This is a genomic window from Photobacterium aquae (assembly GCF_001029445.1).
Taxonomy (GTDB): Bacteria; Pseudomonadota; Gammaproteobacteria; order Enterobacterales; family Vibrionaceae; genus Photobacterium; species Photobacterium aquae.
Map to the genome: position 1 here is coordinate 1 of NZ_LDOT01000014.1, position 115,343 is coordinate 115,343.

General features: G+C 46.1%; 104 protein-coding genes and 1 pseudogene (1 of these 105 running past the window's edge). 55 read left to right on the top strand and 50 right to left on the bottom strand.

Annotated features, from left to right (window positions below; translation table 11 throughout):
• The 4 genes from ABT56_RS24185 to ABT56_RS11535 form a co-directional block, all read left to right on the top strand.
• On the top strand, positions 1-456 hold a 456-nt coding region (locus ABT56_RS24185; protein WP_053062459.1), incomplete at its 5' end, for a hypothetical protein.
• Positions 457-550: 94 nt separating this feature from the next.
• Positions 551-748: a hypothetical protein gene (locus tag ABT56_RS11530; RefSeq protein WP_047881201.1), complete on the top strand. Its 198-nt coding sequence runs from the start codon at positions 551-553 to the stop codon at positions 746-748.
• A 9-nt stretch (positions 749-757) separates the two neighbouring features.
• On the top strand, positions 758-904 hold the full coding sequence (locus ABT56_RS23915) for a hypothetical protein (protein ID WP_157037832.1): 147 nt from the start codon (positions 758-760) through the stop codon (positions 902-904).
• A gap of 163 nt (positions 905-1,067) precedes the next feature.
• The gene (locus ABT56_RS11535; RefSeq protein WP_047879034.1) at positions 1,068-2,453 is read left to right on the top strand and encodes a hypothetical protein; all 1,386 of its coding nucleotides are present in this window, start codon (positions 1,068-1,070) and stop codon (positions 2,451-2,453) included.
• A gap of 49 nt (positions 2,454-2,502) precedes the next feature.
• Here the strand turns inward: ABT56_RS11535 and ABT56_RS11540 are convergent, their stop codons facing one another.
• Both ABT56_RS11540 and yciH read right to left on the bottom strand, forming a co-directional pair.
• Complete coding sequence (locus tag ABT56_RS11540) at positions 2,503-2,979, bottom strand: phage protein (protein WP_047879153.1); 477 nt, start codon at positions 2,977-2,979, stop codon at positions 2,503-2,505.
• Between the two features lie 562 nt (positions 2,980-3,541).
• Positions 3,542-3,865, bottom strand: a complete 324-nt coding sequence (gene yciH / locus ABT56_RS11545; RefSeq protein WP_047879035.1) for a stress response translation initiation inhibitor YciH — start codon at positions 3,863-3,865, stop codon at positions 3,542-3,544.
• A gap of 118 nt (positions 3,866-3,983) precedes the next feature.
• Here yciH and ABT56_RS11550 point away from each other — a divergent pair, with 118 nt between their 5' ends.
• The 3 genes from ABT56_RS11550 to ABT56_RS11560 all read left to right on the top strand — a co-directional run bounded on the left by ABT56_RS11550 (position 3,984) and on the right by ABT56_RS11560 (position 6,385).
• Positions 3,984-4,589, top strand: a complete 606-nt coding sequence (locus ABT56_RS11550) for an HAD family hydrolase (protein WP_047879036.1) — start codon at positions 3,984-3,986, stop codon at positions 4,587-4,589.
• Positions 4,590-4,668: 79 nt separating this feature from the next.
• On the top strand, positions 4,669-5,193 hold the full coding sequence (locus ABT56_RS11555) for an ATP-dependent zinc protease family protein (RefSeq protein WP_047879037.1): 525 nt from the start codon (positions 4,669-4,671) through the stop codon (positions 5,191-5,193).
• Positions 5,194-5,413: 220 nt separating this feature from the next.
• Positions 5,414-6,385: a tyrosine-type recombinase/integrase gene (locus ABT56_RS11560; RefSeq protein ID WP_047879038.1), complete on the top strand. Its 972-nt coding sequence runs from the start codon at positions 5,414-5,416 to the stop codon at positions 6,383-6,385.
• A gap of 97 nt (positions 6,386-6,482) precedes the next feature.
• Here ABT56_RS11560 and ABT56_RS11565 read toward each other — a convergent pair whose 3' ends face one another.
• The 6 genes from ABT56_RS11565 to ABT56_RS11585 form a co-directional block, all read right to left on the bottom strand.
• Positions 6,483-7,118: a putative adenosine monophosphate-protein transferase Fic gene (locus ABT56_RS11565; RefSeq protein WP_047879039.1), complete on the bottom strand. Its 636-nt coding sequence runs from the start codon at positions 7,116-7,118 to the stop codon at positions 6,483-6,485.
• Positions 7,108-7,275, bottom strand: a complete 168-nt coding sequence (locus tag ABT56_RS23575; RefSeq protein WP_084722227.1) for a YhfG family protein — start codon at positions 7,273-7,275, stop codon at positions 7,108-7,110. Before ABT56_RS23575 ends, ABT56_RS11565 begins: the two co-directional genes overlap by 11 nt.
• 82 nt (positions 7,276-7,357) lie before the next feature.
• On the bottom strand, positions 7,358-8,353 hold the full coding sequence (locus ABT56_RS11570; protein WP_047879040.1) for a D-alanine--D-alanine ligase: 996 nt from the start codon (positions 8,351-8,353) through the stop codon (positions 7,358-7,360).
• A 218-nt stretch (positions 8,354-8,571) separates the two neighbouring features.
• Complete coding sequence (gene arsB / locus ABT56_RS11575; RefSeq protein ID WP_047879041.1) at positions 8,572-9,591, bottom strand: ACR3 family arsenite efflux transporter; 1,020 nt, start codon at positions 9,589-9,591, stop codon at positions 8,572-8,574.
• A gap of 146 nt (positions 9,592-9,737) precedes the next feature.
• The gene (locus ABT56_RS11580) at positions 9,738-10,196 is read right to left on the bottom strand and encodes an ArsR/SmtB family transcription factor (protein ID WP_420835126.1); all 459 of its coding nucleotides are present in this window, start codon (positions 10,194-10,196) and stop codon (positions 9,738-9,740) included.
• 44 nt (positions 10,197-10,240) lie between these two features.
• On the bottom strand, positions 10,241-10,831 hold the full coding sequence (locus ABT56_RS11585; RefSeq protein ID WP_240478299.1) for an SPOR domain-containing protein: 591 nt from the start codon (positions 10,829-10,831) through the stop codon (positions 10,241-10,243).
• A gap of 259 nt (positions 10,832-11,090) precedes the next feature.
• Between ABT56_RS11585 and ABT56_RS11590 the strand changes: the two genes are divergently transcribed.
• From ABT56_RS11590 to ABT56_RS11605, 4 genes are all read left to right on the top strand, one after another.
• On the top strand, positions 11,091-11,600 hold the full coding sequence (locus tag ABT56_RS11590) for a DUF2301 domain-containing membrane protein (protein WP_047879044.1): 510 nt from the start codon (positions 11,091-11,093) through the stop codon (positions 11,598-11,600).
• Between the two features lie 180 nt (positions 11,601-11,780).
• Entirely contained in the window at positions 11,781-14,525 is a 2,745-nt protein-coding gene (locus ABT56_RS11595; protein WP_047879045.1) for a bifunctional acetate--CoA ligase family protein/GNAT family N-acetyltransferase, read from the top strand.
• 213 nt (positions 14,526-14,738) lie between these two features.
• Positions 14,739-15,266, top strand: a complete 528-nt coding sequence (locus ABT56_RS11600; protein WP_047879046.1) for a hypothetical protein — start codon at positions 14,739-14,741, stop codon at positions 15,264-15,266.
• Between the two features lie 128 nt (positions 15,267-15,394).
• The gene (locus tag ABT56_RS11605; RefSeq protein ID WP_047879047.1) at positions 15,395-15,625 is read left to right on the top strand and encodes a hypothetical protein; all 231 of its coding nucleotides are present in this window, start codon (positions 15,395-15,397) and stop codon (positions 15,623-15,625) included.
• A 260-nt stretch (positions 15,626-15,885) separates the two neighbouring features.
• Here the strand turns inward: ABT56_RS11605 and ABT56_RS11610 are convergent, their stop codons facing one another.
• On the bottom strand, positions 15,886-16,776 hold the full coding sequence (locus tag ABT56_RS11610; RefSeq protein ID WP_084722228.1) for a LysR family transcriptional regulator: 891 nt from the start codon (positions 16,774-16,776) through the stop codon (positions 15,886-15,888).
• Between the two features lie 163 nt (positions 16,777-16,939).
• Between ABT56_RS11610 and ABT56_RS11615 the strand changes: the two genes are divergently transcribed.
• Positions 16,940-17,839 (top strand): DUF4344 domain-containing metallopeptidase, encoded by a 900-nt coding sequence (locus ABT56_RS11615; protein WP_053062460.1) that lies wholly within the window; start codon positions 16,940-16,942, stop codon positions 17,837-17,839.
• A gap of 336 nt (positions 17,840-18,175) precedes the next feature.
• Positions 18,176-18,526 (top strand): hypothetical protein, encoded by a 351-nt coding sequence (locus tag ABT56_RS11620; protein WP_047879048.1) that lies wholly within the window; start codon positions 18,176-18,178, stop codon positions 18,524-18,526.
• A gap of 112 nt (positions 18,527-18,638) precedes the next feature.
• Here the strand turns inward: ABT56_RS11620 and ABT56_RS11625 are convergent.
• Positions 18,639-19,921 (bottom strand): annotated as a pseudogene (locus tag ABT56_RS11625) (NRAMP family divalent metal transporter).
• Between the two features lie 466 nt (positions 19,922-20,387).
• Here ABT56_RS11625 and ABT56_RS11630 point away from each other — a divergent pair.
• The 4 genes from ABT56_RS11630 (at position 20,388) to ABT56_RS11645 (ending at position 25,629) form a co-directional block, all read left to right on the top strand.
• Positions 20,388-23,681 carry an intermembrane phospholipid transport protein YdbH family protein gene (locus tag ABT56_RS11630; RefSeq protein WP_047879049.1) on the top strand — a complete coding sequence of 1,098 codons (3,294 nt, stop codon included), beginning with the start codon at positions 20,388-20,390 and terminating at the stop codon, positions 23,679-23,681.
• A 40-nt stretch (positions 23,682-23,721) separates the two neighbouring features.
• Positions 23,722-23,937, top strand: a complete 216-nt coding sequence (locus ABT56_RS11635; RefSeq protein ID WP_047879050.1) for a YnbE family lipoprotein — start codon at positions 23,722-23,724, stop codon at positions 23,935-23,937.
• Positions 23,938-23,955: 18 nt separating this feature from the next.
• Positions 23,956-24,279, top strand: coding sequence for a YdbL family probable chaperone protein (locus ABT56_RS11640; RefSeq protein WP_047879051.1), 324 nt, complete (start codon positions 23,956-23,958; stop codon positions 24,277-24,279).
• A gap of 399 nt (positions 24,280-24,678) precedes the next feature.
• The gene (locus ABT56_RS11645) at positions 24,679-25,629 is read left to right on the top strand and encodes a YeiH family protein (RefSeq protein ID WP_047879052.1); all 951 of its coding nucleotides are present in this window, start codon (positions 24,679-24,681) and stop codon (positions 25,627-25,629) included.
• A gap of 83 nt (positions 25,630-25,712) precedes the next feature.
• On the opposite strand, the gene ABT56_RS23920 is transcribed toward ABT56_RS11645, so the two are convergent.
• The 5 genes from ABT56_RS23920 to ABT56_RS11665 all read right to left on the bottom strand — a co-directional run bounded on the left by ABT56_RS23920 (position 25,713) and on the right by ABT56_RS11665 (position 29,336).
• Entirely contained in the window at positions 25,713-25,874 is a 162-nt protein-coding gene (locus ABT56_RS23920) for a hypothetical protein (RefSeq protein WP_157037833.1), read from the bottom strand.
• 118 nt (positions 25,875-25,992) lie between these two features.
• A complete protein-coding gene (locus ABT56_RS11650) occupies positions 25,993-26,481 on the bottom strand; it encodes a GNAT family N-acetyltransferase (protein ID WP_047879053.1) in 489 nt (162 codons plus the stop codon).
• Positions 26,482-26,636: 155 nt separating this feature from the next.
• Entirely contained in the window at positions 26,637-27,518 is an 882-nt protein-coding gene (locus ABT56_RS11655) for an alpha/beta hydrolase family protein (protein WP_047879054.1), read from the bottom strand.
• A 130-nt stretch (positions 27,519-27,648) separates the two neighbouring features.
• Positions 27,649-28,950, bottom strand: a complete 1,302-nt coding sequence (locus tag ABT56_RS11660) for a Y-family DNA polymerase (RefSeq protein WP_205626075.1) — start codon at positions 28,948-28,950, stop codon at positions 27,649-27,651.
• 2 nt (positions 28,951-28,952) lie between these two features.
• Positions 28,953-29,336, bottom strand: a complete 384-nt coding sequence (locus tag ABT56_RS11665; RefSeq protein ID WP_047879056.1) for a LexA family protein — start codon at positions 29,334-29,336, stop codon at positions 28,953-28,955.
• Between the two features lie 320 nt (positions 29,337-29,656).
• On the opposite strand from ABT56_RS11665, the gene ABT56_RS11670 reads away from it, so the two are divergent.
• Positions 29,657-30,058, top strand: coding sequence for an SPOR domain-containing protein (locus tag ABT56_RS11670; RefSeq protein ID WP_047879057.1), 402 nt, complete (start codon positions 29,657-29,659; stop codon positions 30,056-30,058).
• Between the two features lie 147 nt (positions 30,059-30,205).
• Here ABT56_RS11670 and ABT56_RS11675 read toward each other — a convergent pair whose 3' ends face one another.
• Positions 30,206-31,579, bottom strand: coding sequence for an MATE family efflux transporter (locus ABT56_RS11675; RefSeq protein ID WP_047879058.1), 1,374 nt, complete (start codon positions 31,577-31,579; stop codon positions 30,206-30,208).
• 255 nt (positions 31,580-31,834) lie between these two features.
• Here ABT56_RS11675 and ABT56_RS11680 point away from each other — a divergent pair, with 255 nt between their 5' ends.
• The gene (locus tag ABT56_RS11680) at positions 31,835-32,794 is read left to right on the top strand and encodes a LysR substrate-binding domain-containing protein (RefSeq protein WP_047879059.1); all 960 of its coding nucleotides are present in this window, start codon (positions 31,835-31,837) and stop codon (positions 32,792-32,794) included.
• A gap of 14 nt (positions 32,795-32,808) precedes the next feature.
• Here the strand turns inward: ABT56_RS11680 and ABT56_RS11685 are convergent, their stop codons facing one another.
• Entirely contained in the window at positions 32,809-33,762 is a 954-nt protein-coding gene (locus ABT56_RS11685) for an electron transfer flavoprotein subunit alpha/FixB family protein (RefSeq protein WP_047879060.1), read from the bottom strand.
• On the bottom strand, positions 33,762-34,511 hold the full coding sequence (locus ABT56_RS11690; protein WP_047879061.1) for an electron transfer flavoprotein subunit beta/FixA family protein: 750 nt from the start codon (positions 34,509-34,511) through the stop codon (positions 33,762-33,764). The genes ABT56_RS11685 and ABT56_RS11690 overlap by 1 nt, the downstream gene beginning before the upstream one ends.
• A gap of 125 nt (positions 34,512-34,636) precedes the next feature.
• Between ABT56_RS11690 and ABT56_RS11695 the strand changes: the two genes are divergently transcribed.
• Complete coding sequence (locus ABT56_RS11695; protein ID WP_047879062.1) at positions 34,637-36,295, top strand: electron transfer flavoprotein-ubiquinone oxidoreductase; 1,659 nt, start codon at positions 34,637-34,639, stop codon at positions 36,293-36,295.
• A gap of 57 nt (positions 36,296-36,352) precedes the next feature.
• Here the strand turns inward: ABT56_RS11695 and rlmF are convergent, their stop codons facing one another.
• Entirely contained in the window at positions 36,353-37,408 is a 1,056-nt protein-coding gene (gene rlmF / locus ABT56_RS11700) for a 23S rRNA (adenine(1618)-N(6))-methyltransferase RlmF (RefSeq protein ID WP_047879063.1), read from the bottom strand.
• Between the two features lie 370 nt (positions 37,409-37,778).
• Here rlmF and ABT56_RS11705 point away from each other — a divergent pair, with 370 nt between their 5' ends.
• The 7 genes from ABT56_RS11705 to pelG are packed head-to-tail and all read left to right on the top strand — an operon-like array spanning position 37,779 to position 49,842.
• Positions 37,779-40,523: an endo alpha-1,4 polygalactosaminidase gene (locus ABT56_RS11705; RefSeq protein ID WP_047879064.1), complete on the top strand. Its 2,745-nt coding sequence runs from the start codon at positions 37,779-37,781 to the stop codon at positions 40,521-40,523.
• 20 nt (positions 40,524-40,543) lie between these two features.
• A complete protein-coding gene (locus ABT56_RS11710; RefSeq protein ID WP_047879065.1) occupies positions 40,544-44,062 on the top strand; it encodes a tetratricopeptide repeat protein in 3,519 nt (1,172 codons plus the stop codon).
• A gap of 14 nt (positions 44,063-44,076) precedes the next feature.
• Positions 44,077-44,601, top strand: coding sequence for a hypothetical protein (locus tag ABT56_RS11715; protein WP_053062461.1), 525 nt, complete (start codon positions 44,077-44,079; stop codon positions 44,599-44,601).
• A gap of 32 nt (positions 44,602-44,633) precedes the next feature.
• Positions 44,634-45,980 (top strand): PelD GGDEF domain-containing protein, encoded by a 1,347-nt coding sequence (locus ABT56_RS11720; RefSeq protein ID WP_047879067.1) that lies wholly within the window; start codon positions 44,634-44,636, stop codon positions 45,978-45,980.
• The gene (locus ABT56_RS11725; RefSeq protein ID WP_053062462.1) at positions 45,943-46,911 is read left to right on the top strand and encodes a HEAT repeat domain-containing protein; all 969 of its coding nucleotides are present in this window, start codon (positions 45,943-45,945) and stop codon (positions 46,909-46,911) included. The genes ABT56_RS11720 and ABT56_RS11725 overlap by 38 nt, the downstream gene beginning before the upstream one ends.
• Positions 46,908-48,488 (top strand): GT4 family glycosyltransferase PelF, encoded by a 1,581-nt coding sequence (gene pelF / locus ABT56_RS11730; protein ID WP_084722230.1) that lies wholly within the window; start codon positions 46,908-46,910, stop codon positions 48,486-48,488. The genes ABT56_RS11725 and pelF overlap by 4 nt, the downstream gene beginning before the upstream one ends.
• Positions 48,469-49,842, top strand: coding sequence for an exopolysaccharide Pel transporter PelG (gene pelG, locus ABT56_RS11735; protein WP_047879068.1), 1,374 nt, complete (start codon positions 48,469-48,471; stop codon positions 49,840-49,842). Before pelF ends, pelG begins: the two co-directional genes overlap by 20 nt.
• A 105-nt stretch (positions 49,843-49,947) precedes the next feature.
• Here the strand turns inward: pelG and ABT56_RS11740 are convergent, their stop codons facing one another.
• Together ABT56_RS11740 and ABT56_RS11745 are read right to left on the bottom strand one after the other, a co-directional pair.
• The gene (locus ABT56_RS11740; protein ID WP_047879069.1) at positions 49,948-50,757 is read right to left on the bottom strand and encodes a slipin family protein; all 810 of its coding nucleotides are present in this window, start codon (positions 50,755-50,757) and stop codon (positions 49,948-49,950) included.
• Positions 50,758-50,761: 4 nt separating this feature from the next.
• Positions 50,762-52,186, bottom strand: coding sequence for an NfeD family protein (locus tag ABT56_RS11745; RefSeq protein ID WP_047879158.1), 1,425 nt, complete (start codon positions 52,184-52,186; stop codon positions 50,762-50,764).
• A gap of 285 nt (positions 52,187-52,471) precedes the next feature.
• Here ABT56_RS11745 and ABT56_RS11750 point away from each other — a divergent pair, with 285 nt between their 5' ends.
• On the top strand, positions 52,472-53,602 hold the full coding sequence (locus ABT56_RS11750; RefSeq protein WP_205626076.1) for a transporter substrate-binding domain-containing protein: 1,131 nt from the start codon (positions 52,472-52,474) through the stop codon (positions 53,600-53,602).
• 146 nt (positions 53,603-53,748) lie between these two features.
• Here the strand turns inward: ABT56_RS11750 and viaA are convergent, their stop codons facing one another.
• Both viaA and ABT56_RS11760 read right to left on the bottom strand, forming a co-directional pair.
• The gene (gene viaA / locus ABT56_RS11755) at positions 53,749-55,197 is read right to left on the bottom strand and encodes an ATPase RavA stimulator ViaA (RefSeq protein ID WP_047879071.1); all 1,449 of its coding nucleotides are present in this window, start codon (positions 55,195-55,197) and stop codon (positions 53,749-53,751) included.
• Positions 55,198-55,210: 13 nt separating this feature from the next.
• The gene (locus tag ABT56_RS11760; protein ID WP_047879072.1) at positions 55,211-56,866 is read right to left on the bottom strand and encodes an ATPase RavA domain-containing protein; all 1,656 of its coding nucleotides are present in this window, start codon (positions 56,864-56,866) and stop codon (positions 55,211-55,213) included.
• A gap of 522 nt (positions 56,867-57,388) precedes the next feature.
• Between ABT56_RS11760 and ABT56_RS11765 the strand changes: the two genes are divergently transcribed.
• Positions 57,389-58,255: a GGDEF domain-containing protein gene (locus tag ABT56_RS11765; protein ID WP_047879073.1), complete on the top strand. Its 867-nt coding sequence runs from the start codon at positions 57,389-57,391 to the stop codon at positions 58,253-58,255.
• Positions 58,256-58,324: 69 nt separating this feature from the next.
• On the opposite strand, the gene ABT56_RS11770 is transcribed toward ABT56_RS11765, so the two are convergent.
• A complete protein-coding gene (locus ABT56_RS11770; protein WP_047879074.1) occupies positions 58,325-59,173 on the bottom strand; it encodes a sulfurtransferase in 849 nt (282 codons plus the stop codon).
• A 125-nt stretch (positions 59,174-59,298) separates the two neighbouring features.
• On the opposite strand from ABT56_RS11770, the gene ABT56_RS11775 reads away from it, so the two are divergent.
• Positions 59,299-60,291, top strand: a complete 993-nt coding sequence (locus ABT56_RS11775) for a lipid A deacylase LpxR family protein (protein WP_047879075.1) — start codon at positions 59,299-59,301, stop codon at positions 60,289-60,291.
• 42 nt (positions 60,292-60,333) lie between these two features.
• On the opposite strand, the gene ABT56_RS11780 is transcribed toward ABT56_RS11775, so the two are convergent.
• Entirely contained in the window at positions 60,334-61,158 is an 825-nt protein-coding gene (locus ABT56_RS11780; RefSeq protein ID WP_047879076.1) for a DUF5718 family protein, read from the bottom strand.
• Positions 61,159-61,483: 325 nt separating this feature from the next.
• Between ABT56_RS11780 and ABT56_RS11785 the strand changes: the two genes are divergently transcribed.
• Positions 61,484-62,560: a S1 family peptidase gene (locus ABT56_RS11785; protein ID WP_047879077.1), complete on the top strand. Its 1,077-nt coding sequence runs from the start codon at positions 61,484-61,486 to the stop codon at positions 62,558-62,560.
• A 64-nt stretch (positions 62,561-62,624) separates the two neighbouring features.
• Here ABT56_RS11785 and ABT56_RS11790 read toward each other — a convergent pair whose 3' ends face one another.
• Together ABT56_RS11790 and ABT56_RS11795 are read right to left on the bottom strand one after the other, a co-directional pair.
• The gene (locus tag ABT56_RS11790; protein ID WP_047879078.1) at positions 62,625-65,801 is read right to left on the bottom strand and encodes an efflux RND transporter permease subunit; all 3,177 of its coding nucleotides are present in this window, start codon (positions 65,799-65,801) and stop codon (positions 62,625-62,627) included.
• A 2-nt stretch (positions 65,802-65,803) separates the two neighbouring features.
• Entirely contained in the window at positions 65,804-66,925 is a 1,122-nt protein-coding gene (locus ABT56_RS11795; RefSeq protein ID WP_047879079.1) for an efflux RND transporter periplasmic adaptor subunit, read from the bottom strand.
• 309 nt (positions 66,926-67,234) lie between these two features.
• Between ABT56_RS11795 and ABT56_RS11800 the strand changes: the two genes are divergently transcribed.
• Positions 67,235-68,185 (top strand): precorrin-2 dehydrogenase/sirohydrochlorin ferrochelatase family protein, encoded by a 951-nt coding sequence (locus tag ABT56_RS11800; protein WP_047879159.1) that lies wholly within the window; start codon positions 67,235-67,237, stop codon positions 68,183-68,185.
• A 57-nt stretch (positions 68,186-68,242) separates the two neighbouring features.
• On the opposite strand, the gene ABT56_RS11805 is transcribed toward ABT56_RS11800, so the two are convergent.
• The gene (locus ABT56_RS11805) at positions 68,243-68,722 is read right to left on the bottom strand and encodes a DUF1097 domain-containing protein (protein WP_047879080.1); all 480 of its coding nucleotides are present in this window, start codon (positions 68,720-68,722) and stop codon (positions 68,243-68,245) included.
• A gap of 291 nt (positions 68,723-69,013) precedes the next feature.
• Between ABT56_RS11805 and nagZ the strand changes: the two genes are divergently transcribed.
• A complete protein-coding gene (nagZ, locus tag ABT56_RS11810) occupies positions 69,014-70,018 on the top strand; it encodes a beta-N-acetylhexosaminidase (RefSeq protein ID WP_047879081.1) in 1,005 nt (334 codons plus the stop codon).
• Positions 70,019-70,214: 196 nt separating this feature from the next.
• Positions 70,215-71,750: a bifunctional GNAT family N-acetyltransferase/carbon-nitrogen hydrolase family protein gene (locus tag ABT56_RS11815; protein ID WP_047879082.1), complete on the top strand. Its 1,536-nt coding sequence runs from the start codon at positions 70,215-70,217 to the stop codon at positions 71,748-71,750.
• A 37-nt stretch (positions 71,751-71,787) separates the two neighbouring features.
• Here the strand turns inward: ABT56_RS11815 and ABT56_RS11820 are convergent, their stop codons facing one another.
• Together ABT56_RS11820 and ABT56_RS11825 are read right to left on the bottom strand one after the other, a co-directional pair.
• Positions 71,788-73,383: an EAL domain-containing protein gene (locus ABT56_RS11820; protein WP_053062463.1), complete on the bottom strand. Its 1,596-nt coding sequence runs from the start codon at positions 73,381-73,383 to the stop codon at positions 71,788-71,790.
• Between the two features lie 780 nt (positions 73,384-74,163).
• On the bottom strand, positions 74,164-74,568 hold the full coding sequence (locus tag ABT56_RS11825) for a VOC family protein (RefSeq protein WP_047879083.1): 405 nt from the start codon (positions 74,566-74,568) through the stop codon (positions 74,164-74,166).
• A 174-nt stretch (positions 74,569-74,742) separates the two neighbouring features.
• Between ABT56_RS11825 and ABT56_RS11830 the strand changes: the two genes are divergently transcribed.
• Positions 74,743-75,435 (top strand): tRNA (adenine(22)-N(1))-methyltransferase, encoded by a 693-nt coding sequence (locus ABT56_RS11830; RefSeq protein ID WP_047879084.1) that lies wholly within the window; start codon positions 74,743-74,745, stop codon positions 75,433-75,435.
• 58 nt (positions 75,436-75,493) lie between these two features.
• Here the strand turns inward: ABT56_RS11830 and yidD are convergent, their stop codons facing one another.
• From yidD to ABT56_RS11850, 5 genes are all read right to left on the bottom strand, one after another.
• On the bottom strand, positions 75,494-75,871 hold the full coding sequence (gene yidD, locus ABT56_RS24650) for a membrane protein insertion efficiency factor YidD (RefSeq protein WP_084722232.1): 378 nt from the start codon (positions 75,869-75,871) through the stop codon (positions 75,494-75,496).
• 71 nt (positions 75,872-75,942) lie between these two features.
• Entirely contained in the window at positions 75,943-76,428 is a 486-nt protein-coding gene (locus ABT56_RS11835) for a metal-dependent hydrolase (protein ID WP_047879085.1), read from the bottom strand.
• A 375-nt stretch (positions 76,429-76,803) separates the two neighbouring features.
• Positions 76,804-77,718, bottom strand: coding sequence for a cation diffusion facilitator family transporter (locus ABT56_RS11840; protein WP_047879086.1), 915 nt, complete (start codon positions 77,716-77,718; stop codon positions 76,804-76,806).
• Positions 77,719-77,881: 163 nt separating this feature from the next.
• Positions 77,882-78,319, bottom strand: a complete 438-nt coding sequence (locus ABT56_RS11845; RefSeq protein WP_047879087.1) for a DUF6568 family protein — start codon at positions 78,317-78,319, stop codon at positions 77,882-77,884.
• Positions 78,320-78,457: 138 nt separating this feature from the next.
• Positions 78,458-78,916 (bottom strand): hypothetical protein, encoded by a 459-nt coding sequence (locus tag ABT56_RS11850; protein ID WP_047879088.1) that lies wholly within the window; start codon positions 78,914-78,916, stop codon positions 78,458-78,460.
• A 340-nt stretch (positions 78,917-79,256) separates the two neighbouring features.
• Here ABT56_RS11850 and pdhA point away from each other — a divergent pair, with 340 nt between their 5' ends.
• From pdhA to ABT56_RS11865, 3 genes are read left to right on the top strand one after another with little or no spacing between them, the layout of a single operon-like run.
• Positions 79,257-80,345: a pyruvate dehydrogenase (acetyl-transferring) E1 component subunit alpha gene (gene pdhA, locus ABT56_RS11855; protein WP_047879089.1), complete on the top strand. Its 1,089-nt coding sequence runs from the start codon at positions 79,257-79,259 to the stop codon at positions 80,343-80,345.
• Positions 80,338-81,321, top strand: coding sequence for an alpha-ketoacid dehydrogenase subunit beta (locus tag ABT56_RS11860; RefSeq protein WP_047879090.1), 984 nt, complete (start codon positions 80,338-80,340; stop codon positions 81,319-81,321). Before pdhA ends, ABT56_RS11860 begins: the two co-directional genes overlap by 8 nt.
• Positions 81,318-82,478, top strand: coding sequence for a dihydrolipoamide acetyltransferase family protein (locus tag ABT56_RS11865; RefSeq protein ID WP_047879091.1), 1,161 nt, complete (start codon positions 81,318-81,320; stop codon positions 82,476-82,478). Before ABT56_RS11860 ends, ABT56_RS11865 begins: the two co-directional genes overlap by 4 nt.
• 90 nt (positions 82,479-82,568) lie before the next feature.
• Here the strand turns inward: ABT56_RS11865 and ABT56_RS11870 are convergent, their stop codons facing one another.
• Positions 82,569-83,912 carry a DEAD/DEAH box helicase gene (locus ABT56_RS11870; RefSeq protein WP_047879161.1) on the bottom strand — a complete coding sequence of 448 codons (1,344 nt, stop codon included), beginning with the start codon at positions 83,910-83,912 and terminating at the stop codon, positions 82,569-82,571.
• A 382-nt stretch (positions 83,913-84,294) separates the two neighbouring features.
• Here ABT56_RS11870 and ABT56_RS11875 point away from each other — a divergent pair, with 382 nt between their 5' ends.
• Both ABT56_RS11875 and ABT56_RS11880 read left to right on the top strand, forming a co-directional pair.
• The gene (locus tag ABT56_RS11875) at positions 84,295-84,900 is read left to right on the top strand and encodes a DUF2238 domain-containing protein (protein WP_047879092.1); all 606 of its coding nucleotides are present in this window, start codon (positions 84,295-84,297) and stop codon (positions 84,898-84,900) included.
• A gap of 247 nt (positions 84,901-85,147) precedes the next feature.
• The gene (locus tag ABT56_RS11880) at positions 85,148-85,759 is read left to right on the top strand and encodes a PH domain-containing protein (protein ID WP_047879093.1); all 612 of its coding nucleotides are present in this window, start codon (positions 85,148-85,150) and stop codon (positions 85,757-85,759) included.
• Positions 85,760-85,820: 61 nt separating this feature from the next.
• Here ABT56_RS11880 and galE read toward each other — a convergent pair whose 3' ends face one another.
• Positions 85,821-86,837 (bottom strand): UDP-glucose 4-epimerase GalE, encoded by a 1,017-nt coding sequence (gene galE / locus ABT56_RS11885; RefSeq protein WP_047879094.1) that lies wholly within the window; start codon positions 86,835-86,837, stop codon positions 85,821-85,823.
• A gap of 358 nt (positions 86,838-87,195) precedes the next feature.
• On the opposite strand from galE, the gene ABT56_RS11890 reads away from it, so the two are divergent.
• The 3 genes from ABT56_RS11890 to ABT56_RS11900 all read left to right on the top strand — a co-directional run bounded on the left by ABT56_RS11890 (position 87,196) and on the right by ABT56_RS11900 (position 88,984).
• Positions 87,196-88,245 carry a GGDEF domain-containing protein gene (locus ABT56_RS11890; RefSeq protein WP_047879162.1) on the top strand — a complete coding sequence of 350 codons (1,050 nt, stop codon included), beginning with the start codon at positions 87,196-87,198 and terminating at the stop codon, positions 88,243-88,245.
• A 77-nt stretch (positions 88,246-88,322) separates the two neighbouring features.
• Entirely contained in the window at positions 88,323-88,838 is a 516-nt protein-coding gene (locus tag ABT56_RS11895; RefSeq protein WP_047879095.1) for an NUDIX hydrolase, read from the top strand.
• Between the two features lie 38 nt (positions 88,839-88,876).
• Complete coding sequence (locus ABT56_RS11900; protein ID WP_047879096.1) at positions 88,877-88,984, top strand: hypothetical protein; 108 nt, start codon at positions 88,877-88,879, stop codon at positions 88,982-88,984.
• Positions 88,985-89,040: 56 nt separating this feature from the next.
• Here the strand turns inward: ABT56_RS11900 and ABT56_RS11905 are convergent, their stop codons facing one another.
• From ABT56_RS11905 to ABT56_RS11935, 7 genes are read right to left on the bottom strand one after another with little or no spacing between them, the layout of a single operon-like run.
• Positions 89,041-89,799, bottom strand: a complete 759-nt coding sequence (locus ABT56_RS11905; protein ID WP_047879097.1) for an SDR family oxidoreductase — start codon at positions 89,797-89,799, stop codon at positions 89,041-89,043.
• A 27-nt stretch (positions 89,800-89,826) separates the two neighbouring features.
• Positions 89,827-90,744 carry a 3-hydroxyisobutyrate dehydrogenase gene (gene mmsB / locus ABT56_RS11910; protein WP_157037834.1) on the bottom strand — a complete coding sequence of 306 codons (918 nt, stop codon included), beginning with the start codon at positions 90,742-90,744 and terminating at the stop codon, positions 89,827-89,829.
• 30 nt (positions 90,745-90,774) lie between these two features.
• Positions 90,775-91,980, bottom strand: coding sequence for an enoyl-CoA hydratase/isomerase family protein (locus ABT56_RS11915; protein ID WP_047879099.1), 1,206 nt, complete (start codon positions 91,978-91,980; stop codon positions 90,775-90,777).
• 28 nt (positions 91,981-92,008) lie between these two features.
• Positions 92,009-92,791: an enoyl-CoA hydratase gene (locus ABT56_RS11920; protein ID WP_047879100.1), complete on the bottom strand. Its 783-nt coding sequence runs from the start codon at positions 92,789-92,791 to the stop codon at positions 92,009-92,011.
• Between the two features lie 26 nt (positions 92,792-92,817).
• Complete coding sequence (locus ABT56_RS11925) at positions 92,818-93,972, bottom strand: acyl-CoA dehydrogenase family protein (RefSeq protein ID WP_047879101.1); 1,155 nt, start codon at positions 93,970-93,972, stop codon at positions 92,818-92,820.
• A gap of 54 nt (positions 93,973-94,026) precedes the next feature.
• On the bottom strand, positions 94,027-95,535 hold the full coding sequence (locus tag ABT56_RS11930) for a CoA-acylating methylmalonate-semialdehyde dehydrogenase (protein WP_047879102.1): 1,509 nt from the start codon (positions 95,533-95,535) through the stop codon (positions 94,027-94,029).
• A gap of 35 nt (positions 95,536-95,570) precedes the next feature.
• Complete coding sequence (locus ABT56_RS11935) at positions 95,571-96,761, bottom strand: acetyl-CoA C-acyltransferase (RefSeq protein ID WP_047879103.1); 1,191 nt, start codon at positions 96,759-96,761, stop codon at positions 95,571-95,573.
• A gap of 155 nt (positions 96,762-96,916) precedes the next feature.
• Between ABT56_RS11935 and ABT56_RS11940 the strand changes: the two genes are divergently transcribed.
• From ABT56_RS11940 to ABT56_RS11960, 5 genes are read left to right on the top strand one after another with little or no spacing between them, the layout of a single operon-like run.
• On the top strand, positions 96,917-97,297 hold the full coding sequence (locus tag ABT56_RS11940; RefSeq protein ID WP_047879104.1) for a MerR family transcriptional regulator: 381 nt from the start codon (positions 96,917-96,919) through the stop codon (positions 97,295-97,297).
• Positions 97,298-97,343: 46 nt separating this feature from the next.
• Complete coding sequence (locus tag ABT56_RS11945; protein ID WP_047879105.1) at positions 97,344-98,516, top strand: isovaleryl-CoA dehydrogenase; 1,173 nt, start codon at positions 97,344-97,346, stop codon at positions 98,514-98,516.
• Between the two features lie 10 nt (positions 98,517-98,526).
• Entirely contained in the window at positions 98,527-100,131 is a 1,605-nt protein-coding gene (locus tag ABT56_RS11950) for a carboxyl transferase domain-containing protein (protein WP_047879106.1), read from the top strand.
• A 12-nt stretch (positions 100,132-100,143) separates the two neighbouring features.
• Entirely contained in the window at positions 100,144-100,977 is an 834-nt protein-coding gene (locus ABT56_RS11955) for an enoyl-CoA hydratase-related protein (protein ID WP_047879107.1), read from the top strand.
• The gene (locus ABT56_RS11960; protein WP_047879108.1) at positions 100,974-101,915 is read left to right on the top strand and encodes a hydroxymethylglutaryl-CoA lyase; all 942 of its coding nucleotides are present in this window, start codon (positions 100,974-100,976) and stop codon (positions 101,913-101,915) included. Before ABT56_RS11955 ends, ABT56_RS11960 begins: the two co-directional genes overlap by 4 nt.
• 1 nt (position 101,916) lies before the next feature.
• On the opposite strand, the gene ABT56_RS11965 is transcribed toward ABT56_RS11960, so the two are convergent.
• Positions 101,917-102,189 carry a hypothetical protein gene (locus ABT56_RS11965; protein WP_047879109.1) on the bottom strand — a complete coding sequence of 91 codons (273 nt, stop codon included), beginning with the start codon at positions 102,187-102,189 and terminating at the stop codon, positions 101,917-101,919.
• Positions 102,190-102,504: 315 nt separating this feature from the next.
• On the opposite strand from ABT56_RS11965, the gene ABT56_RS11970 reads away from it, so the two are divergent.
• Positions 102,505-103,623 (top strand): hypothetical protein, encoded by a 1,119-nt coding sequence (locus tag ABT56_RS11970; protein ID WP_053062465.1) that lies wholly within the window; start codon positions 102,505-102,507, stop codon positions 103,621-103,623.
• Positions 103,624-103,786: 163 nt separating this feature from the next.
• A complete protein-coding gene (locus ABT56_RS11975; protein WP_157037835.1) occupies positions 103,787-103,963 on the top strand; it encodes a hypothetical protein in 177 nt (58 codons plus the stop codon).
• Positions 103,964-104,145: 182 nt separating this feature from the next.
• Here the strand turns inward: ABT56_RS11975 and ABT56_RS11980 are convergent, their stop codons facing one another.
• Positions 104,146-104,904: a metal-dependent hydrolase gene (locus ABT56_RS11980; RefSeq protein WP_047879111.1), complete on the bottom strand. Its 759-nt coding sequence runs from the start codon at positions 104,902-104,904 to the stop codon at positions 104,146-104,148.
• A 431-nt stretch (positions 104,905-105,335) separates the two neighbouring features.
• Between ABT56_RS11980 and ABT56_RS11985 the strand changes: the two genes are divergently transcribed.
• The 4 genes from ABT56_RS11985 to ABT56_RS11995 all read left to right on the top strand — a co-directional run bounded on the left by ABT56_RS11985 (position 105,336) and on the right by ABT56_RS11995 (position 110,293).
• Positions 105,336-107,213: a DUF294 nucleotidyltransferase-like domain-containing protein gene (locus ABT56_RS11985; RefSeq protein WP_047879112.1), complete on the top strand. Its 1,878-nt coding sequence runs from the start codon at positions 105,336-105,338 to the stop codon at positions 107,211-107,213.
• A complete protein-coding gene (locus tag ABT56_RS11990) occupies positions 107,210-107,956 on the top strand; it encodes a 3'-5' exonuclease (protein ID WP_205626077.1) in 747 nt (248 codons plus the stop codon). The genes ABT56_RS11985 and ABT56_RS11990 overlap by 4 nt, the downstream gene beginning before the upstream one ends.
• 87 nt (positions 107,957-108,043) lie before the next feature.
• Entirely contained in the window at positions 108,044-108,361 is a 318-nt protein-coding gene (locus ABT56_RS24420; protein ID WP_157037837.1) for a hypothetical protein, read from the top strand.
• Positions 108,362-108,628: 267 nt separating this feature from the next.
• Positions 108,629-110,293, top strand: coding sequence for a BCCT family transporter (locus tag ABT56_RS11995; protein ID WP_047879113.1), 1,665 nt, complete (start codon positions 108,629-108,631; stop codon positions 110,291-110,293).
• A gap of 82 nt (positions 110,294-110,375) precedes the next feature.
• On the opposite strand, the gene ABT56_RS12000 is transcribed toward ABT56_RS11995, so the two are convergent.
• The 4 genes from ABT56_RS12000 to ABT56_RS12015 form a co-directional block, all read right to left on the bottom strand.
• Positions 110,376-111,950 (bottom strand): BCCT family transporter, encoded by a 1,575-nt coding sequence (locus ABT56_RS12000; RefSeq protein ID WP_047879114.1) that lies wholly within the window; start codon positions 111,948-111,950, stop codon positions 110,376-110,378.
• A gap of 442 nt (positions 111,951-112,392) precedes the next feature.
• Entirely contained in the window at positions 112,393-113,229 is an 837-nt protein-coding gene (locus ABT56_RS12005; protein ID WP_276203184.1) for a patatin-like phospholipase family protein, read from the bottom strand.
• A 138-nt stretch (positions 113,230-113,367) separates the two neighbouring features.
• Positions 113,368-113,880: a hypothetical protein gene (locus ABT56_RS12010; RefSeq protein WP_047879115.1), complete on the bottom strand. Its 513-nt coding sequence runs from the start codon at positions 113,878-113,880 to the stop codon at positions 113,368-113,370.
• Positions 113,881-113,999: 119 nt separating this feature from the next.
• On the bottom strand, positions 114,000-114,521 hold the full coding sequence (locus ABT56_RS12015; protein WP_047879116.1) for a hypothetical protein: 522 nt from the start codon (positions 114,519-114,521) through the stop codon (positions 114,000-114,002).
• A gap of 201 nt (positions 114,522-114,722) precedes the next feature.
• Here ABT56_RS12015 and msrP point away from each other — a divergent pair, with 201 nt between their 5' ends.
• Positions 114,723-115,343, top strand: the 5' portion of a protein-coding gene (gene msrP / locus ABT56_RS12020) for a protein-methionine-sulfoxide reductase catalytic subunit MsrP (protein WP_047879117.1). 390 nt of this gene lie beyond the right edge of the window; only the first 621 of its 1,011 coding nucleotides appear in the window; the start codon lies at positions 114,723-114,725; its stop codon lies off the right edge, out of view.

Below are 115,343 nucleotides of genomic sequence, written 5' to 3' on the forward strand. Positions count from 1 at the left end.
GATAAGCCGGGCGCGGTGGTGAACTGGGAAGACTTAACAGGGACGACCGACAATATGACAACCGGACAACCGCGGGGTATCCGCAACAACAACCCACTAAATATTGAGTTCAGCACCCGCAACAACTGGCGCGGCCAAGTGGGCAGCGATGGCCGTTTTTCCATCTTCGAAGATGACAAATGGGGCTTTCGTGCCGGTGCCAGGATCCTTCGCAGCTACCAAAAACGCGGGATCAACACCATTCACAGCATCGTGCACACGTTTGCACCCAGCCATGAAAACAACAGCGACCATTATGCCGATATGGTGAGCCGTTGGTCAGGGTACGACAAACACGAGATGGTCGATGTTCGCAACGATACCGTGGCCGCCAAGATCATCAAGGCAATGGCACGGATGGAAGTTGGCAAGAAATACGCCTTCAACGAAATCATGGAAGGAGTCGCACTGGCATGACAACCAAAAAAGCCGTCACTACGGTAGCAATCAGCGTCACGGGCATCGTAATCGGTGCCTATACACTCAAATACCTGCGTAAAAAAGGATGGTTATGATTAATTTCAAGGAATCGAGCACCAAAACAGGCCTGATCTTATTGGGCAGCGTTATCGCTGGCGTTTTTACTGGCAATAGCGAGCTGGTCACCGTGACCGTTGGCGAATCCGGTGCCCAAATTGGCGGAGCCATTCCGGCAGTGGCCGCCGCGATCATCGGCGTGTTTGACACGTTGCGCAAAGAAAAAGACTAGGGGACTTGTGTGGACATTTACCAAACCGTACTGGTTGCCGCCGCCACGGGCTTTTGCTCGGCGTTCGGCACCGGGATTGCCATGAAGACCGATATCGCATGGATTAAGAAGATCATCGAGTCGCATGATTCTCGGTTGAGTAAACTTGAAAAGTAAAATATATACAGCCATTAAATTAGTTTTGTGATTTATTGATCAAAAGCACAAAATAGAAAAAAGGATCATTATATCTCATCATTTTAAGTTACTTTTTATGCGCATGTGATAATGTGCAAAACGTATCACATGCGTAAAAAGCAGCTTTCTTTGGTGAGGTATAATGAAAGTTTATTTTTCTGATTTTTTTGATGTTGATGAAGCGTTAATTGATGCTTATGGTGCATTTAATCCATCTCTCCTTAACGACCTTCCTCTCTTTATTGATCCATTTTTGCTCTACATTAATGATGATGATGAACTGAGAAATCTTCATAATGAAGTTATTAATTATGTTGCATTTCTAAAAGAACAGGCGAATGAAAAGGACATCAATAGTGCAGAACTTCAAGCATGGTTTATGTTCCCAGAAGTAAGACAGAATTGGTTTGGATATAGTGAAGTCGGCTGTGGAGGGCATGGCTTAGGTAAAGATTTTGCTGACTCATTAAACAACAATCTTAATACTATATTTATGGATTTTGGTGACGAAACGGTAACAAAAGAAAGCCACCTAGAGAAATTATGCTTAATTAAAGATGGTGTTGGTAAAGATACAATCAGCGATTTTACTACTAATCTGATTAAACAATTTTTGTTAGAGTACACGCAAAAATTTTCCGCTGAAAATATAGATAAGAAATACCTATCAGCTCATATGGTTAAGAAGGTCTATTTTGATTATGACAAGAAGAAGTGGATGCCAAAGGAGTACATTCTTCCAACATATAATGATGATTTTGTCTTATTGACACCAAAAAGTATCCTGACTAAGGATAAAACGTGGATTAATAAGGCTGATTTGCTAAGCAGATTTGATGGTATTGTAGATGCAATGCCCAATCATGAACTCAGAGAAAAAATTAACGATTATTTGTCGAAATGCTTACCAGAGGATTACAAAAATAGTGATTATAAAGAAGCAATCAAATCGACAATTTCAAAATATCCAGAATATATAGATTATTTTATTAAATCTAAAGAAGATGGATATAAAGAGGCAAGGCTTACAAGTGATGTCAAAGTAGCCGATATTGAAAAACTATACATAGAAAATTTAAGAGAAATCTATAGCCAACTTTCAAAAACAGAATTTTATGACATGTCGAATGAAACATTTGATGAGCTTTATATGAAAGCGCAATTGTTTAAGGATGTCATTGAATCTCGTGGTGGATACAAACTTGTTTTTACTAATCAGTCAAAGATTACGAAAGAAGCTGAGTTGAGATTACTTATAAAATTAGTATTTTTAGCTCAAGTTAAGCATAAATATCAGCTAAATTTAAGCGATAGGCTATCATTTAAGTTGGCAAGTAATCCGGTCCTAAAACAAAGCATTGGAAAAAAACTGAAGGAAGAAGAAGGTCTAGATGATAATGATAAATCAATTTTTGCGATAGTTTTTTATTCAGATAAAGAATTTAATCGTGTTACCAATATCTTGAAAGATCTTAGAGCTTCTTTGTCAAAAACATTATTTATGATAGATGCAAGGCCTTCTGAGTAAATAAAAAGCCCGCATTTGCGGGCTTTTTTGTGTCCAAAGGCGAGGGATACTAGGTGGCATTTCGACGTTTGGCGACTTTCTCTTGGTATTTGCGGTAGGCTTTTTTCTTCTCCTTGCTGATCGTTTCGTGCAATGGCGCATTGATGCGGCGGCCGCCACGGAACGGCAGCGGTGTAACCACATTGCTGCGTACTGGGATATAATCCAGTTCGTAGAGGCGTTTCAGGGCATGGTACTCGTCGTTGCGCAGCACCCAGCCGTCCAATTCCTTGGGACTGAAAACGCGATTCTCCGGGGTGATGATGATGCAGCGGCGTTCGCAGACCCGAAAGCCTTGCCAGCGGGTATCGTCGGGGAAATAGCCACGGGCACGGATGATAAGCAGTTTCTCGGCCATCGGGTTGACATTGATTTGGCCGGTTAGCCAGCGTTTGACGGTGATATCTTTCACGTTGAACCAAGCCGCGCCTTCGGAAATAGACTCGAATTGGCGCCAGAACATTCTAACAAACGGTAAATGCAGCATGATAGACCTCACATTTTTCATCACGGTGTTAATGGTTTTTTCGATTGATGCTCCATAGAACAATTGATGATAACGATTGAGCACGTTTGGCATGTCTCACGCTCATAAATTGCCAAATGGACGTGATTATGTGTACAACAGATGCGAACCCCATGAAAACCCAAGTTGCTAACCTTAACGGACTGTTTCCAGAGCTTTTTATCGTAAAAAACGATTAAGTTTCCCGCGTGACCCAGCCAGCCGCTTTTACCCCAAATTCCGACCCCTTAGTGCGCATTATGTACCTTATGTTAAATAGGATTTGCGGAGGTAATATCTAATCTATGGTTTCTATCTTATTGGTTTATAAGTCACTACCCTTGTTTGCATTGGGATTATGAACACGTATCAACGCTATCCAATTTAACCATAATGCGTATTTACCATAAAGTAGATAATTAGCAGTTTAGTAAATCTGACTTCGCAGGCATTGTCAGTTTTTCGAATCTTCAAATTATCTTAAGAAAAACCCCAAGCTTTTGCCTGGGGTTTCTATTGGCTATCGTTAATAACAGGTTTTGACTCAGCCGCCGGCCAATTTTACTGTGTGGCCTTTTTTCTCTAGTGCAGCTTTGATGACATCACGCTTGTCGCCTTGAATCTCGATAGTGCCATCTTTGACAGAACCGCCACAGCCGCAAACTTTTTTAAGCTCTGCCGCCAACAATTTTAGTTCTGTGTCTTCCATGTCTAGGCCCGTAACAATGCAGACGCCTTTGCCTTTACGACCTTTAGTTTGGCGTTGCACGCGGACGATACCATCACCTTGCGGGCGCTTTGGTGCTGGCTTCTCTTCTTTAATGCGTCCAGTCTCCGTTGAGAATACTAAGCGGCTGTTGTCGTTCATCGATAAAATCTCGTTGGTTTTCTTTGATTTGTGAGCAAGGTAATAACTTCAAGGTTCTCATTTGCGTATTACCCATACCCCAATATTATCAATAATAGGTACTGAAACGGAAACAGTTATGATAAGAAACGTCATTTTCGATTTTGGCGCGGTACTTTTGCACTGGAATCCTAGCAAAATCGTAGAATCATTCACCGAAGACACCAATGAGCGGCAAATACTGCTTAACTATGTCATTCATCACCCCGACTGGCTCGCCCTGGATCGCGGTACGATGTTAATGGCTGAAGTTATCCCTCGCTTTGCGCTACGAACTGGAATGTCTGAAGCGAGGATCGGTGATTTTATTGAACATATTCAGTCTACATTAACGATTATTCCTGAAACCGAAACGCTTGTAGATCAAGTTATTGCGTTAGGTTTTGGTACATATTTCCTTACCAATATGAGCAGTGCCTTCTTTGAAAAACTGAATGAACAGCATAGCTTCTATGTCTGGTTCGATGGCGGCTTGGTATCTGGAAAGGAACTCTTGCTAAAACCCGAGCCTGAAATTTTCAAACGTCTGGCTGAGCGTTTTATGTTGAATCCTGAAGAATCTCTGTTTATCGATGATAGCCCTGCAAACATAACTGCCGCGAAACACCTTGGATTCCAGACTTATCTGTTTACAACGCCAACGATTAGCTGTGAAGCTATTCGTAATTTGCTCAATATTAACTAAAATTTATCTTATTCATCGATTGTTCATGTCTAATTTGACACAATACTCATCGTTATAAAAAGCTACCTCAGGAGTTTTCGTGAAGAAATTTATTTTCCCTGCTTTGTTATTGGCTTCCTTGGTTGGTAGTCCACTGTCTTATGCTGACAACGACAGCAATAAGCAACACGCTGAGAAATCCATCGTCGGGCAAGTTGAAACCATCAAAGTTCATGAACTCGGACTGGATTATCTAGCGCGTATTGATACTGGTGCAGCTACAACATCGATCAATGCTAAAGATATCAAAGTGATCGGTGATGAAAGTGACAGTGAAAACATGAGAGATCATCTTGGTCATACTGTTGAGTTTACGTCAGTAAACGAAAAAGGCGAAGAAGCGCGTTATAAAGGGAAAATTGTTAAAGTAAGCAAAATTCGCAATGCTCAGGGGGTTGAGCGCCGTTATGCGGTGAAAATGGATCTTGGCTGGAATGGCCAGCATAAGCGGGTTAATGTAAACCTAAGAGATCGTAGTAAACTCGATTATAAATTGCTGATTGGCCGCAACTGGCTGATGGGTGACTATATTGTTGACGTTGAAAAGTCAGATGATGAAGATTAACTCGTCTATTGTATCTCTAGATGTGTGAACGTGAAGTTGCTGATATGCATTTATGAAAAACGCCCCTATTGGGCGTTTTTTTATGTTATTTGATGATGGCTGCTTACTTGGTTGGCTCTCTCTCCCACCCTATAAAATCGCTTGCATTACATCGACCTAGACTATTGAGTTGATGTGCATGATATAATTAAGAAAACAAACATTTCTCTGAGGTTCGCGAATGGCGAAACAAATCAGCCCTATCTCTGATCCTATATTAAGTGCTCAAAGCCAAGAGCAATTTCAGCGGCGATTAGAAAATGCTGAAACGATGAATGTGCTCACCCGGGGTCAGTATGCAAAAAATACATTAGTGTCATTTACTAATGATTGGAACAATTTCCTGCAATTTTGCATAGAACAACATGTGTCTGTACTGCCTGCAACAGCAGATACTGTGCATCGCTTTATTGAGAAAATGGCTGATTCGCGGAAGCTAGCAAGCCTAAAGCGTTACGTGGTAACCATTTCACTGGTTCACAGGTGCCATTCCCTGCCCGACCCTTGCGCGAAGTCAGAGATACGGTTGGCAATGCGAAAGCAACAAACAGATAAACATAGCGATCAACAAAATGCCGCTGCGTTCCGCGATGAACACCTACAGCAATTACTGAGTGTTTATGATGTTGCGACGAAAGCTAAGGATGTTCGTGACTGTGCGATTTGGGCAGTCATGTTTGAAGGTATGCTCAAGCGTAGCGAATTAGCAGCACTGTGTGTCGATGATCTTTTCATACATGATGATGGGCTTATTGATATTAGTGTAGGCAATCATACAATTGCACTTAGCAACGTGTCGTCAAAGGCCCTACAACGGTGGCTTGTTATCGGTGCCATTTTTGATGATGTTGTATTTCGTCGAATTGACCGTCACGGTAATGTTGGGGACAAGGCGATGGATCACTCTTCTATTTACCGTGTTTTTCGTAGAGCCAGCAGTGAGCTTGGCTTATCAGATAATGAACTATTCTCAGGTCAATCACCACGAGTGGGAGCATCAAAAGATTTGGCCGATGCCGGGTTATCTTTATCTGATATTCAAGAGCAAGGACGATGGAAGAGCCCTGCTATGCCGGCTCAGTACATAGGTAAATCGGATAAGCACGATCAGGAAATTAAGAAGTACGTGAAAGACAAACCTTGGGAGCGCTAATTTTGTAAGGTGCGATGATTGTTTGTTTTAATACTAAATATAAAGTTATAGTGCACTAGGATAATATGACTATTGTTTTCTATTTCTTCATTGATAATTACTGCGGTGAATCCCCCCAATGATCATGGGTAAATCCCGACTCATCTATAGGTTGGGTAATCCGCTCAAACAATTCAATCAAAGGTGATAAATCCCCAAAATACCCTTTTTGATTGGCGTTAACCCATTCATCTAGTTGGATATTTTCCCAGCAGACTTCATAGCCGGCATTAATCGCTAATATTTCAAAAAAGATCCGCTGTACTCTTCCATTTCCCTCTCGAAATGGATGAACGACATTCAGTTCACAGTAATAATGAGCAATACGTTCTATGAATGAACTCAGCGATAAACCTTGCAGGTAATCTTCATTAGCCAGTGCCGTCAGTAATTTATCGGTTTCTTTTTCTATATTCACCCAATGGCAGAACCTTGTCTCCCCTTTGGTAATATCAACCTGCCTGATTTTCCCGGCCCAAGCGTAGAGGTCTTGAAAAAGTGTGTAATGAATTTGTTTGAGGTAATCGAGGCTAAACCGATCAAAATCCGGTACGAAGTGTTCTGCTCGTACTCGGGTAAAGTCTCGCTCAGCCCGTTCGAGCTCCTGCTCGTCATGAATAGCAAGCAGATTTTTGAGTACCGTAGATCCCGGATAACAATCGGGATCGTGTTCAACGCCGTACTTATCGCTCATATTGCTTCTTCAGATTGGCTATCTGTTCAGCTTCAGTATCGCCTTTGACAGTCGCCTGCTCTGCCATAATCTCTATGCCTTCAAGTTTCAAACTGGCTCTATAATTACGAGCCTGCAATTGTTTGAAGCGGGCCTGTTTCTGCTGTTCTGTTAACATTTTAGCCTGTCTAATCGCTCTATGCCGTATTGAGTATACCTAGAAATGAAAAAGCCGGGTATCACACCCGGCTTTTCTATTTTTATGCTTTACATCCCAAGCGAATGGCTTGCTCTAGGAAGGCCTTAAAATCATGGCCATGATGCGCCAGCATCTTAGGGAACATTGAAATCGGTGTCATACCAGGAAAGGTATTGATTTCATTAAGCAAAATTTCACCATCTTCACTCATGAAGAAATCAATACGAGACAGATCCTTAAGCTTCATATGAACAAACGCTTTACGAGCATAGGTTCGCATTGCTTCAATCTCATCCGCTGTCAGATTACCAGCTTCAACGGAAGTTGTAGAAGCACTTGCCGCGCTGTATTTTTCTTCATAGCTGTAGAACTTGTCTTCTGGACAAGATACCTCACCCGGCTTGGTGATCACCAATTCGTCGCCGTACTGGTAGGCCGCAATCTCAAGCTCGCGAGGTTTGATCGCTTTCTCAATCAACACTTGGTCTGAGTATGTAAATGCGTCATCGACAGCCTTTGCCAACTCTGCCTTTTCTGTGACACGGTAACAACCTACAGATGAGCCTTGGCAGGCTGCCTTCACGAACACTTTGCCCCAAGTATCAAAGGCTTCTTCAGCTTGCTGATGAGCCTCTGCACTGTTTTCGCTCAAGAATACGTACGGTGTGTTTGGAATACCTAACGCATCAAACCACAATTTAGTGGTGATTTTGTTGAAGCAGTTTGTGCTGGCTTCAGCACCACAACCTAAATATGGCAAACCCGCCATATCCAAAAACGACTGTAGATCACCAGTCTCGCCAGGGAAACCGTGTACACATGGGATAACGTAATCAACAATGCTGCTATTAGTACCCTGTACCAAGGTGCGATCCAAATTCAATCGACACAACTCACCGTCAGCGTTCATCCATCCCTTATCGTTCATTTCGATACGGGTATAGTGGATACCTTCAATCTCTTGAAGCTGTTGTTCGATGTAGTTGGCGGATACCAATGATACTTCGTGTTCAGCACTACCGCCGCCACACAGGAGTAATACGTGGATTGAGCTCATTATCATCCCTTGTTGTTATTCACTGACTACCGCAGCCAGCTAAATCAATATTTTCTCTATAGTAATAAAAAACTGGGGTTGCTTGCATCTAATATCTAGTTTATTAGTGATTTCTTTCGTCTTTTTGCCACTGATTAGTTTATATATCCATCAATGTAAAAAACCGTGAGACAATAGCTCACGGTTTTAACATGATTTGCCAGAATCGCCGTTAGTAACTACGCCGTTTCGACAGCGAATTGATCTCGGGTTCGATTGGCATAGGCAACCAAAGATAACATGACCGGCACTTCAACCAAGACCCCGACCACGGTAGCCAACGCTGCACCAGAATGTATACCGAACAGACTGATCGCCACGGCGACTGCCAATTCAAAGAAATTAGATGCTCCAATCATCGCACCGGGTGCCGCCACTTTATGCGGCTGCTTCCACTTTTTCATCCACACATAGGTTACAGCAAAAATCAGGTACGTTTGAATAAGAAGCGGAATAGCAATCAGTACAATATCTACAGGGTTAGCAATAATAGTTTCAGCCTGAAAACCAAATAATAAAATCACCGTCCCTACCAGACCAATAATTGAGAAAGGCTTCAATTTCGCTGATAGCGTTCCCAACTTCTGCTGATTACAAACAAAATGACGCGTCATAGCACCGGCGACTAACGGGATCACCACGAACAATGAGACAGATAACAACAGGGTATCCCACGGCACGGTAACATCCGTAACACCAAGCAAGAAAGCAGCAATCGGAGCGAACGCCACGACCATAATCAAGTCATTCAGGGCAACTTGAACAACGGTATAGTTGGCATCGCCTTTAGTTAACTGGCTCCAGACAAAAACCATCGCTGTACAAGGAGCAACGCCTAGCAAAATCATCCCGGCAATATATTGCTCACCGAGATCTGGGGTTATCCAAGGGCCAAATATATAGCGCATGAACAACACCGCCAAAAGTGCCATAGTGAATGGTTTGACCAACCAGTTAATCACTATCGTGACAACTAGCCCTTTAGGCCGCCGGTGAATTTGCTTTATCGATGAAAAATCCACCTGCATCATCATTGGATATATCATCAGCCAAATTAATACCGCGATGACCATGTTGATCTGCGCATATTGCAAGCTACCCAGAAATGAAAATACCTCAGGGAACATCACCCCACCGGTTATACCCAGTAGCATTCCCAAACCAACCCATACGCTCAAAAATCGTTCAAAAACACCCATATTTTGGGCTCCTCTCTCATTTTTAGGGTGCAAGAAGCCAACAAGCACTATCGAAGTTTTAGCGCCTGTTTATCTTCTGCAGTTCTTACCTACAACCTGTTACTGTCAACCAGATTCAGGCAAGGCCACTGTATTCTTGCTAGATGTCACTTTTCACAGCAGTGATCTGCATCGGTTTTTAAATGGCTAGGATGGCATTGCTCTGACGTATCATCGCCACAGCACTCTTCAGTTAGGTAACCTATCAGTTCCATCATTACCGGGATATTGGCCCGATAGCGTTGAAAACGCCCCTGCTGTTCAACCGAGACTAATCCCGCATGAAGCATAGCTTTTAAATGAAAAGACAAAGAGTTAGGCGCAACATCCATCTGTTTCGCCATTTCCCCAGCGACTAAACCGGTTTTTCCTGCCTTCACCAATAACCGCCATGCATCCAAACGTATGCCTGATGATAGTGAATCGAATATTACTGTTGCTTGGTCTCTGTTCATAAGTTCAATATTACAAGAATTATTGAAATGATCAAGGTTGGAACTGAAATTTCCAGAAATATAGAAATTAATTACACAGCAATGACGATAAATGCGTTGTGACAAATACAAAAAAGCACCGCCTTAGCGGTGCTTGTCCTATTCACAATGAACAGTTAATTCATGCGAGTCAGTGTTGGTGAGTTAGATGAGCTGATCTCTTCTAAACTGCGAATAAATGGTCCCGTTTCACGAACGGATTGTGGTAAGGCTTTTAATGCATTACGCGCTTGGTCTTTCGTCGCGAACTGACCATATAGCAAGGTATACCAAGGCGCACCCTTCAGATCCTTCTCATTCATCCATACAGGTTGCCCCAAAGGAAGATTCTTCATATAAGAAACAAATCCTTTATTATGGCTTAAAGCAAGTACCTGAATAGTATAACCAGAGTGCGTTTCAGCCTGCTGTTGTGGTACGGTTTCTACAGGCGTTATAACCTCTTCTTCCGTTACAACCTCTTCAACAACAGTCGATGGTGGTGCTGTCTGCACGATATCTGTATCAACGGCTTCCTGCGAACCAATAATTGCTTCTTGTTGCTCATCACTGTACGTCATTTCTGATGTAGACGACAATAGCTGAGTCTGGTCATCTGAAGCACATCCAGCCAGGACCGCAGCCACAGCGAGTACGGCTATTTTTTTCATTGTTAATCTGCCAAATAAAAACGATTTACCTTCTCGTCCATCCCCACTTTTACTCATAACACCATGTATCACAAGTGATCTCCATACTTGGAAATCAAGACAGGTTTGAACTTACCTTTATATTCCCGAGTCAGTTCAAAAAATACCACAGATGTTTACACTACGGACTCATTGAAATAGCTTGGCAACCTACATTTTGCCGTCACTTTTTAACCCATTCAACCCTAACCTTTATATAGATCAATAACTATCAGCTCATTGTCACAAGAAAACAGCGTAAAATAGGCCAATCATGGTCACCTACTTGGAGAAAACTATGGCCGATCCTCACATTCAGTGCGAATTGGACTTCCTTGATAAACTCACAGTCTTACTCTATCGCTCTGCGCTTACTGCCTCGGCTGGTATCCTCTCAATTTTGGCATGGGAAACCCAAGCCGCGACAACAGCCTTGGTCATTGCAGCGTTACTCGCCACCACCACGGTACATATCTACGACAAACGCTTCCGCTGGCTAATTCTGGGTAGCGCATTGTTTGCTACCTGCTGGCAATTGATGGGCTTATGGTCTCCGCTAGCAATGGGTGCGGCCCTGTTTGCGTTTAGTGCACTGACAATCAAAGAGTACTTCTGCTTCCAGTTAAAGGCTCTGTTAGTGACCCCTGTCGCTTTGGGTGGTTTCTGGTTCTGCTATGTGTTCGACCAACAGCAAATCAGTATCGCTTTCAGCATGACGGGTGCGATTTTGCTGGCGGTTGCTGCCTTTTCAAAATGGCGCATGCCTTTGCATTACGACATCGGTGATAAATCCCGATACCAAATCTAACCGATAAAGGCACGGTCTCCGTGCCTTTTTCTTACCCATGCCGTCCACGATTCATCCCCCGCCTCCGCCTATTCATCTGAAAACAGCGCATGATCACAGCTCCTACACCTGCCTCAGACAGACAAAACAAGAATGGTTACACTGAATTCAGAGAGTTCGAACAGGAAAGGGATAATAACGATGGTAGGCATAGCAAAACTACTTAAACCCAAGTCGATCTGTGTCATCGGCGCATCAGACAACCCGACCCGAGCTGGATATGTCGTGATGCGTAATCTGCTGACCGGCTCTTTCAATGGCCCGATCATGCCAGTGACCCCTAAGTATGATGCTGTTGCTGGCGTTCTGGCTTATCCAACCATTGATAGCCTACCCCGTATCCCAGATCTCGCCATCGTCTGTACCCATGCCCAGCGCAATACTGAGATTATTCGCCAACTTGGCCACAAGGGCGTTAAAGTAGCCATCGTTCTTGCGGCTGGCATGAACCTGATAATCCGAGACGGTAAAACCGAAGAACAGCATATGTTCGAGGCCGCCAGACAATTCGGCATGCGTCTGGTTGGCCCCAATAGCATGGGATTAATTCTGCCTTGGCTCAATGTCAATGCTTCGTTTTCTCCTATTGCAGCCAACCGGGGCAATATCGCGTTTATCTCGCAGTCTGCAGCCGTATGTACAACCATTCTTGACTGGGCACAAAGCAAAAACATCGGCTTTTCAACCTTTTTATCCTTGGGTGATGCATGTGATGTCCATTTTCCCGAGCTACTTGATACCTTGTGCCGCGATAGTAAGACCGAGGCCATTCTGCTTTACGTCGACTCGGTTACCGATGCGCGCCGTTTCATGTCAGCAGCTAGGGCCGCTGCTCGCAACCGCCGTATTCTAGTGGTGAAAAGTGGCCGCACCAAAGCCGGTAGTGCCGCTGCACATTTGCATACAGGGGGCGAACCGGGACTAGATGCCATCTACGATGCCGCCATTCGCCGATCGGGGATGCTTAGGGTCAACGATACCCACGAATTATTTGCCGCTGTTGAAACATTGGCCCACTCCGTACCACTACGAGGTGAGCGTTTGGCGATCCTGACCAACGGTGGTGGACCTGCGATCATGGCTGTCGATACGTTGTCTGACCGCGGCGGGAAACTCGCGACCCTCAGTGCAGAGACCATCGAGAAGCTTTCAGCCGTATTGCCGAGCAGTTGGTCAAAATCCAACCCTATCGATATCATTGGCGATGCCTCAATAGAGCGTTACGAACAAGCCGTAAAAATCCTGCTCGATAGCGACGACTTCGATGCCCTGCTGGTCATGCACTCTCCTTCGGCTATTGCCCATAGCAAAGAGACAGCCGAAAAGTTAGTCGATGTACTCAAACTGCACCCTCGCAGCAAGCGATTCAATATACTAACTAACTGGTCAGGAGAAGGAGCTGCCACAAAAGCCCGGCAAATTTTCACTGCAGCGGGCTATCCGGCCTATCGCACCCCAGAAAGTGCTGTATCAGCCTTCATGCATTTAGTGGAATACCGCCGAAACCAAAAGCAACTCATGGAAACGCCGATATCACACGGAATGATTCAAGCTAATCCACGCCATGTTCACGATGTTGTGAATCATTTACTGGCACAGGGGATCACACAGCTAGAAACCCACGAGGTCAGGCCGGTATTGGAAAGCTATGGTTTTGATACCCTACCAACCTGGATTGCCGATGACCCGGCTGAAGCTGCTCAGATTGCCGAGCAAATTGGCTACCCCGTAGCCGTTAAACTGCGATCACCGGATATTCCCCATAAATCTGCCGTGCATGGTGTGCTGCTTCACCTTCGGACAGCCGAAGAAGTCGCCAATGGCGCACAGGCCATCCTTGATCGAGTATCACTCAACTTTCCAGATGCCAAAATAGACGGCTTATTGGTACAACGGATGGCGCGTCGCACCGGGGCACAGTCGCTGAGAATTTCCGTTCATAATGATCCTACTTTCGGCCCGGTGATCTTACTGGGTGAAGATGGCGCACAATGGGATATCCACAAAGATGCCGCTGTTGGTATCCCACCGTTGAATATGGCGCTGGCTCGCTACATGGTGATCAATGCAATCAAAACAGGGAAAATTCGCCTACGGAACATGCCAGAAGGCCTTGATATTCCTGCCCTGTGCCAATTGCTGGTCAAAATTTCTCAGCTGATTATCGATTGTCCGGAAATAGAAACCTTTGATATCCACCCGCTACTTGCGGCTGGCAAAGAAATGACTGTTATCGATGCCTCGATGACCATTCGTCCTTTTAACCAAGACCCGCATCAACGGCTCGCGATCCGCCCTTATCCCAAAGAGTTCGAAGAGGAGGTCATCTTAAAAGACGGCTCTAGTATCTTGCTTCGGCCTATTTTGCCGGAAGACGAGCCCAAACATGCCGAGTTCGTTTCCAGAGTATCCGTTGATGATCTTTACAAACGCTTCTTCTCTGATGTTGGCGAACTTAAGCATGAGGCACTGGCAAACCTTACCCAAATCGATTACGACCGGGAAATGGCATTTGTTGCAGTAAAACGCACGCCACCAGCCACCAGCATCGATAAAGACAAAGAGGATCAATCAAGCGATGATACTGAAACCATTATCGGGGTAACCCGAGCGCTGTCCGATCCTGATAATATCGACGCTGAATTTGCCATATTGGTTCGCTCCGATCTCAAAGGCATTGGATTGGGACGAATACTGATGACAAAAATCATCAATTACTGCCGCGAACGCGGACTAAAACGGATCACTGGAATGACGATGCCAGCAAACCGCGGGATGATCATGCTAGCCCAAAAAGTCGGTTTTGAAATAGACATCCAAATGGAAGATGGCGTGGTTGAAATGCAACTTCCATTAACTAAGCAAACTGCATCTGATAGTGCTTAATCCGCTAAAAGATCCAATAGGCACCTTATACGAGCCACTATATGCTCTAATCAAACAACGATCTGGGCACTATCATCGTGATGTTAGATCAAGATTACCAAAAGAAAATCTTGCAATGAGAAAAATCAAAGCGTTAAATTCAGAGAATAAACGACGAAGATAATCCTTACTTATCTAAAACTTCTGAATATATGGGTGCTGGAGTCAATAACAATGTCAATTAAAGATGAGTATTATCTTTTTTCAAGTGACTACTCTAAAGTAAATTTTGTTGTGAACATGAATGATAGTCGGAGACTTGGGATCTTACGAGATCAACCGATATCAACAACAATACCGGCTAGTTTCGAATGCAAAAGCCTAACTACGTTTAAACCGATAGAAGCTAAATTCGATATCGCCGCTTTCGGTAAAATCCTCTTTGATATGGATTATGCCAAAGCGTTGGTCGAGCTAGATCTGCATAAGAACTCTCTCGTTCCCGCAAAAATTATAGATAAAGAATATCTGTACCTTCACTGCTATAACATCATTAACATTCTTGATGATGAAGAAGGCTTTGACTTTGATAAACTAAGCGACATTCCCCAAGAAAATAGATTGGTTTTCAGACCATCATTTGAATCCGTCATCATTTTCTTCCATAAGTCTGTTATTGACGCAATTGAAGCTATTAAGACACCCTCTTTTGCAAAATCAATTAAAGTCTCTGATTGGACGTTAGAATCGGAAATGTCATAAAGGTTAATGCATACACCACCGATCAAACAGATTTGGTGGTGTAACTTTTTGTGATGATAATCACAAACCGTTGGACATAGTATAATATATATTCCGTTCAATTTCCGACGTTACCCAAGGTAGTTATCATGTATAAATTTCACCGTTACAAACAGCAACTAGAAAAAATGATAATCATATTACCTTCGGTATTCTTGTCTATTGAAGTGATATCTCAAATACCCAAACCAGTTTCAACACACAATGAAATTTTATTTCTATTAACTCTATTTGCCTTACCTATTGGCTTTAACGTTATATTTAAAAAATTAGTTGAGTTGTTAAATTGGCTTATCAACAACGGGAAAATTGATGGTTAAGGCTTTTATCTTAGCTTAATTCGTACTAGCCCAAAGATCATATAAAACGCCTTTGGGCTACGATTCTCGCCTACATAGAGCTTCTTTCTCAATCGCTTAGACTTATTATTTACTTTATCTCTCTTACTAAATTGAACTGTTTAAATATATCAATGAATACGTTGCTATCCGTAAATGTCCATCTTATCTAACTGATAATAAAGCATATAACAAAGCAATTTCGAGACGTAGACGTAGATAGTAACCCTACGTCAAACAACTTAAAACCGCTCTTTCCACATTGAAGCAATATGTTGAATACACCAACTCTTCGCCTTTCCCATCTGACTTCGATTCCATGCCATTACAATCTCAAGCTCATATACAGGATCATCGCCAATTAGAACGAGCTCTCCATTCTCGATATAAGGCTTGGCATGTTCATACGACATGGTAGCAATACCCACACCGGCTCTTAGCGCTTGTAACTTCTCATGCATAGAACCAACCGTCAGTAGTGGTTGGTCATCAAGAATATTATGGGTTAGCGGCGGTAGATGGCGGGCCGTATCCGCAGCAGCAATACCCCGATATAACTTACGAACGGCAGGATCAAGGGGGTTATCATGTTGATGAATAGGATGGTCTTTGTGTGCAACCCACAACGTATCAAGCTTACCAATGGGTTGAATCTTTACATCTGGAGGAGCAACACTCGGGGCCGGTGCAATCAGAATATCGGCACGATTTTGTGACAGGGCTTCCCAACAACCAGCAAGGATCTCCTCCTGAAAACGCATACGTGTCTTGCTCACTTGACCGAGCTTATCCACCAGCGGCAATAATGTTTCAAACTTAATCAAACCATCATAGGCAATAGTAATGTCCAATTCCCAACCGTGCGCTAATGTACTGGCATCTGCAATCATTTCATCAACGGCTGTCAGCAATAACCTTCCCCGCTCTAGCAACAAAGTACCTGCTTTAGTAAACACAGCCTTGTGGCCGGAGCGATCAAAAATTACCAGATCAAGATCCTGTTCTAGCTTTTGAACCTGATAACTCAACGACGATGGCGCACGCCCCAATTCTTCAGCTGCCGCCGCAAAGCTACCGCGTCGATCAATTGCGTCTAAAACCATCAGGGCTTCGAATGACAACAGTTTATTCACACCATCTCCTTCATATGTCGAATCAGCACCCAAAATTGCTGACCTAACGTTGACCTAAGTATCTCAACCTTCACGATATAATAAAAGTCTCCCACTCTTTCCATTTGTTAATTAGCAACCATACTCACTGAAGGGAGCTACACACTTGGTCAAGGAAAACACCATGACATATTCTGTTATCAAAAAACTATCAAACGTTCTTATCTCGGCATCATCACGATGCAATACCAAATATACAGCCGGGCTCTTACTCTGCGCAGCTATCTCATCGAGCTCTGCCTTCGCGTCAAACTACATCGCAGATACCACAAGTGATGATGCATCAGAAACAATGATAATCCCTATTGAACGTGAATTTTTGCCAGCAGAGAACGAAAGCGACAAACAGATCCGCAAACTACTACAACATGCCCCTGAGCTAGAGATCATAGCTCAACTCAACAACGACGTTATCCACTTTGATCAGGCGGTTACAATTCAGTTCGGTAGTCAAGACGGCCCACTGTATGATCCCCAGCTTAGAGAGATTCAAGTTCCCTATCAGTTCTGGTCTGATGCCGTTAAACTGTTTTCTACTCAATATGAGAAAAACGAAAAACAAGCCATCTACAAAGCAAGTATGGATAGCCTACTCCATACTTTGCTGCACGAGATCGGTCACGCCTATATCGACATCTACAATATTCCTGTCTTGGGCCGTGAAGAAGATGCCGCCGATAATTTCGCTTCCGTGATCCTGCTGCATCATGTCGAAAACGGCGATGATATTGCACTTCATGCCGCACAACTCTTTGCCTTAGAGGACGCGCAAATTGAGCAGTTCGATAACTTGGATTTTATCGATGAACATAGCCTCGATATACAGCGTTACTTCTATACATTGTGCCTGATTTACGGCAGCAACCCAGACAAACACAAAATGCTATTTAAAGAGATCGACCAACAATACAAAGTTGAAAAAGAAGATATATGTCAGGATGAATTTGAGCGTATTCATGAAAATTGGTCTCTTTACCTTGAGCAAAACCAAATAGATGACGAAGCCGATTCAGCCAAACCCTAAACGATAAATCATGAGAAAACGGCCATCTGAGTCATCATTTTACTGGATAATGAACACAAAAAACCTCTGATGGCCTCTAACACATTTTATTCACCAATAAGAATGGATATTCAAAAACTTAGGTGTATTCCCCGTGAATTTTCTTACAAAGGTGATAAGTTAGTCATAAAAATGACTACTAGAGGAATCTTCTAGACAAGTTTATTGCAGGGACTTGATCTGCGCCAAATTTTGCGTATTCAGTATGCACTAGAGTCGTTAGCAGTTTGTTTTATTACATGGAATAGATTTCACAAACCATACAATGCAATGTGAAATCCAGACAAGGATCACAAGATGAAGCACGCGTCGCAATCGCTTACCCAAACGATCAGTTACCTGAAACATTGTAATTCGCAACTAATGACCAACCGTACAGCGCTGCCTACACAGGTTGCCAACCAGTTGATCAACGAAATCATTTCCATTCAGGCTATTGAACTGGAACATGCCAACGAGCAAATAACCCAACTCCAGCGCGAACTCCGGGCCGTCTTGCTAACACTGGAAGCTGCTGCAAATGAAGAGGCTCATGGCGTACTTGCCACCGCTATGCGACGCATCAACCATGAACTGAATATCACCCCGTTCAGCCCAAGCAAACTGGTTGTAAAGAATGCAAAATCCGACCCTGTACTGGCCGGCTAGCGTCAAGATTACCAATAACCCATTCTTAAAATAACAATAGCTCCATAACCTTCTGGAATCAGCCGGTAACGTACTTTCTGTCCTGTCCGTTACCGGCCTTTTTTGCTCGCCGCTATGACATCATCCACTTCCACCAGACGAACAAAGCCAAGAATCCGAATAAATAACTCAGCCCCACAATGGATAACACTTTCATCGGCTTGCTCCACTGAAGCGAAACAGGCAAATCGGCATTAGAAACCAGTTGATAGTTCAGCAAGGCAAAAACAGGCGTCGTCATAAAGGCCATGATCATCGCAAAATCAAGCAATGGCATCAGGGCTGAACTAAAGAACAGAATAATCCCCATTGCCGATACACTCAGAACAACCATCCAACTATTATGCCACTGCCGATTACAGCCTTCTTCATTCCCCCAGAGCAGCGATTGCGCCTCGGCAATCGCCCTGGCATACCCGTCTATCACCGTAATAGTGCTACCGAAAATACAGAAAAAGGCGACGACAGCAATCAAATACCGTGACCACTCACCAATGGTCGTTGCATACATGCTCACGAGCTGATGGGAAAAGCCAATCCCCGATGCCTTTAGCTCCGTACCACTGCCATGGAGTACCAATGCCCCCAAAGACAAGAACACCACCGCCAACACCGCCGTACCAATATAACCGACATTGAAGTCAAACAATGCCGATTGCGGAGTAACCTGATGCAACTTCCGCTGACTTTTCAGCCATAGTGACGTCAAGCAAGATATCTCAATCGGTGCTGGCATCCAGCCATCATCACCACAATAAAGCCAATACTGGCAATAGACCACGCTGAAGGTGCCTGATAGTCAGGCGCCGCCGCAGGGCCATTCATCGCGGCAATAAAGACGGCACTCACAGTGGCGACAACCAATACTGCCATAATCAGTTTAGAGAGCGCATCCAGCGCCTTGTAATGCCCCGCAAACAGTATGGCCAGACAAGCGATAGCCACCACGCAGCTCAATAGCGGCAACGATAAGGTAAACGGTAAAAAATACCCCAGCAGGCTTGCGCTAAACAGCAGCAACGCAGCAGTATTGACGATCCCCGACACCACACTCAGTCCGGTAAACACCCACAAGTAACCGCGCCCCATATTGTCATAACCTTTAATCAAGCTATGACCGGTTCCCATTGTGTATTGCACCCCGGCTCGGAAAAACGGGTATTTGAGCAAGTTCACCACAAGGATTAGGATTGCCAACTGCCACCCATAAATCGCCCCTGCCTTGGTTGACGCAACAAGGTGCGAGCCCCCGACGGCTGCCGTGGCCATCATGATCCCTGGGCCCAGCATTTTTACCAATTGTCCAACTGATAACCGTCTATCCTGCATTGCCTCTGTTGTTGTGCTATCTGTCATAAATACATCCTGTTTTTATCGACTCTCTTTCATCCATGCTGACTTGCACCGATCCCCCGACAAGCTATTTTGTATATTGTCGGCGACAAGTGTGGTGTCATTTCCTTGCTTATTTTTCTCCGTTTTATTGTCTGATGGCAACCAGCGGCAAATCATCCAACAACACGTTATTTCAGTCTGATGTCAATATGCAGACCATCACTCTACATACGAGGCAAAACGTCCTTGGTTATCCAGAAAAAACAAATAAAAAAACAATAAAAAATGAACAAATTCCCATAAACAACCCTTTGATTCTGGCTGGATATTGGCCACCTTAGCCGCACATATTCCGTTTAGGCGGCTATGCTTAACTCAATGGACGAGACATTTTTGGCACGATATACGAAGCAGGACGATAGCCAACTCTTCAATGAATAACCTTCCCGCTCAACCACACAACGCAAACCTTCCGCCACGGCCGCGAATGGGCAAGGCTCGTTGTTTTGTATATGGCTTGGTTTTCCTGTGCGGGCTAATTTTGATCCCCGTCATTTTGCTGCCGCCGTGGCTCGCATCAAAGGGGATCGAAATCAATGCGATATCAGGGGTCAGCATCGGCAAAAAAATTGTCATAGGAGAATTGGGCATCACAATCAACCGTAATGTTCTCACTATCCACCAGCTGACCCTTGAACACTTTGTTGATAAGGAAAGTGCGATATCAGACAGCTCATGGCGACTGGTCTCTCCTAAGATGAGCGTGAGGCTGACTCCTATTGTCCACCATAGCCTCAAACGTCAAGGACTGATACTCAGTCCGCTGGAACTCGAAGATGTGGTATTTAACCTTATTGACCTATCCCCGCCTTATGTATTCAGTGCTCAGGTAGGTTCGGCCTCAATGACTCTGGCCAGCGAATACCACAAACCCAAAAGGCAGCAGATCAGCGATGTCAATTTGGTGCTTACCACCTCGCCCTTTGTCACATTAACCGGCGTGGTTAATCATGCCGAGCTAAACTTGCTCTTCCCGCTAGATATCCAAGGCTACTATTTCCCCGTTAATTTCAACCTAGGACATTTCTCTTTGAGTTGGCAGCCATTCAAGACGCCGCTTGCTGTTCATCTGGCAACGGTAAACCCGCACTGGCCGACACTCGCCCCCGATTTTGTCCAGCAAGGTAAAGATATCTCGCTAACCACGGATCTCAACCGGCCAAGTACCTCGACCCGAATTAGTGCAGATGTGATCGACCTTGATCAGCCAAGCAAGTTACCAGTATTCCTGAATCAGCCCGGTGATGATTATGATGGTCTCCACCTTGGTCAGACAATCGCCAGTTTGGCGCAGCTCCCTTTTCGGCGCCTGAAAGTCAGTCGGTTTACCTATGGACAGCTAATCATCGATTCACGATTAGTGCTGGAAACTCCAAGATTCAGAATGAATAAACCCGATAAACCAGCCAAATTACGTTTGAAAGGAAAAGCACTCGGGCCAGACCCCTATCTGATGGATGTTCTCGTCAAACATACCAAACAACAAGATGCCCATTTCAATGGCACAATGACGGGCCCGAAAGGCAATAGCCTTTCATGCGAAGGCGATATCAACTTCCTCAGCCCGCTACCCAAACACCTACTATGCAACGCTCGTTTAAGAAACAGTGCCGATATCACTGACCGTTTGGGATTAGCCGGTATGCCCAGTGCCCAACTCAAACAACCATTGGCTATCGAAGCTATACAAACACAGTTACTGCTTCGCCCCGGCAGTGCTCACTTGCAATCGAACCAACAAGCTAATCAAACAAACACCCCAAAAGCAGAGCGCAAAACCATCCACCACTTTCGCCGGGTTGAATCAGCCAAATACCAAATCACCCTCAAGATCCCAACCCATATTCCCATTACACTCCGCCAATTGGCACTCTCACACCCGATACTTGCCTCGATGCAATCTGCCCGTCATAACGGACAAGCTCCCAACGATCGGCTTGACACCTTAATCATAAGCAACGATGGCGAACTTCAACTTACAGCCAGCTATCAAACTGAGCATTTCAGTCTCTCGCTCAATGGCACAGGTGAAAAAATCACACTGACGAACGAGACGCATGGCAGCAATCTCGAACTTACAGATACAACTTTTTCCTGTGATTTCCCATTACTCACCACAGACGTCGAAAGCAGACAATGCCAAGCACAGTCGCAGTTACATGCTCAGATAAACTCCCTCTCCGCCACCCCACAAATACAGCTATCCGATATCCAAGCCAAGAGCCGTCTCAATAGCTTGTGGAGGCCATTTATGGCGAGGCTGGAAATGATAGATACCTCTATCAATATTGCTTCCGTGCTATATCACCGCCAAGACCTTAACCTACAAGCATCAAACGTACAGATCGGCAATAAACGGCTACAGTTACGCCAGCATTTCAATAATGAAATCAACCCCAAAAAAGGAAACAGCGATTTAATAGTGACAGCGTCACAAGAAGATCCACTAAAAATACATGCCGCATTTGAAGCCCAACAACTCATTACGCAGGCCGCATCAGAAAAGATAACCAGAAATAGCCCCGTACAAAAATACCAAGGGTTGATCAACGCAGAATTGAGCAAGATAGCGTTAACTCTGGGATCGCAATCGCAGGCGACAATTTTTCAAGCGGCGTACCTCGCCGCAATGAGGGTTAACCTTAACGAACAGCGACTGCCATCTGTCCATGCCAAGGGGCAAATAAAGACAACAGATAACCAACTGGCTATCGACGGGCAATTGACGAACGCCAAAGAAACCCCGCTACTAATTTTCACTGTCAAACACCGGCAGGATCGACCGCAAACAGACATCACGCTACACCGTAACCTAATGCGATTCACTAGCGATAATTCACTCAAGAAACACTACCTACCAGGATTGCCTATTCGCTATGATCTCACCGGCGGTGAAATCAGCCTGGATGCCAGTCTGCGCTACAACAGTAATGGCTGGAATGGCACCATCGGGCTCTTTACCCATGAACTCAGCGGTTACGCCCATGATATCCATTTTGCAGATCTCAATATCTCGGTCACTAGCGCTATTTCCCCCGAGGGAATCCGCTCATTGCATCCTATCAGTCTTCACGCCAGTTACCTCCATGCCGGAATTTTGCTTGAAAACCTCTACGCCGTACTGGAATTTGATTCTGCCAAACCGTTCTATCGCTTGCTCAGAGCCAACGCCTACATGCTTAACGGGTCCGTCAGTACCCATGAGGTCGTCAGCAATAGCCTGTTAACGATCCCAACGGCTTCTCTTGTCGTACATGGATTAAGCTTAGATGCACTAGCAACAGCGATTGATGCCAAAGATATAATGATGACAGGAACACTTGACGGCACGCTGCCGCTAAGTTTTGAAAATGGCTTGCCCGTGATTGAACAAGGCAGACTTCACAGCCGCTACCCAGGCGGGGTACTCAAGTACCGCAAGGGTTCAACGATTGATCAGAATATTGAAGCAGCAAGTGATGACAGCCTACTGGTGGTCAGCAAAATTCTCAAAAATTATAACTACAGCTCGCTTTCGGTTCATCTAGACTATTCTAAAAAAGGACTATTGAATGCTGATGCCTCATTTAAAGGGCACAATCCAGACGTACTTGCGGGTCGTAACGTGAATTTGAACATCAGTATTCAAGAAGATATACCAGCACTACTAAAAACATTGAGCATGATAAATGCCTCTAAGCTGGAAAGCCTTTTTTTAAAGCAGATGGGTGTGGATAAATAGCTGTTGCGCTTACGTTTTTATTGCTAAAGGTTGTACTTCAATGGATATTCAACTGAAAATCACCTTCATACCGTTGCTTTTTGCCATTTTCAGTCTACTGTTCATGGCAGGCATCGTCGGTTGCACGCCTACGGTTCAGGTCGCGACATCTGACAAGCCGATTGAAATTAATCTAAATGTTAAAATTGAACACGAAATCCGCATCAAAGTTGACAAGGAAATCGACGAGCTCTTCAGTGATGATGACGTCTTCTGATCCGGCATGGAGATTGCCATGAAAAAATGCCTGCTTGCAGTCATTGCCCTGCTTATATCCTTCCATGCCTACGCACTCAATTTACAACAGGCCAAAGACCGTGGTTTGGTTGGGGAAACCAATACCGGCCTTATCGCCCCTGTCACATCGCAACCCTCTAACGAGGTTCGGAAATTGGTTGCCGACGTAAACAAGCACCGTAATGAACAGTATAAAAAAATTGCCGTCTCCCACGGGCTTAGCGTCAAAGAAGTCGGCCACCTTGCTCACAAACGCGCAATAGAAAAAACAGCCTCAGGCCATTACTATCAAGATGCATCCGGCAAGTGGCTTCGCAAATAGTCTACATATGACAAATTTGCGCTCTCAGTCCTAATTGTAAATTTCATTTTTATAACTAACTATCACCAACGGCGTGAAAAACAACGTTTGCATTAGTATCCAAACCTACAATCAATACTGTATCAATACCGAATGTCCACGTTAAATACTTACTTGCCCCTGACTTTGTCATACTGACGCAATCTTTATACAAACAAACGGCAGTTTTTTTCCAATGAACGTGAATATTTTATCAATGATATAAAGCATAAAAAGCACTCACAGCAACAACTGTACACATTCAGTTTTAATGAAATCTACTTTCAATAAATCTTAACCCCGGAATCAGTTATTTATAATTTTCCTTAATATTTAGTGTCATTATACTCCCGGCATCTATCTCCCTAATATCAAACTCCAATGCGCGCTATTCACGTTCTCTTATCCAACACCCGTAAATCTGACGGTGTGTTTATTCTTGTTGCCCTACTTTGCTTGCTCCCGATTGTCAGCTCTCCTATCGCGTTAGTACTGGGTTTCACCCTTGCCACCGTGGGGCTTGTACCCTCTCAGTTTAATATTGCAGCCCTGACCAAAAAACTTTTGTCCTACTCTATTATTGGTCTGGGTTTTGGTATCCATCTCAATCAGGCTATTGAAGCCAGCAAACAAGGCTTCGGTTTGATTGTTGCCTCTATTTTCTTCACGCTGATCCTTGGGTTCGTTCTTACCAAAGCATTGGGGATCAACCAGAAAACGGGGCACCTGATCGCCTCAGGCACAGCTATTTGTGGTGGCAGTGCCATCGCTGCCGTTGCACCAGCAATCAATGCTGAAGATGAACAAATCTCACTTGCACTGGCAACGGTGTTCGTACTTAACGCCATCGCCCTGTTCATTTTTCCGGTTATTGGCCATATGCTGGATATGAGCCAGCAGGCATTTGGCACATGGGCCGCCATTGCGATTCACGATACCTCGTCGGTTGTCGGTGCCGCTGGCGCTTATGGTGACGAGGCGCTTAAAACAGCCACGACGCTAAAGCTATCCCGCGCCCTGTGGATCATACCAATCGCCTTTCTCAGCGCGCTGATGTTCAAAGGCGACAGCAAAAAGATCGGCGTCCCTATGTTTATCCTGTTCTACTGTGCTGCTATTTTGGTTGCCCATTTCCTGCCAGCCCTACAACCAGCCTACGACGTGATTTTCAACGCCTCCAAACGGCTATTGGTTGTTTGCCTGTTCCTGATTGGCTCAGGGATCACAGTACAGAAATTGCGTGCAGCCGGCCTTAAACCATTACTGCTCGGCATTCTGTTATGGATTGCCATCGGTAGTTGTTCTCTGGCGTATATCCAAATTGCAGCCTAATACGCCAACCACGTTCCAAACCTACCCACTCCTAAAACAATCCGTTCCCAAAACAATAATGGCCAGCATTTGCTGGCCATCTGTCATTCTGTTTTATATCCAAGTGCTCGCTTCATTGGTCGTTTACGTAATGCGACAACCAATACCAGAAAAAACGCCACCGCGACCAATATGGCACCGTATAAACCATCGCTAAATATCGACGCGACCAACAAAGCCAGCACTATTCCGATCCATACTTGCATACCGTTTCCCATCTCATTGCTATCAATGCATTATGGGAAAAATTACTGCCTACAGAAATTCGCTTTGTCTCTATCTAATCAATAAAGGTTATATACCCAAAAACCTAGCATGCATGTCTTAGCACAGCGATTTTTGCCAGAACAGCGCACTGCCGTTGATATCATCGAGCCGGTAAGGACCAAAACCATGTTTGCGATAAACATGCTGGGCAATGTCATTCCCCTCGAGCACCTCCAGGGTGATACGGCAGCACTGACGCTGGCGAGCATGAGATTCAATTTCGGCCATCAATGCCTCACTGATATTCCGGCCACGAAAAGCCGATGCCACCACAAAATCATGAATGTTAATCAGCGGCTGTCCCTGAAACGTCGAAAATGATTCAAAACAGTTAGCCAAACCGGCAATTTCACCATCAACGTAACACAAGATAGTAAATGCATAGGAACGCTTGCCCAAGGCTTCTATCAAAGACTCGTTGAACGGTTCGCGCTTATCGTCCACCAACTCATCGGCATAGGTATTCATCAATGCCAACATTGCCGAACCATGGGCAGGATTTGCATAGTCTGCCACAACCATCTTCACTTCTGTTGCCTGCTCCATACTGATTCTCCTTTTTAACATCAATATGCCTATCTATGCATTTATGCCAAAATCCCTACGGCGATACAACCCTTGTTATCCTATGGCCAATAAAAAAGCCAACACAAAGAGAACATTGCGTTGGCTTTTGGATAACAAGAATCCACGATAGAAAATTACAGATCCTTCCAGCCATAGGTCTGGACAAACTGCATATAAGCAGCCAGCGCATCATCACGCATCATCAGATCTTTCTCATCGGCATAATTCACGACCTTGACGGCCTTTTTCATGCTCGGTGACGCATCATAAAGCTTATTGGCCAGGCCAGAAGGTACCAATGAATCCTGCTGGGCTGCCAAAACCAGCATCGGGCCTTCAAATAACTCCAAACTCTTATAGTTATTGAGTGATGTTAGCTCGCTGTCGACATCAACCTTTTGTTTCAAATCGAGTTTTTCTCTCAACCATGCCAGATGGTTTTTCTCTTCGGCAAATTCCTCAAAGGTGGTGATCCCGCCTTCCAGAACGAGCGCATCGACATCGTCTCGCTCAGCGGCCATCTTCGATACCCAAAAGCTGCTTACCGCCGTACCATGCAAAATCAAAAATTCATTACGATATTTCTGCCTTGCCGCCTGATACACCATTTCCGAGTCTTCTTTGAGCTGCGTTAATGTCGGCCAATTGCCGTGGCTGTCAATACTGCGGTTTCGTACGGTAATAACATTCAACCCAAGCAAGGCAAACTGACCCAAGATATCAACATCACTTTTCTGATCCCGGTAAGGCGCTCCACCAAAATAAATGACCGTATTCTTACTTCCCTCAACTGACAAGCGAACCCCAGAGGCTCGAATGCCGTCATCAAACCTTATCTTGAACGGTTCAACGCTGTGGATGCTAGCATCAAACCATTGGGCATCTTGATACTGGGTGACATCTAACAGGTAGTTAACCCGGTGGGCCATAATATCTTCACTGTTAATTGATGTGGTACACCCTGACAGGGCGATAGATAAAGCCAACACTGTGGCTGGGAATAATTTGACGGACACACGCATTCCTTTACGCTTAACCCATTGACCAATAAGCAAACAGAGTACCGTAAAGAATATGAGCACTCCATCAATACCTAACTGGTTCTTCGAGTGACAACACTGTATTTCTCCTGTCGTTACATTCGTTTCAACAGCGAGCTATTTGCAGCTCATCAATACGGGTTGTCCAGCGATTAGAACGATAAGCCTGCCGCATATGCCAGTTGGTAGAGCCGATCACTGATGCCGGTTTAATCCCGTTTTTAAAACGTGCATTCATCTGATCAGTTATAGCCATGAGATCCCGGCGCTTCATTTCGGCCAATGCGCTGGTATCAAACATGTCCAGCTGAAAATGATCGTTATTGGCATCAGTCAATTCATCGAGTATTACGCCTATCTTCTGGTATTCGTAACCCGGACGGTATATTTTCGCCAATTGAACCAATGCCGAATCCAAAAACCTATAACTGTCCTGACTTGCACAAGCCAGTGGCACCGCACTACTTATGTTATGCTGGGGCAAATCTTTATACCGGTTCGTACGCAGAAACACACCAACCACCAAGGCTTGGCTTCCCTGCCTACGCAACTTCTCTCCCGCGCGCTGGCAGTGAAAAGCTAAAGCAGCCCGAAGCTCGTCGATTGCACTGATCCCAGATGCAAAACTGCGACTCGACAGGATCTGCTTACGCTTTTCATCAATATCGCCAGGTGAAATACAAGTTAGCCCTTGCAGTTCGAGGACCGTCCTGGCTAATCCGACATTCCATAGCCGCCGCATATCCGCCGCATTTTTCTCAGATAACTGCAACGCATCATTTAGCCCCGTGGAGCGGAGTCTAGCCGCCGTCCTCGCCCCGATCCCCCATATTGACTGAATATCTGTACGAGCTAATAACCAGCGGCATCGATGCTCTGAATCAAGTTGAATGACGCCATTAACCTTTGCTTCATAGCGAGAAGCGGCTTGGCTTGCCAACTTAGCCAACGTCGGCGTAGCTCCAATACCGACTCGTACTGGTAAGCCGATATGCCGCTGAATTGTCTGTTTGATTTCGTGACCATACTGGGTCAGCCCATCGAGCTTAAACCCGTCGAATCGAACAAATGCCTCATCGATAGAATACTGTTCAATGTAAGGCGAAAAACGGTGAAGCTCCTCAATAAAACGGCGGCTCATATCCGCATACAGGGCATAATTAGAACTGCGAACTTCTACCCCCAAACGCCTGGCTTCTCGTTCAATTTTAAACCATGGCGCGCCACGCTGAATTCCCAGCGCCTTTGCCTCATCAGACATCGCCACACAACACCCATCGTTGTTCGACAAAACCACAACCGGTTTGTTCGCTAACTTGGGATCAAACAGTTTCTCGCAAGAGCAATAAAAACTTTTGACATCGACCAATGCCCATACCTGATCACGATACCCGTTCAAATCGGCCATCGTCAGTCCAACAAGTTATGAATATTACGAGTAACTACCCCAAAAATTTCTGAATCTTCAGGCATAGGAAAAGGGTTATAGGCCGGGTTCTCGGCCTTCAGCCACCATGCATTATCTTTTCGAATCAATCTTTTGCATGTGAATTCATCATAGATACGAGCGATAACAATACGCCCAGGCCGAACGGGCTCGACACGGTCCACGACCAGTAAGTCACCGTCATAAATGCCGGCTCCTTCCATTGAATGTCCCGAAGCGCGCAAGCAAAACGTCGCATTAGGATGGCGGATCAAATAACTGTCTAGATCCAACTCCTCCTGATATCCATCCGCAGGGGAAGGAAAACCGCACTTTACAGCATCCAAAAACAGAGGCACCGCACACATGATTTATAACCCTTATAACTGTATTTATATACAGTATAATCATAAGGCGTTACAATAGTCACTTGTTAGGCAAAATTCATCCGTGCACCTGTTTATACACTAAGCAATTTATTGTTTTGGTATGAATTCCTTTCGAGAACGGTCCGATAACGACAGCCCATAATGTTATTCGACTTGATTTCGCACAAAATTGCTGGGATATCCAGCAAACGCACTGATAAATTTGCCTTTTATCACCATATCGCTTTATGAAATTGATATGATAGTCGTTTATATAAAGTGCTGATCACAAGCACTGTAGGGACATTCGGAGAAGAATAATGCAAAAGATTTTTGCGCTTTTGGCCGTGCTATTATTGGCTGGCTGTTCTAACACATATAGTGACAACCAATGCATTGGGGCAATGACAACTCAGGAAGCCTATGGCCACCTGAACCCGAACCGCTTTACTATTCAGGTACTGGCTCTAAGAGAAGAACGCCAAAGGGATGTAAAAAACTACATCCGCTCTATCCACGGCCAACAACCTATTTGGGTTAACTGGAAACGCAGCCAAGGTTACCACTGGTATGCAGTGATCTATGGCGATTTTGCGACAAAAGCTGAAGCACGCTACATGATTGACCAGCTGCCAGCAGATGTTCGCCAACAAGGTCCATTTATCCGCAGTTTTGCCGAAGTGCAAAGTGACAAACAAACAGACGTTTTCCGTCTGCGTTAATATGTCGCGCACCGCGATGCGCATCAAACAGACAAAAAAAGCCGGTTTTTAAACCGGCTTTCTTTTTATCTTTTTCTTATACAACGTATCTTCTGCTATAACGATACGGCAATGGCTATACCCATCAGTAAGTCGCTATCGTGGGGGTTATACCAACGTCTGATGTTCGGAATGATCCAAATCGGTGTCACCCTGTAACGTCATCTTCCGTAGCTCGCGCAACAAAATCACAACCAGCATGATCCCGGTTGCCGCCAAGCCGATCCCCAACCCGGCCCATACTCCGCGCAACCCCATCACACTCATCAGAACCCATGCAGCCGGAAAACCAATCAGCCAGTAACCAATTGCCGTACTGATTGTGGGTGCTTTGACGATTTTCATCCCTCGTAGAATACTAATTGCGGTAAGTTGCCAAGCATCTACCACAAAACACATCGCCACCATAATCATGACACCCGGCAGTTGAGCAACCAGTTCACTGGCCAATGCATCCCCTTCCACATTGAACACCACAGTTAAAAACTCTGGTTTTAAGCTAACCAGTAAACCAAATACGGCACTGGTCACTGTCACCAATACCACACCGAGCTTGGCATAACGCTTGACCATATCAGGCTCTTGACGCCCCATATGCTGGCTCACCAAAATCGAGGCAGCCTGAGATAGGCCGAATGCGATATTCCATGACAGGTTCAAGCACTGCATAGCAATCTGATGAATGGCCAATGACACTGCCCCCAACGTACCGGCCAGCAAGGCTGCCGCTGAAAACAACGCATGCTCAAGCATGGTTGCAATCATGATTGGTACCCCAATAGCCAACAAAGGCAGCAGGATCCCTAACTTGTACTGATCTAAAGCGACAAACGGATTGTAGCGACGGTACTTCGGGCGGGTGAACACCCAATAGCCGTAGCCCACCATGACAATAAACGCTGCCAGTGAAGTGCCATAACCTAGACCAGCAAGCCCCATATTCAAACCAAAGGCAAATAGGTAGCTCAACGGAACATTCAATACCACCGTAGCAACAGACATCACCATCACAGAGCGGGTATCACCGAACGCACTGACCAGACTACGCAGCACCAGCAGCATCAAGGTTGGTAGCATCGACCATTTCAGCGCATCCATATAATCCATCGCTAATACGACAGCTTGTGGATCTTGATCTGCCGCAATCAACAAGTGGTGCATCAGGTAAAACAATGGCTGTAGTGCCAAGGTCAGCAATACGGCAAGTAACACGCCGCTTTTCAGCGAACGGTTGACTTCCGCATCCCCTTTTTCAGGCTGGCTAACACGTTTGCCGTACGCGATAGCTATCAAGTTCGCAACACAACCAACGGTACTGCCAGCAACCGTAAATACGATCGAATAAACCGATGCCCCCAGCCCACCACCAGCGATCGCCATGATGCTCAAACGGGACATCATCCAAACATCGGTAAAAACCAACAATTGGGCAACCAGCTGTGAAATGATAAGAGGCACAGCAAGGCTGATCAATTTTTTCATTATTCACCTACGAACAAGCATGGGGGGATCCCCCCAAGGAAAAAGAAAAATGCCCAACAGAAGTCAAAATATTCAATAAAAGTAAAGTGTTACTGCTGGGAGAAATGTATTAAGGATACCAAAGGCAATACGCCAACATGATCTTGATCACTCTATTGGCTCTTGCATCATGTTTCAAACAACATTTATAGTTCTTTTGCATTCGAAAAACTCATGCAAAGAATCTAATACCCCATTGAACAACTGAAGATTAAGATGAAAAAAAGACATACATTGCTGCCACCATCACTCAATGGCTTGAGGGTCTTCGAATCTGCCGCTCGTCACCTTAGCTTCACCTTGGCCGCAGAGGAACTCAATGTTACCCAAAGCGCGGTTAGTCGACAGATTCGGCAACTCGAAGAAAAGATGGGGTTTCAATTATTTATTCGCCATCACCGCGCATTGGATTTAACCGAGCAAGGAAAGGAGATCGCTCTGATTCTTACCCGCCAGTACAGCGAACTCAATCACACCATTCGTCAGCTTCAGGCTAAAGAAAGTCATACCTTGCGGATCAAAGTCGTGATGAGTTTTGCAGTGCGCTGGTTGATCCCTCGTTTGCATTCATTTAAAGCACGCTACCCTACATTGGACATTAACCTAGAATCCAATATGGGCTACAGCAGCGAAGAGCTAAAACTTGAAAATGATGACTACGATATTGCCATCTATAATGTGCAGCACGAACCCAAAAGCCACTTCCCATTGCATTTCTTGCGCCGGGAGTACCTTGCCCCTGTCTATTCGGAGTTGCTTGCACCACAGCACACCCCGATGACCGTCGAAGATATTCTCCACTACCCGCGGCTGCACCCAAGCCCAGAACAGAGTGACTGGCAAGTCTGGCTATCACGTAACGGCTTGGATCAACATATCAACCAAAATGGTATTACTTTCAATACCCTAGACATGGCTTTGACATCATGCTTTTCGGGACAAGGCGTAACCATCACCGATCTGATGCTGGTGGTCAATGAACTGCGACAAGGCTACCTCCGTCTTCCTGAAGACGCGACCATTGTGACCAACAGTTCATGGGAATATTACTACCGAATAGGCCTTGAAAGTGACGCCGTCACAAGTTTCATTACTTGGATGGAAGAAGAATTGCAGAGCGACCATGCCGTACTAACGGCAATGGCGCATGAACATGGCTGGCAAGTGCTTGAATAAAATAGAAATAAGCGTTAAAGAGCTTCAATGAGTTCAGGGAGCAATTCAAACAGATCCCCCACTAACGCATAATCGGCTATTTCGAATATCGGTGCGTCTGGATCCTTGTTGATCGCTACGATCACCTTTGACTCTTTCATTCCGGCAAGATGCTGAATCGCACCAGATATTCCTATTGCAATATACAAATCCGGGGCGACAATTTTACCTGTTTGCCCTACCTGCAAATCATTCGACACAAAGCCAGCATCGACCGCCGCCCGCGATGCGCCAATAGCCGCCCCCAGTTTATCGGCAAGTTGCTCTATCAAGGCAAAATTTTCTTTGCTGCCAAGTCCTCGGCCACCCGACACGACTACCCGGGCAACTGGCAACTCAGGGCGTTCACTGACGACTGCTTGTCGACCAACTAATCGAGATACCGTATTGGCGATCACAACATCCAACTCGGCTATTTTGGCAAGCGGTTCACACATCTTAGTTGCATCCACATCTGGTGCTTCCACCGGATCAAATGCCGAACTGCGGATCGTCATTACCTTAATCGAATCAAGAGATTGTACCTTCGCCAATGCATTACCTGCATATATCGGCCTAACAACCGTATCCTCTGACTCTATACTTACTACATCTGCCAGCATACCGACATTCAGCAAGGCCGCCGCTCTTGGCAATATATTTTTTCCCGTCGTGGTAGCTGCCGCCAATATGTGACTATACCCCCCCCCAACTTCAGCGATTAGCCCAGCAAGACTCTCTGCGAACGGCTCAGAATAACTTTCATCGTCAGCCAGCAAAACGCTATTGACACCATCTATCCCCCCTGCCTGCCAAGCCACAGAATAACAATGTAAACCGGCCACCAGAATATCTACCGTCTCGGCCACAGACTTTGCCGCCGTAATCGCTTTCAGGGTCTCAATAGATAATGCATGATTATCATGCTCAGCTATGACTAATACCGCCATCAGATCACCTTATCATCATTTTTAAGCCTGTCGATCAACTCACTTACTGAGGCTACAGTTATCCCACCTTGTCTTGCTGGTGGTGGTATTACCCCAATCACCTTTTGGTGACGGTGTAACTCAACACCAAGCACTTGCGGGGTCACCGTTGTTAAGGGTTTCGACTTTGCTTTCATAATATTAGGAAGCGATGCGTACCTCGGTTCATTCAATCTCAAATCCGTACTGATCACAGCAGGCAGAGTCAAGGCTAATGTTTCCAACCCGCCATCAACCTCTCGAGTTACCGTGACAATGTCACTTTCCACTACAACCTTCGAGGCAAATGTCCCTTGTGGTAACCGTGCCAACGCTGCCAGCATCTGAGCAACTTGGTTGTTATCGGTATCTATTGACTGCTTGCCCAGCAATATCAGCTGCGGCTTCTCCTGTTCGATAAGGGCATGGAGCAACTTGGCAACGCTCAATGGCTCCAAATCCGGTTCCGCATCAACATGAATGGCACGATCCGCCCCTAAAGCCAGCGCCGTACGTAATTGCTCTTGGCAAGCGCCGCCACCGATGCACACAACGATAATCTCCGTCACCGCGCCTTGCTGCTTTAGCCTGACAGCCTCCTCAACCGCTATTTCACAAAAGGGATTCATGGTCATTTTCACATTGGCATTATCAATACCTGAACCATCGCTTTTGACTCTGATTTTCACATAAGGATCAACTACACGCTTAATCGCCACCAATACTTTCACACGTCCTTCCTTTGAATGAAGCCCATGATTCTTTGAGCCTAGCCGAGTTTACGTTTACGTCAACTGGACTATATTTTAGCTATATCCCATTCCCTTCTTGCGTAAGATCCAGAGCGAGCACAATTATGCCGACAGAGAGTTCCCGAGAAAGCATAGCGTTTGACGTAGTCATTGTCGGAGCAGGCCCGGCGGGACTATCAGCGGCCTGCTATATCATGCAAATGGCCAATGAGGCCAGTTACCCACTCTCGGTTTGCGTGGTTGAGAAAGGGGCCGAAGTTGGAGCACATATTCTTTCAGGGGCCCTTTTCGAACATCGAGCGCTTGATGAGCTCTTCCCTGACTGGGAACGGCTTGGTGCTCCATTACACACGGCCGTAAATCATGATAAGTTTTGCTATCTCACCAACCGTTTTAACTACCTCAATATTGACCCGAGTTACATCCCTGCCAGTATGGCCAATGACGGTAATTTTGCTATCAGCCTCGGCAGCCTTTGCCGCTGGTTAGCCCAACAAGCCGAAAAACTTGGGGTCCAAATTTTCCCTGGCTTCCCTGCAAGCGAAATTCTCTATAACCCGCAGGGTGCGGTATGCGGCGTGGCAACCCAAGACATGGGACGAGACAAGCACGGTCACCCCAAGCCCAACTTTGAATCAGGCATTGAACTCCACGCCAAATACACCCTGTTTGCCGAAGGGGCTCGTGGGCACCTTGGAAAGCAGCTGATTGAAAAATATCAGCTAGATCACGACAGACAGCCTCAGCACTATGCTTTGGGATTCAAAGAATTATGGGAGATTCCCAGCCACCAACATCTTCCAGGATTGGTCATCCATGGGATGGGCTGGCCTCTTAGCAACACTCACACCGATGGCGGCAGCTTCCTTTATCACCTCGACGACAATCTCGTTAGTGTCGGGCTAATTGTCGATCTCAACTACCGCAATCCCTATCTCAGCCCGTTCGATGAATTCCAGCAAATGAAACAGCACCCTTTGTTCAGTCAATATCTCGCCGGAGGTACGCGTATCGCCTATGGCGCAAGAGCCATTACAAAAGGCGGCCTCGCCTCATTGCCCCGCCAGCAAATGCTGGGAGCGCTATTGATCGGTTGTGATGCGGGTACGTTGAATATGGCAAAAATAAAAGGCAGCCATTGTGCGATGAAATCCGGCATGCTGGCCGCAGAAGCGGTGTTTGATGAATTACACCAAGGCCTGCAGCATACAACCCCGGGGTACGATATCCGCTTTCGCAATTCTTGGTTATACGATGAACTGTACGAAGCACGTAATATAACTGCTGGCATTCACAAATTCGGGCCACTGCTTGGCGGGGCACTGGCGACCCTAGAGCAAACATGGCTCAAAAACCGAATTTCATTATCATTGACAGATAGCCAGCCTGATCACCTAGCCCTTGAACCACTTGCCAAGCACAAACCCATTGAATACCCGAAACCTGACGGCAAACTAAGTTTCGACAAAGCTTCGTCGGTCTATCTTGCCAACGTCCAGCACGAAGAAAACCAACCGTGTCACCTTGTATTAAATGATCCCGCCATTCCGCTCAAACAACACTTGCCACTAAATGGGGAACCGAGCGTGCGTTACTGTCCAGCAGGTGTCTACGAAATCCTCGAGCACAAAGGGAAACCCGCGTTTCAAATCAATGCAGCAAACTGCATCCACTGCAAAACCTGCGATATCAAAGATCCCTCTCAAAATATCAATTGGGTAACACCGGAAGGTGGATGCGGCCCCAACTACCCCAACATGTAACGCATAAAAAAGGCACTGCCGTCTCCAGTAGTGCCTTCATATCTCGATTATATTCGCTTAGCGTGCCCAGCGCGCCTCGCGCCATACCGCTTGATCTTCTGCAGAGAGAAATGTCCAAGCCACAAAACGGGTCAGCTTTTGCCCTTGAGCCATATCAATGGTTTTTACTTCAACCGCTCCGGCTTTCTGCAGTTGTTGGTAAATCCCTTTCAGGTTCTCTTTTTTCGAAACCAAGGTCGTAAACCAGAAGCACTGGCCGGCTTTTTCTCGGCTTTGAGTAATCATGCGCTGAATGAATGCCGCTTCACCGCCAGGGCACCACAGCTCTGCCTTTTGACCACCAAAATTAAGTACCGCTTTGCTATTTGCTTTACCGCGCATCGATTGAAAATCAGCAGGCTTACCCTTAGCACGCATATTTTCTGGTTTACCAAATGCCTGCATCTCTTTTTTCTTGGCATTAGCCGCTAGATTTTTCACCTTGCGCTGACTACCGGCCTCAGCCTCTTCCAACGATGCATGAAACGGCGGGTTACACAGAGTGAAGTCGAACACATCATCATCGTTGATCATACCAGTGAAGATATGATCAGGATTCTTCTGCAAGCGACATTGGATTTGACCACTCAGTACCGGATTGGAATCCGCAATAAACTTGGCAGTTTTCACCGAAACCGAGTCAATATCTGCGGCAACGAAACGCCAACCATAAACGCTACGACCGACAATTGGGTATACACAGTTAGCCCCGGTGCCCACGTCAAGCCCGCGAATATGTTTACCCCTAGGGATCGCACCACCATTAGAATCAGCCAACAGGTCAGCAATATAGTGAATATAATCAGCCCGCCCGGGAATAGGAGGACAAAGGTAACCCTCGGGAATATCCCAAAAATCAACCTGATAGAAATGGCTTAGCAAAGCACGGTTCAGTGTCTTCACGGCCTGCGGATCAGAAAAATTAACGGACAAATCCCCGTAGGCATTTTCAGCAACAAATGGTGCTAAAGCAGGACAGCTTTTGATCAAGGCTGGGAAGTCGTACCGGTCGCGGTGAGGATTTCGAGGATGCAGCCCTTTGCTCTGGGCCTTAACGGGAGTCTTTTTATTCATAGCCTTAATCATAGACGCTGTGACTGTGCCAATGGCGAAAGTGCCGTATCTTACTCTAGCCAACTCTGTACGTCAGCAGCTAAAAGCCATTCTCAGTTGAGAAAACCATCAAATTGCCCGGCCTCACGCGATCACACTGATTATTACATTGGTTTCGTTCTATTTTTAACCAAGGGCACTTCAACACTGCTGTTTGCTTTTATTACATATAGAACACTATTTCATCACGGAATATTTTGTAATAAAATAGGTACTTAGGTAACATTTTGGAGACAATATACTATACATACTCATTATCTTAACTTTACTTATAGGTATTGCCACCTATCGTTAAAGCTTGTTTGAACAGCTGTTTAAGGATGAACCGCCCATGAGCTTACTAAAGAAAATATCTTACTTACTACTGTTCATCCTCACCGTTTCTGGGGGCAACACATTTGCTCGGCAAACCCTCCCTGCCTCTGTTGCCTTTTACTATAACGATATTGATTCCGTACGCGAACTCATCAACTACAAACGGGTTGTTGTCACCCCTGCGCTTATTTCCGACAAACAAATAGCCACCCTACACAAAGCAGGAACAAAGGTTTTCGCCTACCTCAGCGTAGGAGAATATGATGGAGAGATACTCCCCGCGACACTTAAACAACATTCACCGACCTTCAACCAGAACTGGGCTAGCCATGTCATGGATCTCAATGCGCAGCCTTGGCAAGAATATTTGAACCATGAGGCCCAAAAACTCATGGCCAGAGGCTTTGACGGCTTGTTCCTTGATACCCTTGACAGCTATACCCTTTTTGCCAAGCAGGCCGCGCAAAAGCAACAACAGCAACAGGCTCTAACCAATATTCTCAACCAATTTAACCAGTTATCCAGCCGCCCATTGCTGATGCTCAACCGTGGCTTCGAAGTCATCGAGCAATTGCCTTTCAAGCCCTACGCGGTAGTCGCCGAATCGCTCTATCATAGCTACCATCCTCTGGACAACAGCTATCAATCCGTCCCGAAACAAGATACCACATGGCTAAGAAACCGCCTCAACGAAGTCAAAACCCGGGGTATAGAAGCCATTGTCATTGACTACCTACCCGCAGATAACAGAGAAAAACAAAAACAAGCGGCACAGCGTCTTATTGACGAAGGGTATACCCCTTACATTAGTGACGGGATGCTCTATCAATATGGAGTCAGTACCATTGTTCCCGTCGCAAAACGCGTATTAGGCTTTTACGACGGCCAATACGGGAAGATGACGACCTCGGCTTGCCACCGAATGATGGCGATGCCCATCGAGTATTATGGGTATGTCCCTGAATGCCGTGATATCCGAAACTACAATTTCACTAATCATGATCTAAGCGCCTATGCCGCTGTTTTTATATGGCTTGAGGAAGCCAGTTACCAGCGTTATCCGGCGATCAACCGCTGGCTGGCAGAATTGTTAGGTACGAAGCCACTCCTCTTTGTGAATAGCCTGCCCGTAGACGAAACCCTTCTATCCCAACTCGGCATCAAGTCAAATGGCGATTTACAAGGACAAGTACACCAAAGCCAAGGGAAAGATTGGACAAAAGGCTATTATCCAGCAGCCTATAGCCCATTTGAACGGCACCAAGCATGGCAACCTAACGGTCATGGGGTCAGCAGCCTGATCCGCTTTACCGATGAACAAGGCAAAAGCACAACATCGCTGTTCAAAGCACCGTGGGGAGGCGCTGTTTTGTCTCCATTCCCAGTAATGAGCCTTGCCAACGATAGCGAGACTTGGATTATCGATCCCTTTCGGCTAGTCGATGAAACACTCTCTCTGCCACCTATTCCTGCTGCTGATGCGACTACCGAAGGTGGCCTTAGAATTCTGACCAGCCATGTAGATGGGGACGGTTTTCCGTCAAAGGCATGGTTCCCCGGCAAGCCTTACACCGCTGAAGTGTTGTTGGAGCACGTCTTCAAAAAATATCGGATTCCGCAAACCGTCTCGGTCATTGAAGGAGAAGTCGGTTCTCGTGGGCTGTATCCCAAAGAGAGCCACGCAATGGAAAACGTTGCCCGCAATATCTTCAAACTTCCTCATATCGAAGTGGCTTCCCACACTTTTAGCCACCCGTTCTTCTGGGACTTTTCAAAAACAATCAAAACCAAACAGTATGGCGACAACCTCCCGATCCCCGGTTATACCGTCGACTACTACAACGAAATCATCGGCACAGCCGATTACATCAACACCAAGCTGGCTCCGAAAGGCAAAAAGGTAGAATTAATCCTCTGGTCTGGGAAAGCCGACCCAACCGAAGACATTCTCAATATTGCCGAACAAGCCGGCCTGCTCAACGTTAACGGTGGGAATACCTATGTCGTAAAAGGAAACCGCAGCTTTACTCAGGTGTCATCAACTATCGTTTGGTATCCATCCGCCGTGCAGGTATATGCTCCAATCCTGAATGAAAACCTCTATACCAACCTGTGGACGGAACATCACGATGGCTATAACCGCGCTATTGAAACATTCAATATTCTCGGAAGCCCTCGCCGCCTGAAGACAATCGGCATCTACTACCATATGTATTCAGGGGCCTACCCAGCTTCGCTCAAAGGCCTATTGGACGTCTATGATTGGGCTATCCGCCAACCAGCAACACCGCTGTTTCTCAGTGAGTACGCCACCAGAGCCCGAGCCCTTTACGAAACAGGCATAGCCAAAACACTCAATGGGAATTGGCAAATTACATCAACGGGTATAAAGAGCATCCGAGTGCCGACATCCTTGGGCTACCCATCCAGCCAGCAAATTGCCGGATGGAACAAAGGACCCGATGGACACTATTTGATCCTGAGTCAACCTAGATTAGAACTTGCAACTACCGAACAGCCAAACTATTCGGTCCAATTAAAGAGCACCAATGGGCAAGTAAAAAAATGGCAAAACAGTAACGGGCAGATCCAGTGGGCAATCAATTCACACGTCCCTCTCAAGGCCACGCTTTATGCAAAACGTTGTCAACTCGTTTCTGGGGATCACGTCTCTATGACAACGAACAAAGGGCTGGTTACTTTACGCACCAATAAATCTGGGCATTTTTCCGGCACACTTCGTTGCCAGAACGGTGTTTGAATGAGGGGATAGGGATAAGCATGGCTAGAAAGAACAAAAACAAGGCTAACCAAAAACCCAGAGCACGCCTGATCAATAAATTGACGTTGGTCGTATTGACTGCGACCTCACTATGGGCGCTATGGTTGGTCGCGCCTACCAAATCGATGCTTATTCAGCTTATCGCCCGCTCGTCGTCTCCTGAAGTATCGCTGGCCTTTTTACAACAACTCTATGCCAGTGATCCTCAAAACCGCGATATCGTGAAACAACTGGTCGCCAATTACCGTGCAATGGGGGATCTAGAACATGCCAGCGAGCTAATCGAGTCCATCCTCTATAACAGTGATGGCGAAAGGGACTGGGCGGCACTGAAAACCTACCTTAACTTGCTACTGGAGCAAAGCTACACTGATGACCCCATAAAAAAACAACAAGCAACCGAGCAAATCTTGGCCCTGCTGGCACAAATTGACTATATTCCTGATCCAGAGTTAGCGCGGATATACGCCAATACTGCCATTGCTTTTTCCCAGCCTCTAAAAGGTATGGATTTGCTTTCCCCCCATATTCATAGCGGGCAGACAAGCTATCAGGAACTCATCAACCTTGCACTGCAAAGTGAAGACTACACAGCTTCACTGAAATACCAATTGGACGCCTTCCGTGAATTCGACAATATCGAACAGGCCACCGCCCTATTCGACATGTTAATCGCAACAGCGCAACCTGAACTCAGCCGCAATATTATTCTGGCCTATCATGGTAAGTTGCACGATGATCCGTCTTTCCTGCAAGCCTCTATCGATCATTCGCGCCGAATCGGTAACTGGGATGTGACTTTAATTCAGTCTGAACGATTACTGGCTATTGCCCCCTCGATAGACCGTTACGCACGCGCTGCCCAAGATGCCATGTCTATTGGGAATATTTCTGCCGCCGCGCTGTTCCTGCAAAAAGCCATCGCCATAGAACCACGCACATCTGAATACGTGCTGCTTCACGATATCTACCGCTGGCAAGGAGATGTCGACAAAGCCCTAGCTATAAGCATCAAACTTCTCGCACGCCAACCAACAGAAAAACAAATTCGAGATGGTATAGATGAATCCAGAGCTTTGGGGGACATTTACCATGAAGGTATCTTTTATAATCAACTGGCTCTTAGCAACCTCATCCAACCCGCTGAATATAATGCATGGATGAACGCAATAGAAAAAGCCGAGGGTACTGACAAGGCCTTGGCATCAATAAAACGTCTGGCAAACATGCGCCCACGCGACTCGGCATTAATCAGCCATATTGCCCGCTTATATAGCTATCTCGACAATCACTCAGCCGTTGCACGCCAATGGCAAAAACTTCGCCCATTGCGCCGACCCACTCTCAATGAGGCCGAGCGTTTTGCCAACGCCTACATCATGCTCAACGAGCCCAAATTGGCGCTGAATACGCTAACCGCCCCCAATGACTGGATTGACGCCGATGAAGATTACCTTGAAGCCGTTTCATCCCTCGCTTGGGAAACCGGTAACCGACCACTTTCAGAGCAAAGCCAGAACCAACTTGCCACTTTGGCCAGCGATAATTTAGATACCTATCGGTATATCAACTTACTTTCACCGCTGGATGATAGCGGGGTCGAAAAGCTAACCAAGCTCTATCAAAAAACGGGGAATACTGAATTACTCCTTGCCGCTATGCGGGCAAGTACAAAACCCGAATACAAAGACCGACTAATATCGCTGCTACTTTTGGCCAAAGAGCACCCAGAGCTTGATGAGCACCTTGAAATACTGGGGTTCCGGGCCCAGTTGGCTTTGCTCGACAACAAGGATCCGCAAGCCGAAGCACTTTTCAATCAAATATTGAAAATTGACCCAAGCAATGCCTCTGCTGTCAGTAACCTGATTTGGCTGGCGCTTAAACACAATGACAAAGATTCACTCGCCCGCCTATACGACAGTTACAAAGCCCCATTGAGCGGGAACAGTGATTTATGGCTGGCCTTCGCCAGTGCAAGCCAACAATTAGGACGGGGCCACGAAGCGTCGACTTGGTATGAAAAAGTCTTGCAACAAGAAAGCAATGATCCGGCCATTATCTTGAACTACGCTTCCTTACTCGAACAGCAAGGCCAAGCTGAAAAAGCCTACCAACTACGACGCTATGTTTTGACCCAACAAGCAAAAACACTACTCACATTGCCCGGCGGTGACACCAGCTACCGCTCGCTCATCGCCTTGTTTGTTGATGACAAGACCGCTAAAGCCATGAGCACGAGTGCGACCTTAGCGGCCCCTTCCGACTCTCGCATTGCAGAATGGTTCGGTTACTTGCTCGCAGACAACCAGGCTGAACAGCTTCTATTCTGGCAGCAACAAACCGCACTTCGCCAATATCAATTGCCAGACTGGCAGCGGTTATCTTTGGCGTTGCAGCAGAAGGACAAACACAAAGTCGAAGCGATCCTATCCCAATCCCTCAACTTGCCCGAAGCCGACGAGAATGTAGCCCTGCAATTTACAGGTCGCCACCAAGAAGCCTGGCAGCAAGGGCAAGAACTGATCGGAACAATGGCAGACAAGACGGCAGAGAACCAACTTCGCAGGGTCCATGTCTTACAGCACCCCAACAAAACTCACAGCGTTCGAGCACAGCGCGCCGATATCACCCAGTGGGATATCACCCGCTATAGTCTAGATTACTACCGTCCACACTACGATGGTTACTGGCGGCTAGGTACCGACTGGCAACAAGCGGATACACCTGATCTTATCCGCGGTACAGATATTGACGATGAATATCGCCTGCGGGGCAAATACCACTATCAACTCAGCGAAGGATTTTGGAATATCGGCATTGATCTGGCTAACGGCGTCGGCGACCAACGGCTAGGATTCAATGCTGCTTACCAAACGGCTTTGGATGACTATTGGCAGGCTGGCATTGAATTCGGGCTAAACAACCACATAGAAGCCAGCCAGCTACTGGCTATTGCCGGACAAGATACCCGTTTGGGGTTCAACGCAACTTATCAGCCCACCGCCCGCGAAGCCCTGACGATGCAACTGAACTACCACTGGTTAAGCACACGGTTCGGCGATGATATCGGCCACGGCTTCGATATTAATATACGGGCAACAGAACGCCTCTTCTTCGCAGATCCGGAATGGCAGCTCTACGCCGATGCAACGCTGCAAAATATTACCCATGATGATGCCCCCCTATCGGGTTTCAACCAATGGCAGCAAGGACCACAACCATTAACAAGCCAAGACTTTATCGAAAGCAAATATCAACGCGTCGCTATCGGCCAGCGGGTATCGCACGGTGAACCAGGACAACCTGGCGCAACCGTTCCATCCCCTCGCTACTGGTTTGACAGCTCGCTAGGTTACAACATCATCAATTCTCGAGCCGACGTCACTCTCAGTGCCGGCTTAGGATGGCGGATCGTCGGCAACGATGAGCTATACATCACAACAGACTGGCAAAGCCAAGACCGTAACGGAGAAGAGTCACTCCGTTTTAGCGTTGGTTATTACTACAGTTTCTAACAAGGATAACGACCATGAAAAAGCCCTTCCTACTAATCAGTGCCATCACCCTTGCAGCCTGCAGTAGCTACCAGGTTCCCGATAGCCCAACCTTTTCGGCGGGTAAAACTTGGGCGGTCATGCCGATGGAGAACCATTCAAGCACACCGCTTGCGGCAGAAAAAGTAGAACAGATCCTCCGAGCCCAGCTCTATGCTAAGGGAATTAATGCCGTCAGATACCCCGCGATACCAGCCAATGACTTACAAACTATCCTCGATAGCGCCGCCAAGCAGAAAAAAGCCCAGGCTTGGCTTGCCAGCCAACCCATTGATTATGTGATCACCGGCTCAGTAGAAGAATGGCATTACAAAAGCGGTCTCGATGGTGAACCAGCTGTCGGTATTACCCTAGAGGTAAAATCGGCAAAAAGTGGCCAAACTTATTGGCAAGCATCAGGAAGTCGCGGAGGCTGGGGACGTGAGAGCGTCAGTGGAACCGGTCACATTGTCATTGAAGAGCTGCTTGATGGCCTCAATGTTACTCCGAATGCCGACTAACGACATCCCAGAGATTCAAATTGCGGTGATATATGAAACGATTGCTCAACGCCAAAACATTTACCGGCTTCAAAAGAGCCGGGTTAGCATGGCTAGAAACCGTCATTGTCGCGGTACTATCCATTTATATCTGGACTCAGTCTGATTCACTGGCTCACACTTCTACCGAGCACAATTTTTTCTGGCCGCTCTTCGGACCTCTACTGATTTCGCTCCGTTATGGTTTTGCTAAGGGCTTTACCTGTTCGCTGTTTACGACAGCCGGTCTCGCCACAGTCATGAATATTACTGGCTATATAGAATACTATCCCCTGTCCCTTGCCATTGGGACAATCATGGTGGCGATGATTGCCGGGGAATTTCAAGACTACTGGCACAATATCAACCGACGCCACCAGCTTGACCATCAATACATGAGCCAAAAGCTAGAGAGCTTTACCCAGAACTACCATCTGCTCAAAGTTTCACATGACCAGTTAGAACAGCGTACAGCAGGCCAAACCGTCAGCCTACGATCCAGTATTCATGCCTTGCATAAGCTAGCCTCGCAACACGCAGAACACCGAATTGAACACCTCGGCCAACCCTTTTTGAACCTATTGGCTGAAATTGGTGGTATTGAGGTTGCGGGTATCTACAAGATCACTGACGATAAAATAGACAGCATGGCCTATGCGGTTCTCGGGGATCGACATCAACTGGTGAAAGATGACCCCATGCTACAAGACATGCTCCATAGCAAACATTTGCTATCACCAGCCAAGCTAAAGGCCGATCAAATACACAAATCACGCTATCAGCTATGCATCCCTCTGCTTGATACTCACGGCACACTGCAAGCCGCAATTGTTGCCGAAAGCGCCAAATTTTTTATGCTGACTCCGGCCAATGTCGCTTTACTGTCGCTCGTTGCCAACCATGCTGCTGACTTACTGAGTAATCAAATTGTTACGCCAATTCTGCAACCCCACCAAAACGATTTGTTTATGAGTTACCTCAAGCGGGCCAGTTACAACAAACGCCATTACGGCGCAGACAGTTCAGTTGTGGTCTGTATTGACAGTGATGGTACCCACAAGCACGCGCTTGATAACGCTATCGGTTACCGTCGAGGTGCTGACGTCTACTGGTCATGTCGAACCCGCAATAATCAACCGGCACTGGCGGTATTGCTGCCACTGACATCGGTCTATGATGCCCAACTCTATATTAATCGCCTACAAGAACTGCTTAACGCGCAAATCGGCGATGAACAGCACGCCATCGATATTATCGGCCCGCTGTCCATGTCTCAGGACAAGGCCGAAATTCGCACGCTAATGGATGAGCTAGGAGCCTACGATGAAAGTTTGGTTGATACTTCAAACCCTGACGTTTGAAGCCATAAGCTTCTATTTCGTCTTTGAACAGCCAGAAACTCAAGGTATCTGGCTGGTATTTATTGCAAACCATGCCATTGCCTGCGGCAGTTTTACCGCGCTGTGCTGGCTCCTGCTGCCAAGAAAATACAAATCTCCTATTATAGGCTCTTTGAGCTTCTTGTTTTTCTTCAATTTATTTTTACCACTGATTGGAATGATCGGAACATCCTGCTCATTGCTCATCGCCCTTTACCTCCCTCGAGAACAATCCAATGTGACTTGGCAGGAATGCGAAAAATCACCTCTGCCACAACACCCCGGTGATGGTGTCGGTGAAAAATTCGGCGCAGGAGCACTAAGGGAAATCCTTCTGCACAACAGCGAACCTGACCGCAGATTGCTGGCCGTAGCTGCGGTGCGAAACCTCCCCCGTCAACATGCTGTGCCATTGTTACAACTGGCACTCAAAGATCTCACCGATGATGTACGGCTGCTGGCCTATGCTTCGCTCGAAGCTATAGAAACTCAGATCAACGAAACCATTGCACTGTTAAAAAAACAATTCGAGCACAAAGCAACTCAAGTCAAAGCCTATGAAATTGCTCAACAATATTGGGAGTTGTGCTATTTAGGCATTGCCGAAGGCATATTGAAAACCCACTATTTAAAACAAGCTGAATACTATTTGAATGAAGCCAATGACATTAAAGTCACGGCATCGGCAAATTTATTACTCGGCCGAGTGCTTTTATCCCAAGAGCGACCTGAAGATGCCGTTCCCGTCCTAAAGGTTGCAATGGATGGCGGCTTACTGTTGAAACAAGTCGCTCCCTATCTTGCCGAGGCGGCTTACCTTAGTGACGACTACACATTGGCACGCCACTACATCGATTACTTCCCAACCCAGAAAGGTGGACGACTCAGCCAAATCAAGGAGTATTGGAAATGACTTCCCTGTTGCCAGCTTTTTTGAAAAAAAGATTTAGCACAAACCCCATCCCCCCTCGGCAACATGAAAAAGAGGTCGATATCTGTTTGCTGCTTGAAGGGACCTATCCCTATGTTCGAGGCGGCGTATCGAGCTGGGTACATCAAATTATTAGTGGATTACCCGAATTTAATTTTCATATTATTTTCTTGGGCGGACACCCCGATTTTTACGATAAACCCGCTTACGATTTTCGGGAAAATATCGTCGGTTTCGAAATGCATTATATGTTGTCTGATCATGGTCACTTGAAACCATCCCCTCGTTCCGGCGATGAAGATCGGTTCGATGACTGGGGTGACTTTCTCTCCTATTTCCAACAAAATGAACATCCCATCCCCGGCGAGTTACTGCTGCGAGTTTCTGACTATTTGGGCAAGGAAAAGCAACTCTCTCTGGGAGACTTTCTATATAGCCGCGCCTCGTGGAAGGTTCTAATTGAACGCTATCGCGAAACAGCAAATAAACAGTCATTTGTTGATTATTTCTGGACCTACCGGAATATCTACCAACCTCTGTTCATACTGGCACAAATTTCACAAAACTTGCCGCCAGCCAAAGCCTTTCACAGTGTCTCCACCGGCTACGCTGGATTCTTGGGTGCCCTTTGCAAACAGAGGACGAAAAAACCCTTCTTGCTAACCGAACATGGTATCTATACCAAAGAACGAAAAATCGACCTCTCGCAGGCGACGTGGATCAAAGACAGCCATAACACTATTGATATCTCCATGCACAAAGGCATGGGGACAACACGCCAAACATGGATCCGATTTTTCGAGCAAATGGGCCTCTCCGCCTATCATCAGGCGGATGAGATTATTGCGTTGTTCGAGGGCAACCGACAGCGACAGCACACTGATGGCGCCCCTTCGGATCGCACTCAGGTTATCGTCAACGGCATAAACTGCCAGCGGTTTGAAAAGGCTTATGAGCTACGGCCTGAGATCCCGCCCATGGTTGTTGGTCTAGTGGGCCGTGTAGTGCCCATTAAAGACATCAAAACCTTTATTCGTACTATTCGAGGAGCAATTGAGAGCCTCCCAGAACTTGAAGGTTGGATCATCGGCCCTACCGAAGAAGACCCAAATTACGTTCATGAGTGCCAATTGCTGATCGAAAGCCTTGGCTTGCAAGAGAGTGTCAAAATGGTTGGCAGCAAGAATGTAGCCGAAATCATGCCAGAACTTGGGGTGATGATGCTCACATCAATCAGTGAAGCTCAACCTCTGGTTCTTTTGGAAGCCATGGCGGCAGGTATTCCATGTATTGCCACCGAAGTCGGCGCATGCCGGGAAATAATTGACGGGGCCGCAGGTGAAGATGCGGCTCTGGGCTCATGCGGCGAAATCATCCCCATTGCTAGCCCAACCGAAGGGAGCAAGGCTATCATCAAAGTACTGGGGGATGCAGAGGCCTGGAAAACGACCGGAGATATCGGCCGAGTGAGAGTCAATCGTTATTATGATGAGCCAATGATGTACGAGGCTTACCGTAAACTCTACAAGGAGGCAGTCCATGGCCGGGATCGGGTTTGAATTACGGAAAATACTGAAAAAAAACTCATTACTCTCGATGCTGGAAGCCTATGGTCTCGCTGGGCTTATCAGTTCTGGCCCTTGGGTTTTATCCATTCTCGCCTTGCTGGCTATCGGCCTGATCAGTATCGGGGTAGTCTTCCCAACCTATGTGATCGTCCAATTTTTGGTCATTATTACCTACATGATGGCTGGTTCTCTTATCCTCAGCGGTCTATTCCAGCTCTTGCTGACACGTTTCATTTCCGATCTGTTATTTGCCAAAGAGGATCACCGCATTGTACCCAACCTGCTGGGTTCGATGCTGGTGACCAGTAGTTTAGCCGCTCTTTTGGGGATCGCGGTCTTGTCATACTGCGATTCAATTGATCCCGAAGTGAAAATTGCCATTTTCGCCTCCTTTGTTCTGCTCTGTAACCAATGGCTAATCATCATCTTCCTCAGCGGTATGAAAGAATACTATCGAATATTCTTCACCATGATGCTCAGCTATGGGCTTATGGTCACCCTAAGTATCTTCCTTCCACCGTTTGGCCTTCTCGGCCTTATGCTGATTTTCACCTCGTGTCAGGCTTTGATGACTTTCGCCTTCCTTTTCCACATCATCCGAGATTTCCCAGCAGAGCGCCTAGTTAGTTTTGAGTTCCTTAACTTTAAAAAGACCTTCTTCTCACTCATTTTGTGTGGCGTTCTCTATAACTTGGGAGTCTGGCTGGACAAGTTTGTGTTCTGGTTTCGGGATGAAACATCACATCAGGTCGTTGATGTCTTTCGCGCCTCTTATATCTATGATTTGCCGATATTTATCGCCTACCTTGCCATTGTTCCCGGCATGGCGGTATTTATGCTCCGGATGGAAACCGATTTTGCAGATGCCTGCCTGAAATTCTACGATGCGGTGCGAGAAGGAGCGACGCTGGAATCTATTTTTCTGCTAAAGGACAAAATGGTGCTGGCCTGTCAGCAAAGTGTCTATGAAATTTTCAAAGTACAAGGATTGACTCTCGCCTTACTGATCCTCTGGGCCGAAGATATCCTTACTTTCTTGAATATCGATCTATCCTACTTACATTTGCTCTACGTGGATTTAGTGGGGGTTAGTCTGCAAGTTCTAGTCATGTCGATTCTGAATGTAATGTACTACTTGGACAAACGGTACTCTGCGCTGGCACTGACAGTTCTGATGGCAGCGGGCAACCTGATACTGGCTCATGTCAGCATTGACCTTGGCCCTGTGTTCTATGGCTATGGTTTTTCTATCACAATGCTTGTCACAACCATTGTCGGCCTCATAATGCTAGACAACCAATTTGACGACCTTGAATATCAAACTTTTATGCTGCAACGTTCTTAACAGATACCACCAATCAGCTCATCAAGGGATGATGTTCTGATTGGTGGCATCATAAACAGGTGTGTCGTTCAGATATATCTCTTAACCGTAATCTAGTGATACACCTTATTGTGTCTCGCTGTCTCCTGCGGAAGCATTGGGTTTAGCGGTAGTTTTAACGGTAGGCGTCGACATCACCGATGCCATTTTATCAACCAAGTCAATTGGCATCGGGAACACAATTGTCGTCGTTCTTTCATTGGAAATTTCGGTTAGCGTTTGCATATAACGCAGTTGTACCGCGTTAGGTGATTGGTTCAGAACTTCAGCAGCTTCTCGCAGCTTTGCCGACGCTTCCAACTCACCCGTAGCATGAATAACCTTGGCTCGTCGCGAACGCTCTGCTTCAGCCTGACGGGCCAGTGCCCTCACCATACTGTCATCCAGATCTACATGCTTGATTTCCACATTGGCAACTTTGATCCCCCAATTGTCGGTGTGCTGATCCAGTATGCCTTGCAAATCACGATTAAGCTCCTCTCGCTCGGACAACAGCTCATCCAATTCGTGTTGCCCCAATACAGAACGCAATGTTGTCTGAGCCAACTGGCTGGTGGCTTCAAGGTAATTCTCGACATTATTGATGGCCATTTTAGGATCAACAACCCGGAAATACACAACCGCATTGACTTTCACCGAGACATTATCCCGAGTGATCAAATCCTGTGTCGGTACATCCAGTACAATCGTACGCAAATCAACGCGCACCATTTGTTGGATCACCGGCACGATAATGATCAGCCCCGGCCCCTTTACTTCATAAAACCGTCCCAGCAAGAACACCACTGCACGCTCGTATTCGCGCAGCACTTTGAACATACTGACGACCAGCGCCACCACCAATACGATTATTGTTGCAAGAGAATACGTAATCATCGTGTTATTCCTTATTCTTACGTTTACCTGTCGTGTCGAGGACAACATCCAGACTCAGTCCATTGACTTGGGTTACCCGTACCAATTGCCCCTTATCCAGCGCTCCTTCACAATAGGCCTGCCAGACTTCCCCTTCCACCAGCACGCGTCCCATACCGGGAAAGCCACTGACAACCACCGCCTGCTGGCCCAATAACACCTCAACACCTGTTGTTACTGGCTTACGCCGCGTTCGGAGCAGCATCGTCAATATCACAAAGGTAAAGAGCGCTGATACCACCGTCAGGCCAATAATCAACGGCAGAGCTATCTGATAACCCGGGGTCTCGGTATCCATCAACATCACCGACCCCAAGGCAAAGGACACAATCCCACCAAGGCCGAAAATACCAAAACTTGGACTGAAGGCCTCGGCAATCATTAATGCAATACCCAGCAGCAGCAAGCCCAATCCTGCATAGCTGACCGGTAGCATTTGCAGCGAGTACATTGCCAGCAACAGACAAATCCCACCCAACACGCCGGGCAAACCAACCCCGGGGTTATAGAACTCCAGTAACAGCCCATAAATGCCGATCAACATCAATATATACGCGACATTGGGATTGGTGATCACAGATAGCAATTCAAAACGCCAGTCTTGCTCTCGCTCGATATAAGCCACATTTGCCAACTCAATCTTGCTCTCCAAGCCATTAATCACAACTGTTCGCCCATTGGCTTGCTTTACAAGGCTGTCGACATCCGGTGCCAGAAAATCAATAACGTTCTGTTCAAGGGCGCGTTCAGCATCAAGACTGGCCGCTTCCGATACCGCTTTTTCTGCCCACTCTTCATTACGGCCATGAAGTTTGGCCAAACCTCGAATATATGCTTTGGCATCGTTAATTACCTTCTTCTCCATCGCGGTATTTGCCTTCACCTCATCACTCTGCACTTCAGGCTCAGAGCCGGGGTTATCCGCTGACGATTCTGACTCTTTTTCTTTTTCACGCTTTTGGGGAGCAAACGGATTGGAACTGGAATCATCATCCCCACCACCTCCGGGAGACGTCAAAGAAACGGGCGTTGCCGCCCCAAGGTTTGTCCCCGGAGCCATTGATGCAACATGGCTGGCAAGCAAGATATAAGTCCCTGCACTTGCGGCTCTTGCTCCAGCAGGTCCGACCCAAGTAGCTACGGGAATTGGAGAGGTTGTAATCGCACGAATAATATCGCGCATCGATGTGTCTAGACCTCCCGGCGTATCTACCTGAAGGACGATGAATGCTGCCTTCTGTTCGTAAGCTCGCTCAATTTCACGCGAGACATAATCACTAGTTGCTGGACCTATCCCTCCTTCAATACCGATAATCCAAACATCATCAGCAAAAGAAAAAAAACTCATTAGCCATAAACACAGAGCGGAGCAAAAAGCGGAGACTCTCATATCACCCCCTAGCATGCACTCCTTGTTCATCACAATACATGTGCAACAAGGCTTTTATCATTAACATCCTAATTAATAATGATAGTTCATTAATCCTTTCCCTTATGTCTCTGTCTTGCATCCTCAACACCTTGGGCTGTAAATCTGTTAGCGACTCCCCATAAAGACGATACTCATAACAAAACTGATACTTAGCGATATGACAAACAAATGAACAATTAATGACGGTTATACTGAATAAATGGCTACATCGCCGAGCCTTGGACAGATAGATGGGGATGTGGAATGAAGAAAAACAATAAACCAAACTCTAAACGACAACTCTGGTTCATTGGAAGGATAGTTGCCTACCTAATGTTCAGCGTCATAATGGCATCCCAAAGCTTCGCTGAAACCGCGCCAACCAATAAGCCAATAGTCAAGGTCGGCAGCTATAATTGCCCACCATTCGTGATCGAGAGCGAAGAAAAAACCTACAGCGGGCTGAGCGTATTACTGTGGGAGAAAATTGCCCATGAGCTCGATGTGAGCTACGAAATCACCAATCATGGTTTGGGTGAACTTCTTGATGATGTCGCAAATGGCAAAATGCATATCGGGGTATCATGTATTTCCATTACCCCTGAACGAGAAGAACGGCTAGATTTTTCCCATTCATTTTACGAAACTCACCTAGCTATAGCCATAAAACAACAAAGCCATCTCGACACCCTAATCAGTATTTTCACCAATACCAAACTCCTGCTCGTGATCGGTATTGCTTTTCTGGCCGCATCTCTCGTTGGGGGGATTTACTATCTGCTGGAACATAAAATCAATGACAAGCTCTACTCTATGGAATCACGCAAAGCACGTTGGGTGGAGGGCTTCCTCCTCGGATTACTATTCATTACAAAAGGCCCGTTCAACTATTATGAATTTAGAACCCTAACCGGCAGAATATTAACCGTCCTTCTCGCTGTTTTTACGACCTTTTTTATTGCCAGTGTAACAGCCGTTTTGGCCAGCACTTTTACCTTGGGATTACTAAGCAGCGACATTAGGGGGCCTAACGATCTCGCCAACCTCAATGTGGGGGCCAAAGAAACCTCGACGTCTTCCACCTTCCTGACCAACCACAGCATAGTCCATCGGGCATATCCCGATATCGAAGATATGCTGGACGCTCTAGATCGGGATGAAGTCGATGCCATTGTTGCCGATGATGCCGTTCTCAAATACCTCATTAAGAAATCCAAGGAACAAGGCCACTACGAACAGCTCACTGTACTTCCCTATCAATTTGAAAAGCAAAACTACGGGTTAGTGCTCGAAAACAACAGCCCACACCGAGAAAAGCTTAACCGAGCCCTTCTCAAAATAAGGCAAAGCCCTGAGTGGCGCCAAGCCTTGCAGAACTATTTTGCCGAAAAATAACACTGATGCCCAACACCGACCGAATGATCACACTGAACTGTACATGAGATAGAAGATAACTCACTGAAACTAATGTGCTGATCTTTAAAAATAGACATAAAAAAGCGGCCACAGGCGACCGCAAAAGACAAAACAAAATCAGAATATCAGCGCCATTTCAGCAACCGTCCAAGACGTGATGGATGGTATGACCAACAATGGTCAAAAATCGCCATCAGCTCAGGGTTTCCGTATTTTGACAGGTTCACAGCATGGAAGCGGTTGCGGTTTTCTTTTAGCTTGTTGATCCGCTTCATCATCTCATCAGGCTGAGATGGTGCAATAAAGTCAGACAATACCACCAAATCGGCATTCTTGTACTTCTCGCTTAACATCAGCTCGATGGATTGATCCAATACTGGCCCTAAATCTGTCCCTCCATGAAAAGAATAAGAGAGGAAATTAAGCACTTCGCTCAGACCGTCTTGCTTGGTCAACTCATAGGTAATTTGCTGCGTTGAAAACAAAATAACGTAGCAATCACGATCTTCGGCCAAGGCGATTTGCATCAACCCGTAGGCCAGCGCCTTAGCACACTGTTCGGGAAAACCATTCATCGACCCCGATGCATCAATACAGACGATAAATGGCCCTTTATCCTGCTCAACCTGCTTGGTCTGCCGCTTGTAAGCCTTGACCCGGCGCAGCTTGCGTTGCGAGCCCTGAACCCGATAATTCATCAGACGCTTATCCACAAGGTGCTTATAAAACACCACTTCCAATTCAGGATACGCCAAGAACATTGCCTCATTAGGCAAGAGTTTGGAGAGATCATCACTTTCATGGATCCCAACGATATCATCGGTGACATTGTCACTTCGCTCTTCAACCAACTTGAGCTCTTCTGCGCGTACACGTTCCCGGTTCGGATCATCTACCTCATTGGCCATCCGGCCCAACTTTTCAGCAATCTCCTGCAGGCCATTGTTCTTTTTCAAAAAAGCGGCAATTGTCTTTAGAGTCGTAACATCTGATTTGGTCAATGAGGCTTGTGCCATATCCCACAAGCGCCCCGCCCGCTTCTCATCACCCGCCTCGGTCACGCCTTCCATCTGGCGCATAGTTTCAATACGCTGGTACAAATCGGCCAACAACTGCTCTTTATGCTGTTCCAATTCATTGCGTTGGGCGTCGTTCAAGGCCTGGGCTAGATATTGGTACCATTGATTGCAAAAGTAGCTCTGGAACATCGGGTTATGCTTTTGGTGATCTTTTTCAAGCAAACTTTTCGCTTTAAAGTAAAACGCAGAATGCCCCTCAAGCTGTTTCACCACAGTATGGATATGCTGAACAAAATGGTCAGCGTCCCAATGACTGGCTTCTTGGTATAGTTCGATTTCCTGCTGAAACCGCTCTTCAATACTGACCTTGGTTATACGCTGCTGAACCTGACCCCGCCATTTCATAATCTGATCCTTCATCGCATTTTTGATCCCTGGGTTGGATTCAGCAGCCATGATCAACTGCGGTCGTAGCATGAGCTCGTGTACCGCATTATCAATGATGCCCGATTCGGCCAGCATCATTGCTAGATTCATGCTTTCAGATACAGGCATGAGCAGCTCCTAATTACACAAAGTATTCTGACAAGTGATTAATCCTGAACAGGCTCTTGTCCATGTCGAGCTTAAGCTCATTGACCGTATCATTTGCCAATGACAAGCTATGCTCAATCGCACTTGGAATGCTCTCATCAACAAAGGTATGCGGCAACGCTCCATGAAAACTGCTACGAGATATTTTAATATTGTGTTCGGCATCAACGATTTTGTCAGATGCCAATTCAGCACGAGACGCCCAGATTTGCTGCTGAGCCGGACTAATCCCCTTATCACCAGCGATCCCGACCAGTACGGCCCGATTAGCTATATCTTTAATAACAAGACGTAACTTGGCATCAACTTCAAACTGCAATCGGCATAAATGGGTATTTTTGTTGACGAAACCATAGATATCACATTGGCCCGTTTTGATTTTCTTCTCGAATTCGTCACCATCTACATACACCCAGCGACTATCGCCTTTCTCCTGTTCTGATACTGATGGATTCTGCTGAAGCATAACCAACTTGATCATTCGAGGATTATGATTAACGTTGTAACGTCGAGCCCCGCTGAAATCATACTTGTACCATTCTTTGCGCATCATGCTTTCACGGCTGAATGTTACGCACAAATTATTGGCAATATCGTCATTCAACTCATCAAGAATGGTCTGGGCTTCAGTAGCGCAATGTTGGGACTGCTCTTGGTTGAACGCTTTTTGCAGGGCAAACTCATTGATGATTTCACGGATAACATGCCGAGATTCAGGGCTATGCCACATACAATCTTGCAGCAACATCAAATCCAGCGGATTAATTTCATCTCGCCCATTGTAGAATGCGCTTGCCTTGAGCAAACGTACTGACTTTTTCCAACGGCGATCCGAGATATACAATTCACTCTCATGCGCGTCTTGAGACTCCACCTCTCCGGAGCGAGTCTCTATCATTTGCTTGAGCGTATAGATTTTTTCAAAGATCTCTTCCGACAATTTGACATCGTCGATGTGTTGCTGCCAGTTGTTGTATTCTTCATCGGTAATGGCAAGGCCCGGTTCCAGCTCTTGGATCGTCGGCCCTTCCCCCATCAGCATAGACTTGAAGTTTTGCTTTTCCTGAATACGGTTAACGAATACTCGAACTAGCATCCGGTCATAGAGGGCCTCTAGACCGCTATCTTCTTCAGGCAATTCATTCGATGCAGTAATTAACAACCGCATAGGTACAGGCAACACATCCTGACCATTTTTGAAGGTGCGCTCATTCACTACAGTAAGCAGCGTGTTGAGGATCGCCGGCCCCGCTTTCCAAATCTCGTCGAGGAAAACCACCTGCGCCGTTGGCAGATAACCGTCAACTAAACGAACATACTTACCATTGTCTTTCAATTCTTGAATAGAAAGTGGGCCGAACACCTCTTCCGGTGTTGAAAAGCGAGTCATCAAGTAATCGAAAAAACGGCTATTATCGAACGCTTGGATCAAGCGCTTCGCAATCAAACTTTTTGCGATGCCGGGCGGACCAAGCAGGAACACACTTTCACCTGCCAATGCGGCTAGCAAGCATAATTTGATCGTTTCTTCGCGCTCATAAACGCCGTTCGAAAGCGCTTTGATCAGTTTCTGGATCCGTTCAGAAACCAGTGCTTTATTAGGTTGTGCGCTTCTTGCCATTGTCAGCATAATCCGACCTCTTCAATTGCCATATCCCTGTGCCAAAGCACTTAATTCAGGATAGACACAAACTATAACGTGTTACAACGATGTTACCTGAAATAATTTGTAACATCTCTTATATATCAAAGAGAACTCGCAGGCTCTAGATAGAAATCTATGATTCCAATAATGACCTCATCACACATAACCTTTTGTATCAGAAATACTTGTCCTCTATAATCTTGGCTTTATGGATACTTTTGCTAAATCATGATGTTTAGTGCATGTTTTTACTACCTTGCACTGAGTAAAAGAGCGCTTTAATTTGAACTTTAATGAAACTAGGTCCACTACTAACAAACCTCGCACAGCCAACAAAAGTAATACGTCACTATTCAATTATGAGTCAATAAAACCACATTCACCCACCCTGTTACCTATAAAGAAATGACCGAAATTAGACTTCACCTTCTCGTTTTGTAAACACCTTGTATACCTTCACCTCTTTTTGTCATTATGACATACACCTTATAAGCATTAGATGTTGCTATGAACTCACTGTCACAGCTTCCAACCCGACTGACGATCATCGTTTGTATCGGCATTTTGTTATCAGCCCTTGTCCCATCAAATGGCCAGCTTGATATTATTGTTTCACTCCTTACTCTCGTTTTAATTGTGATGCTTCTACGGGAAGATTTCGGGCAAGAGATGCGCAGCTGGATGATGCTGGCTTTAGGCACTTATGCTATTGGGGTGTTGGCTGATATTATTGACGAGATACCAGAGCTCAATAACCACTGGCTTGTCGATTCTACCGATGACATTTTTATGCACATCGGTGTGTTTTTGATTTGCTTCTGCTTTATTAAGCTGATCCACCAGCGGCGAGATCTCATCGGTAAATTACACAGTCAAATTACTCTCGCCAGAAAGCTAGAAAGTAAACTGAGCCGACAAGCCTATGAAGATCACCTCACAGGCCTATTTAATCGACGCGCTTTGTTTCGTCAATTTGACAAAATGGCCATCAACCAACAACGCGGGATATTGGCATATATCGATATCGATAACTTTAAGCATGTTAACGATTATTTTGGCCACAGAAACGGCGACGAAATTCTCTGTGAAATCGCCAAACTTCTTCTGCACACAGCCCCCACGGGCAGTAAGATCTACCGGATAGGCGGTGATGAGTTTGTCGTTCTGCTGCCAAGCGAAGATCCACACCCGTGTCAGATATGGATTAACCAGTTATATGAGATTTCAGACCCACTGCGTACAGAATACCGAATTGATTTGAGCGTCGGCCTCTCACCGTATTACCCGGGTAATCTCAGCGACCCCGATGCGATTTTAGCCAAAGCTGACCGAGCGATGTATCAAGAAAAGCTAAATAAACAACTGACCCCATAATAGCCAATATACCCAGCGCACTCACCGCAATGATAACGAACATGACTAGAGTGCGCTGGTAGACACAAACTAGCTAACAACCGGGTAACGATAAGTACTTCCCCATTCCGTCCATGAACCATCATAAACGGTAAGATTATCGCGACCGGACAACTCTGCAGCCAACGCCAAAATGCAAGCTGTTACACCTGAGCCACAACTAAAAATCAACTGTTGCTGTGGATCACTCAACGCATCAAATCGCTGTTTGATCTGTACTACCGGTAAGAAATAGCCATCTTTGAGTAACTGGCTGGATGGCAAACTTTTTGCCTGTGGCATATGACCACTTCGAACACCGGCTCGCGGTTCTGGTTGCAAACCATAAAAGCGAGCTGCCGGGCGAGCGTCAAATATCTGCGTATGATGATCAGCCAACCGTAACTGTAGCTCATCGCCCCCAATCACCCACTTGGCTTGCAAGGCCGCGGTAAATAATCCTGGCGATGGCAATGTAGACTCACCTGTTTCAATTGCCTCCCCTGCGGCTTCCCATGCCGGTAACCCACCGTCAAGTACCGCCACAGCTGAATGTCCCATAGCCCGAAACATCCACCACACTCGAGGAGCGGAAAAGACCCCTTGGCTATCATAAACAATAATCGTACTGCTGTTGCTAATACCTAATTTGGCAACTTCCGTGGCAAACAATATTTCAGAAGGCAGCATATGGGGCCAAGGCGAATCAGGCTGGGCAATCTTCTTATCAAAATCAAAATACCGAGCGCCGGGTATTCGTTTTATTTTCCATTCTTGTTCCCCGTCGCGTTCAGCCCCTGGCATAAACCAGCTAGCATCCAACACCACAAGATCGGGCTCGGCGAGATGTTCGCTTAACCATGAAACTGATACCAATGGTGAGTTTAATACAAGTGACATTTCGACATCCTTACTTACAGTAAAAATTTATATTTTGCCTTTGCTTCACATTTCCCTCTTAACAACCCTCTAGAAAATACTGATTCAGTTATCATTGCGATAATAGTTACATCAAAGGATTGTTCATGAACCCACTTACATTAGCATTGGCCGCGGGCTCTGTGCTTTTCGTACCCTGCGTTTCTGCATTTAATGCAGGTAGCTTCGCATTTTCCATCGACAACGACGGTATCGTAGGTACTGACCAGAATTATACCAATGGTGTATTTTTCGAATACAACTCTGCATCAACATTATCACTAGAAAATGATGCACCAATCCCCTTTGCTTACATAGCAAACTGGCTTCCACTGGATGAAAACAGGTCTAAAAACTGGAACCTACGACTTGGTCAGCAAATGTGGACCCCTGAGGATATCGAGGCCAATAGCCCCCCTGACGGTGAGCGTCCCTATGCCGGCCTCCTTTTCCTCGAAGGCGGTATCCGACAATTCTCACCACTCTCTGTCGATAAATATAACCTTATGATTGGCACTGTCGGTCCCAATGCCTTTGCCGAAGATACCCAAAAATTCATCCACAGTATTATCGGCTCCGACGATCCGATGGGCTGGGACACCCAAATCGACAATCAACTCGTCTTCAACCTTGGCTACGAAGGGCACCGTCTATTAACTCGAGACAAAGCCTGGGCAATGGACGAGTATGATCTCAGCGGAATAGCCCGAATCAATGCGGGTAATTACCAAAGTGAGTTAGCTGTCGGCGGGGTAATACGCTGGGGGACACAACTCGCCAATAATTTCGGTACAACTGGCTTTACGCCGGGAAAATACGTCGACAGTAGCGTGCTAGCCAACAGTCCAAGCGGCTATTTTGTGTTTACAGGGATAGAAGGACGCTACCGCTTCAACGATATCACTATTGATGGCGACAGGCCGACAACAGCACCAGAAACACATGTCGAAAATTGGCAGGCAACAGCCATTATTGGGGCCGTTTACTATCAACCCTCATGGGGGGTAAGTCTTAGCCTTGCTTCTAGCACGCCTGAATTCGAAGAAGACAAGCACAGTATAAGTACAACAGGCTCTCTCGAACTATTCTGGCGATTCTAACTAGAAAAATCCCCAAGTTTGATCAAACTTGGGGATAGATAATTAAGCGACAACCTGTACCAGAGCAGAGATGCCCATTTGCTCAAATTGCTCTGACTGGGCCATCAGTGCGATTTGATCGGGGCTATAACGCTCACCATCATAAACCACCACAATACTTGTATCACCTGGTTTCAAGAACGTTGTTTCACCGTATTCGGTATAGCGAGTCGCTCCAATACTAATAACCGCTTGCTGCGGATAGCCAGCATTCTCAAGGTGCATTGCAATATGTTCTGTTGGACCAACATCCTGTTGGTTATTCATTCGGTCGACAATCCAATCCAAGAGTTTTTGATGGAAATAGCTATAACCAACAACTGGGCTATCCTCACCGTATTTAGCCATCACCCCATCACGCTTATGGAAGCTGGCAATACGGTAGCTATCCAATGTTCCGCCGGGTTGCAAGTGGTCAAGTGGCAACACCTGAGCCGAGATCCCCTTTGTCGAGGCACCCCAGTTTTTCTTTTCGCTAATCTTCTTTGCGCCCGGTTTACGAATTGAGCAATCGTTATAAGCGGCAAATTGTTTTGGATACAAAGCGACCACTTCACTGCCCGCATACTCTATATCACAGATCAGAGCAACTTCAGGCTCAATCTGCAAGTTATCGGCATCATTTGGCGTCACGATAGTATCTGATGACAGTGGGTAAGCGGCCAAAAATCCCGCTTGCTCAGCCGGAACATAAAACGGAAAAATAGCTTTTGGCTGAACAGCCTCATTAACTTCTACTGCAACAAAATCTTTGTCTTCTCCGGCTTGTTCAAGATGGCCGGCAAAATTTCCCGCAACCCCAAAGCCGATAACGTGCTTATACGCCATATAATGCAACTCTTTGTAATGTAAACAGATGACTTAAATAAACCGCCAGTATAACGTGCTACTTATCGAAATTCGAACTGCAACAACTCACTCTTTGCAGCAGATCACTTTTGGTTCTCACTTATACGCAATAACAAGGCCGTACCCCATCGCTGATGAAAAAATAACCTTTACCACGGTATTTTGCTCAATAAAGCAATTTTTTGATTGGAACGATATAAGAAATTTATTAAGATCCAAATGGAAATAAAACAACGTTCAGTAATTTCAACAGCACCAAGACTAAAAAATATAACCACCAATAAATAGCGAAAAGATATTCAGGATGAAAAAACTCATACTTAGCCCAATCGTGCTTGCCTTAGCATGCACTAGCCTTAACGTCACAGCCTCTACCGAGATTCAGCCTCGCGTATTAAACGGTTCAGAAATTAGTAAAATTAATAACAATCTACTTCCGTGGCAGGCTGCGATGGTCATGCAGTCAGAATTTGACTTTTCTACTCGTTCAGGATGCGGAGCTGTTGTCATCAGCGATACTTGGGCCGTCACGGCTGCCCACTGTATCATTCCTGCTATGACCGACATCCTGATTGCCGGAACCCACCACATTCCTAATGCCAATGGCGATGCCGCCAACATTGACGGCAAATATAAGTTCAACATTATCCGGAAAATCGTCCATCCTAATTTTGATTTGAGCATCAGCGCCAATGACGATATTGCGTTGCTTCAGGTTGACCGGTCAATGATGGAGGTTGCCAAACCAATCAAAGTAGCGACGGCTGACGAGCAGCACCTCGCCAATCAGGCTTTTGACAATACCTGGACACCTTCTGCCTTTTCCAAAGCGAATCTCATTGCATCCGGCTGGGGGGCCTCACAACCATATTTCACTCAACCGGACGAACTCATGGTGGTTAAGCTGGCGGGGATCCCCATCAATAGCTGCAAGCCAACCTACTCTCTTGATGCAAATTCACATTTTGTCTGTGCGGACAGCAACAATCCTGACATCAAAAAAGATGTCTGCCGCGGTGACTCAGGCGGCCCACTGGTATGGCAAAATCCAAACCATGCCAGCGACAGCGATTTCGGTCTGCGGGTAATTGGCGTAACCAGTAATGGCCCTTACTGTGAGCCGAAGAATGCCGGTATGCCACAGGCCCAATACAATGGCCTATATACCGAACTGGCAAGCTATTACCCATGGATTGAGCTAAAAACAGGGTTAGATCTTGCTGCAGTTCCAGCCTCCTCGTTCGATGCTGACCCATTCATCGCCATACCCGACACCAAGCCAGCGGCCAAAAAGAACACCGGCTCATCCGGCGGCGGTAGCATTCCTCTAACGGCTCTGGCTGCGCTCGCTGGCTTGGCTATTTTGCGCCGCAAAAAATAAGCAACCTTATCAATCAGCATGGGATAACCCTGAAAACAAAAAGCTCCCTTACGGGAGCTTTTTTCTATTTAGCGTTCAGTTCGCTGTCATCTTCATCATCGATTGGAATCAAGCGCGTTGATCCACCATGAAACTTCTCGCGCTTGCGCTGCACCAAAGCGAAGAAACCAGGGATAAGGAAAGTACCAGCCAACAGCACGCACAGTAGACCGCCAGTAAGTGATATCCCCAATGAGTTCTGGCTGATATGGCCTGCGCCCGAGGCGAAAATCAACGGCATAATACCGAGAATGAACGACCAAGATGTCATGTTCACCGCACGGAAACGCAATTTACCACCACGCACCGCCGCTTTTTCGATATCCAACTCTTTCTCTTCACGCTCTAACTTGGCAAATTCCACAATCAATATGGCATTCTTCGCGGCAAGCGCGATCAACAACACCAAGCCTATCTGGGCATAGAGATTGAGCGGCGTTCCAGTTATGGCCAAAGCAAGGAACGAACCCAACGTTGCCACAGGCACCACCAATATGATTGCCAGCGGTATACTCCAGCTCTCATACTGCGCAACCATGAACAGATAGATAAAGATCAATGCCAAGGCAAATGCGTAAATCGCCTGATTGCCCGCCTTCACTTCCTGATAGGCCATACCAGTCCATTCAAACTGATAACCTTGCGGCAGCACTTCAGCGGCAACACGTTCCATCGCGGCAATAGCATCTCCGCTCGAGTAACCCGGAGCCGGACTTCCCTGGATTACCGCAGAGCGATACATGTTATAACGCCATGCCACATCCGGTTCGAACACCTGCTCTACCGTCGTTAGGGTACTCAGTGGAATCATCTCTCCCGAGCTAGAACGTACGTGGAAGCGCTCCAAGGTATCAAGGCTATCCCGGTAATCGCTGTCTGCCTGTACCGTTACCCTGAAATTCTTGCCATATAGCGTGAAGTCATTCACGTACATAGAACCGAGGTTACCCTGTAGCGTCTGGAAAATCTCAGTGAGTGGGATCCCCAACTGCTTGGCTTTGACACGGTCAACATCAATATAGAAATGCGGCACGTTGGCACGGAATGTACTGAAGGTAAACTGTATCTCCGGCTGCTGATTCGCCTTCTGGATCACCTCGCCCATCACGTTGGCCAAATCAGTCCGGCTGCGCCCTAGGGTATCTTCGAGCACAAACTCGAACCCCGATGCAGCCCCCATCCCCGGAACAGCTGGCGCCCCCATCGCAAAGACAATCGCCTCGGACAACTCCATCGCGGCGCGGCCGTTAATACGGTTGGCGATAGCAGCCGATGAATGATCGCCATCCATCGCGTTACGTACATCCCACTCCTTGAGTTTGATAAACAATGAAGCACCGTTGGATGCTGCTGCACCGGTCAAGAACGCATAACCATTGGCGACTGTGATACCGTCAATTCCCGGCTCACCTTCCAGAATCGTCTGAAGTTTCTTGGTTGTTTGCTCAGTCCGAGACAACGACGCCGAATCAGGCAACTGAACGTTAACCAGCAAAATACCTTTATCTTCTGTCGGTACAAACGCCGTCGAGGTTGTTTTCGACAAGAAAGTCACGGCACCAACAGCCAAGGCAAAGAACGCCATCAACAAGGCCACCTTACGGACCATGAAGCCAGCAATAGCACCGTATTTAAGCGTCACTTTCTCCAAGCCACGGTTAAATACAGAGAACCAGCGCGATGTATTGTCCCCACCTTGCTTCAGCACCAAAGAACACAGTGCCGGTGAAAGTGTCAATGCATTGATTGATGAGATCACCACCGAAATACAGATGGTCAGCGCAAACTGACGGTACATGATACCGGTGATCCCCGGCAACATAGCCACAGGGAGAAAGACGGCCAATAGCACCAAGGTCGATGTAATGATCGGGCCGGTCACCTCTTTCATTGCCATCAAGGTGGCTTTACGTGGTGTTAGGCTAGGATCTCGCTTCATGATGGTATCGACGTTTTCGATAACCAAAATCGCATCATCCACCACGATACCAATGGCAAGGATCAGGCCAAACAAGGTCACGGTATTAATCGTAAAACCTGTCGCCAGCATGATTGCAAATGTACCGATCAAAGATACCGGGATAGCAACAACCGGAATCAAGGTTGAGCGCATACTGCCCAAAAATAGATAGGTCACGGCAATAACCAACAAAATGGCTTCGATCAGGGTTTTGACCACGCCTTTGATCGACTCTGATACAAACAGCGTTGTATCGTAGCTGGTTTCGTAACTCATCCCTTCAGGAAAGTCTGCACTCATTCGTTCAAGCAGATCCATGACTGCCTGACCACTTTCTAATGCGTTAGCATCAGATTGTAGGTTCAAAGCTACGATTGATGCAGGCTGATTGCGGAATAAGCCATTACCGTCATAGAACTTTTTACCCAGCTCTACACGGGCCACATCCTTGAGGTAAACCATCGAGCCATCGGTATTGGCACGCAGTACCACATGCTCGAACTCTTCAACCGTTTCCAAGCGTCCTTTGGTCACAAGGTTGAACTGCACTTCTTGAGCATTGTTATACGGTGGAGCACCAACCTTACCAGCCGCTACCTGTACGTTCTGCTCTGACAATGCGGCATTGATATCGGATGTGGTCAACCCCAGATTGGCCATTTTCTCTGGATCCAACCAAACCCGCATCGCGTATTCACCGCCACCGATAACATTGACCTCACTGATCCCAGTAACACGGGCCAGCTGATCTTTCACATTCAGATTAATGTAGTTAATCAGGAACTTGTCATCATACTTGCCATCTGGCGAATAGAAGTTCAGTACCATCAATAGATCGGGTGAGCGTTTTTTCACCGTCACGCCCACCATCCGCACTTCAGCTGGAAGTTTGGATTCGATCTGGGCGACACGGTTTTGCACGTTAACCTGTGCCATATCCGGATCAGTACCGATATCAAACGTCACGTTGAGACTATAGGAACCGTCATTGGCACTTTTTGACGACATATAGATCATGTTTTCAACGCCATTGACCGATGCTTCAATTGGATCGGCAATCGCCTCTTCAACAACTTCGGCACTCGCTCCCGAGTAATATGCCGTCACACCAACCGAAGGCGGACTAATTTTCGGATACTCCGCCACCGGCAGATTGAGCAGCGCAATGGCACCGGCCAGAGTAAGTATGATCGAGATAACCAGCGCAAACTTAGGACGCTGGATAAAAAAGCGACTTAACATAATTACCCTTGTGCCTCTTTTTGTTCCAGATTAACCGTCATACCGTTACGGACACGCTGGAGGCCTTTAGTCAGTACTTGATCATCGGCAGTAATGCCTTGTGCGATAATCACTCCGTGTTCAGTCTGTGGGCCAAGAATAACGTTGCGACGCTCTGCAACATTTTCATCTTGCAGTACCATCACAAAATCACCTTCCAAATCACTTTGAACAGCACGTCGTGGAATAACCAAACGCTGAACCGGAGTCTTCTCACGCAAGAAAACCTGTACATGTTGGCCCGGCAACAAGGCTTGATCGGGATTGGCAAAACTTGCGCGCATTGCAATAGTGCCGGTGTTCAAATCAATTCGGTTACCGACAAAATCCACTTCACCAAGTACTGGATACTGCTTGCCGTTGGTCAATGTCATCACAACTTCGACTTCGTTGCGTCCTTTGCCTGAACCATCTAGCGTATCAATCCCAAAGTCCAATCGCTGGCGTTCACTCATGTTAAATGTTGCATGAATGGGGTCTAGGCTAACCAAGGTTGTGAGCACGCCCGAGCTTGGTGAAACCAAGTCACCAATGCTGACTTGACTGTCGCTGATACGACCAGAGAACGGAGCGGTTATTTGGGTATAGGATAAATCGACCTCGGCCGATTTCACCTGCGCTTTAGCCAACTTAAGTTGCGCTTCGGCATTGAGTTTTTCAGCGGTTAGGCGGTCAAACTCGGACTGGCTAATACTGCCTTTTGGCAACAAGTTATTGCCGCGTTCCCAATCCAAGTTTGCCCGCTTAAGCGTTGCCTCAGCCTGTGAAATCGATGCATTGGCACTAGCAAGGCGAGCCTCATAGGCAGCAGGCTCAATTTCAAACAATAACTGGCCTTTTTCAACCCAATCTCCTTCGGTGAATAACCGAGACTTCAGATAGCCTGACACTTGTGCTGTTATGGCGACATCTTCGTACGCCTCAGTTCTACCGACAAATTGCTTGCCTTGCTGGTAATCAATAACTGTCACAGGCTGCGCTGAAACCAACGGGCTCATTCCTGCAGCAGGTCCAGATGCCTTATCCCCACACCCCGTCAGCAAGACTGAACTTACCATGGTTGCGATTATCAGTTTTTTCTTCATATGCCGACCCAAATCAGATGATGTAACAAATAATATTTGTTCTTGTTAATCCCAAACTAATACCATTATCTTTCGCCAATATTTATCTTGAGAGAAATATGGCGCAACTGGCTTTTTTTAGTAGACTAAAAATTACCATTATGCCTTTAATACAAGCTGAACAATGCCCAGTAATAAAAGCAATATACTGGGCTTGTGTATCAAAATGTTTCAAATGATGTATTTGTTTATCTCATTCTCTTCTGAAAATTGAATTAACTTTCAACTCAATCAGTTACATGGATGCATTTATTCCTAAAGGGTATTTATATGGATTATTTCCCAGTTTTCCTGGCAATTAAGGATAAGAAAACAAGCGTAATTGGTGGTGGTGAAGTCGCGTGCCGCAAAGTTGATTTATTACGAAAAGCAGGCGCGAAAATATCTATTATTTCCCCGTCACTTCATCCCTATTTAGCAACACTGGCTAAGACCGGAGCAATTGACTGGATTAACAGTATCTATACACCTGATTTACTCGAGGGAAGCTGGCTGGTATGGGCAACTACAGACAACAGCACGCTGAATCAACAAATTTGTGACGATGCAGCACGCAGAGGCATCTGGGTGAACGTGGTAGACGACAAAGATAAATGCCAGTTTATTACCCCGTCGATCGTCGATCGCAGCCCGATTCAAGTTGCCATATCAAGCGGAGGGGCATCCCCTGTTCTAGTGAGGTATCTACGGGAAAAATTCGAAACAACCCTCCCACAAAACTTAGGCATGATAGCCAATTATGCCGGACAGCAGCGTGACAGGATAAAATTTACTTACAATAGCGTTGATGAGAGAAGACGATTTTGGGAACACTTTTTACGCCACCCACAAGTAGAGGCAGCTAAAGACGAAGCCACACTAGAAACCCTGTTTAAGCTGTTGCTCGACTCCGACTCTATCAGTAACGGAGCTGCCCTCTACCTGATTGAGACCAACCATGATCCTGAACGCCTCAGTCTAAAAGCACTGCGACTGATGCAACAATCCGAAATGGTGCTCTTCCCCGGTGATGCCGATGATATTTTTGTCGATTTATGCCGGCGTGACGCAGAGCGTATGCCATATACTCTCGATAACGTTGCCGAACTAGTGGAAACAACACTGAATGAAAAGTGCCGAATCTGTATCTTAATCGACAAAGCAGAAACAGCATCCGTCATCAGCGCGATAGAAGAAACCGTCACCCTTGAGACTCATGTTGAACACGTCAGCTGCCAATAATCTTTACAGGCGAAAAAAATGCCGCTTTAAGCGGCATTTTTTATAAGTCGTTAACGCTTAGTTCTCTTCGCAGAGTTCGGTATCCGGCTTGTTGAGCGTCTCTTGCAACCACACCCCGCTTGCCTTCATTGCAAAGCCGAACACACCGCCGAGTAACAGCGATGGAACCACTAACTGCCAATCCCCAGCTGCGGCAAATGTCGCACAAGAACCAATAAAAGTACCTGGTATGTAGTTAAGAATATTATGTTTAGCCTGAATGCACATAAAGAACGCCACCACAGCTGTGACAACGTAACCAACAATATCAATGCCAACCCACGTAGACAGGTGAATAATCACCATTGCCCAAAATACGCCACTAAGGTTGGTTGCAATACTCAGCCCTAGGCCTTTCAGACCGTCTTTTGGCGATGCAAAGTAACTCGTGCACCCCAAAAAACCCGCCCAAGACAATAAGCCCAAAGACACGGCTACCCAGCCCCATACACCAGATAGAATCCCCGTTGTGATCGCGATTGCTGCTAACACTGACATGACAGTTCTCAATTACCTTTAAATTGGAAACAGTTTATCGAATCATTAACGGCAGTAAATAGATCAAAATCACCATTTTAATGAAAAAAAAACTAACAACACACCGAATACGTGATAAATAGCACACTAATAGTCATATACAATCAACTACAAAGAATTAATACTGTTCCTCACAATAAACCCAGCGTTTACAGTAATAAACAATCAATCTCAGATAATCTTGCTGTAGCTTGGTCAATAGCGTTTAGTGCATAATATTATGAGTATTCCCCATCCCCCCAAGGAGACTTCATGGGACCATTAATGCTCGATATCGCAGGCTATGAGCTGACAGCTGAAGACCGCGAAATCATTGAACATCCAACGGTTGGTGGCATCATCTTCTTTGCCCGCAACTATCATGATAGAAAACAGCTTAGAGCATTAACTAAGGACATTCGCCAAACCGCCAAGCGGCCTTTACTTATCACCGTGGATCAGGAAGGTGGTCGAGTACAGCGCTTCCGTGACGAGTTCACCTTACTTCCGCCCCCACAGGCATTTGCCGAGAGCCTTAATGGCCTTGAATTGGCACAGGAAGGCGGTTGGCTAATGGCCGCTGAATTACTGGCTATGGACATTGACCTCAGTTTTGCACCGGTTCTTGATCTTGGTTTTGACTGTAAGGCAATTGGCGATCGCGCATTCTCAGATAAACCGGCAACGGTTGCCCGCTATGCCGCGGAATTTATCAAGGGTATGAAGCTTGCTGGAATGGCTGTAACAGGCAAACATTTCCCAGGTCATGGTGGGGTCATTGCCGACTCTCATCTCGAAACACCTTATGATCCTCGTGATATGATCAAAGAGCACGACATGACTGTCTTTAAAGCGTTACTAGAGCAAAACTTGCTTGATGCGATGATGCCAGCCCATGTTGTATTCAATCATTATGACAGTGCTCCAGCTAGTGGTTCTGAATACTGGTTAAAGACCGTGCTGCGGACTGAACTTGGTTTTGATGGGGTGATCTTCTCTGACGATCTCAACATGAAAGGTGCTGACGTACTCGGCAGCTACAGTGAACGAGCGATTGCGGCCCAACAAGCCGGATGCGATATGGTTTTGTTATGTAACAACCGTGAGGGTGCTATTCAGGCTCTTGATGGTTTACCACAAGCCCAAGTAAAACGTCTCGAAACACTACTTAAAAAGCCAACCGGTGAGTATCGTGATCTTATCGCCACTCGAAAATGGCAAGAAACCTCTGAGCGCATTGGCCGCCTAAGCCAAGAATGGAAAGAAAAGCACAGCTAATTTTCCTCCTCTAGGATACAAACGATTCAGGGCAGCTCAGTACTGCCCTTTTTTATCCTCATCTCTTATCTCTGCCTCTCATAACAAATGCAACCTCACTCACATATCAATAAAGCATAAATAAAAGACGTTGATTTCCATAGGAAACTCTCAATATAGTTTAGACACAAGCTGCATACCTATAAAGAGAGTCAGTATGGATACTAATACTCCGCTTCTGAACATCCGCACAATCAAGCCCCGTGACTATGACGAACTTGCTGCACTGATGAACCTTGTATTCAAAGATGTGGGGGGAGCATGGCCGCAAATGACAATCATGGACTTGATCCACCAATTTCCTGATGGCCAGATCTGTATTGAAGATAACGGAAAAATCATAGGTGCAGCCCTAACCATCAAGGTGGAATACAACCGCTTTTCACTCCCACATATCTATACCGATATAATCAATGAACAAAATATCATTCAGCATCAGGCTAACGGTGATGCGCTGTATGGATTAGATGTCTTCGTCCACCCCGATTACCGTGGCCTCCGGCTCGGTCGACGCCTTTACGATGCCCGCAAAGAGCTTTGCCGCAGCAAGAACCTGAAGGCAATATTGGCGGGTGGAAGAATACCTGAATACCACAAGGTTGCCGACGAGCATTCTGTCATCGAATATTTAGAGAAGGTCAAACGTAAAGAGCTGTATGATCCGATTCTCTCTTTTCAACTTGCTAACGACTTTGATGTAAAACGACTGATGCAGCATTACCTACCCGAAGATGAAAAATCATGTGGTTATGCAACATTACTGGAGTGGAACAACGTTTTTTACGAAGAAGAAACCCCTTCAATTCTGGATGTTGATAAAACAGAAGTACGCTTAGGGATTGTTCAGTGGCAAATGCGCAAGATGGTCTCCGTTGACGACTTAATCGATCAGGCCGAATTCTTCATATCATCACTTTCCAACTATCAGGCGGACTTTGCCCTACTACCTGAATTTTTCAATGCCCCACTCATGGGCTTGAAGCCAAACCACAACTCTGTCGATGCTATTCGCTTCCTCAGCGAGTTTACCGATGAAATCAAACAGCGTTTTTCGCAGCTTGCCGTCACTTACAATATCAATATTATTGCCGGTAGTATGCCGCTGTTAGAAGAGGGACACCTCTATAACGTCTCTTACTTGCTTCACCGTGATGGCAGTATTGATGAACAATACAAACTTCATATCACACCGCACGAAAAACGAGACTGGGTGATAGATGGCGGCGAAAAGGTTCAAGTCTTTGAAACAGATGCAGGTCGTGTCGGCATCCTTGTTTGCTATGATGCTGAATTTCCCGAGCTCGGCAGAATGTTGGCAGAACAAGGCGTCCAAATTATTTTTGTTCCCTTTTGGACTGATACCAAAAACGGATATCTCCGAGTCAGGCTGTGCGCCCAAGCCAGAGCCATTGAAAACGAATGTTATGTTGCTATCGGCGGCAGTGTTGGCAACCTGCCTAGAGTAGATAATGTTGATATTCAATACGCGCAGTCAGCTGTCTTTTCACCGGCTGATATCTACTTCCCCCATGATGCAATTATTGCTGAGGCCAGCCCTAATACTGAAATGATTATTTTCGCAGATGTCGAATTAGATAAACTAAAATACCTCAACACCGAAGGTTCTGTTACAAATCTTCGTCATCGACGATTAGATCTCTATGGCCAATTCACAAAAGCGGCAATAGAATAACTCGAGACATCAAGTATAAGGGCAAGTTATCTTGCCCTTATACCAACACCACAGCACAAGGTGATGACGCAACTATAGATTTACAATAATAAGCGAAATCCCGAAACTCCATTGGTTTACCAAAATAAAAGCCCTGTTGTAACACTACCCCACGATTGGCAAGATATGTAGACTGCTCACACGTTTCTACACCTTCCGCAATCATCTCCATTCCGGCTTCCTTGCCAAAAGCAATAATCGAATCAAGCAGCGATAATTTAATATCCGATGTACCGATAGTTTCAACAAACATTTTGTCTATCTTCAAGCTGCGGATATTCAATTGTTGTATATAGCTAAATCCACCATAGCCTGTACCGGCATCATCAAGTTTTACGTCAATGCCCTGATCTCGTAGTTGCTCAATCACATTAGAGGCCATCGCCAAATCAGTAAATCGCTTACGCTCAGTCACTTCGAATGCAATCTGATCAGGCGAAATATTACTTTCTTCAAGTAATGCCAGCGCGCGCTTCATGACATCGGGATGCTCCAGCTGATCTGGGACAATATTTATACTGATAACCTGTCTGGTTTCTTGCCAATTTAATTTATCCATTTCACGAGCAGCTCTCGAGAGCAACTGTTCAGTAATAGGAAATATTTGTCCGCTCTTTTCAACATAGGGTATAAATTCCATTGGTGATATCATATCACATCCCGGTCGCTGCCAACGGGCAAGCATTTCACACCCATAGAGTGAGTTATTTGAGACATTGACAATCGGCTGGTAATAAGGAATAAACTCTTTTCTTGCCAACCCCTGCTCAACTAATGAATGAAGAGATAAGCGTCGAGTTAAAAACAACCTATAGGTCGCCACAAATATCATGCCAAATGTTGCACCTAATAATAACAATGGCAGAATTGCAGCTTGCTCATAGTGATTCATCAATCTTGGGCTTACATATATATCCACCCTCAAACCATTATCATAAGTTGAACTCAATAATGGTTCCTGCTCCAATAGACTCGCATCACCACGAAAAAATGAAATATTTGAATTTTCAGTAGACGTGAGTCTCGTTAAAACACAATCATCACAATATATATTTCTTAAACTATCAACAATCAATGGCTCAAGATATACAAACATTGAACCTAAATGATTTTTCCATTCAGCAACTATTATTTGCTGCTTATCATTTAATTCATTGACTACCCACAGCGATATATTTTTATTGACGTTATTAACGAGTGGTTTCATCGCTCTATCGCTTTCAATAGTATCAAAGCTAGAACATTTGATCCCATTTTTAAGCTGTAGTGATATGCGGCGAATCATATAATCACTGTAGCTTATTTGTTCTAAGTAATGTTGATCGTCTTCACTGCAGTCGAACCGAAACTTTTCACTAAGTGCATAGAGAGAATCAGGGTACCGCTCTACTCGATTGGAATAAGTCGACAAGAGTTCTTGGGCATCGTATTTTAACATTGTAGAAATGTAAGTACGAGAAGCAATCCCCGTGAACATCAACGCAAACGATGCGCATAACGTAATAACAACTACGAAAAACAAATAACCGTTAGGCTGACACTGCTTAGCCAGTCCATTGTGATTTGATGTTTGTCGTTCTAAAATCAGCCTCATACTACCAACAAGCCCAGCATCCTACGCTAACAAGATTCGCTATTGCTCCAACATCTGGGCGCAACTTGCTATCCCGTTGAATTACCTTAAGAAATTAACAGCAAAAACCACTAATGACCACAAGCATATTCAACAATATTGGTATTGATTTAAAACTATTGACCTAGATCACAACAAACGTACAGACATGCGGAATAGTAAACTGTAGTAACCGATTACATTATTATCGGTTACTACCATGCAATAAATGCCTTTCAGCACATTTAAAGAGACTTGCTTGAATAATCAATACCTTTACAGCATTTCTTCTCACGAAGAACGACGTAAGCACCACCGATAATAAAAGCAATGACTAGCAACGTTTCCATCATTACAGTAAACCTTTGAAAAATTAAAAATAAGGGGTTGTCCAAGGTCTAAAAAATGCCTCTAAACGGCACTTAGAAGCAATTTTTAGACAGGAATAAGATACCGTAATTTGCCCTAAAATGCACGCTGGAGTTATTTTTTTGTGAAAAACAGAACAAATTTACTGAATAATTAATGACATTCCCATAATTCGATAAAATCATCAGGTAAACTCGGAAAAACCGTCACATTGTATTACTTTCTCTCCATCCCCCGTCAATCACCACTTGTGATATCAAGGATTTCCGACTCTGTTCCCTTCTTTGCAAAAACGTTCATCTCACTTAACAATCAATTATCAAGCGCATCAATAACCACTGAAACATGGCAACAACTTATGATAGATACTCGAGATTTAACAGACTAACAACGTTAACCCGCACAACGGATCTCGACAGTATTTCCCTCTGGATCATTGATATACAATGAACGGCCAAAACCGCCAGCACCATACCTAACGGTAAACTCTCCAACTTCTATTCCACCAGCCTCCAAACATCGGCAAATCTCGACTTCCTCCAATGGCTTTATTTGAAGACAGAAATGATCCATATTGTTACCTTGATGAGTGGGGGCTCCTCCACCTTTCCTGCCCAGATTGCTCTCCACATCAACCAAGTCGATCAAGGCGTTCCCTGCTCTCAGTTGTGTCAAACCTAATGCTTTCTCTGTTTCGCGCTCTATCTGACAACCCAGCACTTGAACATAAAATTCAAGCATCTCAGTGAGCCGGGTTGTGCGTAGAACAATATGATCAATACCTGTTGCTTCTATCACTGGATAACTACCTAGAGACAAACTCCTCATTAAAATTTAGTCGCTCATCTCACTTATACCCAAATTATCAAAGGTGGAAACAGCGTGGGCATTGAGATAAAAATCGTGCAGATAACATAAAACCCAGTACAATGCTGACCGCTTTTATATCCACCGCACCAGCAGGCACAAAGATTGAAACTCAGTAAACGTCTAAAACAAATCGAATCAATGGTGACTTCAGACTATAGCCATATCTGGGATTGCTGTTGCGATCACGGCCACCTAGGTACCGCCCTCCTTACCCGTAACGCTGCTCAGTATATTCACTTTGTTGATATCGTCCCTGAACTTATCGAGACTCTTGAAAACAAGCTACAGCATTTTCATGAAGATTCTGAAACACATTGGGAAGCTCTGTGTCAGGATGTTTCTACTTTGCCACTCAGCCGCTACAAAGGCCGCCAACTCATTATCATTGCCGGCGTTGGTGGGGATCTCATGACAAAATTTATTGAGGACTTGCATTTACACCACCCAAAAGTGGATGTCGACTTTTTACTGTGCCCTGTTCATCATCAATTCACGTTAAGGAATAAGCTCAATTCATTGGGTTTTAGTTGCAAACAAGAAGCATTGGTCGAGGACAACCAACGTTTTTATGAAGTAATGTTGGTATCTCCCCCTAGAACAGACCGGGATATTGATAAATTATCGGCTGTCAGCCTTGTAGGCGAATCATTCTGGCTGTCCGCAATACCAGAAGAAGATACCATTGCACAAAAATACCTCACAAAGACACTGGCTCATTATCAGCGAATCCAGCAAGGCAAGAAGGTAGACGTACAGCATATTATTGATGCTTACAATGCAGTAACCATATCATGAAGTAACTAGGTAAAATTAGGCCGCGGCCCATGCAGCGGCCAATGGAGAAGCGACCCTTTTATTTCTTGCTACCACGATATGGAAGCAATGAGCAATCACAAGGTATCGTTGGTGAATCACAATAGTTTGTTGGAATACAATCTATGACATCGGGTTGGCAGTAGCAATCACAGGTTTCTAAACAATTACGCCAACGACGCTTTCTTTTTTCTTTTCTATCATTCTGGCTCTCGATCAAATAAACCGTTCTACAATCTTGAAACCGCTTTCTAGCCAAAGGCAAGCTTTTCACTACACCATGCTCAATGACTAATTTACGGATCGCTTCCGAACAAGAATCCCCTTGACGATAATATGCATGGGCACATCGGTACCCTTTATACGGCGATATATAGCGCTGATAAAAACGAATTAATACGACTACCGCACGACGCATCCGTCATTCCTCATCTAAAGACAATACTTACTAAAAATTTTGCGGAAATACTATCATAAAAAGACATAACTTTACTTACGTCGTCTCCATTCCCGCAATAAAAAAAGCCCACCTCCAATTACACCACTCACAATGCATATTTGATGGAGCTGCGAAATACTCACAACACCATGCAGAAAATTCAGTGTTCCAAATGGATACAACAAATTCACATCAACGTGCATAACACTATCAATCAATACATGACTAAATGTGCCAATAAAGGCAGTGATGAACGCAATTTTCCAAGATATGGGGGCATAGCAATCCCAGCGCATGATTCTTAACCCTAACTCTCCCAAGGGTTTTCCTGTTATTGCCGCAATGATAGCAATAACTGCCGCCCCCAATAGAGAATGAGATGTACCATGCAACTCACCGTTGTACCCAAGCATCACCAGCAATGGCTGAATATCGATAAGAATTTGCGACCACCCGAAAACAGTCACAGAAAATGTTCGCCCTAGTGCCGCTTTCATGACCAGGCTTGGTCCCATATGTAACGGTGTAAACGGCATGACCTCATCCTAGTTCACATCTGAAATTCATTGTGCGCTAGAATACCAAGAAAGAAGTCCTTAACCTTGCCACCTTATTAATTTTGCGAGTGATGTAGAGTTAAGATGAACTTTATACATAATTTACAGCTTAGATAACTATTTTTAAAATATAACTTATACCTATCACTGTAAGCTATTGATTAAAATTAGTATAGGATAATAATAAACAACTAGCAGATTTTATATAACTGGTTATTCTACATTAAAAATGCTAATTCCGTTGTCGAGTATTTAAACAAACTAGAGTGATTAATTATTTACTACGATGGCATTACTAGTATGAAAAAAGGGAGAAGCAATGCTTCTCCCCCTATTTTCAAGCAGCGATATAACTTACAACCAACGTGCCTGGCCGGTAAATGATACCGATAGCCAAGCATCACCGAGTTGCTCAGACAAAGATTCCCAGAGCACTTGACGTACCTGATCCTGACGCTTAGTCGTCCAGAAATTATCATCTCTAACTAAGATATTCACCTCAAGATCATACTGACGACCAGTTTTCGCCAAATGATGGGTATAATCCTCAAAGTGATATTGTTTCGATAGTTTTTCAATCACACGATCAACATTTTCCTGAACATCATCTTGTGGTGCCACCAACAAGACTTCTTTCAAGTTGCGTCGTAACACGCTAATCGGCAATACAGCAGCTGCTAGTGATAGTGTTGAAACCAAAATTGGGTCCACATAGCGGTTCCACTGCGAATAACCAAATTGATCCATGATCATGACAAGAACAAAACCAACCAGGATTGCTGCACTCAGAATACCATCGATCAACCACTCCTGAGAGTCGACTCTCACAAGCTCAGACTGCTCGCTTTTCGCAATATGAATTTCAGTAAAATATATCGCAAAGCTACAGAAGGTCGATAGCACCGCGTAGATCATGGCGTGCTCTAGCACAATTTCATGACCTCCGCTGACAATGGTTTGCACACCATTGATAAACGCCAAGATACAGGTAATGAGGATGAGCAAGCCATTGACCACGTTAATTAACGGTTCAAGGTGCGCATATCCAAATTGGAAATATTCATCATCAGGTTTTGAGACGAGATAAGCGGTATACAGGCTCAAGCCAGTCATACCCATACTCAACAATGAAAACATGCCGTCAAGCAGAATCGCATCGGATCCGACATACAATCCGTAGCCAACGCCCAAGCTAGTCAGTAGTACCGTACCGGCAAGGGACATCTTAAGGGCCATGCGCTCTTTACTAATTTTACGGCTAGTAGCCATAATTTCCTCCTGTTATTACTCTATTTGCAATTTCAATTGCGGTTATTTACAACTTGCACATCAAGTGCAAACCTATAATGCAACACATACGTTACATATATACTACTATCACAGCTCACGAAGATGAACAAGTTCGTGGCTGTCATCATGCTGATCGATCAGACTAATTTTTCAGAACATTTTCATCAAGCCAGCGCGAAAAAGCACTGGCTTGCAAACCTGAATGCAATGCCGATTGCTGCTTTCCTTTCTTGAACGCAAGCACACTTGGTACCCCACGCAAACGGAAACGCTGTGTCAGTTGCTGATGTTTGGTCGCATTTATCCGAATAAAGCGTATTTTTTCACTACGCTGCTTCGCCATTTTTTCCACGACTGGCTTGAAGGCTTTACAAGGTGCACAATTGTCTGACCAAAATATGGCGACAACAGGTCGAGGTGACTGTGTCATTGCAAGAAACGTTTGAGCGTCTACATCAACGACAGTGCCATCAATCGCCATTTTTTGGCAAGACGGGCATAATGGGGAGTTTGATAACGAATTGACTGTAAACGAATTACGTTGATTACAGTGCGGGCAAACAAGAATAAAATTAGACATAAATCACACATTAGAAAGGCTAAAATATATACCTAATCACCTTGTAAAAGCAATCAACAAATCTCGTTATATCACCAAATATGAACGACTAGTGTATATCATCGCTTTTCCGCTCTGTCTCTCGGCGATCCTCAACGCTCATGGTGCGTTCTTTTGTAATTGTAGTCGCTCAATATCACTATAAAAATTAAGCATTTTTGCGCGACTTACACTGTACTCAAAACCAGACCCATCACAGAAATTACTCTGGTTGTGCAGTTCCGGACTCTTAAGACGGAGAAAACTGCATGTCGCATACTGTTCACAAGCCAGATCCCTCTCTTGGGCCAACTTGCCCCAATAAGTTGTAAAGTGCTGCAATGCAAACTCAAGCTGTTCGTAATTTTCAGCACTGAGCTCTGTTCGAAGCAGCGCCAGCTCTTTTTGTCGTTCACTCATAAACTCATCAAACGATGCCGTCAATGACTTTACCCCTGACCCCGTATAGCACTTGTCCTCAACATAAATATCGCGCTGACTACTTATCCCCGCTCCCTCCTCTTGCGAAGTACAAGCCGCAACAAAAAATAACAAACCAACAGCACTGCAATACTTCATGGCATATTCCAAACTTTGTTATATAGATTTAGTGGTAGATACCAAACCATGCCTGACCGTATTAAGAAGTATGCGCAACCCGCTCTACAATTTCGCGTTATCATCTGCGGTTCTTAATCCTGACACAACGCTACATGTTATGAGATGAAAGACCACGATGCAGGGTGTACCGAAATGTTTACTCCCCAATCAACACCCACCACAAGCGAACATTAACATTCTGATTACAATTAAAACTATCAAGTAATCCAGCAACGCCCTTCTCACAACCCGATTTCTCGCCGGTTTACTGACAATTTGCTGTCCGCCTCATTTGAGGCAGCTAAAAAAGGAGCGAGTGATGAATGTACAAGCCATGCCGATGCATCGCTTCATCGATCATCGAGGTTCATTAGTACAGCCACTACCTAGTTGGGCTGACTTGGCTACCTTAAGAGATTTTTACCGCGACATGGTACTAACCCGTGCCTACGATCTTAAAGCCGTCGCCTTACAACGAACAGGTAAACTAGGAACCTACCCATCACACCTTGGTTCTGAAGCTATTGGTATATCAATTGGCCACGCCCTGCTGGCCTCTGACGTCTTCATCCCCTATTACCGGGATCTTCCCGCCATGTGGAAGCGAGGAATCGGAATGGAAAAAAACCTCCAATATTGGGGAGGTGATGAACGTGGCAGTGATTTTTCTACCAACGGTAGCCTAAGCCGAGACTTACCGTTTTGCGTTCCAATCGCCACTCAGTGTACCCATGCGGTTGGTGTAGCAGCAGCGCTTAAAATACAAGGGTACCATCAAGCAGCACTAGTAACCTGTGGTGACGGCGCGACATCAAAAGGTGACTTCCTCGAGTCACTCAACTGTGCCGGTGCATGGAACATTCCGCTGGTTTTCGTCATAAACAACAACCAATGGGCCATCTCTGTCCCCCGCTCTCTTCAGTGCGGGGCTGAACTGCTCTCCGACAAAGCCGAAGGGGCCGGTATCGAAGGCATCACCGTTGACGGCAATGATGTCGTGGCGATGTACGATGTGATCAAAGACAAATTGCACAAGGCACGTATTGGCAAAGGAGCCACCCTGATCGAAGCCATAAGCTATCGCTTAAGCGACCATACGACTGCCGATGATGCATCTCGCTACCGAAGCGATGATGAGCTGAAACAAGCATGGGATTACGAGCCTCTCACCCGTCTGCGAACGTTTTTAACCCAGCACTCAGCATGGAGCGACAAAGAACAGAATGAATGGGACGAGCATTGTAAACAGCAGATTCAAGCCGCCGTCGACAAATATCAATCTATGACCCCCCAGCCGCCTGAAGCGGCCTTCGACACATTGTTTGAAACACTGGATGATGATCTGCAACGTCAGCGTGACATGATTATCAACAAAGCGATGCGGATGCAAGGAGAGCACTATGGCTAATATAACCTTGCTTGATGCTGTGAACCTTGCTCTACACCATGAGATGCAGCATGACTCAAACGTTGTCGTTCTCGGTGAGGATGTAGGCGATAACGGTGGTGTATTTCGTGCAACGGCAGGGTTAAAAGAAAAATTTGGTTGCAAACGGGTTATTGATACCCCCCTCGCAGAAGCCTTAATTGGTGGTATCGCAGTCGGAATGGCATCGCAAGGACTACGCCCCGTTGCTGAATTCCAATTTCAGGGGTTCGTCTTCCCTGCAATGGAGCACTTGGTTTGCCACGCTGCCCGAATCCGCAACCGAACCCGTGGCCGCCTGACCTGCCCCGCTGTCTTCCGCGCGCCTTTTGGCGGGGGAATTCACGCACCAGAGCACCACTCGGAGAGTGTTGAAGCGTTATTTGCTCATATTCCAGGAATAAAAGTCGTCATTCCATCTTCACCTCGCCGTGCTTATGGGCTACTTCTCGCCGCCATTCGAAGTAATGACCCAATCATGTTTTTCGAGCCAAAGCGCATCTATCGTACAGTCAAATCCGATGTAACCGATGACGGCTGTGCTTTGCCACTCGATCGTTGTTTTACCCTACGCCAAGGACGCGACCTAACCTTGGTAACATGGGGAGCTTGCGTCGTTGAATCATTACAAGCCGCAGAAACCCTTGCCTTGAACGGTATCGAAGTGGAAGTCATCGACTTAGCGACTATCAAGCCAATCGATATGGCAAGTATTATTCATTCACTCAACAAAACCGGACGCATACTGGTGGTACACGAAGCCTGCCAGACCTGTGGTATTGGCGCTGAAATCCTTGCGCGAATATCCGAACAAGCTATGTGCTTACTCAAAGCCCCGCCTAAACGGGTCACCGGATCAGATACCATCATGCCGTACTACCGCAACGAAGACTATTTCATGATTCAACCTGATGATATCGTTGCAGCTGCCCGTGAACTTGTGGAGGGATGGAAATGAAATCTTTTTTACTACCCGACCTGGGTGAAGGGCTCGCCGAATCAGAAATTGTCAAATGGCATGTCAATATTGGCGATGTCGTTGAAACTGACCAAGTTGTAGTTACCCTTGAAACCGACAAGGCCACCGTTGAAGTACCCGCTCCCTACAGTGGCACCATTATCAATCGTCACGGTAATGAAGGGGATATCATCGGCATCGGCAGCCTGCTGCTTGAAATCGAAGAAAATCAGTCGTCGTACACCCCACCACCAACAACAGAGCACAGTACACAATCATCAGCAGCAACCGTGGTCGGTAATGTATCCAGCCAGACCCACGATATCAACGTCGACGAATTCTGGCTCGGTCACCATGCCGAAAAACCAGAGAATCACCCTCAGCTCACGGCCATGCCATCGGCTCGAATCCTAGCTAAAAAACTCGGCGTCAAACTTGAAGTCATAAAAGGCTCAGGGCCTGACGGGGTTATCACCGACCAAGACATCTACCAAGCCTGCAGCCAACAGCCCCCCGGTACAGAAGTTCTGAAAGGGGCCAGACGCAGTATGGTGGACACCATGTCCTCATCTCACCAGCAAGTCGCTAACGTCACCCTCACCGAAGAAGCGTATTTAGAAAACTGGCACAATAATGAAGACATCACATGCCGGCTGATACAAGCCGTTGTGTCAGCCTGCCAGCAGGAACCTGCCCTCAATGCTTGGTTCGATGCGGAAACCCTGACCCGCTGCGTCCATACAACAGTAAATATAGGCATCGCCGTCGACAGCAAGCACGGACTCTATGTACCCGTACTTAGGCATGCTGACCAGCAATCTTCCGGCAGTATCCGCGAATGGCTCGACAAAACCATCCTCGGCATTAGAGAACGCAAAATAGAGCGAGAACAACTTCAACATGCCACCATTACCCTATCCAACTTCGGGGCTATCGGTGGAATTTTCGCCACCCCTGTCGTTAGCCCACCGCAGGTCGCCATTATTGGCGCGGGAAGAATTATTGAAAGGGTGGTAATGCGAAACGGCACAGTGCAAGCCATCAACGTCCTGCCATTGTCTATCACGTTTGATCATCGAGCCTGCACAGGAGGAGAAGCAGCCCGTTTCGTCACCGCCCTCGCCCGCCATCTCGAACAAGCTGATGGCAATTTTTAATTATTGAAAGTAACCGCTCAATAACCAAATAAAAAAATGCCAGTCTTACGACTGGCATTTTTTTCGCTAATTGATCATAACCCTACAGCATTAATCGTCGGCGCTTGGATCAACTGGCTTTTTCTTCTTAGGCATAAAGACATTGTCGCCCACAGCCATATTCTGGTAGAAACGTTTATCCATACGCTTCTTCGGCTTGTCTGCGCCTTGCTTCTGCTTCTTGTCAACAGGCTTCTTCGTTGTTGGCTTCTTCTTGTGGAATTGCTTCTTAGGCGCAGGTTTCAGCCCCTTGAACTTACCTTCCAGCCCTTCGATTGTCGTGAAACTAATCTGCTGCTGCAAGAAAGCCTCCACATTCTTGAAGCTCTTCCAGTCTTTTGGACCAACAAGCGAGAATGCATCGCCCTTGTTCCCGGCACGACCTGTACGGCCTACACGGTGTACATATTCTTCAGCATGCTTTGGCATATCGAAGTTAATTACATGCGATACCTTGCTGATATCCAAGCCGCGAGAAGCAATATCCGTTGTCACCAGAATCTTATGACAATCACGCTCAAACTGACTCATGATATTGTTACGCTGAGTCTGGTTCATATCACCACTGAGTGCCACTGCCTTAAGCTTACGCTCATTCAGTAAGTTGGTCAGACGATCAGTATCAGCACGGGTAGCCGTGAAGATAATCATCTGATCATACTCTTCAGTTTCGATAATCTTATCCAGCAGAGCCTGCTTGTGATCTAGGTGATCACACAGAATAAAACGCTGGGTAATATCTGTATGCTCTTCTGCTGAATGGCCAACCGAAATGCGTTTAGGCTCCTTCAGCATATCAGACGCGATGCTGACGACATCCTGATGATCCAGAGTCGCCGAAAACATCATAGTCTGGCGGCGGCGATGAGACGCTGCCTCATGAATACGGCGCAACTGAGCTTCAAAACCAAGATCAAGCATACGGTCAGCTTCATCCAGAATCAGCATTTCAAGCCCATCAAGACTTGTACTACGGTGTTCCAAATGGTCAGCAAGACGGCCAGGGGTTGCAATCACAAACATCGGGTCATTGCGTAGTGCCTTAACCTGATCGTTAAAGTTCTCACCACCTACAATCAGTGTGCCGTCATATGGCGTGCCGGCATTCAATGTACGTAGCTGGGCAAAAACTTGCTTTGCCAGTTCACGAGTAGGCGTCAATACCACTACGCGAGGGTCGCGGCGAGTAAATGGTTTGCTGCGGTACATGCGCTGCATCGCTGGCAGCAAAAATGCCAAAGTTTTACCGGAGCCAGTTTTCGACGATGCCAATATGTCTTTGCCCAGAATCCCTACTGGAATCGCAGTTTGTTGAATTTCAGTTGGTTTCTCAAACGCCAAATGGTGAAGTTTTTTGATCAGGCGTTGGTCTAATCCAAGATCGTTAAATAGCAAAATCGTGCTCCGGTCAGATGCTCTTTGCGAGCGGGTATCGTACTTTCGATTGAGTGTGACCACGAACATAACCTGCCGTGATTTGAGTCACACATCACTAAATTTGTTTAGCAGAGAATTATACCATAAATCTTTAATCTGACACGCTATATTGACCATCAAGCCTGCGGATTCTATCAGGTCACCTCAATATGCTGGCTCCAAAGTGCACTGAATTATAATCAATAACAAGTCTGTGACCGGTTTTGCATCCTATGACGAATTACTTGATCATTGATGAAAATTATAATAAAACAGTGTTCATTAAATTTATAAGCGACATAGCTTTGGCCAATAGGCTTGCTCCTAAATTGAGCCAAATAAGATCGAAAAGGATATTGCCATGCGTACACCATCAAACCACCTCTTCCCTTGCACTCTGGGGGGATTTATTGCTGCTATCATTGTCTGGTCAGGCATCAACCCAGCGTTTCAGGCGGTTTGGATCGCTGAAATCATACCTGTTGCAGCAATTTTCCTACTATTGGTTGTTACCTACCCTAAATTTCGCTTTTCAAATATGGCTTATGGCCTAATGTCTGTCTGGCTGATTATGCATGCCATCGGAGCCCATTATACCTTTGCTAACGTCCCCTTCGATTGGTTCAATGGTTTCTTCGATTCAGGCCGAAACCACTTCGACCGTGTCGCCCATTATTCTATCGGGTTCTATGCTTTCCCTATTGCGGAGTTATTAACCAGAAAACGACACTGTAACCCTGTCTTAGCATCTTTTGTTGGCTTGACCAGCATCATGGCCGTCGCTGCCGGGTATGAAATTATTGAGTGGTGGTATGCGGTGTTAGAAGGTGGCGATGCCGGTATTGAATTCCTTGGTAGCCAAGGCGATATCTGGGATGCACAAAAAGACATGCTAGCTGATACACTCGGCGCTATCACAAGTTTAAGTCTCTTCGCAATAACCAAGCCTTACCATTTGACTGAGTAACTTATTTTACAGTTATATATTCAAAATGCAGAATTTAGAGTGGGTCCAATGTATTCAATAAAAAAGACCGAACAGATAGTATTCCTGCTAAAGGTACTGTTCTTCGATTGAAATACATTGGCTCGCTTTAATTACACGATCCTTTACAATCAAAAATATTTAATTACAAGGGTACTATTGACAGGTAATTATCCTTCCCGCATATTCGAGAACACATTTAAATAATGAATAATAGAACGGTACCATCATGTTTAAAAGACTTGCATCAGAAGCGCTGGGCCTGAGTGATATTGGTCGCATTGTATCGCCAGCCGATTACGATAAAGTAGACGCAGACGATTATATTTTCCACGAAGACAATGAAAAAATTTTCTTTTTGATCAAATCAAAAAAAGATGAATATTGCTTTACCAACCGTGCTCTTATCCATGTTGATGGCGAATTAGCAATAAGCTCAAAGCGTGTATTGAAACGCTATGAATATGCTTTCAATCAGTTTTCTTCTGTCTTGCTAGAAACAGCTGGTACTATCGACCTTGACGCCGAAATCAAGTTTAACGTTGGTGAGACATATTTCTCGATCGATGTTGACAAGCAACAGATTGAACAACTAAAGGATTTGTATAAAGCCTTATTCGAAATTTCTCACTTACAGATCATTAACTCAGATCGCTTAAAAGATTCATTCCGTTCACTTGAAATAGCATCTGAATCCGTTGGGCGAATTACATCACAATCAACGGTTTCAGCTGAATTTGAGAAAATAACGCATTTCGCAGCACAGTATATGGAATCATCGAAAGAAAAGTATATTCGCGAAGATTTTTCCGAGATATTCGAAAAATATATCAACAATTAAAATATAATCTCAAAAATAAAGCCCTGCATCATCTAGCTGGGCTTTTTGTTTAAATAGCGTACTATAAATCAGGATAACCATCAGGGTTTGATGACTGCCAACGCCAAGTGTCTGCTGTCATATCATCAATAGTTCGTGTCGCTTGCCAATGAAGTTCTTCTTTCGCTTTTGCAGGATCAGCCCAACACTCAGCTATGTCACCTGGACGGCGAGATACAACTTGATAGGCAACCTCAACCCCTGCGGCTTTTGAGAATGCATCAATCATCTGTAAGACACTAAAACCATTTCCGGTACCCAAATTATAGATATGCAGACCCGCTTCGCTGCCTTTATGGGTTAGCGCCGCTAAATGACCATCAGCAAGATCCAACACATGAATATAGTCTCGGACACCCGTTCCATCTACCGTTGGATAATCATCGCCAAAAACAGATAAGAACTCACGGCGCCCTACTGCAACTTGGGAAATAAATGGCATCAGATTATTCGGAATACCTTGCGGGTCCTCTCCCATCAAACCAGACTGGTGTGACCCAACAGGATTAAAATAACGCAGCAGAGTAATGCTCATTTCCGGATAAGCATGCTGAATGTCCGTCAGACACTCTTCCACCATCAGTTTACTGCGGCCATACGGATTAGTTGCACTCGTCGGAAAATCTTCCTTGATCGGAACTGAGGCAGGATCACCATAGACAGTCGCTGACGAGCTGAATATCAAGCTACCTACACCAGCAGCGCGCATAGCCTCTACCAGTACCAATGTGCCATGCACATTATTGTCGTAGTATTCCAGCGGCTTCTCAACTGACTCACCCACCGCTTTCAAACCTGCAAAATGAATGACGGCATCAATTTTGTTTTCGGCAAATACCTTATCAAGGAATGTACGATCGCGTATATCACCTTCATAAAAAGCAGGGCTCACCCCCGTTAGCATCTCGATACGCGATAATACTGACTTTTTACTGTTATAAAGGTTGTCCAAAATAATCGGAGTCATGCCCGCCTCGATCATCTGAACACAGGTATGACTACCAATGTATCCCATACCACCAGTAACTAACACACGCATGTATCTCTCCTATCAAATCGCTTGTAGTCAAACGATAGCATATCTAAGTAACTCACTATAATATAGGAGCAATATACTCAAGCCCCCTCAAAAATCCAGCCCAAAGTCTTTTCAGTGAAATTTTTCTTATACAAATCTTATATAGGGCAATCCCAGCACAGTTGACCGCCAATGTACAAAAAACAAGCTAACTAGGCCAATGATGAAAGTTGAACATTAAAAAACTCTATACATCACAAAACTGCTCATTACATTTTTTTCATGAAAAAATTAGACATAGCCCACCCTCTACTTTAAGCTACGCCTCAAAATGCATGAAGTTGCGTACAAATGGAATAAAACGAAAGGGATAAACACTATGACGGTGATTTTTAGAAGTGATCAACTCCGTTCTGAAAACCTCGCCCACATGGAACTCGGTGCAGAAACACTAAGGCAACAACTACAAACTCTATTCCCCATTTCTGCAGTTGTTACCCTGATTATCGCCTTCGCGATTTTTGTTACCGAAAGCGCACTTGCACCAACTGCTATTACACTGATCGGAACTGGGCTTTCCATTACACTTCACTACCTAAACCTTCGCCGTAAAAATCCTTATCTGTTAATTTGGGTATTCATTGCTTTTACCTCTTTTACTTGCATTTACGATTTCTACATTCAATCAACTAATTTAGTTTCCCATACCGTTGCTCTGACTATTCCTCTTTTGTGCTTCTTCGCTCTTCGCCATCAACTAGCATGCTGGTATAGCCTACTATTTGGACTGGTATATATCGTAATGAGTGCCAGCGAAATGGCGAGCAAACAGCACCAAATTACAGAAACGCTGCAAAATCTGAGTGCCTACATCATGGTTGTTGTCATGGCCTATCTACTTGCCCAACACCGCAACGACGCTATCAAACAGGTCCAGCAAGCATCAACCACTGACTTTCTGACCGGTCTTCTTAATCGACAGGGCATGGAAGCAGCCTACCAACAGCAGGCCTATCGCAGTAACCGCTACTTAAAAGATCTCACTATGCTCTCACTTGAGATCGACGGGCTCAAAAATATCAACGACAGATACGGGTTGGAAGCTGGCGATAATGTTCTGATTATGGTCGCGAAGCGCCTTAAGCAACTCTCGAATACAGGTGACTACCTTGCAAGAGTTGGAGGTGGTGAATTCTGCATACTACAACCTGAAACCTCGTTGGATGAAGCCGAACAAAATGCACTCAACTTAAAATCCCACATAGCGGCTTGCCAACTGCATCTTGATAACGGGCAGACAATTTCAGTGACGGTAAGCATCGGCTTAACCCAAGTTGAATACCAAATGTTCAGTTTAGACTACATCAAAGTCGATTCAGCCCGACAGCGGGCGAAAAATTGGGGACGAGATCAGATAGCAATAAGCTAACTTTATAATACTTAAATAAAATCCGGTATATTACGAAAACAAACTATCTCCAAATTAGCTCAGGTGTAGGATCTACAATGACGCAGCGAACATTATGCCAATGGAAATGCTTTAGTGTTGAACAATCAGAGCATCAGCTTCCTGATGGACGGCATATCGAATTCACTACCGTTAAACACCCGGGAGCCGTGATCGTTTTACCTATAACCAATCAAGGTGATCTTGTCATGGTAAAACAGTACCGCCCCGCTATTGGCAAATGGATTCTTGAATTCCCGGCAGGGACTCTGGAGCCAAATGAAGATATTCTGACATGTGCCCAACGCGAACTCGCAGAAGAAGCCCAACTGCAAGCTCGTGACTGGCAAGCTATGGGCGACTTATTTCCCGTACCAGGTTTTTGTGATGAAGTGCAGCATGTCTACCTTGCCAGAGGATTGTCACCGGCAAACGGCGAATTAGACGAAGACGAAATCATAGAAGTGGTTACGCTAACCCCTCAGGCCTTCATAAGCAACGTCGCCGATGGTAAAATCAACGATGCAAAGACGCTGGCAACATTCCTAAAAGCGCAGGCGTCAGGTTATTTATAACGAAACGAATGAATATTACTTACTGAACTGGCAGCTCGATGGATAAACTATTTACATATCTCAATAAATTCGCAGCTATTATGGCTATGCTGATGTTTATCATCGGTGGCGGTATGGCACTGTTCGTGTTTTTCTTCGCCCCCTAGCATCATATTCAGCCATGAAAATCTCATTACTCTCGTTGCAACGAGAGATACAGCGGCTACATTCGCATCCCTCCATCTACTTCAAGTACCCGTCCGGTAAAGTAGTCGCTTTTTAAAATAAATTTCACCGCTTCTGCTACCTCAGACGGTTTACCTATTCGCCCTAATGGGATCATTGCCTGCAATCTCTCGATGGCTTCTGGCTTCAACTGTTTGGCCATTGAGGTATCAATCACACCAGGGGCAATAGCTGCAGCTCTTATTCCGTAACGCGCCAATTCTTTTGCCCAACACACCGCCATCGTAGCAACTGCTGCCTTGGAGGCGGCATAATTACTCTGTCCGGCATTACCCGCTCGGGCAATACTGGAAATATTAATGATCGCCCCCTCGCAATCAGCTTGGATCATCTGCAATGCCGCCTCTCTTCCGCACAGAAACGTTCCTGTACAATTGACTGCCATCACATTCTGAAATTGACTCAACGGCATTTTTTCAATGTCGTCACCCTTGGCTTTAACCAACATGCCATCATGTAATATACCTGCATTGTTGATTAAGCCATTCAGTCGTCCGAAATCCCCCATGATCTGCTCGAACACTGCTTCCACTTGATTCTCATCGGTGACGTTTACCTGATATATAAGCGCTTTGGCACTGAGCATATGGCACTGACGCTGGGTTGCAGCCAACCCTTCAGGATCGATATCAAGCAAGGCTAAGTCAGCACCGGCTCGCGCCAAACAAATTGCTATCATTTGCCCCAACCCTTGACCTGCCCCGGTTATTGCTATGGTTGACTGTCTAATATCCATCCGTCATTCCCCCATCATCACTGCGGCTTACTGCTTCGAGTTATCACTCCGGCGCCGATAAAACTCAAACAAGCTCGAAAAGTCCAGCAACTCGTTACTGGCTGCATTATGGAAGGCATACAAATTTCGCGCCAATGTCCCCATAGGGATCGGGGACTGGCTTTCAACAGCAGCATCGAGTCCCAGCCCCAAATCTTTTAACATCAATTTTGCCATAAACCCCGGTTGATATTGCTGTGACGCAGGCACATTCGCCATCACCCCAGGACAAGGATTATAACGGTCAAGTACCCAATTTTGCCCCGAACTCTGCTGCATGATTTCAGACACAATCTGCGGATCCAACCCATTATCAATAGCAAGGCTCAATGCTTCGCAAACCCCTGCCATCTGAATACCAAGCATAAGATTGTTGCAAATTTTGGCCATCTGGCCATCTCCCGCCTTGCCTGCATGCAGTATTGATTTACCGATCAATTTGAGAACAAGCCCTGCGCGCTGGAAATTGGCATCACTTCCCCCGACGATAAACGTCAATGTACCGGCTTTCGCTCCCGCCACACCGCCAGATACCGGTGCATCGACAAAATCAACTCCCTTACTCGCCGCTTGAATTGCCACCAGCCGAGCCGAAGCAGGGTCGATTGTGGATGAATCAATAAAAAGCGTACCGCTATCGGCCATATTCAGGATACCAAGTCCACCATCATGATCCCCCAAATACACCGCTCTGACCTGTTCGCCGGCCGGTAACATGGTAATCACAGTATCGACGCCTGATACGACTTGTTGCAACGCACCAACAACCTCAGCCCCTTCGTCAGCAAGATCCGATGCGGCATCGGCAACGACATCATAAACCTTAACCTGACATCCGGCTCGTAGCAGATTCAATGCCATAGGGTGGCCCATATTACCCACCCCGATAAACCCAATTTTCATGATTAACCTCCTTTACGCCCCCAAATACTCGGCTTAATACGCGCTGAGTATTCCGTGAGTATGGATTGCCTCGAGATGTTGAAGCGGATGTTCATTGTCTGCCCATAAAGGCGTAAATAAGCGATCAATCAAAGATTCATCGACTTGTTCAACGGTTGCAAACTTCCATTGAGGCTGACCTGTCTTCTCGATAAGCCGAGCTTTGACCCCTTGGTGAAACTCACCAAGTAAACCGCAACGCACCGATATGGTCAGCTCCAATCTAAAACAATCCGCCATTGTTTCATGGCGATATTGCCTAATCTGACGATAACAGATATGGGCCGAAATCGGGCTCCCTGATGACAGGGCCGACTGGGCACGTTGCAACCATGAGGGAGCCACATTTGGCTTTGTACCAAGTGAAGCAATTCCCTGACAAACCTCAGCCAGACTCCCGTACTGGCACACTTGCTGGATCTCGGTAAGATAAGGCAATAGCTGACTACAGGGGTGTTCAGCCAACGTCTGATGCCCCAAACTAGCCAGCACTTGATCAACCAACACTTCTGCCTCGGCACCTAACCAGTCAGCTTGCTGCAAACAAGAAATGAACCTTAGCTTGTCCTTTGACGCGACAACATGATCTGCCATACCGATCGCAAGTGCATCACTGGCATTTAGCGTCGCACCGGTGAGCCCGAGAAACAGACCTACCCCCTGGGGTAATTGATTCAAAAACCACGTCCCCCCTACATCGGGATATAAGCCAATATTGATTTCCGGCATGGCTAATTGGCTTTGCGGCGTCATCACTCGATGGCTAGCTCCGATGTAAAGCCCCATTCCGCCGCCCATCACAATACCATCGCCCCAAACAATGATAGGCTTTGGATAGGTATGAATCAGATAGTCAGTGGTATATTCAAGCGAGAAATAATCCGTCAAAAAGCCTGTTGCCTGACAACCGAGCAACGGCACATCATGTGACGTTGTCACATCATCTTGCACCGAATCCATCACTCGGTACATGCTCCGTACGTCACCTCCTGCGCAGAAGGCCTTACTACCTGAGCTATGGAGAAACACACATGCAATACCTTCATCATGCTGCCAGTGCACCAAAGCCTCGTAGAGTTGCTGTAGCATCGGATAGCTTAATGCATTCAACGACGATGGGTTATCCAGCTCTGCCATTCCTATCTTGCAACCGTCGCGGCAAACCAACTCTGAAATATTGACCTTCCCAGCCCCTTCCATAATGACTCCTAAACGGTAATCGTGAATATTATTGATTTTTCCAAACTGGTGGACGTTTTTCGAGAAAAGCATTAACGCCTTCGCTTTGGTCTACGGTATCGAACAAATGCATAAACAGTTCACGTTCCTTGACCAACGCATGGCACATCGGCGCCGTTCGCGTGTACTGAATCAACTGTTTGCATGCTGCAACCGAGCTTGGTGACTGATTTGCAACAGAGCGGGCCATAGATAGCGCGACATCCAAACTCTGACCGCAGGCTACGACTTCTTCAGCAAGGCCAATATCCACAGCCTGTGACGCTGTCACTCTTTCACCACACAGTATCATCCGCTTTGCCCACCCCTCACCGACAAGCCGAGTTAGGTTTTGCGTTCCCCCTGCGCAAGGAAGCAAGCCAACTTTTGCTTCAGGTAACGCCAACTCGGCGTGAGCTTCAACCACCCGAATATCGCAGGCCATAGCAGCCTCCAGGCCGCCCCCCATCGCATACCCGTTCACCGCCGCGATGGATACCCCCCGAAATGCAGATAGAGTTTCAAAAGCCTCGCCAAAACACTTTGCCATATTAAATGCCGTTGCTTTGTCTCCGTCGGCAAACAGTTTCAAATCCGCCCCTGCGGAAAAAAACTTCTCCCCCTGACCGGTCAAGACCAAAGCATAAATATCCGGATCCGAATCCAATTTTCGTACACTATCTCGCAATTCAATCAAGCTGCTTTCAGTCCAGGTATTGGCTGGTGGATTGACTATCGTAAGTATGGCTAGATGCTTTTCAATATCGCACTGAATCGTTGACGAACCATTCATATAGCCCCCATATTGGATGTGTTATTTCAGTGCAGATCAGCACTGTCTTCGAGCACCCGACGCGCAATGATCAAGCGCATTATCTCATTGGTGCCTTCCAGTATTTGATGAACCCTGACATCCCGAAAATGGCGCTCAAGGGGATATTCACGGATATAGCCATAACCACCAAAGAGCTGTAATGCCTGATCGCAAACCTTAAAACCGATATCCGTCGCCATCCGTTTCGCCATCGCACAATATGCCGTCATCTCGGGATCTTCGTGGTCTAACTTGAAAGCGGCATAGCGTACCAACTGGCGTGCAGCCACAAGCTCGGTAGCCATATCGGCCAACTTAAACTGCACTGACTGAAATTGTGCCAGAGGATGGCCGAACTGATGGCGCTCCACCACATAGCGACGAGCTTCATTTAGGGCCTGTTGTGCTGTTCCTAACGAACACGCGGCAATATTAATCCGGCCACCATCCAATCCCTGCATTGCAAATCGAAAACCATCGCCTTCATTACCCAACAGACAATGGTCGGGAACTCGTACCTGATCAAACGAGATAGATCGGGTCGGTTGACTATTCCACCCCATTTTCGGCTCTTTTCGACCATAGCTGATACCTTCAGCTTGGGCCGGCACAACAAATGCTGAAATACCTTTCGCACCACCTTTATGGGTACGAGCCATAACAATCAATACATCGGTTTCACCAGCCCCGGAAATAAATGCCTTGGCACCATTAATTACATATCCATCACCATCATGATCAGCCCTCGTCAACAATGAGGCAGCATCCGAACCTGCATTGGCTTCCGTCAGGCAATAAGAGCCTAACCATTCACCGATGACTAACTTGGCGCAATATTCAGCCTTTACCTGATCGGTTCCAAACTGGGCTATCATCCAACTCACCATGTTATGTATCGTCATATAGGCTGTAGTTGATGTACACCCCATCGCAAGCTGTTCAAAAATAATGGATGAATCAAGCCGACTTAAACCAAGCCCCCCTTGAGCCTCTGGCACATAAAGCCCCATGAATCCCATATCAGCCGCCTTACGCAGAACCGCTTTGGGAAAAACCTGCAATTCATCCCACGTTGCGGCCTGTGGTGCGAGATGCTCATCGGAAAATTGTCGAGCAGCATCAATAAAAGCCCGCTGCTGTTCGTTCAATTCAAAATCCATCACATGCCCCCATATTTACCCTGCAAACCATACATGCCACTGGCGTACTGGTAGTTAACGCAGATGAATAGTCATATTCGGGCCAGACGGTATATCCTGATCGAACCAGCGTGCCGTGACGGTTTTAGTTTCCGTATAAAAGCGCACCGCCTGCTTTCCGTATGCATGGAGATCACCATAAAAACTACCCCGCCACCCGGTAAACGAGAAAAACGGCAACGGTACCGGTATTGGCACGTTCACTCCGACCTGACCAACCTGAACCTGATGTTGGAACTGACGTGCTGCTGCCCCGCTACCGGTAAATATAGATGTTCCGTTGCCATATGGATTGCGGTTTATGAGCTCAATCGCCTCAGTCAAACTGTCTACTTCCAGACAAACCAATACCGGGCCAAATATCTCCTCCCGGTAAATAGACATTGAGGGTTCAACACCACTAAACAAGGTTGGTCCAACCCAATGACCATCGGGATACCCATCAACGGCACAATGGCTTCCGTCAATTTCACAAATCGCCCCTTGGGCGATTCCCTCTTTAATTAACGCAAGCACCCGCGCCTTGGCCGCGGCACTAATCAACGGCCCATAAGCAGCCTGCTCATCATCCGAAGCTCCGGGGCGGACATGTGACATCCCCGCCCTTAATGCTGGAAGCACCGTCTTTGCACTACCGACCAATACCACCACGGAGATCGCCATGCACCGCTGTCCCGCCGCCCCCACCGCCGACCCGACAAGGTGACTGACAACTTGCTCCATATTGGCATCGGGCATCACAACCATGTGGTTCTTTGCCCCTGCAAATGCCTGCACTCGCTTTCCGCTACCGGTGCCAGTCTGGTAAATATAGCGAGCAACGGGAGCAGAGCCGACAAACGACACAGTACGAATGTCAGGAGCGCTCAGCAGCATATCGACTTGCTCTTTGCCCCCGTGCACAATTTGCAGCACGCCCTTGGGTGCTCCGGCCAACTCAAACAACTCGGCAAGGCGTATCGCAGTCAAAGGCACTTGCTCGGAAGGTTTCAGGACAAAAGTATTACCTGCGGCTATCGCCATCGGAAACATCCAAAGCGGAATCATGGCAGGAAAGTTGAACGGCGTGATCCCGCAACACACCCCCAATGGCTGAATTAATGAATAGGTATCAATATCAGGGGCAACATTCTCAACCGTCTCTCCCATCATTAAGCTAGCGATATTGGCAGCCTGTTCAACCACCTCTATCCCACGCCATACATCGCCTTTAGCATCGGCAGCGTTCTTGCCGGTTTCGCTGGAAATCAACTGCGCCAATTCATCATGATGTTGCTTGAGAAGATGCTGATAACTCAACATCAAGCGGGCTCTTTCCGGAACCGGCACTTCACGCCATGATTGAAATGCCTCACCGGCACTGGTGATTGCCAAGGCCACTTCCTGCTCAGTCGCCAACGGCACTTTTGCTATCTCGACATTGGTTGCAGGATCAGTAACAGGTAACCAATGGCTGGTCGACGAAGATCTGAACACGCCATCGATATACAGGGGTACGCTTGGTAGGCTTTTAAGCTTGTTCATGATGACTCCTCTGGGATGCTCTCCCAGCTCAAAGACTAGGGAATCTCAATAGCAATAGCGGTTGCTTCTCCGCCACCGATACAGCATGCAGCAACGCCCCGCACGGGCCGGTTATCAATATGCCGCTGCCTGCGCAAACGATGGAGCAAGGTAACCAAAATGCGCGCACCACTCGCACCGATAGGATGCCCCAAGGCACACGCGCCACCATCAGAATTGACCCGCTCAGGATCAAGCCCCAACCCTTTGATGGCTAACAACGTAACAACGGCAAATGCCTCGTTAATTTCCCAACTATCAATCTCCGCCTCCCGCCAATTGAGCTGTTCCAATAAACGACGAATAGCGAATTCAGGGGCTGTAATAAATTCTGCAGGCGCTTGAGCATGGGTAGCATGACCTCGAATCACGGCCAAAGGTACAATGCCTGCGGCCTGTGCCATTTCTGAGTCCATTACCACCAATGCTGCCGCACCGTCTGAAATCGCACTTGAGTTCGCCGCCGTCACGGAGCCTTTAGGGGAAAAAGCAGGTTTTAAGTGGGGGATTTTTTCGATATTGATGCTGGAAGGATGCTGATCAGCAATGATTTGCTTATCGCCATGACGATCACTGACGATTACCGGAACAATTTCATCACTGAACCACCCCATCTCCTGGGCCTGCTTGGCTCGCTCTGTCGATTTCACGGCCCATTTGTCCATACTATGCCGGCTTATACCCTCTCGATCCGCGATTTGCTGGGCGTAAACGCCCATCAAATGCCCGTCATAGGCATCCTCCAACCCATCCAAAAACATGTGATCGAGCAATTGGCTATGCCCCAAACGCAACCCATGCCGGGCATTAAGTTGCAAGTACGGCGCATTGGTCATGCTTTCCATGCCCCCAGCAACAATACATTGCCGCCCGAGCAGTACACCGTCGTACGCCTGCATCACCGCTTTCATGCCAGATCCGCACACTTTATTGACAACGCTACACCCGACTGATTCCGAAATCCCAGCAGCCAGTGCTGCTTGCCGAGCTGGTGCCTGCCCGCAACCGGCACTGAGCACAAGCCCCATAATGACCTCATCGATATTAATCTGACTATCCGCCATATCGGCAAGACATCCAGCAATGGCAACACTACCGAGCTGAGGGGCAGGCTGACTGGCCAAGTTGCCCTGAAAACTACCAATAGGTGTTCGTTTAGCTGCAACAATCCAGACTTCTCTATTCATCAGCTTGTCCCCATCCTCATTTTTTGCCGGATCAATAGCCGTAATTCGATAGCTAATCCAACGCTGCTTGCACCAGCTTGACGTTTACGTAAGCATAGCACTAACATTTACGTTAACGTAAAGAAACAAGGCGACAACATCCAAAGGGGTACGCAGTGGAAACCTTCAAGATCAGCGAGCTCGCCAAGGAATTTGATATCACAACACGAAGTATCCGCTTCTACGAAGATGTCGGCCTGCTTCAGCCACAACGCAAGGGAAATACCCGGGTTTACCAACGCCGCGATAAAGTTCGGCTCAGGTTGATCTTGCGAGGCAAGCGGCTTGGGTTTTCATTGGCTGAAATCCGCGAGTTATTTGACCTGTACGATACCCAACAGAGCCAGCACCAACTGAGTAAAATGTTGAGTATTATCGACGATAAAGAAGCTCTACTCCGCCGCCAAATGGAAGATATCAATATTGTCATGCACGAACTTCAAACGGCCCGGAAACGATGCCAGCGGGCACTGAACACTCAATCACCGCTAGGCTAGAGGCTAAATAAACACAGCGAGTTTATATCGCAGCTTGGGGGATGCCATGATTGACCATTTCAAACCACTCAATTTCGGCCTTGATAGCACGTTAGAAATACTCAGGGAGCAAATTAGCAGCTTTGCCAGTCATACTATTGCCCCCGTTGCCAACGCTATTGACCAAAGTAATGAATTTCCCCGCCAGTTATGGCCCAAACTGGGAGAAATGGGACTCCTCGGCGTCACGGTAACCGAACAATATGGTGGCGCAGGCATGGGATATCTTGCCCACGTTATAGCCATGGAAGAAATAAGCCGCGCATCCGCCTCTGTCGGACTGAGTTACGGGGCCCACTCCAACCTCTGTGTCAATCAGATCTTCCGCCACGGCACCGAAGAACAAAAAACAAAATACCTACCAGCATTGATTAGCGGGGAGCATGTTGGTGCACTTGCAATGAGTGAGCCCAATGCCGGCTCGGATGTCGTGAGTATGCAATTACGGGCGGAACAATCCTCAGAAGGGTTTGTCCTAAATGGCAACAAAATGTGGATAACCAACGGACCGGACGCCGATACCCTGATTGTCTATGCGAAAACGGATCCAACCCAAGGATCGCACGGAATTTCGGCATTTATTATTGAACGTCATTTCGCAGGATTCAGCCACGCCCAAAAGCTCGACAAGCTAGGGATGCGCGGTTCAAATACCTGCGAATTAGTGTTCGACCAATGCCTCGTTCCAAGATCCAATCTACTGGGAGAGCTAAATCAAGGCATTCAAGTACTGATGAGTGGTCTTGATTATGAAAGAGTGGTACTCGCGGCAGGCCCTCTTGGGATCATGCGCGCCTGCATGGACATTGTCATCCCCTATGTTCACGAACGTAAGCAGTTCGGCCAACCTATCGGTGAATTTCAGCTAATTCAAGCGAAACTGGCGGATATGTATACCCGAAGCAATGCTGCACGCGCCTATGTCTACACCGTTGCAGCAGCCTGTGACCGTGGTGACCAAACCCGTAAAGACGCCGCTGGCGCCATTCTCTATGCCGCCGAACTCGCCACTCAGGTCGCGCTGGAGACCATCCAAATCCTCGGGGGCAATGGCTACATTAATGACTATCCGGCCGGACGCCTACTTCGCGACGCAAAACTATACGAAATAGGGGCTGGCACTTCAGAAATTCGCCGGATGCTAATCGGTCGCGAACTCTTCGAAGAATCATCACGATAGGACTGGCCATATGACAATAATTCAAACGAGCGTTAACAGGGACGACAAATTTTTCCAAGATAACTATCAGCAACTTTCACACCTTGTCGATGAACTCCATACCCATATCGAGAGCATCAAGCAAGGCGGCGGAGCTTCTGCAATAGAAAAACAACGCGCTAAAGGAAAATTGCCAGTTCGAGAACGCATTGAACTCCTGCTTGATGATGGTTGCTCACTGCTTGAAATCGGTCAGTTTGCCGCCTGGCAAGTTTATGATGAAGACATTGTTTGTGCGGGCGTGGTGACAGGTATCGGCCAAGTAGAGGGGGTCAACTGCATGATCATCGCCAATGATCCTGCGGTAAAAGGAGGAACATATTTCCCGCTCACGGTAAAAAAACACCTGAGGGCCCAAGAAATTGCCCAGCGTTGCCACCTCCCATGTATTTATCTCGTCGACTCAGGCGGGGCCAACCTTCCCCACCAAGCCGATGTATTCCCCGACCGAGATCATTTCGGCCGTATTTTCTATAACCAAGCCCGAATGTCGGCAATTGGCATCCCGCAGCTCGCCGTCGTGATGGGCTCGTGCACCGCTGGTGGCGCATATGTCCCCGCAATGGCCGATGTTTCAATCATCATCAAGGAACAAGGCACCATTTTTCTTGCAGGTCCTCCCCTCGTTAAGGCCGCCACAGGCGAGCAGGTCACCGCGGAGGATCTTGGCGGAGCTTACGTTCACTGCAAAACATCCGGTGTAGCCGACTACTATGCCAACGGCGAACAGCATGCTCTGCAACTAACCCGTCAGGCACTAAAAAGCTGCGCGCTTCCCAAGAGCCTCACCCCAGATACAAACAGCCTCCCTCCCCGCTATCCTCTTGATGATCTCTTTGGCATTGCCGGCACTGACCTGCGCAAGCCCATCAGCATCCGTGAAGTGATCGCCCGCATTGTCGACGATTCCGATTTTGATGAATTCAAATCACTGTATGGCACGTCACTTGTGTGTGGTTTTGCAACACTCTTTGGCCAAACGATAGGCATCGTTGCCAACAACGGCATCCTTTTTTCTGAATCAGCCCAAAAAGGCTGCCACTTCATTGAATTATGTTGCAAACGGAAAATCCCGCTGCTTTTTTTGCAGAACATTACCGGCTTTATGGTAGGCAAGAAGTTCGAAGCAGAAGGCATCGCCAAACATGGGGCCAAAATGGTCATGGCCGTCGCCTGCGCTGATGTACCGAAATTCACGGTGATCATAGGGGGCTCATACGGTGCGGGCAATTACGGTATGTGCGGTCGCGCCTATAGCCCAACGATGATGTGGATGTGGCCCAATGCACGCATATCCGTTATGGGCGGTGAACAGGCAGCCAGCGTATTAGCACAGGTAAACCGCGAGAACCTCAAGCAACAAGGGGTCGACTGGCCAGCTGCCGACGAAGAGCAATTCAAACAACCGATCCGAGACTTATACGAAGCTCAAGGCTCACCCTATTTTGCCAGCGCCCGCCTTTGGGATGACGGTATTATCGATCCAAGAGCCACCCGAGATGTCGTAGGCCAAGCCCTTTTTGCCAGCTTGCAGATCCCCATCCCCGACAGCACATTTGGTATTTTTCGCATGTAAATGGAGTTTTTTATGCCCGCGCTACCATCGACACTGACTCACTTTCATCCTACTGAAGATGCCCCCGTACTGGCATACCTAGACCCTCACGGGGTTGCCACACTGATCCTTAACCGCCCGGAAAAACGAAATGCCTTCGATGCGGAGATGATCGTGGGAATGCAACATTACCTTGAGATATTTGCATCCTATGATGAGCTACGCCTATTAATATTCAAAGCTCAGGGCAACCACTTCTCTGCTGGCGCTGATCTCAACTGGATGAGAAGCATGGCTGATAATAGTTACCCAGAAAACCTCGATGACGCGCGGCAACTTGCCGAACTCATGCATCAATTGGATACCTTTCCCGTACCTACGATTATCACCGTGCAAGGTTTCGCCATAGGAGGAGCGGTCGGTATTATCTGTTGCTGCGATATTGCCCTTGGTGATGAAAGCTGCCGACTGGCACTTAGCGAAGTAAAAGTCGGTTTGATCCCCGCCACTATCATGCCTTACGTAAACCGAACGCTCGGCCAAAGGCAGACTCGACGCTACAGCTTAACGGCTGAATGGATCTCGGCGAAAAAAGCCGAGGAATTGGGGCTCTTCCACCAAATAACAGCAACGCCAGAAGAACGAGAGAATTCGCTAGCCTCGCTTAAACAAAAATTAATGCAAAACAGTCCACAAGCACTGCGTGCCGTTAAACAACTCTGTGCCTATAACTATGCTCACCCACTCGACGATTCTCTCAGGCAGCATACCAGTGATCTCATCGCACAAATTCGTACCTCGCCAGAAGGACAAGAAGGACTTGCCGCCTTTCTGGAGCAACGAGACCCAAATTGGAGAGCCCAATGACGCCCCCCTCTGAACGTATATACCACGGGCATCTGCCCGGCAAGCTGCCAACACGGGTGAAAATTGTTGAGGTTGGCCCTCGCGATGGCTTGCAAAACGAGCAGAATGTTGCAACCGAGGCCAAGCTGGCGTTAATTAACCGCCTATCAGATAGCGGTTTAAAGCACATTGAAACCGGCGCTTTTGTATCTGCGAAGCGGGTGCCACAAATGGCAGACTCACTATCCGTTTTCCATGCCATTAAGCGTCACCCTAATGTCATTTATTCCGCCCTGACCCCAAACATACAGGGCTTTGAAATCGCTCTGGCAGCCAAGGCCTGTGAAGTGGCCGTATTTACCTCTGCATCAGAAGGGTTTTGCCAAAACAACATTCATTGCTCGGTCAATGAAAGCCTAAAACGGTTTGAATCCGTCCTCGCCTTGGCCAAATTGCATGGATTACCCGTTAGGGGCTATGTGTCCTGTGTCTTGGAGTGTCCTTTCGATGGCCCTACCTCACCACAAAACGTGACGAATCTTGCCCGCTCTTTGCTGGATATGGGGTGCTACGAAATATCACTGGGAGATACGATTGGCCGGGGAACACCTCTTCAAGTAGCCCGCCTACTCGACGATGTATCAAAAAAGGTCGATCCAGCTAGGCTTGCAGTTCATTTTCATAATACTTGGGGACAGGCGTTACCTAACATCTATCAAGCCCTTCTAATGGGAATAACAACCATCGATAGTAGCATTGCCGGTTTGGGGGGGTGCCCTTACGCCCCTGGGGCAAGTGGCAACGTAGCAACTGAAGATGTTATTTATTTGTGTGAACAGATGGGGGTTGAGACTGGCGTGGATTTACAAAAGGCCGCAAGTGCTGGTTGGATGATATGTGATGCTCTGGGAATATCACCACGCTCAAACGTTTCTTTAGCACTTCGCAGCCAAAATTAAGTTACGAGCGACTCTCACGTTGCTCTGCTTCTAACTCACTCACCGCCAACCACATTTTCTGTTCACGCTCGAGCGCTCGATCCAAATTACTTTTGCCGCCCTCGACGCTCAGCTGATCCATCGGCCCAATATAACTTTCTGCATGGCAATTAAAGAGTGTTCGGAACTCTTCAATTGTCGGCAAGCAACTATTATCATCTTCAAACGCGTCAAAGATATCGGACACTTTGCCAGACAGGTCCCGTTTAATACCATCAATATCCCCGTTTCCCATCACTTTTCTCCTTTGATGTTAGCATCCTGATCAGCCTAGCTCACTCACAATGCGGTAACTCAAAAATGCAAAGTATTTGTATCATTTTTGATAATGACTAAGAGAAACTTATTCACCCTATAGCACTTTTGTCGCTCAATTAGGATTTGAATCTTAAATTAGAACTTATTGCTGCCATTTTTTCCGTTTATTTACCGATGGCTATACTTAGATTCAGGTTACTTGATAATGATAATTGAACTTAATCCTTAATCGGGTAATTGGGCTACTATTTCGCAAAGACACAAAATAAGCACATCTGGAGGCAATAATAATATGGTAACCGCGTTGCCTTGCTATCGTCACTGTCGAAATCTTGCTGCATTCAGATATTACAGCCTTAGCTTAATTTACGGCGTTATTGCCTATATCCCCACCACCCAAGCAAACAGCGAGGCACCACTAACTGAAAAAGCCCTTCAGGCAACTGAAGAAAATGAGCAAATCATTCATTCTCTCGACCCCAATGATGAGGAATTCGAAATTATTGAATGGATAGATGTAACCCAAGAATCTATCTCCGACACCATTCATGATTACAGTACAGAAGTTGATCATTACCTTGGCAAAGAAGACGATGAACAACCTATGCGCAATGGCAGTTATTTAAAAATCAAGTTTAAGCCCCGTTACAGCCATCGTGAATACTTTGACGGTGACGCGAGCATCAAGCTCAAAATCGACCTTCCCCATACCGAACGCAATTGGAAGCTCATTTTTGATACTGATCCTGATGATTTCGACCGCTTGGAAGACAAACAACGTGGAATAAGTGCAAGCAGCGATAGTAGCCTTAGCGGTACTGTGGGAGGCGTTCGCTTACAAGGACGCAAACTAGGACGGTGGAAAACCAACTTTGATGCCGGTATAAAAATTAGATTGCCGCTCGACCCTTTCGTACGAGCAGATCTAAGACGGGTTGATCGCCTAAGCAGCAATTGGACCAGTAGGATCAAACAAGAAATATTTTACTACCATGAGAAAGGTCCCGGCACACTAACCGAACTGGATTTTTACTTTGCACAACACACAGACCCTTCGACCATACTCAAGCTCAGCAGCAGTGCTCAATTCCTAGATACCGACAACAACTGGGAATTCGTTTACCAAACGGAACTCTTTGATCGAATTGACGATAGAAACCTCATGCAATATACCCTCGGGGTCAGTGCCGATTCTCGCCCTAACTATTCGATTACCAATGCCTGGGCCTCTATGACATGGCGAAACCGGCTTTACAAAGATTGGCTCTATATTGCAGTCAGCCCGGAACTCAACTTTCAAGACAAATTCAATTACCGTATCAACCCCGGAATTATGTTTGAACTAGAGCTATTTTTCATGGCTCAAGGCGGCATTGATCGACTCGCAAGAAAAATCCCCACCCCTGATTAATTACTCACGGCAGAGTATTCCTTATGCACATCCCTTAATTTAGAAACACGAGTTGGATCACACAATATTAATATGCATATTGTCGATAATTATCTAAACTTAGTATATGCTTCAGGTTGCATCAATTGGAATGATGATTAACATTAAAGGAAACGGGGACACTATGGACCAAGCAGACACACTACGTCATTTTTTTGCTCGTCAAGAGTCCAGAAACCACTTGGAACGCTGCATTGAAGAAGTAAGAGATAGCATAAGGGACGGCAATTTCACGCTCTTAAACTACCAACTTAACGAGCTAGAAAAAGCCCAGCTAGACTTTGAATCTTTTGAAGAATAATGCACGATACTCTACTCGACATCACGAGCATTTGCCTTTCTCACCACGGGCTAATACCCCATAGCAATAACAAAGTGCAAGTGATGTCGAATAGTATCTTCGGCTTATTGAAGAGCTATGCAGAAGAGCAACTTTTCGCTGAATAAGTCTTCGCTACAAGCATATACTCCAAGTCCTTCCAATCACGGCTTTTCTCTACTCATAGCCTGCTTTGTTGAAACCAATAACTGGTCAAAAAAGTCACCTACATCATCTCTGTTTAGCCAATCAGGCTTAAACCGAAAGTGCTGCCAATGCTCTAAACGCTCCCATGTCGAATGCAATGGTGGTGTATGCAGATAAAGTAGAACAATCAGACCACACTTAATCGCACTGATAAACGGATTTCGCGGCGAAAACACTTTCATAGCCGTACCAAAGGATTTCTTAATTCGTCGATTGGCCAAGTCAACACTGTACAGTTCATCTAACAGTAAATGGACCAAGCCACCAGCAAACAGAAATAAACCTGACAGCCAAGAAGTCGTATCGCTATAGCCCAATAACGAAATCACCCAAACCACTAACAGTCCTGCTAACGCAATGAATGTTAATGAATGGCAGCATCCCCTATGTACCGTAATTTTCTCCAGAACCGACTTGAAATTATAACGGATGGTCAGATAACAAAAGATGCTGTACACAATCAACTCCAGCATCGACACCAATTTGTATATATGCCCAACAAAACTAAACGTGAGCATTCCGCCAAGCAATCGAAATAGTGTCGCCATTGATGTTGAATTATCCGAATCAACATCTGGCAATAAACCACCAATCGTACCCAACAATATGAGCCATAACGCAGTAACCGGGACGACATGTCCCGCCGACAATAACGCGGTTGCCGCTATACTACTGGTAAGCGCGGCAGTTCCTAGATGGGTTTTAAAATTAGCCACATCAACATCTCTACCTCAGTGAAGAGCTTACCTTTACTATATGGTATTACTGCCTTCACTAAGTTCTCAAAACTGGATATATAACCAGTATTATGTATGAAATATAATGAACTTCAATAAAATCCCATTTTCACGGCGTTACGGCTATTCAATCGATTATTATTTAGGCACATTTTAAGCTTCGATAATATTTGCACCAACCTCATACTCGGTATTAGCTGCAAAATAGAAAGGATTCCCTGACAACACATCCCATGGGCAATTCAACATCCCCAAACAACGTCAAAGGGAAAAATAGTCGTAAGGGCTATAACACTACCTGCTATTAAGCCAGCCTATCCGCCCCCCAAACTGGAAAATTATAAGTATTAATATCATCAATTTGCGTTAGACTTATAGCATTATATAGCCCTGTTAACGCGGAAAACGCCATGGAAGCCGAACAACTCGAAATCTTAAACTTCATCAGCCAATATCCTCCTTTTGACGACTTGCCTGACGAAAAGCTAAAAGAAGTCGCACTAAATACTGAAGTGGCCTACTACCGAGCCGATACGACAATTTTGAATTTTGGCGATGCTATACACGATCTATTCATGATAAGAAGCGGCATTGTTGAAATCTATCGACGTAAAGGCGAACTTTATAACCGAATAGACAAAGGAAATCTTTTTGGTCAGATGGGCCTGCTTATGAACAACAAAGTTCGTATGCCCGCAAAAGCGATTGAAGACACGCTCGTTTACTGCATCCCTGAAAGCATATTCACAATGCTATGTGATGAATTTGACAGTTTTGCTGACTTTATGGAAGTTGAAGAAAGTGCGAGACTTCGCAACGCGATCTCTACTCACTCTGAAGAAAATGACCTGACAACATCCAAAGCGCGTCATATCCTCACACGCGATCCTGTCACGTTAGAATCCACAGCGACTATTCAGCAAGCGGCTACCTTGATGACCGAGGAAAATGTCTCCGCCCTGCTCATCATCAACCCTGAATACGACGAGAACGACGATGATAATGACAGGCTTGTCGGCATCCTGACCGACAGGGATCTCTGCACCCGAGTCTTGGCTCTGGGTATTGATACCAACTTGTTGGTCTCCGACGTGATGAGCTCCGATGTCATTTCGCTCGATTATAACGCCTATGTCTTCGAAGCCATGCTAACCATGCTGCGCTATAACGTACACCACCTGCCTATCTTAAAAAACAAAATCCCAATTGGGATTATTGGCCTGACGGATATCGTTCGTTACGAGTCTCAAAACAGCTTGTTGCTGGTCAGCTCGATCTTCCAACAACAAACAGTCGAAGAGCTCAAATCACTCTCTGAGAATGTCAAAGACTGTTTTGTACGTATGGTTAACGAAGATGCCAATGCCCATATGATTGGTAGCGCCATGTCAGTGATTGGCCGGAGCTTCAAACAACGACTCGCAGAGCTTGCCGAAGAGGAACTTGGGCCAGCACCAATCCCTTACTGCCTCGTTGCCATGGGTTCTATGGCTCGCGATGAGCAACTAATCGTGACTGATCAAGATAACGCCCTCATTTTAGACAATAGTTACGACGAAGAGCGCCACGGCGAATACTTCTCAAAATTCGCCACATTTGTCAGTGATGGGCTCGCGGCCTGTGGCTATAGCTACTGTGATGGTGAAATCATGGCGACTAACCCTCAATGGCGTAAAACTCGTGCTGATTGGGAAGAGTGCTTTGCCGATTGGATTGATGACCCCAACCCACAGCGACTTCTTAATAGCTCGATCTTCTTCGATCTCGATGGTGTCTATGGCCGCCAAAAATGGGCAGAGCAACTCAATAGCTTCATCGTACGACGGGCCCGGAAAAACAACCGTTTTCTAGCCTGTCTTGCTCGCAATGCCATTAATCGCACGCCGCCACTTGGCTTCTTCAAAGACTTCGTGATGGAAAAAGATGGCCGTCACAACAACTCGATCAACCTTAAACGACGCGGAACCGCACCACTGGCGGACTTAATCCGAGTTCATGCGCTTGCTGTCGGGTCACGGTCACAAAACTCATTTGAACGCCTTGATGACATTATTGACGCAGGCATTCTCCCTAAAGGCCGCGGTCAAGATTTACGTGATGCGATGGAATTAATCTACACGGTTAGGATCCGTCACCAAGCCCTAGACATTGAAGCCGGTATCGAAGCCGATAACAGTATTGAGCCCGAGAATATGTCTGATTTCGAACGCCGAAATCTAAAAGCAGCATTCCAAATTCTCAGCAACGCACAAAACTTCATTAAATTCCGCTATCAAGGAAACCGATGATGATGACGTTACTCCACAAAACGTCGAATTCACTTATCGACACCAGCCATACACCCAATTGGCCCCAGCGCTTGGCGACATTGGGGGAAGAGGCCAGTGATGAGCGTCTCAAGTCATTTTACGCAACAGCCAGTGTATTACCTGACACGCCATTAAAAGATGTCCCATTCGTTGCCCTTGATTTTGAAACAACCGGATTAGATCCACATTCGGATGAAATCATTAGTATCGGATTGGTACCCTTTAGCTTATCGCGTATTCATTGCCGGGGCTCTGCGCACTGGGTTGTAAACCCTAACCGGCCACTTAATGAAGAATCTGTAATTATTCATGGCATAACCGATTCCGATGTCGAAAAGGCACCGGAATTACTGAAAGTAATAGAACAGGTACTTGCCGCATTGGCCGGAAAAATCGTCGTCGTACACTATCGAAATATCGAACGGGAGTTCATGAATCAGGCGCTGCTGACTCGACTGGGCGAAGGCATCCAATTTCCGGTCGTCGATACACTCGCAATTGAAGCGGGGGTACAGCAAAAAATGTTCGGAGGCTTCTTCAATCGACTCAAAGGAAAAAAACCGGGTTCTGTACGCCTAGGGCGAGCGCGTGAACGCTACAACCTGCCGGCCTACCAACCACACCACGCACTAACCGATGCACTCGCAACAGCAGAGCTACTACAGGCACAAATTGCCTATCATTACTCACCTGAAACACCAATCTCTGAAATTTGGCTATAACGCCTCTATTCACTTCCTAAGCTACCTTAGATACAAACGGTCAAGGTAGCTTAGGATATGTTTTGCCTCGTATATATCGAGGTTATTTTGACCGATACAATCAAACCACCAGTGGTTAGCACACTAAACACATTAAATTATTTATTAAATAAAGCACATAAAAGCAAAATACAGCCACCACAAAAATCTAAAATAAAACTCACCTTGCCACCGCTCACAATCCCAGTACAGATTTTCAGCAAACAAGCAGCATTTGGCTTAGAGATAGGCAGTTCAAAACAACACAGCAACATACTCAGCACCAAACCATGCCTATATTCATATAGTGAATATTTGATTTTTTATTTTTGGATCAGTGCAATAAGAAACAACATGCCTCATTTCACACTCTTCAGTTTATTTTGAGTCAAGTAAAACACAACACAATAATTACAGCACAAATCATTCGTGTTTTATGGGTTTTTATTTTAAAAGATAAAATCCATTAATATATTTACAATCATAATTTTAGATATAATATTCACAACTTCTTTGCGCTACGGCATGAGCAGACCCCATTATGTTTGCTAAATTAGACGTCACTTCGACGACAAACTTGCACCTGTCACATACAGTCATCAGTAGCTCGAAAACCCTTTTCTTATCATTTTCACGTTCTTAAGGAGATAATTCGTGAGCAATGACAACAATGGTGGTATCCAAAGACCTGACGGCAAAGTCAGGCCTATTGATACCGACTATCAAATTGGCCAAGACAATATCGCCCTGAAAGTTGGTCCATTTGGTTTAGATATCCACAACCGCGTTTTTGCCATCTCAGGGTTAACAATCATCCTCTTTGTTATCCTCACTCTCACCTTCCGTGAACAAGTCGAGCCCTTCTTTGCCAACCTGCGTAACTGGCTCGCTTCTAATATGGATTGGTTCTTCCTCTCTGCAGGTAACATTTTTGTTATCGTCTGCCTCACACTCATTGTTACACCACTAGGGCGAGTACGTATCGGTGGTACAGAAGCCCAGCCAGATTACACCTACGCAGGATGGCTAGCCATGCTATTCGCAGCTGGCATGGGTATCGGTCTTGTGTTCTTCGGTGTGTCTGAGCCGATGTCCCACTTCAGCGCCTCTTTAAACGGCGTAACCGTAGAGAACGGCGTACGTACCGACTGGGCTCCGCTTGGTGGCGCTCAAGGTGATATCGATGCTTCCTCTGCGCTAGGTATGGCAGCAACCATTTACCATTGGGCACTCCACCCTTGGTCTATCTACGCCTTGCTTGCATTGGGACTGGCTATTTTCTCGTTTAACAAAGGCCTTCCTTTGACAATGCGCTCTATCTTCTATCCCCTTTTCGGCGAACGTATCTGGGGTTGGATTGGCCATGTCATCGATATTCTTGCTATTGTTGCAACCGTTTTTGGTCTGGCAACCTCGCTAGGTTATGGCGCATCTCAAGCCGCGACAGGGCTGAACTTCCTGTTCGGCATTCCAATGACCACAACAACTCAAGTTGTTCTGATCATTGTGATCACCGCTCTAGCACTGCTTTCTGTCGTTGCGGGTCTTGATGGTGGTGTTAAACGCCTGTCTGAAATCAATATGGGCTTGGCAGCACTGCTGTTGCTTTTCGTTATCGTTGTTGGCCCGACCCTTGCCATTTTCACTGGCTTTTTCGAAAACATCTATGCTTATGTAGTCAATATTCCAGCACTTTCTGTACCATTTGGTCGTGAAGATGTTAATTACTCTCAGGGATGGACTGCATTTTACTGGGCGTGGTGGATTTCATGGTCGCCATTTGTAGGTATGTTTATCGCCCGTGTCTCTCGTGGCCGTACTGTTCGTGAATTCATCATCTGCGTTATTCTGATCCCATCTACCGTATGTGTATTTTGGATGACAGCCTTCGGTGGCACTGCGATCAGTCAGTATGTAAACGATGGTTACCAAGCAGTCTTTGATGCTGACCTACCGCTCAAACTATTCGCAATGCTTGATGTATTACCACTAGCACAGATTACATCTGTCATTGGTATCTTCCTTGTTGTTGTTTTCTTCATTACTTCTGCTGATTCCGGCTCACTGGTTATCGATACTATTGCAGCCGGCGGTAAAGTCGATGCACCAACACCACAACGTGTTTTCTGGTGTACCTTTGAAGGCCTAGTGGCTATTGCCCTAATGCTAGGTGGTGGTTTGGCCGCGGCGCAGGCAATGGCTGTTACCACAGGTTTGCCATTCACAGTGGTACTCCTAGTCGCAACGGTCTCACTGATCAAAGGCTTGATGAGCGAACCGCGCCCTAAGAAGTCTTCACTAAAGCGTGCTCCGCAATAAGGTTCTAACGACTTTTGCTACAAGCACATACAAAAAACCACTGCCAGCTGGCAGTGGTTTTTTTATCTCTCTAGTTCAGACTCTACTCGCGATACTTCTCTGTGCTAAAGCCCAGAATCAAGCTGACGCACATTAACAAAAGAATAAACACGAATGGTAAAGCCGTTGAAATTGCCCCAGCCTGCAATGCTTCAATTGCCTCGGTGCCGCCGACATACAGTAGTACTGCCGCAACAGCCCCTTCAATCGTGGCCCAAAATACTCGCTGTGGCATTGGTGAATCAATCTTACCGCCAGCGGTAATATTGTCGATCACCAAGGAGCCTGAATCTGATGATGTAATAAAGAAAACCATTACCAGCACAATGGCAATAACCGAAAGAGTGGCACTCATAGGCAAAGATTCAAACATTTCGAACATCGCAAGTGGCACTGAAGTCAAACCATCTTGGCCTAGCACACCCACTTTGTGAATCACCTGATCTATTGCCTGACCGCCAAAAACAGACATCCAGATTGTGGTAATAATTGTCGGAACAATCAACACAGCAATCAAAAACTCACGTACGGTACGCCCTTTCGAGACACGGGCGATAAACATACCTACAAATGGTGACCATGACACCCACCATGCCCAGTAGAATACCGTCCAACCATGCAACCATGCCTGATCTTCACGGCCATGAGGGTTACTCAATGCAAAAAAGTTTTTCGCATAACCTGCCACGGTTGTTGGAATTGTCCCCATAGAAACGGCAAAACCCACTCCGGCAACAAAGACTAACAACGCCAGAGCCACCAGCATATTGAGATTACTCAGTAGCTTAACACCACCATCAATGCCTCGCGCTACCGAAATAATCGCCAATAAGGTAACAAAAACGATCACCCCAACCTGCAACCCAATACCGCCAGAAATACCGAAGACATGCTCGATACCGCTTGCAGCCTGCTGAGCACCTAACCCCAACGAGGTCGCAAGACCGAATAGCGTTGCCAACACGGCAAAGATATCGATAACATGGCCCGGCCAACCCCAGACACGATCGCCGAGCATTGGGTAAAATATTGAACGGATAGAAAGCGGCAAGCCTTTATTGTAAGCAAAAAAAGCAAGGGACAGAGCAACCACACCGTAAATCGCCCAAGGGTGCAAGCCCCAATGGTACATGGTTGCACCTAATGCCAACTCACGCGCTTCTGGCGTAAAAGGAGTGACATTCAGAGGCGTTTCATACCATCCGGTATAATATGCGACAGGCTCGGCAACACTCCAAAACATCAGGCCAATGCCCATACCAGCGGCAAACAACATTGCCAACCAAGACATTCTGGAGTAATCCGCTTCAGCGTCCTTACCGCCGATACGGATCTTACCAAACGGTGAAACAATCAAAGCCAGGCAAAACACCACAAAAATGTTGCCAGACCAAATAAACAGCGAATCAAAACTATTGATAATACTATTTTTAATGCCATCTAACGCCGTCTTAGCCGTGACAGGGTCACTCACCAACGCAGCAATCAAAAACAGCAGTATCAGGCCGGCACTGGTTCCAAACACCGGGTTATGAACATCAAACCCCCACTTCTGAATATTATCCTGGCCTACTGTGTAGTCCGTATTATCAATACTGTACTTATCTATACCACTCATCTTCTCATCCTTCTTGATAGACGAATGCCATGCAAAAACATTATCTGACAGAGCGAAATCTACCTTTCATTTCGAACGGCCAGATAATGACTCGACATGGCTCGCAACAAGAATACTTAGCCCTGTAATCATTAAATCAATGTACAGATCAAACCATTTCCTGCTCACTTCTGTCAAGTTTACTTGAAAATCAACACATAATGTCTATTTTTTGTACCACGAAGAGGTTAATCCGGGTGAATACGTGGATATTTCAATCACACCAATTGCTTCGGACGCAAAACATTTTACTTGAGATAACCATCGCTCGCTGGCATCGGTGACACCTACTTATCGCTCCCATCCATACAGGCAGCGATAAGAAAATATGGCACGTTTTAGTTTGTTGCGTTATCTCAAATAGGAGGAATGATGGGGGATAAAAGATGAGTATTAACAAAGCCTATCTAATGTGACTTTTACCTGCGGCATAACCTTGCTGATAGCCATGTTCTAGCTTCGCGAAATCCGTTGTCAACCGTCCAACAGCAAACGTTTTTGGCGGCACAATGACTGTTACCTTGCAATCAACTGGCGGACTTTCAATAAAAGCCATTGCCTGATTATAAATTTCCGCTCGTTTTAGCATCGCATTAGCCAAGACGGGATGCTCTTTGAATAATTTATTTACGACCCAAGCACTACGGTACTCAGGTTTTCGATAGCCTTCAGGGCGAGATAAAATCACCGTGATTTCCCTCGCCCCCATCTCATAGGCTTTGATAACAGGGATCGAGTCCGCAACTCCCCCATCAGTCATACTCTGACCATTTATTTGAGGATACCCCCGGTAGGCCAAAGGGACAGAACACGATGCCTTTAATAAGTCATTGAGGTTATCAGGTGTTGCCCGGGTATAAATGGGCTCTCCGGTATTGATATCCGTCGTAACGACATAAAGCGGGGTTGGCTGGGACTGAAAAGACGAGATATCGTAAGGCAGTTCGCGTAACGTGATCTCCCACAACCAGTCCAGATCTATCCAGTGGCCGCCTTTCATATAGCGGATAAAATCAATGAACTCAGGTCGACAGGAATAATCTGTAATGACCTTGTATGTCCGCTTAGGCTGCCGAGACAACCATGAAGCAAGGCTAGTTGAACCCGCTGAGACACCAAGACAAAAATCAAACGGTTGATAGCCCTGAGCAAGGTAGCTATCAAGTACCCCTGCAGAAAAAATCCCGCGCATTGCACCGCCTTCAACAACCAATGCTGATTTCTGTTTCTCTGTACTCACGTTTGCTCCCTCTGTTTTCGGTCATCTCTAGTCATATAAACTATCAGACCACAAACGAGTCAGCTATAGGTAACAGTCATATTATTTCAAGCCATTGTTACTCTTTTGAATAGCGCCCTACTGGGCGCTCAGTAAACACTATTTTTTCTTATTTGATTGCCTCCACTTTTTCGTGAACCCACGCGCAGACAAAGTAAATTCATTCAGTGATAAATTCTCAACTTTTACAGTATTACTCGTGATGAACTGATTAATAATGTAATCCTGATCACGACGCTCACGAGAATAGGCTGCAATATACTTTTTACTAGAGTATTTATATGATTTACAAAACTCTTCCATATATACTATTTTACCGTTTACCCGATAAGGAACGGTTCTTACGTGGCCATCCAACTGCGGGGCGAAAGTCATTGTACTTGCATTGCAAGAGTTTACCATTTTACCGCCAGATGTATCCGTCTGAGTAAAAATAAGGTTTCGCTGACCAAATGGTGTCGTTCCGATTTTCACATTCAGGGTTGTCGTATCATTCCCGTAATGCTTTGTGTCTTGTGCGTACCCATCTTTATGAAAATTGTAATGATGGGGATTTGGCTCTACAGCATAGCCCGATGTAGAGGTAGAAAAAAGCACGGCTGCAACTAGCATATAATTAACATTCATTCTTATACTGATCTATTGCCTACTGTTATATTGGGTTTAATTATGAACGAATAACTCTATCAGTTAAAACAATTTCACTATCATAAGAAAATTCATTTTCGGTATTATTCAAACACTATGCCGCACGATTCAAAACGGTACTGGGGATTCTGATATTGCTCATTATCCGCTTTGTAGTATTCTCGAGGCATCACACTATCTAGCCCTTTCGACTTAAGACACTGCCACTCATCACGAGTTATCACGACATATGACAGCGCCCTGTCCAATATTTCACCAATTCTCTCAACAGTTAATCGATCGTCTCGCACCAGAGCCTTGAGTTGACCCTCAATAACCCCTAACGGCAAATAAAGCTCGCGAACAAGATGCTTCAACGGCTCTTTCTTTGAAACCGCACTCAATTTGCATACGGCAACTGAACAAGGCGCATAAGAAAAAATCTGTCGCCAATCGGGTTTATTATGGCGCGTTACCAAGCCATGTTGATAACAGTAATAGGCCTCAAAATACTGCCGCAAAGAATGGAAGCGTTCCGCATAAACTTCCAAATAGATATGCTGTAACTCAATACCCGCATGAAATGCATATTCGGCTGACTGCGAGTTGTCACCTTGATAGCCCACTATACTCTCCGTTTTATCGTTCAATTTCCGAGAGATTACTCAGCACTTAACAAGAGATCAATTCAATCCAGTGCCTTCGTCGCAGCTTGGGCAAAGAACCAACAATACAGGACTCTCTTATTACTCAAAACAAACTCTCTTGAAATTTAAACGTATCTTCTTAGGTCTATTAACTCAAATGACCAAATTGCAGGAATACCTATGATCATAAAGAAAAAGGCCAAGTGGCAACTAGCCGAAAGCGATGCAACCCCTGAATCTGTCTACCACCAACGACGTGATATTCTCAAAAAGCTCGGAATAACATTGGCTGCACTCCCCCTCGCAGGGCAAGTTAATGCCGGTTTGTTCGACAGCTTCGGAAAGAACGCTGAAACCCCGGATCGACGACGCACCCTAGCGGGAAAATCTTCATCCTATTCAAACCCACAGCTTTCGCTGACTCCTGAAGACAAGATTCTAAAATATAACAACTTCTATGAATTTGGCACCGACAAGTCTGATCCCGCAGCTCGAGCGCAGAACTTCAAAACCAATCCTTGGAATATTGAAATCAAAGGATTAGTACGTAATCCGTTCACGCTGGGCTATGAAGATCTCTTCAAGCGTTTCACCATTGAAGAACGGATCTATCGGTTACGTTGCGTCGAGGCTTGGTCAATGAATATTCCATGGCTGGGGTTTCCCCTCGCGGCTCTAATCAAGGCAGCCAGCCCTACTAGCTCAGCAAAATACGTCGCCTTCGAGACACTCTATGACCCCGACCAAATGCCCGGGCAGGCGTCGCGGCGACTAGGTGGCGGCATCGACTACCCGTACGTA

What these genes read in the sequence shown, in the direction of transcription:
- ABT56_RS11985 (WP_047879112.1), top strand. Translation starts at nt 105,336, where the DNA reads ATGGAAGCCGAACAACTCGAAATCTTAAACTTCATCAGCCAATATCCT.
- ABT56_RS11805 (WP_047879080.1), bottom strand. Translation starts at nt 68,722, where the DNA reads ATGTCAGTGTTAGCAGCAATCGCGATCACAACGGGGATTCTATCTGGT.
- ABT56_RS11615 (WP_053062460.1), top strand. Translation starts at nt 16,940, where the DNA reads ATGACATATTCTGTTATCAAAAAACTATCAAACGTTCTTATCTCGGCA.
- ABT56_RS11900 (WP_047879096.1), top strand. Translation starts at nt 88,877, where the DNA reads ATGGATAAACTATTTACATATCTCAATAAATTCGCAGCTATTATGGCT.
- ABT56_RS11680 (WP_047879059.1), top strand. Translation starts at nt 31,835, where the DNA reads ATGAAAAAAAGACATACATTGCTGCCACCATCACTCAATGGCTTGAGG.
- ABT56_RS11800 (WP_047879159.1), top strand. Translation starts at nt 67,235, where the DNA reads ATGGATTATTTCCCAGTTTTCCTGGCAATTAAGGATAAGAAAACAAGC.
- ABT56_RS11640 (WP_047879051.1), top strand. Translation starts at nt 23,956, where the DNA reads ATGAAAAAATGCCTGCTTGCAGTCATTGCCCTGCTTATATCCTTCCAT.
- ABT56_RS11950 (WP_047879106.1), top strand. Translation starts at nt 98,527, where the DNA reads ATGACAATAATTCAAACGAGCGTTAACAGGGACGACAAATTTTTCCAA.
- ABT56_RS11565 (WP_047879039.1), bottom strand. Translation starts at nt 7,118, where the DNA reads ATGAGCGATAAGTACGGCGTTGAACACGATCCCGATTGTTATCCGGGA.
- ABT56_RS11780 (WP_047879076.1), bottom strand. Translation starts at nt 61,158, where the DNA reads ATGGCGTATAAGCACGTTATCGGCTTTGGGGTTGCGGGAAATTTTGCC.
- ABT56_RS11630 (WP_047879049.1), top strand. Translation starts at nt 20,388, where the DNA reads ATGGGCAAGGCTCGTTGTTTTGTATATGGCTTGGTTTTCCTGTGCGGG.
- ABT56_RS11905 (WP_047879097.1), bottom strand. Translation starts at nt 89,799, where the DNA reads ATGGATATTAGACAGTCAACCATAGCAATAACCGGGGCAGGTCAAGGG.
- ABT56_RS11560 (WP_047879038.1), top strand. Translation starts at nt 5,414, where the DNA reads ATGGCGAAACAAATCAGCCCTATCTCTGATCCTATATTAAGTGCTCAA.
- ABT56_RS11860 (WP_047879090.1), top strand. Translation starts at nt 80,338, where the DNA reads ATGGCTAATATAACCTTGCTTGATGCTGTGAACCTTGCTCTACACCAT.
- viaA (WP_047879071.1), bottom strand. Translation starts at nt 55,197, where the DNA reads ATGCCTGTATCTGAAAGCATGAATCTAGCAATGATGCTGGCCGAATCG.
- pdhA (WP_047879089.1), top strand. Translation starts at nt 79,257, where the DNA reads ATGAATGTACAAGCCATGCCGATGCATCGCTTCATCGATCATCGAGGT.
- ABT56_RS11715 (WP_053062461.1), top strand. Translation starts at nt 44,077, where the DNA reads ATGAAAAAGCCCTTCCTACTAATCAGTGCCATCACCCTTGCAGCCTGC.
- ABT56_RS11945 (WP_047879105.1), top strand. Translation starts at nt 97,344, where the DNA reads ATGATTGACCATTTCAAACCACTCAATTTCGGCCTTGATAGCACGTTA.
- ABT56_RS11765 (WP_047879073.1), top strand. Translation starts at nt 57,389, where the DNA reads ATGAACTCACTGTCACAGCTTCCAACCCGACTGACGATCATCGTTTGT.
- ABT56_RS11880 (WP_047879093.1), top strand. Translation starts at nt 85,148, where the DNA reads ATGTTTAAAAGACTTGCATCAGAAGCGCTGGGCCTGAGTGATATTGGT.
- ABT56_RS11965 (WP_047879109.1), bottom strand. Translation starts at nt 102,189, where the DNA reads ATGGGAAACGGGGATATTGATGGTATTAAACGGGACCTGTCTGGCAAA.
- ABT56_RS11595 (WP_047879045.1), top strand. Translation starts at nt 11,781, where the DNA reads ATGGTAGGCATAGCAAAACTACTTAAACCCAAGTCGATCTGTGTCATC.
- ABT56_RS11845 (WP_047879087.1), bottom strand. Translation starts at nt 78,319, where the DNA reads ATGTCTAATTTTATTCTTGTTTGCCCGCACTGTAATCAACGTAATTCG.
- ABT56_RS11600 (WP_047879046.1), top strand. Translation starts at nt 14,739, where the DNA reads ATGTCAATTAAAGATGAGTATTATCTTTTTTCAAGTGACTACTCTAAA.
- pelG (WP_047879068.1), top strand. Translation starts at nt 48,469, where the DNA reads ATGGCCGGGATCGGGTTTGAATTACGGAAAATACTGAAAAAAAACTCA.
- ABT56_RS12000 (WP_047879114.1), bottom strand. Translation starts at nt 111,950, where the DNA reads ATGAGTGGTATAGATAAGTACAGTATTGATAATACGGACTACACAGTA.
- ABT56_RS11975 (WP_157037835.1), top strand. Translation starts at nt 103,787, where the DNA reads ATGGACCAAGCAGACACACTACGTCATTTTTTTGCTCGTCAAGAGTCC.
- ABT56_RS11815 (WP_047879082.1), top strand. Translation starts at nt 70,215, where the DNA reads ATGGATACTAATACTCCGCTTCTGAACATCCGCACAATCAAGCCCCGT.
- ABT56_RS11835 (WP_047879085.1), bottom strand. Translation starts at nt 76,428, where the DNA reads ATGCCGTTTACACCGTTACATATGGGACCAAGCCTGGTCATGAAAGCG.
- pelF (WP_084722230.1), top strand. Translation starts at nt 46,908, where the DNA reads ATGACTTCCCTGTTGCCAGCTTTTTTGAAAAAAAGATTTAGCACAAAC.
- ABT56_RS11915 (WP_047879099.1), bottom strand. Translation starts at nt 91,980, where the DNA reads ATGGAAGGGGCTGGGAAGGTCAATATTTCAGAGTTGGTTTGCCGCGAC.
- ABT56_RS11935 (WP_047879103.1), bottom strand. Translation starts at nt 96,761, where the DNA reads ATGAATAGAGAAGTCTGGATTGTTGCAGCTAAACGAACACCTATTGGT.
- yciH (WP_047879035.1), bottom strand. Translation starts at nt 3,865, where the DNA reads ATGAACGACAACAGCCGCTTAGTATTCTCAACGGAGACTGGACGCATT.
- ABT56_RS11605 (WP_047879047.1), top strand. Translation starts at nt 15,395, where the DNA reads ATGTATAAATTTCACCGTTACAAACAGCAACTAGAAAAAATGATAATC.
- ABT56_RS11665 (WP_047879056.1), bottom strand. Translation starts at nt 29,336, where the DNA reads ATGTGTGCGGTGCCTCTGTTTTTGGATGCTGTAAAGTGCGGTTTTCCT.
- ABT56_RS11785 (WP_047879077.1), top strand. Translation starts at nt 61,484, where the DNA reads ATGAAAAAACTCATACTTAGCCCAATCGTGCTTGCCTTAGCATGCACT.
- ABT56_RS23575 (WP_084722227.1), bottom strand. Translation starts at nt 7,275, where the DNA reads ATGTTAACAGAACAGCAGAAACAGGCCCGCTTCAAACAATTGCAGGCT.
- ABT56_RS11930 (WP_047879102.1), bottom strand. Translation starts at nt 95,535, where the DNA reads ATGAACAAGCTTAAAAGCCTACCAAGCGTACCCCTGTATATCGATGGC.
- ABT56_RS11820 (WP_053062463.1), bottom strand. Translation starts at nt 73,383, where the DNA reads ATGAGGCTGATTTTAGAACGACAAACATCAAATCACAATGGACTGGCT.
- ABT56_RS11955 (WP_047879107.1), top strand. Translation starts at nt 100,144, where the DNA reads ATGCCCGCGCTACCATCGACACTGACTCACTTTCATCCTACTGAAGAT.
- ABT56_RS11635 (WP_047879050.1), top strand. Translation starts at nt 23,722, where the DNA reads ATGGATATTCAACTGAAAATCACCTTCATACCGTTGCTTTTTGCCATT.
- ABT56_RS11585 (WP_240478299.1), bottom strand. Translation starts at nt 10,831, where the DNA reads ATGAGTAAAAGTGGGGATGGACGAGAAGGTAAATCGTTTTTATTTGGC.
- ABT56_RS11675 (WP_047879058.1), bottom strand. Translation starts at nt 31,579, where the DNA reads ATGAAAAAATTGATCAGCCTTGCTGTGCCTCTTATCATTTCACAGCTG.
- ABT56_RS11970 (WP_053062465.1), top strand. Translation starts at nt 102,505, where the DNA reads ATGGTAACCGCGTTGCCTTGCTATCGTCACTGTCGAAATCTTGCTGCA.
- ABT56_RS11695 (WP_047879062.1), top strand. Translation starts at nt 34,637, where the DNA reads ATGCCGACAGAGAGTTCCCGAGAAAGCATAGCGTTTGACGTAGTCATT.
- ABT56_RS11925 (WP_047879101.1), bottom strand. Translation starts at nt 93,972, where the DNA reads ATGGATTTTGAATTGAACGAACAGCAGCGGGCTTTTATTGATGCTGCT.
- ABT56_RS12010 (WP_047879115.1), bottom strand. Translation starts at nt 113,880, where the DNA reads ATGCTAGTTGCAGCCGTGCTTTTTTCTACCTCTACATCGGGCTATGCT.
- ABT56_RS11840 (WP_047879086.1), bottom strand. Translation starts at nt 77,718, where the DNA reads ATGGCTACTAGCCGTAAAATTAGTAAAGAGCGCATGGCCCTTAAGATG.
- ABT56_RS23920 (WP_157037833.1), bottom strand. Translation starts at nt 25,874, where the DNA reads ATGCAAGTATGGATCGGAATAGTGCTGGCTTTGTTGGTCGCGTCGATA.
- ABT56_RS11710 (WP_047879065.1), top strand. Translation starts at nt 40,544, where the DNA reads ATGGCTAGAAAGAACAAAAACAAGGCTAACCAAAAACCCAGAGCACGC.
- ABT56_RS11770 (WP_047879074.1), bottom strand. Translation starts at nt 59,173, where the DNA reads ATGTCACTTGTATTAAACTCACCATTGGTATCAGTTTCATGGTTAAGC.
- yidD (WP_084722232.1), bottom strand. Translation starts at nt 75,871, where the DNA reads ATGCGTCGTGCGGTAGTCGTATTAATTCGTTTTTATCAGCGCTATATA.
- arsB (WP_047879041.1), bottom strand. Translation starts at nt 9,591, where the DNA reads ATGGGTGTTTTTGAACGATTTTTGAGCGTATGGGTTGGTTTGGGAATG.
- ABT56_RS11685 (WP_047879060.1), bottom strand. Translation starts at nt 33,762, where the DNA reads ATGGCGGTATTAGTCATAGCTGAGCATGATAATCATGCATTATCTATT.
- ABT56_RS11620 (WP_047879048.1), top strand. Translation starts at nt 18,176, where the DNA reads ATGAAGCACGCGTCGCAATCGCTTACCCAAACGATCAGTTACCTGAAA.
- ABT56_RS11705 (WP_047879064.1), top strand. Translation starts at nt 37,779, where the DNA reads ATGAGCTTACTAAAGAAAATATCTTACTTACTACTGTTCATCCTCACC.
- ABT56_RS11720 (WP_047879067.1), top strand. Translation starts at nt 44,634, where the DNA reads ATGAAACGATTGCTCAACGCCAAAACATTTACCGGCTTCAAAAGAGCC.
- ABT56_RS11865 (WP_047879091.1), top strand. Translation starts at nt 81,318, where the DNA reads ATGAAATCTTTTTTACTACCCGACCTGGGTGAAGGGCTCGCCGAATCA.
- ABT56_RS11750 (WP_205626076.1), top strand. Translation starts at nt 52,472, where the DNA reads ATGAAGAAAAACAATAAACCAAACTCTAAACGACAACTCTGGTTCATT.
- ABT56_RS11790 (WP_047879078.1), bottom strand. Translation starts at nt 65,801, where the DNA reads ATGTTAAGTCGCTTTTTTATCCAGCGTCCTAAGTTTGCGCTGGTTATC.
- ABT56_RS11795 (WP_047879079.1), bottom strand. Translation starts at nt 66,925, where the DNA reads ATGAAGAAAAAACTGATAATCGCAACCATGGTAAGTTCAGTCTTGCTG.
- galE (WP_047879094.1), bottom strand. Translation starts at nt 86,837, where the DNA reads ATGCGTGTGTTAGTTACTGGTGGTATGGGATACATTGGTAGTCATACC.
- nagZ (WP_047879081.1), top strand. Translation starts at nt 69,014, where the DNA reads ATGGGACCATTAATGCTCGATATCGCAGGCTATGAGCTGACAGCTGAA.
- ABT56_RS11920 (WP_047879100.1), bottom strand. Translation starts at nt 92,791, where the DNA reads ATGAATGGTTCGTCAACGATTCAGTGCGATATTGAAAAGCATCTAGCC.
- ABT56_RS11760 (WP_047879072.1), bottom strand. Translation starts at nt 56,866, where the DNA reads ATGCTGACAATGGCAAGAAGCGCACAACCTAATAAAGCACTGGTTTCT.
- ABT56_RS11960 (WP_047879108.1), top strand. Translation starts at nt 100,974, where the DNA reads ATGACGCCCCCCTCTGAACGTATATACCACGGGCATCTGCCCGGCAAG.
- ABT56_RS11990 (WP_205626077.1), top strand. Translation starts at nt 107,210, where the DNA reads ATGATGATGACGTTACTCCACAAAACGTCGAATTCACTTATCGACACC.
- ABT56_RS11570 (WP_047879040.1), bottom strand. Translation starts at nt 8,353, where the DNA reads ATGAGCTCAATCCACGTATTACTCCTGTGTGGCGGCGGTAGTGCTGAA.
- rlmF (WP_047879063.1), bottom strand. Translation starts at nt 37,408, where the DNA reads ATGAATAAAAAGACTCCCGTTAAGGCCCAGAGCAAAGGGCTGCATCCT.
- ABT56_RS11895 (WP_047879095.1), top strand. Translation starts at nt 88,323, where the DNA reads ATGACGCAGCGAACATTATGCCAATGGAAATGCTTTAGTGTTGAACAA.
- ABT56_RS11550 (WP_047879036.1), top strand. Translation starts at nt 3,984, where the DNA reads ATGATAAGAAACGTCATTTTCGATTTTGGCGCGGTACTTTTGCACTGG.
- ABT56_RS11725 (WP_053062462.1), top strand. Translation starts at nt 45,943, where the DNA reads ATGAAAGTTTGGTTGATACTTCAAACCCTGACGTTTGAAGCCATAAGC.
- ABT56_RS11850 (WP_047879088.1), bottom strand. Translation starts at nt 78,916, where the DNA reads ATGAAGTATTGCAGTGCTGTTGGTTTGTTATTTTTTGTTGCGGCTTGT.
- ABT56_RS11775 (WP_047879075.1), top strand. Translation starts at nt 59,299, where the DNA reads ATGAACCCACTTACATTAGCATTGGCCGCGGGCTCTGTGCTTTTCGTA.
- ABT56_RS11740 (WP_047879069.1), bottom strand. Translation starts at nt 50,757, where the DNA reads ATGATTACGTATTCTCTTGCAACAATAATCGTATTGGTGGTGGCGCTG.
- ABT56_RS11745 (WP_047879158.1), bottom strand. Translation starts at nt 52,186, where the DNA reads ATGAGAGTCTCCGCTTTTTGCTCCGCTCTGTGTTTATGGCTAATGAGT.
- ABT56_RS11530 (WP_047881201.1), top strand. Translation starts at nt 551, where the DNA reads ATGATTAATTTCAAGGAATCGAGCACCAAAACAGGCCTGATCTTATTG.
- ABT56_RS11875 (WP_047879092.1), top strand. Translation starts at nt 84,295, where the DNA reads ATGCGTACACCATCAAACCACCTCTTCCCTTGCACTCTGGGGGGATTT.
- ABT56_RS11590 (WP_047879044.1), top strand. Translation starts at nt 11,091, where the DNA reads ATGGCCGATCCTCACATTCAGTGCGAATTGGACTTCCTTGATAAACTC.
- ABT56_RS11650 (WP_047879053.1), bottom strand. Translation starts at nt 26,481, where the DNA reads ATGGAGCAGGCAACAGAAGTGAAGATGGTTGTGGCAGACTATGCAAAT.
- ABT56_RS11660 (WP_205626075.1), bottom strand. Translation starts at nt 28,950, where the DNA reads ATGGCCGATTTGAACGGGTATCGTGATCAGGTATGGGCATTGGTCGAT.
- ABT56_RS11540 (WP_047879153.1), bottom strand. Translation starts at nt 2,979, where the DNA reads ATGCTGCATTTACCGTTTGTTAGAATGTTCTGGCGCCAATTCGAGTCT.
- ABT56_RS11645 (WP_047879052.1), top strand. Translation starts at nt 24,679, where the DNA reads ATGCGCGCTATTCACGTTCTCTTATCCAACACCCGTAAATCTGACGGT.
- ABT56_RS11670 (WP_047879057.1), top strand. Translation starts at nt 29,657, where the DNA reads ATGCAAAAGATTTTTGCGCTTTTGGCCGTGCTATTATTGGCTGGCTGT.
- ABT56_RS11890 (WP_047879162.1), top strand. Translation starts at nt 87,196, where the DNA reads ATGACGGTGATTTTTAGAAGTGATCAACTCCGTTCTGAAAACCTCGCC.
- ABT56_RS11535 (WP_047879034.1), top strand. Translation starts at nt 1,068, where the DNA reads ATGAAAGTTTATTTTTCTGATTTTTTTGATGTTGATGAAGCGTTAATT.